Here is a 92730-nt window from a genome sequence, read left to right as displayed (position 1 = left end):
GGCGATGATTGAACCAGTCGACCCATTCGAGTGTGGCAAACTCGACAGCTTCGAATGACTTCCAAGGGCCGCGTCGGTGGATGACCTCGGCCTTGTAAAGCCCGTTGATGGTCTCGGCGAGGGCGTTGTCATAGGAATCCCCGACGCTGCCGACAGATGGCTCGATCCCAGCTTCCGCCAACCTCCCGGTGTAGCGAATGCTGACGTATTGCGATCCGCGGTCCGAATGATGCACCAAACCGCCGCGATGAGCAGGCCGTCGATCATGCAGAGCCTGTTCCAGCGCATCGAGCACAAAGCCTGTGTGTTGGGTCCGGCTGACACGCCAGCCGACAATCCTGCGGGCATAGACGTCGATCACGAAGGCCACGTAGACAAAGCCCGCCCAGGTGCTGACGTAGGTGAAATCGGAAACCCACAGCACGTTCGGTGCCGGTGCCTTGAACTGCCGGTTCACATGATCCAGCGGGCACGGCACCGACTTGTCCTGCACCGTTGTCTTGACGCTTCTGCCACGAATGACACCGTGCAGGCCCATGCTGCGCATGAGCCGTTCCACAGTGTACCGCGCAACGCCCACGCCTTCCCGGTTCATCTGAAGCCAGACTTTGCGGGCGCCATAGACCTTGAGGTTCTGCCCGAAGACGTGATCGATCTTCGGGCAAAGGGTCATGTCCCGCCTTGCTCTCACCGAGAGCTTGGCAGGGTCGGCCCGCTTGGCCACGTGGTCAAAATACGTCGATGGCGCGATCGGCAAAGCCTTGCAGATCGGCTCGACCCCATGAACCTGACGGTGATCGTCGATGAAGCTGATCATCTCTTGAATGGGCGGTCGAGCTCCGCCTGGGCGAAAAAAGCGCTTGCCTTGCGCAGGATCTCATTCGCCTGCCGAAGCTCCCGGTTCTCCCGCTCAAGGTCCCGGAGCTTCTCGGCGACATCCGTCGGAACGCCAGCACGCTTGCCGCTGTCGACCTCGGCCTTCTTCACCCAGTCAAGCAGTGTGTGCGCCGAGCAGCCAATCTTGGCCGCTATTGACATCACCGCTGCCCAGCGCGAGGCGTGCTCGCCTTCGTGATCCAGCACCAATCTGACAGCGCGCTCGCGCACCTCGGGTGAAAACTTGTTCGTCGTCTTGCTCATGATGGCTCCATCCTATTTGGAAGTTGAAGCCTCCGGCAAACCGGGGGTGGTTCAGATCCGCTGGTCCATTCAGGAAATCCGCCGCATCGCCATCCGGCTCGCACAGCGCCGCATCAAACCTGCCCACATCATCGCATGGTCACTCTGGCGAAGAGCCCATCAGGCAAGCGCACAAAAAGCTCACTTCAAATCAAATATGCAACTGTAATGCTAGATGATCTTACGCCTGAGCCATCCGCCTGTCTGTTCCACTGCGATCACCAGCATCAGGATCACCAGAATGATCGTGGCTGCGGTCTGGTAGGCAAACAGGTCAAACGCGACTTTCAACTCCACGCCGATGCCTCCTGCCCCGACCAGGCCGAGCACGACGGACGCGCGCGTCGCTTTTTCGAGGCAATACAGCGATGTGGCGATCATCGAGGGCGAGGCCGCCGGCAGGACGGCGGACATGATCATGCCTAGCCTGTTGGCGCCTATCGCAGAAAGGGCTTCCCGCGGGCCCTTGTCGGTTTCCTCCATGGCTTCGGCAAAGAAGCGTGCGGCAAATCCCATGACGTCAATGGCGATGGCAAGAACGCCGGCTGGCGAGCCGAGCCCGACCGCAATCACGAAGATCAGTGCCCAGACCAGATCAGGCACGGTTCGGAAGACCGCGATGAGGGAGCGTGCCGCCGTCCGGACGGCGGGATGGGGCGACAGGCCTTCCGCCGCCAGAATGCCGAGCGGCACCGACAGGATGAGGCCGATGGCGCAGCCGGCAATCGCCATCTGGAAGGTCTGGAATAGCGACCACAGGATCCGGTCTATGCGTTCAAGATCAGGCGGAAACATGCGCGACAGCATATTGCCGATATTCGGCAGTCCGCGCGCCAGTTGGTCGAGTGATGGGCCAGCCGTGGTGAGTGACCAGATGAGGAAGGCTGCGACAGCAAAGGCCATGGTGAAGGCGATCGGGTTCACCCGCTCGATGCGCGGCGGCAGATGGCTGCGCGCAGGCGTCATGTGATCAGCCATGGTGGAAGAACCGCGCCAATTCTGTTTCGGAAACCGCGTGCGATGGCTCGTCGAGCGCGACCCGTCCGCCGCCAAGACCGACAATCCGGTCGGAGAAGCGGATGGCATGTTCCATGCGGTGAGAAACGAAGATCAGCGTCGCCATCTGCTCGCTGGCAAGCGCCGCAAGCGTGGCCATCACCTCTTCGCCGGATTTGGGATCAAGGCTTGCATCGGGCTCGTCGGCGATGACGAGTTCGGGCCGCTGCATCAGCATGCGGGCGACCGCGACGCGCTGCGACTGCCCGCCTGACAATGTGTCGACGCGGGCCATCGCCTTGTCAGCAAGGCCAACGCGCTCAAGACAGTGCATCGCCTCGGCGCGAACCTCGCGCGGGGCGAGCAATTGGGTCCAGGTGCGCGGTCCACTCATGCGGCTTTGTACGCCGTGAACGACGTTGGTGAGGGCGCTGAGCCGTGTGACGAGGTTGTGCCGCTGGAAAACGAATCCGACGCGGGACCGCAGCCGCTTGAGGCCCGGCCCGCCCAGTTTGCCCACATCCTCGCCAAGCAGGATGATGTCACCATCGCTTGGTTCGACCAGCCGCACGAGCATGCGGATCAACGTTGATTTGCCTGTGCCATTGGCCCCGATGATCGCGACTTTGGAGCGATGGGAGATGCCAAGATCGAGACCAGACATAACCATCGGACCGGACCCGAACCGCTTGCTCAGGCCTGTTACCGAGACAACCGAACGATCAACGTCCGGGCGCGTGACCGCGCCGTCCGGCCCGATCTTCTGAAATGCGACAACGCTCACTGGCCGATGAATCGCGTGAACTCGTTGATGCCGACCGCGCGATACATCTGCCGGATCACGTCATAATCACGGTCAGCCACGTTCGGCAGGAAGGTGCCGCCGTTCCAGCGCGCGTTGGCCTCGACCTGCAGCACGGCCTGAAGCAGCGGGCCGGCATGGTCGATGAAGGCCTTGCGAACCTGACCGACCATGTCGGCGGAGACGCTTGGCGCTGCAATGATCAGATCATCGGGCAGGTCGCGACCACGTCCAATGACGCTGAGCTTAACGTCAGGCACAGCGCGGCGGATCTGCTGGATATGGGTCAGGTTCATGCCGATCGCAGCAAGGTCGCCGCGGCGCAGGGCTTCGACGGCCACATTACGGCGCAGGAACATCGCTTCGAAATCGCGGCCATAGGCAAGGCCGGCATCGGCAAGGATCTGTGATGGTCCGAGATGCTGCGAGGTCGAACCGATTTCGCCAAAGGAAATCTTCTTCCCCTTGAGGTCGGACAGCTGCCTGATCGGCCCTTCTGCCAGCACGACGACTTGCGGAAAGTAGTCCGGGCGCTGCCAGATCACAACCGGCTGCACTGCAGGCATGCGGGCCTTGAACACCACGTATTCGGCGGGGCCGGTGAGCACCAGATCAACCTGATTGGCATTCATGGCCTCAACGGCCGCAGTGCGGCCCGAGACAGGAAACAAGGCGATCTCGACATTCGGCATCACCTTTTCGAAGGCTGCCTTGAACGGCCCGAATTCGCGTTGGAGGTTTTCGGAGCCATCGACATCGGTGACGGCGAAACGCAGCCTCTGACGGGTCTGGGCGAAGGCTGGCATCGCAGCTGCCGCTGTCAGCATGGCTGCGGTGGCGACAAGGTCACGGCGGTTCATGAGATACCTCTTGATGCTGACGTCGATCAAACTTCCATCCGACGTGTCACCACCGGACGTGACGCACTGATGACATCTGCATGTCATGTCGATGTCACCTGGCAGGTTCATGGAGCGCTCCACGTATCTGGATGGATTGATCCCATGAACATCGAAGCTGGTCATCTGCGCGCAAGTCAAAATCCGGCGGCGCGACCCATGCGCCCGATCATGATCGCCGGCGGGAAAGTCCTGAGCGATGGAGCGTTTGTCAGCGCGGATGTGGCGGTTGCTGACGGTTGTTTCAGCGCTGACATCTCAGCCGCCTGCAATGCACTGACCATCGACGCGGAGGGGCTTTACGTTCTGCCGGGCATCATCGACATCCATGGTGATGGCTTTGAGCGACTGGTGTTTCCGCGCCCGGCTGCGCCGGTCGATCCCTCGATTGCGCTGCTGGAAGCCGATCGTCAGTTCATCGCGAATGGCATCACCACGGCTTATCACTCCGTGACCTGGTCATGGGAAGGCGGGACACGTGGTTCGGAGGCGGCGCTGTCGATCCTGGAGACGCTCGAACAGCTCAGGCCGCATCTACGGACCGATACGCGCTATCACCTGCGCCACGAGACCTTCAATCTCGACGCCGTGCCCATCATCCTTGACTGGATCACAGAGGGCCGTATCGATTGCCTTGCCTTCAATGATCACATGGCGGGCACGATCAAGCAGCGCCACCGCCCCGACAAGATGGCCGGTATGGTCGCCCGCTCAGGGCTTAATGAAGCTGCGTTTCTCGCCCTGATCGAACGGGTTTACGCTCGCGCTGACGAGGTGCCGGCCTCGATCGGGCAACTGGCTTCTGCCGCGCGCCAAACTGGATTGCCCATGCTCTCGCATGATGACATGTCGCCCCAGATGCGCGGCTGGTATCGCGAGCTTGGTTGCGCGGTTGCTGAATTTCCGATCAATCATGAGACAACGCAGGCCGCCGCTCTTTTCGGCGATCCGATCGTGTTTGGCGCGCCGAACGTCATGCGTGGCGGCTCACATACGGGGTGCCCCTCAGCCGCCGAGATGGCCGCGCTGGGCCTGTGTACGGTCCTCGCCTCCGACTATTACTATCCAGCGCTGCCGCTCGCTCCATTCCGGCTTGCTACGCAAGGCGTTCTGCCACTCGGCGAAGCATGGGGGCTGGTGTCGAGCGGGCCGGCAAAAGCGCTGGGGCTCGCTGATCGGGGCCGCATCGAAATCGGGTTGCGGGCTGATCTTGTTCTGATCGAGGATCGTTCCCCACTTCCGCCCCGGATTGTCAGTACGATTGCAGGTGGCAGGTTGGCATACATGAGCGAGGCAGAACGTGTCGCCATCTCTGGTTGATGCTCCTTGTTGCACTTTCTTCACTGCACAGAAGCCAGGCCGCCATAAGTCCCCCGTGCGCCTTGATCTGCTGAGGTGCTTGTCCCGCCGGGTGGGCGCGGCGGCATTCGTGCTTGGCGCAGCATCCTTGCTCGGTGGGACGATCACCCTCGCGTCGGGATTTCTGGAAATGACGCCACCTAAACGGCTCCTGTGTCAAGGGCGCCATCCCCCATAAATGAGGCGATGGGCGTGCTGATCTGATCGAGCAAGACAGACACATGCGCGGCATCGTCGACATCCTTGTCGGCGAGATCGAAGGCGACGATGTCGCCGCTGTCTGCATCCATGCCGATATGCAGCTTGAGCCGGCTTCTGCGTTTGCCACCGGTTCCATAGCTTGTCCTGCAGCCATTCTCCGGCGCCGCGCAGCCTCAAGCCAGTGGCATCGACGATGGGATGAAGGTCATTCGCACGATCCCGCCAGTTCGTGACACGGTGCTTCTGCCTTGGGATCTGATGACGGACGGCGGCACGAAGTCTGAACCGCATGAACGGGATTCCAGAAGGCGAGAAAGCAACCCCGCCCTGCCACGTGACGACTTAACGAACCGGCCGATCCTGCCTTCATGCACCAAGGCCCCGCCTGTCCCGCCAACCGTACCAACCCGCCACAGCTGCTGCTCCGATGCGGCGGAAAGGCGCGAAGGGCATGGGCGTGATCGGCATGACCGGCATGGGTGCCCTGTCCCAGTTGCCACTGGCGATGCGTTGCGCGATGACCTCACCCATCGCGGTCGAATAGGCGATGCCGCGCCCATTGCATCCGAGGCTGACGATCAGGCCAGGCTCTGGCTCGTGCAGATGCGGCATGTGGTCCATGGTGACCGCGAGCGTGCCGGCCCAGCGATGCGTGAAGCGGATGCCCTCAAACTCCGGAAAGGTCAGCCGCGTGGCGCGCTCCAGCCGCGCAAAGTGACTGGCATTGGTGCTCAAGAGGATGCCGCCGCGCCCACCCATGACCAACCGGCCATCAGCGGTGCTTCGGAAATAGAGCAGGCTGCGACGCGTGTCCGAGACGCAGGCGATGACGGGCAGAATGCGCTGGCGCTGCGCCTCGCGCAGCGGCGCGGTCGCGACCTGCGCGCTGTCCACAGGCACCAGCGTGCCGGCAAGGCGCGGCAGCAGGCGGCCCGTATAACCATTGGTGGCGAGCACAACATGACGTGCCCGGATGGTGCCTGTGCTGGTGCTGATGCGCCAGCCATCGCGATCGCGCTGCAAGGCATGGGCGCGTGTCCCGCTATGGATGGCAGCGCCCTTGGCCATGGCCACGCGCGCCAGACCGCGGGCAAAGCTCAGCGGCTGCACGGTGCCGGCTCGCCGGTCGAGCCAGCCGCCTTCATAGACCTCCGAGCCTACTTGCTGCGCAATCGCGGCCTTGTCGAGCCATTGCACATTGGCGCCGCGCGATGCCCACTGGTCATGCTTCCAGCGCTGCTCGGCAAGCTTCGAGACATGGTGGCCTGCATGAACCCAACCGCTCTGGCGCGCATCGCAGGCGATGCCATGACGTGCCACCAGCGCAAAGAGCATATCGGCGATGCCAGCACCAAAGGCGGCCATGGCACGCCCCCGCTCTTCGCCATATGTTTTGACAAGCTGGTCCGGATAGAGCTTGAAGCCCGGCAGAACCTGGCCGCCATTGCGCCCGGATGCGCCAAAACCCGGCCCCTGGCTATCGATACAGATCGCGCTGATTCCAAGCTCGGCCAGATGCAATGCGGTGGAAAGCCCCGTGTAGCCTGCGCCGATGATGGCGACGTCGGCGTACCTGTCCCCCGGCAGCGCTTCAGTCAGTGGCGCGGGTTCAGCCGTCACGCCCCACAGGCCGAAATCCTGATCTGGCAATCCGGCGTTGGCGACAATCTCAGCTGGCATGGCTGCTCTTTCCCTGCATTGCCGGGCGCTTGTGTGCCCAGGGCGCAACCTGTTCGAGTTGGCCTGCGAGCTGGATCAGCAGATCCTCGCGGCCCATGTCGGCACCGAAATGAATGCCGACCGGCAGGCCATCCGGCGTCCAGTGCAGCGGCACGGACATGGCCGGACCGCCGGAGAGATTGTACATGGCGGTGAAGGGCCGCTCATTCTGAAGCATGTCGGAATAGGTCGCGAAATCCGCCGTCTGCATCGACAGGCTGCCCACGGGCAGCGGTGGGTTGGCATAGACCGGCGTCAGCGCCACATCGTATCTTGTGAAGAACGCTCCCATGCGGCGCCCCAACGCATGCATCCATTGCAGCGCGCGCACGTAATCCTCGGCGCTGGCGGCGCGGGCGCGCGCGATGATGGCGCGGGTCGCGGGCTCGATCTCGTCAGGGCCAGGTGGCCTGCCCAACGCCTTGGCGCGAGCTGTGAAGATGGCAGCGACATTCGTGCCGGACACAAGCCAGAAATGGCGGTATATCTCGTCAAGATCGATGCTGATCTGCGCCTCTTCAACATGATGTCCAAGGCTTTCCAGCAGGCGCCCGGCGGCTTCAACGCCTGCTCTCACCTGAGGATGCACAGGCAGGCCCGCAGGCGTGGCTGTGGACAAGGCGATGCGCAACGACGCTGGCGGGCGATTGACCAATGGCAACCAGGGGCCTTGGCCCGGCGCGGCATAGGGATCGCCGGGCGAGGCGCCGGCGGTCAGATCCAGCATCGCCGCACTGTCGCGCACCGAGCGCGAGATCACATGCGGCACGGCGACGCCATTCCAGGCCTCGCCCAGCACAGGGCCGGAGGGCAGGCGTCCGCGCGTTGGTTTCAGGCCGAAGAGACCGCAATGGGCAGCCGGCATGCGGATTGAGCCTCCGCCATCGGTCGCATGAGCCATCGGCACGATGCCCGCAGCGATGGCCGCCGCCGAGCCGCCAGACGAGCCGCCGGTCTGATGATCCAGGTTCCATGGATTGCGGCAGGGCCCATGGGTGGCAGGCTCGGTGATGGGCCCAAGCCCGAATTCGGGCGAGGCCGTGCGCCCGAAGATGACCAGACCTGCCGCGCGCTGGCGCCGGGTCAGCGTGTTGTCGAAGTCGGGCACATAGCCGCGAAAGAAGCCGCTGCCATTGGTCAAGGGCAGGCCTTTCACCTGCAGGCTCAGATCCTTGACCAGAAAGGGCACGCCCGCGAAACGGCCGTTACAGCTGCCATCGCCATTGTCCTCGGTGATCTGCGCGCGGCCAAAAGCCTCGGCCCGGTGCACCACGGCGTTGATCTGCGGGTTCACGGCGTCCAGCCGCGCCAGCGCCGCGTCCAGCGCCTCGCTGGCTGAGAAGCTCTTCTTGCGAATGCCTTCGGCCAACGCAGTCGCGTCCATCTGGACATACTCTTCATGCGTCATGGCGCAGCCCTTTCGGTCGAGGCTGGTTGCCAGTCGATCCTTGGTGCAGCCGCAAGCAGCGCCCTGGTGTAGTCCTCGCGCGGATTGTCGAACAGATCATCGCGCGCCGCTTCCTCGATGATGCGGCCATCGCGCATCACCACGACCCGGTCAGCGATCTGCTCGATGGCGGCCAGATCATGCGAGATGAACAGGCAGGCAAAGCCATATTCGGCCTGAAGCGTGCGAAACAGCCCCAGGATCTGTGCCTGAATGGTCATGTCCAGCGCCGAGACCGGCTCGTCTGCCACGATGAAGCGCGGGCGGCGCACGAGCGCGCGCGCAATGGCGACACGCTGGCGCTGGCCACCCGAAAGCTGGTGCGGCAGGCGCGGCCCAAAACCCGAAAGCCCGACATCATCAAGCACGGCATCGACAATGCGGCCATGCCCTGACGCAGAAAGGCCTGGCACATGGCGCAGCGGCTCGGCGATGATGGCGCCCACGCTCATGCGCGGATCGAGCGAAGAGTACGGATCCTGAAAGACCAGCTGTGCGGCCAAGGTGAAGGCTCGCTGAGCGGCGCGCGGCGCTTTCAGAATGTCCTGCCCGTCAAAATGCACTTCGCCTGACGAGGCTGGGATCAGCCGCAGCAGCGCGCGCCCCAGGGTGGTCTTGCCGGAGCCGGAGCCCCCGACCACCGCCACAACCTCGCGGGGATAAATCTCCAGGCTGACATCGTCGACGGCCTTTTTCGGCATGCGCCGCCGGAAGAGCGAGAGGGCGCCCGCATGGGTGACGCTGAGGTTGCGCACGCTGACGACGGCCTCGCCCGTGCGCTGGGCCGGTGGCGTTTCGGCGCGTCGTGGCAGGGCGGCGATCAACGCCCTGGTGTAGTCCTCGCGCGGCGCGTTCAGCAGGGCGCGCGTCGTGCCGCTCTCGACCAGATGGCCTTTTTCCAGCACCAGCGCGCGTTGCGTGTAGCGCGCCACCAGCCCCAGATTGTGCGTGATCAGAATGATGGCCGTGCCATTGTCGCGCGCCAGCTCCACCATGAGATCAAGCACCTCGGCCTGTGTCAGCGTGTCGAGTGCGGTCGTCGGCTCATCAGCAATCAGCAGCTTCGGCTTCAGCAGCATGACGGAGGCCAGCATGATGCGCTGCCGCATGCCCCCGGAGAACTCGTGCGGATAAGCGCCAAGGCAGCGCTTTGCATCGCCAATGCCCACGCGCTCCAGCATGGCGATGGAGCGCTCCCTGATCTCGGCAGCAGAAAGCTTCAGATGAAGGGCCAGCCCCTCGGCCATCTGCGCGCCAACCGTCATCGCCGGATTAAGCGAGACCATCGGCTCCTGAAACACCATGCCCATGCCAAGCCCGCGCAAGGGCTGGAACTGCTCTTCCGGCAGCGCGGTGATGTCCTTCCCCTCCAGATGAACGGCGCCGCCGGTCTGCACCAGGCCAGATGGCAACAGACGCAAAAGCGCGCGCGCCGCCATGGTCTTGCCCGAACCGGATTCGCCGACAATGGCGAGGAACTCTCCACGCGCCACCGTGAAGGACAGGCCATGGATGATCGGCATCCCGGTGCCGGTCTCGATCCGCATGTTGCGGACATCGAGCAAGGGCAGGAGCGTGGCTGGCTCACTCATCGTGATGCCATCCTCGGGTCCAGCCAGTCGCGCAGCGCATCCCCCAGGAGGTTGATGCCCAGCAACGTCAAAGTGATGCAAAGCCCCGGCGCCAGCGACAGCCAGACCGCGCTTTCCATGTAGCCGCGCGCCGAGGCCAGCATGTTGCCCCAGGTGGCCGCCGGCGGCGGCACGCCCAGGCCCAGAAAGCTGAGCGCGCTCTCCGACAGCACAGCCCAGCCGAACATGCTGGTGCCCAGCACGGCAATGGGTGCGATGCAGTTTGGCAGGATGTGCCGCAGCATCGTGTAGACCTCGGAATTGCCGATCATCCGCGAGGCCTCGATGTATTCCTTCTCGCGCAGCGACAGCACCTGGCCGCGCACGATGCGCACCACCGACGGCGTGTAGGCGAGGCCCAGCGCAATGACGATGCTGGACTGGCCCGGCCCGAGAATGACCATGATCGCCAGCGCCAGAAGGATGCCGGGAAAGGCCAGCATCGCATCATTGACCATCATGATGAGCCGGTCGGTCCAGCCGCGCAGATAGCCGGTGACGACGCCGATCAGGCTGCCGACGATGATCGCAAAGATCATGGTGGCCAGCGCCACGCGGAAGCTGACCAGAGCGCCATCCATGATGCGGCTCAACACATCGCGGCCAAACTCGTCCGTGCCGAGCCAATGCGTGCTGTTGGGCGGCTGCAAGCGGCTGCGGATGCGCGTGCCCGTCGGGCTGTAGGGCGTCCAGAACAGGGCCGTCAGCGCCATTGTGCCCAGCACCGCGACAATCGGAAATCCGATCAGGAAATTGATGCGCCACTTCATCAGATCATTCCGCCGACACGCGCGGATCGAACAGGGGATAGAACAGGTCCACCACCAGATTGACGATCACATAAAGCAGCGCGGTGAACAGCAGGCAGCCCTGCACCACGGGATAATCGCGCGCGAAAACACCATCGGCCAGAAGCCGCCCGAGCCCCGGCAGAGTGAACACGGTTTCCAGCACGGCAATGCCGCCAAGAAGATTGCCAAGGATCAGGCCGATCAGCGTCCATGTTGGCGCGAAAGCGTTGGGCAGCACATGGCGGGCAAGCACGCGCGCCTCGCTCAGGCCCTTGGCGCGTGCATGAGTGATGTATTCGAGCCTCAGCACCTCGATGGCGCTGGCGCGCGCCATGCGGGTTACGACCCCGCTCTCATGCAAGGTCAGTGTCGCCACCGGCAGCAGCAGGAAGAGCATGGCTTTCCAGGGGTCTTCCGAAATCGGCACATAGCCGATCACCGGCAGCCACCCGAGCTTGAGCCCGAACAGCAGCAGCAGCAACAGGCCCAGCCAGAAGGTCGGGATCGAGAGGATGACAGTCGTCAGGCCGATTATGCCGACATCGAGTTTGCTGTCCTGCTTCCAGGCGGCCATGATGCCGATGGTCACGCCGACAAGGGCCGCCATTGCCACCGAGACCAGCACGACGCTGGCGCTGACCTGAAACCGTTGCAAGATCAGTGGCAGCACGGCCTGCCCATCAGTGATCGTGTTGCCGAAATCGCCAACGGCGACCTTCGTCAACCAGCGCCAGAACTGCACGAAGACCGGCTGATCGAGCCCGAGCGCGGCCCGGCCACGCGCGATTTGCTCTGGCGTCCCGCCATCGCCGAACATCAGCGAGACGGGATCACCGGGGATGAGCCGCACCAGCGTGAAAACCGCCAGCGACACCAGCAGCAGCGTCGGAATTGTCATCAAGAGCCGACGCAGGATGTAGCCGATCATGGGCCTGGCTTCACATGCATATGACGCGCTTCACTTGATCGTCACATTCCACAGGCGCGGCATGGCGGCTGCCCATGTCGTATAGCCCGTGACATTGCTGCGCCAGGCCGCGATATCGACCGAGTTCCAGAGCGGGATCATCGGCATCTCGTCCATGAACCTGGTGTGGAGCTGGTCGAACAGCGCCTGTCGCTTGGCCACATCACTGATGACCATGGCCTGGCTGATGAGCGCCTCCGCAGCCGGATCGTTCCAGACCTTTCGGGGCTGCGTCGCCTTCGGCCCGGTAATCATTTCATAGCTCAGCGCCGCATCCAGCCGTGCGGAGAAGCTGAAGAACATGCTCTGGTAGGTGCCCTTGCCATAAAGATCGAGCTGGGCGGCCCATTCCAGCACCTCAAGCTCGATGTTGATGCCGGCTTCCTTCGCCATGGACTGCACGAAGACCGCGCCATCAAACAGCGACATGAAGCGCTTGGTCACGATCATCTTGATCGGTTCGCCCTTGTAGCCGGCTTCCGCCAGCAGCTTCTTGGCGCCGGGAATGTCGCGCTTCCATTCCGCCTTCTGCACAGGGCCGGAAAAGGGGCTTGCCAGCGGCACCATCGAGTTGGCAGGCTTGGTCAGGCCGAAGGTCACGGTGTCGACCAGCTCCTCGCGGTTGATCGCCATCGAGATCGCCCGGCGAATGCGCACATCCTTGACGATGGGCTCATTGACCTGGAACAGGATGCCGTTGGTCTCCATCGTCGGATGCGTGCCGGTCCTGATGTCAGCGCGGCCCTTGACCTCATCAAGGTCACGCGAGGAAAAGTCAGGCCGCACATCGATGGCGCCGGAATAAAGCGCGGCCTTTGCGGAGGCGCTTTCGGGAATGATGATGAAGCGCACCTTTTCCGCGATGGCGGCCTTGCCGCCGGTCAGCCCATCAGGCTTGCCATCCAGCGACTTGTAACCGGGGAAGCGGACCAGATCGACCGACTGGCCGCGCCGCCACTCGCTCCACATGTAAGGGCCGGTGCCGATCGGCGTCGCCCATTTGCCATCCGCGCCGATGCTGTCGCGGTGGTAGATCGCCGATCCGCCGCAATCGATTCGCGCCATCTGCCCGAGGAAAAGTGCGCTCGGCTTTTCGATCCTGAGGACGAAGGTCTTTGGGTCCGGCGCCTGCATGTCGACGACCTTCGCCGAGCCCTTGCCGTCGAACTCGCTGAGGCAGCGCCATTGTGTCGCGGGATCGAGATAACGCTTCCATGCAAAGAGCACATCATCCGAGGTGAGCGGCTTGCCATTGTGGAAGGTCAGCCCGTCGCGCAGCGTGAAGGTGTAGGTGGTGCCATCGGCAGAGAGATCGACCTTCTGCGCCAGCATGGGGCCGACCGTCAGGTTCTCCCGATAGGCGACAAGCCCCTCCAGCATGTGCATGGTGATGGCATCGGAGTTCAGGTCGCGGTTGACGCCGGGATCTGTGCTGCGCAGGTCCGAGTTGATCATGGAGCGCAAGGTGCCGCCGCCGGGCGCAGGTTGCGCCAGCGCGGCAGGAGCCAGTGCAAGGGCACCCGCTGCGAGAAGGCTGGCGCCGAGCAGATGTTTGCGGATCGAGGCATTCAACAGGTTGTCCATGTGCTGATCTCCTGTGGCTGGGACATGATGGGCATCAGGCAAGGAGCCGGAGGCCCTTGGCTCAGGCTGTCTTGCGTGTCGTGGAAAGACTGGTGATTTTTGAATACGGTTTGTTCAGCCGATAGGTCGTGAAGTTGCGGTTCAGCGCGGGCAACGGCGCCACCTGCATGATGCCGTCGCCCGGCTCCATCACGATCATGGCGACGGTGGCGCTCAGATTGTCGTTCAGAGACAGGCGTGGCGGGCGACAGACCGACCAGGGCGTCTGGAAATCATCAAACAGCGCCTCCTGCATGTCGCGCATTGTGGCTTGTCCGAGCTTCGGCGCCAGCAGCGAGCGCACGCGCAGGTCGCGATAGACACTGTCCGGCACGGTGGCGATGCCCGTATCCTTCAGCTTGCCCAGGGCAATCGGGGAGATCCAGTGGTTGGCATGGACCAATAGGCCATTCACGGGATGCACCAGAAAGCTTTCATCCGGCGCGCACTCGAAGTTGAAAGCCATGCCATCGGCATGGCTCAGCACGACGTTGTTGGAGGCCGATTTGGGGGTGACGTAAACCGCATGGATGGCTTGGGCCAGATGCGAGCATTCCAGCGCCTTGCGCCGGATGAGCGCGAGCGGCACGCCGATCTGCGTATAATCACGGTCCGATTCCAGATAATTCGCGGTGATCGCCAGACCTGCGCTGTTCAGCCCCGAGCGCGCCAGCCCGCCAGCTTCGGTGAAGGTCAGGATATCGGGCTTGCCCTCACTCTGAATCGACAACACCACGCTTGTCTCGGCACATTCCACCTTCCAGTCCCAGTTCTGGGCGTGGATCAGGCGGCCATTCGCCGTTGCTTCCGGCAGCAGGACAACCGAGGTGCAGCCATCAGGATCAGGATCGACGGGCAGGCTGGATCTGCCCAAGCTGCCCCGTTGGGCGAGCTTCAGCACTTCCGTGCGCGCATTGATGAGCGCGATGGTGGAGAAGGGCACATCCGCGCCCTTGGCGATGCACCGCATTTCCTCGACATAGGAGGCATCGAACGCGGCCATGCCGGGCACAAGCTGTTCGACCAGCGCCTCGATGCCAGCCGCATCGAGGCCATCGCGCTCCAGCTGCTCGCGATAGTTCTGCGCGCCCTTGTGGATGCGTTCGGCCGCCTGCCGCCCATAGGCAAGGCCACGCTCGCTCAGGCTGCCGCGCAATTCGATGAAGGGAAATGGCTCGATCATCCGGATATTACCTCGCAGACTCATCAGTCAAACAGTATTTCATGAATTTGCAAGACAAAAATTCCAGCGCTAGAAACAGGCCCGGCAGGGAGCATTGGGCATGGTCACACAAAAAACAGCCACAGGGCGCGCCTTGCCCCGCAAGGCTTTGGCGCCCGAGCCCAGCCGCCTGCAGCGCGAGCTGGCCGAGCGATTGCTGATGCTGTTCCGCAGCACGGGCATGCCGCCCGGTCACAGGCTGACCGAGCTGGCGCTGGCACGGCAGCTTAATGTCTCGCGCACGCCGGTGCGGGGCGCGCTTGCCCATCTCGCCCGCCTGGGCATTGTCGAGAGCGCCGAAGGCAAAGGCTTTGCCCTGTTGCGCATGCCCGAAGACGATGCGGCCTCGCAGCCGGAGTTGGATGATACAGCCGACAACAAGCTCATCATCGCCATTTCACGCGACCGGCTGAGTTGCCAATTGCCCGATCATGTCTCTGAGGCGGACCTGATGCGGCATTATGGCGTCTCGCGCCAGCTCGTGCTGCGCGCGCTGTCCACGCTGCTGGAGGCGGGAATTGTTGCAAGAAAGCCCGGCTATGGCTGGTCCTTCGAGGCGTTGCCGCATGATCTCGACGCGCGCGAGGAGAGCTATCGCTTCCGTATGCTGATCGAGCCTTCCGGCCTGCTGGAGCCGGGGTTCCGCCTTGATCCCGTCTGGGCGGCGCAGATGCGCGTTAGGCATGAGCGCGCGCTGGTCGAGCCCTGGACCGAGACGGCGAGCATTGCCTTCTTTGCGATGAATGCCGGTTTTCACGAGGGGCTGGCGCTCGCCTCCGGCAATCGTTTCATCCATCTGGCCGTGGTGCAGCAGACGCGCCTGCGACGCTTCAGCAACTACGATTGGACCTATGGCGTCGAGCGCGTGGGGGTGAATTGCCGCCAGCATCTCGAGATTCTCGACAGGATCGAGGCCGGCGATATGGATGTCGCGAGCCTGCTCATGCGCCGCCACATCGCACAGTCCAGCCTGCTGCGGCGCTGAGTTCAGGCTTGTCTGCATCCAGAATGTCTTTTATGATCTCAAAATACTAAATTTGGTCTGTGTATCGAATGTTGGAAGAGAGCCGCGCCATGCGCACGCCGAATGATCTTGACCAACTCTGGATGCCTTTCACGGCCAATCGCCGCTTCAAGCAGCAGCCCAAGATGGTCCATAGCGCCTCCGGCATGTATTTCACCGCCGCGAACGGCGACCGGCTGCTAGATGGGCTGGCCGGGCTCTGGTGCGTCAATGCCGGGCATGATTGCCAGCCGATTGTCGAGGCCATCCGCGCACAGGCAGGGACGCTCGATTTCTGCTCGATCTTCAGCATTGGTCATCCGCAGGCCTTCGAGCTGGCGAGCCGGCTTGCGCTGTTGGCGCCGGACGGCATCGACCGTGTCTTCTTCTCGAACTCGGGCTCCGAGGCCGTCGATACGGCTCTGAAAGTGGCGCTCGCCTATCACCGGGCCAAGGGGGACGGCGCTCGCCAGCGGCTGGTGGGGCGCGAGCGCAGCTATCACGGCGTCGGCTTCGGCGGTCTTTCGGTGGCGGGCGTCGGCGCGCATCGCAAGCAGTTCGGCCTGCTGCTGCCCGGCGCGCTGCATCTGCCCATGACCTATGACAAGAGGCGCAATGCCTTCAGCCAAGGCCAGCCCGAGCATGGCGCCGATCTGGCCGACGCGCTTGAGCAGCTGGTGGGCATCCACGACGCCTCGACCATTGCCGCCGTCATTGTCGAGCCGGTTTCCGGCGCGCCCGGCGTTATTCCCCCGCCAAAGGGCTATCTCAAGCGCCTGCGCGAGCTTTGCACCAGGCATGGCATCCTGCTGATCTTTGATGAGGTCATCACCGGTTTTGGGCGGCTGGGCGCCAATTTCGCCTCCCAGTATTTCGACGTGACGCCGGACATCATCTGCTCTGCCAAGGCGCTCACCAATGGCTCGGTGCCGATGGGTGCGACGCTGGTCGGCCGCCACGTGCATGATGCGTTGATGACCGGGCCGGACGGCGCGCCCGAGCTGATGCATGGCTACACCTATTCCGGCCATCCGCTGGCCTGTGCGGCTGCGCTCGCCACGCTCGATGTCTATCGCGATCAGGGCCTGTTCGCGCGCTCAGCCGAGATGGCGCCACTCTGGCAGGACGCCATCCACGCGCTGCGCGGCCTGCCTCATGTGGTCGATATCCGCAATCTTGGCCTGCTGGGCGCCATCGAGATCGCGTCAGCGCCGGGCGAGCCGGGCGGGCGGGCGCAAGCCGTCTTCCAGCATTGCTTTGAAAATGGCGTGCTGGTTCGCGCCAGCGGTGAGAACATCGTGCTGTCGCCGCCGCTGATCATCACAGCCAGCGAGATCGCGATCCTGTTCGAAGCGATCACCAAAGCCATCAAATCCCTGCCCTGATTTATCGGAGAACTGCCGTGCCCAACCTCACCTCCATTCGCGTCCTGCCATCCGAGTGCACGCCACCGGCTGACGACAAGCTGACGTCTGCCACCAAGGCCTATGGCGACCCGACCGGCGCGCTGACCTGCGGCATCTGGCGCTCGAAGGCGAACCGGATCGAGGTCGACTACAAGCGCGACGAGTTCTGCCTGATCCTCGAGGGCGAGGTGCATCTGACGGATGCCGGTGGCCAGACCGAGATCTATCGCGAAGGCGACGGCTTCGTCGTGCCGGCCGGTTTCAAGGGTGTCTGGGACATGCCGGTGGCTGTCGCCAAGTACTATGTTCTGCATGCCCCCAAAGAGACCACGCCATGAGCGCGGCGCAGGCCGGGGCCGGAGCCAAGATTGTATGGGAACCTGTTTACAAATCCGCGCCGTGTGATTGTATGCAAAGTGTGCGCCGGCTTGCGGGAGGCGCTCCAGTCATCACGGAGAGCAACGCATGTCAGGACGTGTTTCACGCCGCCAGTCGATACTCGGTCTCATTGCCGCATCAGCGATGATGACAACATCGCTCTCGTGCCCGGTGCGGGCGCAGGGCGCGGGTGATCCCGTGCGCAAGATCGTCCTCATCACGGACACGCAAGGCGCCGTGCCGCAGGCTTTTCAGGCGGGTCAGCTAATCGCCCAGGCCTGGCGGCAGCTGGGCCTTGATGTCGAGGCCAGACCGATGGCGCGCCAGGCGCAGACCGATCTCGTCTGGTTCAACCGGGACAAGTGGGACACGACGATGTGGCGCATGGTCGGGCGTCCGGAGCGCAGCGATCCCGATGAAATGACGTTCAACCTGTTCCACTCCTCCACCGCGCCGCGTGGATTCAATTTCGTTGGCTACAACAGTCCGGAATACGACAAGGTCGCCGAACAGCAGCGCCAGACCGTCGATCCCGCGGCACGCAAGGCACTGGTTCGCCAGGCGCAGGAAATCGTCAGCCGTGATGCGCCCTATGCGTTCCTCGTGCATCCCAACACCCTGCAGGCGTTCAATCAGAACGTCTTCGATCCCGCCACGATCACGGTGCAGAAGGGTGTCGGCATCCGGAATTTCTGGACCTTCATCGGCGCAACGCCGAAGGGCCAGCAGAAGGCCATGATCATCAACTCGGGCACGGCCTTGCAGGCCATCCACCCGCTTTACATCGCTGGCGCGCCCGATAGCTGGATGAATGAGCTGATCTGGGACCGCCTCGTCCGCATCGGGCCCGACGGGTTGCCCCGACCCTGGGCAGCCGAGAGCTTCAAGTTCACGGATGACAAGACGGTGGACGTCACCATTCGCGGCGACATGAAATTTCATGATGGCAAGCCCGTCACCATCGAGGACGTGATCTTCTCCTACGAAGCGCCGCTTACCACCGACAAGTCACCGATGTTCAAGCCGTTCGTGACCGATATCGAACGGATCGAGAAGACCGGCGAGCGCTCGATGCGCATCTACCTGAAGCGCGTCAACGCCGCATTCGCCACCACGGCGCTGGGCCGTGTGTTCATCGTGCCAAAGCATGTGTGGGAGCCGCATCTGAAAAGCGTCGAAGGCAAGCCCGACACGCTGGAGGCAATCCGCGATGCGGCGAATGTCGGCTCTGGCCCGTTCCGACAGGTGCGTGCGCGGCTGAACGAGGAAGTCGTCATCGAACGCAATGCGGAGCATTGGGCGGCCCCGAAGGTTGACCGCGTGATCCTGCGCGTCATTCCGAACGCCGAAGCGGTCGTCGGCATGGTGCGGTCCGGCGAGATCAATCTGCTTTCGGAATATGGTGGCGATCCGGATGTGCTGGAGAAGCTTGCCAAGGACAACCCCGCCGTCAAGCTGACGCAGGTCACGGATGTCGGCATCGAATTCATGGCCTTCAACAATCGCCGACCTCCCTTCGACGATCCGGTGTTCCGCAATGCGCTTTCTGCCGCCATTGATCGCAACGTGCTGATCCAGGCGGCCTGGAACGGCTATGCGGTTGCCTCCGTGAGCCATGTCTCGCCGGCCATCGACTTCTGGCATGCCGCTGACCTGAAGGCTCCCCCAACCGGGATCAACATCGCGCGGGAGATGCTCCAGAAGGCGGGATATGTCGTGGAAGGTGGCAAGTTGCGCTATCCTGCGGGCAGAAAAGAAACATTGCAGCCGCCAGGTTAGGTGCTGGTGATGGTCCAGTCTCACTGCCCAGCCGAAACGGCTTCCATCGGCCCTGCGGAGAGCGAAGGGTCAGGCGGCAGCGCGTGGCTGGTCGTCTGGCCATGAGCTATGCGCTGCGCCGGCTGGTGCATTCGATCTTCGTGCTGTGGGCTGTCGTCACCATCCTGTTCCTGATGTTTCGCCTCATGCCTGGCAACCCGCTTGCGGCGTACATCAACGAACAGCTCTCCGAGGACGACCAGCGCCTGATAATGGCGCAGTTCGGGCTCGATCGACCTCTCTACGAACAATACGTCATCTACATCTGGAACCTTTGCCAGGGGAATCTGGGCATGTCCTTTTTCCGGCGTGAGCCGGTCTGGGACGTGCTGAAGTCAGCTCTTCCCAACACGCTGATCCTAACGATCACGGGTCTGGTGCTGGCTTATGTCTTCGGCATCCTGGCGGGGGCCTGGCTTGCCACCAAGCGCGGAACGGTTGCCGAGGGCATCATTGTTCCGGCAGCTCTGGCCACGCGCGCGGCCCCCGAATTCTGGATCGGCATGATCCTCCTGACCATTTTCGCCTTCACCCTGGGCTGGTTCCCGGCTGGTGGGGCAAACAGCCCGGGAGCGGCTTATTCGAGCGAATGGAGCCGCATCTTTTCGCGCGATTTCGCCCTGCATCTGGCCTTGCCGGCATTGACACTGGCGCTTTACCTGCAGGGGTTGCCACTGCTGCTGATGCGGTCAACCATGCTGGACATCCTGCATGATGAATTCATCACCATGGCGCGCATCAAGGGACTGTCGCCATGGCGCATTACGCTGCACCATGCGGCGCGGAACGCCTTGCTGCCCGTGGTCACAGCGTTCGCGCTCGGGCTGGGGGCGACACTGGGCGGCAATGTCGTGGTGGAGACAGTGTTTTCCTGGCCGGGCCTCGGCCGTCTCCTCGTGGCAGCCGTTTCGCAGAGCGACTATCCTCTGGCGCAAGGTGCGTTCTTCCTGATCAGCCTGGTGCTGATCACGCTCAACTTCCTCGTGGACCTTCTTTACGGCCTGCTCGATCCGCGGGTGTCCCATGGCTAGCTCGTCTGCTATCGGCACGTCGCCAGCGCCTGGCCGCAGCGCCCTCCGCGACGGTGCAGCGCGCATCCTGCGCGATCCCTTCTCTGTGACGGGCCTTGCGATCTATCTCGTGCTCATCCTGGTGGCGATCTTTGCCGATCAGTTGATGACGCATGATCCATCGCAAATCCTTTTCAGGCCCAACGGGCGGGTGGCGAACAACCAGCCACCGGGCGGTGCCTTCCTATTGGGCACGACCAATCTCGGGCGGGACATCTACTCGCAACTGGTCGCTGGATCGCGCAACGCGCTGATGGTCGGGTTCACAGCTGCGGTCTCCGTTGCAGCCATCGGCACGCTGATCGGCCTGCTGTCGGGCTATTTCGGGGGGCGGATCGACTCGGTCCTGATGCGGTTGGCGGATGTGGCGCTCGCCATCCCGTTCCTGCCATTCGTCATCGTGCTATCGGGCTTCTTCCGCGCCAACACGTGGAATGTCGTCATCGCTGTGGCGCTGCTTCTCTGGCCCAACACCGCGCGGGTCATCCGCGCGCAGGTGCTCACGGTGAAGGAGCGGGCCTATGTCGAGGCAGCTCGCGTCACCGGCGCATCGGACATGCGCATCCTTTTCACGCATGTCGCCCCCAACATCCTCCCGCTGACCTTTCTGTATGGGTCTGTCGCAATTGGCTGGGCCATCCTCACGGAAGCCGCCGTGAGCTTCGTCGGCTTCGGGGATCCCTCGCGCATGTCCTGGGGCTTCATGCTGCAGGATGCGTTCGTGTCGCAGGCGCTGTCGCGCGGCAGCTGGAACTGGTTTCTCCCGCCCGGCATCTGCATCATCCTCGTCGTCATCGCCGGCTTCTTCCTGGCGCGGGGCGCCGAGGAAGTCCTGTTTCCGAAATTGAGGAGCTGAGCGTGGAGCCGGTCCTCGACGTCAGAAACCTCGCGATCGAATACCGGACGTCGCGCGGCGTAGTCCGGGCTGTCGATGGGGTGAGCTTCAGCGTGCCAAAGGGGACGATCGTCGGTTTGGTGGGCGAATCCGGCTGCGGCAAGACGACGGTGGCGCGCTCGATAACCGGCGTGTTGCATCAGAGCGCGCGCATTGCAGGCGGCGAACTCGTGTTCAAGGGCCGCGATCTCGTGGCGGCGCCGCCACGGCACTGGCTGGACATGCGCTGGCGGGAGATTTCTTTTGTTCCGCAAAGCGCCATGAATTCATTGGACCCCGTCTACCGCATTGGCCATCAGATCGAGGAGGTGCTGGTGGAGCGTGGCGGCAAGAGCCGCAACGACGCCCGGGCTCGCGCCGCAGAGCTATTCGACATGGTGGGGCTCAATCCGGGACGTCTCGATGAATATCCGCACCAGTTCTCCGGCGGCATGCGCCAGCGCGTCGCCATCGCGATGGCGCTGGCGCTGAACCCCAGCCTGGTCATCGCCGATGAACCAGTCACGGCGCTCGATGTCATCGTCCAGCGCCAAATCCTCGATGTCATTCGCGATCTGCAGCGCAAGCTCTCGCTGTCGATGATCCTCGTGACGCATGACATCAGCGTGGTCGCCTATGTGAGCGACAAGGTTGTGGTGATGTATGCAGGCCGCATCGTCGAGGATGGCTCCACCGGCGCGGTTCTGGAGCATCCGCGCCACCCCTACATGATGGGGCTCACCAATGCGTTCCCGGATCTGGAGGGCGCGGCAAATGAGCTTGTCCCCATTGACGGCAGTCCGCCCGACCTCGCATCGCCGCCAGCCGGTTGCCGCTTTCAGCCGCGCTGCCCGTTCGCGCTGGAGCGGTGCGCGGTGGATGATCCCGTCACACTGAGGGACGCCGATGGCGCGGCAATCGCCTGCCATCGCGCCAACGAAGCGGAGGCCTTGAGGCCCCGGGCCAGGGAGACCGCCACATGGCTGCCGGCGTGACCGCCACCCCAGCGCTGGTGGAGGCGCGCGGTCTCTCCAAACGCTTCGCGCCGCCTCAGCGTCTCTCCGATCTGTTCGCCAAGGTGCGGGCGGATGTTTATGCGGTCAACCAGGTGGATCTCCTCATCCAGCCCGGCGAGAGCATCGGTTTGCTAGGAGAATCCGGCTGTGGCAAGACCACCACCGGTCGCCTTCTGCTCAAGCTGATAGAGCCTTCCGCTGGCGACATCGTATTCGACGGCGCGCCGATCGCCGGTCTCACGGGTGCAGCCCTCATCACATTCCGTAAGCGTGCGCAGCTGGTGTTCCAGAATCCTTTCGACGCGCTGAACCCGCGCTTCACGATCGAGCGGGTGCTGGCGGAACCGCTGGTGAATACGGGGGCCGAACGCGCCACGCATCGCGATCGGGTGGAGAAGGCGCTGGCCCAGGTGAAGCTGCCTCCCCTTGCCCGCTTCGAAGGTCTTTACCCGCACCAGCTTTCGGGCGGGCAGCTCCAGCGCATCGTCCTGGCGCGGGCGCTGGTGCTTGAACCCGCTTTCATCGTGGCGGATGAACCGGTATCCATGCTGGATGTGTCCGTCCGCGCCGGCGTTCTCAACGTCATGCGCGACGTCAGAGTGTCGCTTGGCCTCGCCGCACTCTACATTTCGCATGATCTCGCCCTGGTGCGTTACGTCTGTTCCCGCACGCTGGTCATGTATCTCGGCCGCATCGTCGAGGAAGGTCCGACGGCGGAACTGCTCAATTCACCGCAACATCCCTACACGCGCGCCCTCATGCAGGCCGTGCCCGTGCCGCGCGTCGATCAGTCAAGGGCGCCCCTGCCGATCATCGGAAATGTTTCCGATGCCAGAGGACAGCCCAAGGGTTGCGCCTTCCGCGAACGTTGCCCTGTCGCCATTGCGCGCTGTGCCGAGGAGGAGCCGGCGTTGCGCCCGGTTGCCCCGGATCGGCGAGCAGCCTGCCATCTCGTCTGAGCACCGAAGAGGATTTGCACCATGAAAACGCACCAGTCGCTCCTCAAGGACATCACTCTGGATGCCCCTTGGGAGCTGGTGGAACTTTTTGCCAGGACGCCGCGCTGGCAGCCCAAGGATGTCAACAAGAGCGCAGACATGATCGTCAAGCGGCTCAAGGAGCATGGTGTCCCCGTCACCGTTCATGAACCGGCGATCTACCTCTCGATCCCGTTCGACGCATCGGTCACAGTCGGTGGCACGGTGATGCGGGCCAAGCCCCCGGCTTATGCGGTGGCAACCGGGGGCGTGACGGCGGAGGTGGCCTATGTGCCGGCGGCCTATTCCAAATCCATTGGCAAGCTGTTCCACCGCAACCAGATCGTCACGGACATGGCGGAGCTCAAGGGCCGCATCGCGGTTTCGGAAGGCTTCGCCTTTCCCCAGAAGATCCGCGAGTTTGAGTTGGCCGGGGCCGTCGGCGTCATCGCGGTCAATCCGGGGGTTGACGTCCACTGGGGCATTTGCACCTCCATCTGGGGAACACCCGATCTGGATGATCTGCCGCGCAAGCCCGGCATTCCCGTCGTTGCGGTCAATAATGCGGATGGCAATGCGCTGATCAAGCTGGCCGGCACGGGCCAGAAGATCACCATGAAGGCCCATCTCGAAGAGGGCTGGTTCAAGCAGAAGGTTCCGGTTGCCGAAATCAGAGGCTCCGTCGAGCCCGAGAAATTCGTGCTGCTGCATGGCCATTATGATTCATGGGACGTGGGTGTGGGCGACAATGCAACCGGCGATGCGACAATGCTGGAGATCGCGCGGGTGCTGGCGAAGCACGCCGGCGCATTGCGGCGCTCGGTTCGTATCGCGTGGTGGCCCGGACATTCCACCGGGCGCTACGCCGGCTCCACCTGGTTTGCCGATCACTTCGCGCTCGATCTCGATGCGAATTGCGTGGCGCAGGTCAACTGCGACAGTCCGGGCTGCCGCTGGGCCACCGAATTCAAGGATGTATCCTGGATGAAGGAGACGGAGGGCTTCGCGCGCTCCGTCATCAAGGCCGTGGCCGGATTGGACAGCCACGGCGAGCGACCGCACCGAGCGGGCGACTACTCGTTCAACAATATCGGCCTGTCCAGCCTGCTGATGCTGTCCTCCACCATGCCGGATGCACTCAGGGCCAATAAAGGCTACTACACCGTGGGCGGATGCGGCGGGAACATTGCCTGGCACACAGAGAACGACACGCTGGACATCGCGGACCGGGACATTCTGCTGCGCGATATCAAGGTCTATTGCGAGGTTGTGGCGGGAATTGCCGATGCTGAACTTCTGCCGTTTGACTGGCGGGCGCAGGTCGAGGAGTTCAGTGAAACCATAGCAGGCTATCAAAAGGCCGCCGGCAAGGCCTTCGATTTCTCCGATGCAGTGTCCGCAACGGAACATCTGGCCGGCACGCTCGACCGATTTCACAAGGCGGCGGCCAGGGGCAAGGTCGCGCCCGGCGTGGCCAATGCCGTCATCCAGAAGCTCGCTCGCATTCTGGTGCCCATCAACTACACGACCGGTCCGCGCTTCCGGCACGATCCAGCGACGCCGGTTCAACCGCTGCCCACCCTTGCCGCTGCGACACAGCTGAAGGGCATGGACAAGGTAAAGTTGGGTTTCGCGAGGACGCAGCTGGTGCGCGGCCAGAACCGCTACATCGCCGCACTCCGCGAGGCGGAGTCGCTCGCCGCAGCAGCATTGCAATGACGCAATTCAGGAAACGCCCGGGGGAGTGCATCACATGCCGCTGACAAAGGTCGAGAAAGCCATCCTGGCCGATATCTCGCTGGATACGCCGTGGGAGCTTGTCGAGACCTTCTCGACCCTGCACCGGTGGATGCCCGACGATGTGAACAAGGGGGCCGACGCTATTGGCCGACGATTGAAGAAACTCGGCATCCCGTTCGAGATGCACAAGCCCACAATCTTCCTGTCGGTGCCGATCAGCGCCTCGGTCAAGCTTGGCCGCAAGACCTTCCGGGCGAAGCCGCCGTCGATGTCCGTCTCCGTCCCCGGCGGGCTTTCGGGCGAGCTGGTCTACATGGATGCCGACGAGGAGAGATTCCGGTCCTACACCCGTGATCCAAAGGAGATCTTCAAGGACGGCGGCGCGGATGGTCCGACGCGGGTCGGCGGCAAGATCGCCATCCTGAACGGCTTCGCGAACCCCGGCACCTGCTCGCTGCTGGAGGAATGGGGGGCAAGGGCCGTCATTGCCGTCAATCCCGGCATCGACATCCATTGGGGAACCTGCACGACGATCTGGGGATCTCCCGATCTTGATGACCTGCCGCGCAAGCCGAAAATACCGGTCGTTGCCGTCAGCGATCCCGACGGACAGGAGTTGATCGCGGCCGCCAGGGCAGGTCAGTCGGCCAAGGTCTTCACGGAGATGCTGGAGGGCTGGTTTCCGCAGAAGGTGCCTGTGGTCACCATTCCCGGCGCCACGGAGCCGGATCGGTTCGTGCTGGTCCATGGGCATTACGATTCCTGGGAGGTCGGCATTGGCGACAACGCCACCGGCGACGCCACGCTTCTGGAACTGGCGCGGGTGCTGAACAAGAACCGCGCGGAGCTGCGCCGGTCCGTGTGCATTGCCTGGTGGCCCGGCCACTCCACGGGCCGCTATGCTGGCTCCACCTGGTTCGCCGACCATTTCGCGGAAGATCTCGACGAGGCCTGCGTCGCGCAGATCAACTGCGACAGTCCCGGTTGCCGCTGGGCCACGAGCTATCATCAGACCACCTGCATGCCGGAGGCCCATGGGCATGTCAGCGAGATCATCTCTGAAATCGCGGGCCAGAAACCGAAGTTCAAACGTCCGAACCAGGCGGGAGACTACTCGTTCAACAATATCGGAATCTCGAGTTACTACATGCTGTCGTCCACCATGCCGGATGATCTGCGGGCGCAGAAGAACTACTACGCCGTCTCCGGCTGCGGCGGAAACATCGCCTGGCACACGGAGAACGACACGCTCGAAATCGCCGACAAATCCGTGCTGATGACGGACATGCGGATCTATCTTCTCTCGGTCCTGCGCCATGCCAATGCAGCGTATCTGCCGGTGGACTGGCGGGCAGCGGCAGCCGAGTTCCTGGCAACCATAGCAAGCTATCAGAAGGCCGCGGGCAAGGCTTTCGACCTGTCCCCGGCGGATCGGGCCACGCAGGCCCTCGCGGTGAAACTGAGCCAGCTCTACGCGCAGATCGGCAAGGAGAGCATCAGCGAGACAAAGGCCAATGAGGCGCTCATGCGCCTTGCCCGGGTGCTGGTGCCGATCAACTTCACGAATCAAGTCCGTTTCCGGCATGATCCGGCTTATGCGGCCCCTCCCTTGCCAATACTGGCCGCTGCCCGCGATCTCGCCGCCGCGGATGCCGTGCAGGCCGGCTTTGTCAAGACACAGCTGCTGCGCGGGCAGAATCGTTATCTCGGCGCGCTCAGGGAGGCCGCGAAGATCATCGACAGGGCGTTGGCCTGATCGCCATGCCTCGGAGGATGCGGGCGGTATGGTACGAGAAATGCGGCGTGGCAGCGGACGTCCTTCGGTTGGGCGATCTGGCCTGCCCGCAGCCTGGGCCCGATCAGGTCCTGGTCCGGGTCCTGGTTTCGGGCGTCAATCCACATGATGTGAAGAAACGCTCGGGCTGGACAGGCGGAAGCTTGCCCGCGGAGCGGGTCATTCCTCATTCGGACGGCGCTGGTGTCGTCGCCGCCGTCGGTTCCGGCGTGTCCGGGGCCCGCATCGGCGAGCGGGTGTGGGTCATGCATGCCTCGGACGCTTACGCTGGCGCGGGGGCTGCGGCGGAGTATGCGATTGTCCATGAAGACCATGCCGTGCCATTGCCTCATGGCGTCGGATTTGATGTCGGTGCCTGCCTTGGCGTACCGTTCATGACAGCCCATGACGCGGTGCTGCGCGACGGTCCTGTGGCCGGTCAGACAGTGCTTGTGCAGGGCGGGGCCGGCGCCGTGGCGGCCTACGCCATCCAGATTGCGGTGCTCGGCGGTGCGGATGTCATCGCCTCGGCAAGCTCCCCCGAGAAGGCCGGGATCGCAATGCGCCTGGGCGCGAGGGCTACGGTCGATTACCGCGCGGCAGATGCAAGCGCGCACATCATGCAGCTTACCTCTGGACGGGGCGTCAACCGCATCATTGAGGTGGATTTCGGAGCCAACCTTGCCCTGGATCAGGCCGTCATCCAGCCACATGGAATCATAGCGAGCTATTCATCCAGCCGTGTCCGTGAGCCATTGTTTCCATACTACGCCTTCGCATCCAGGGCGGTGACAATCCATATTGTCCAGGGGATGCTGCTGACGCACGGACGGGCCCGTGCAGGCATCAGGCACGTCACGGAGCTTCTGTCCGGTGGGTTGCTGACCCATATGATCGCGCGGATCTTTCCCATGGAACACACGGCAGATGCCCATGCCCTGCAGGAAAGCGGAACCGCCATCGGCAAGGTGTTGGTCGCATCGGCGGATTGAAGCCTTCCGTCGCCTTAAGCCTGCATCCGGCCCAACTCACTTAACAGCGCGGCCCCGGTCCTGATCCCCTTGTGGAAGCAATCCAGGCTCAGGTTCTCATTGGGCGCGTGGTTGGCTTCATCGGCATTGGCGTAGGGCGTGCCGAAGGCAGGCAACCCCAGGATTTTCGTGAAGACATAATCCGGCAGGCTGCCGCCCAGGGCCGGGAACAGGAGCGGCTCGACGCCGTTGCCCAGACGGCAAGCTGCGACAACCGCTGGGGCGAAAGGCGATTCCACCGAGGTTTTTGATGGCAGCATGCCGCCTTGCGGCACGAACTCGACCTCCGGGGCGTGCTTCGCCACATGCGCCGCCACACAGGCGAACACGTCGTCCGGCGTCATGGCCTCCACCAGGCGGATGTCGCATTTGGCGATGGCGTGGGCGGGCAGCACGGTCTTGCTGCCCGGCCCGCCATAGCCCCCGTGCAGGCCGTTGATGGTGAGCGTCGGGTGGAACATCAGCCGGTCGTAGAAGGGCCGTTCGACGGGTGCGTCAAGGCGAGCGAGCCCGAGGTCGCCCATGATCCCGGGAAGGTCCAGCGGCAGGGTCGCGGCAGCCTCCCGCTCGGCGTTGGTTGGCGGAATGATCCTGTCATGCAGGCCGTCGATGGTGATCTCGCCGGCGGCGTTCTTCATGGTGGCCAGCAGATGCACCAGCGTCCAGATCGCGTTGGGCGCCACGCCGCCGTAGTTGCCCGAATGCATATCTCGGGTCGCCGTGCGGGCGCGCAGTTCGAAGGAGGCAACCCCCCGCACGCCAAATGTCACGATCGGCAGGCCGGAAGTGTGCAGCGGGCCATCGGCAGTCACCACGAGGTCCGCCTTCAGCCTGGCGCGGTGCTCGCGCACGAAATCGGCGATGTGGGGGCTGCCGATCTCCTCCTCTCCCTCCAGCAGAACGATCACGTTGCACGGCAATGAGCCGGTCACGGCGAGATGGGCCTCGATCGCCATGAGTTGCGCAAAGTGCTGGCCCTTGTTGTCGCCAATGCCGCGCGCCCATATGCGGCCGTCGCGGATCGTTGGTTCAAAGGGTGGGCTCAGCCATAACTCAAGCGGTTCGGGCGGCTGCACGTCATAGTGGCCGTAGAGAATGACGGTCGGTGCGCCCGGCTTGCCATGCCATCGTCCGAGGATCATCGGGTGACGCTCGGTCGGAATTGATTCCGCTTCCAGCCCAAGCTTCTGCAGCATCTCGAGCAGCAGCGCGCCCACCTCGGCGATGCCGATATCCTGCGCGCTGATCGAAGGATGGCGGACATAGTCCATGACGCGCCTGACATAGCCATCGCGATGCGCGTCGATATGGGCGAGAACCTTTGTCAACATGCTGTCCATCATTGGCTATCTGTCATGATCATCGCTCCGCTGGACACGACCTCGACCTGCCAGCCCGTCTGAACGAGCGTTGTGGCGTCGAGTTGCGTCACGATGGCCGGCCCCTTGAAGCTGTCACCGCTACCAAGGTGAGCTCTTGAATAAACCGGGACGTCGGAGAATTGTCCGGCAAGATACATGGCTTGGGAAGCAGTGGATGTCGCGCCCAGGCCGGAGCGCGGGGTTTCGCGTGGCGGCTGCGCCACCTTCCCCACTGCCTCGACACGGAGCGTCACGCATTCGACCGGCGCGTCGAGCGTGAAGCCGTAAAGCGCCCGGTGCTGAGCCACGAACGCCTGTTCCAGCGCGGCCGCGCTTCCTGCCCAGGATGTTGCCACCTCCCCACCCTGCCCCCGATACCGCATCAGGGCGACGCGCGTGGTCGCGCGCCGCTCAGGGCTGACGCGTTCGGTCGTGAGCCAGGCTGCCGCTTGCGCTTCCAGCTCCGCAAAGACGGCTTCCGCCGCTGCCATGTCGACCGCACCGGCGCGCGGCAGCGTGCGGCTGAACTCAGCCTTGATGTCCGCAGCCAGCAGCCCATCGGCGCACAGCACGCCGGGCGCGACCGGGATCATCACGCGCTTGACGCCCAGCAGGCGCGCCAGCGCGCAGCCGTGTAAAGGACCCGCGCCGCCAAAGGGCACAAGCGCGAAATCGGCCGGGTTGTGGCCCCGCTCCACGGAGACGATGCGCAAGGCACCCCTCATATTGTTGTCAACGATGGCAAGAATGCCCTCGGCTGCGGCTTCCAAACTCAGGCCCAGCGGCTCTGCGATCGTGTCCCGGATCACCCGCCGCGCGGCCTCTGCGTCCAGTCCCATGCCGCCATCGAGCAGGCTCGATGGCAAATGGCCGAGGACCACATGCGCGTCCGTGACCGTGGCGCTGGTCCCGCCGCGACCGTAGGCAGCGGGTCCGGGCATGGCGCCCGCACTTTCCGGGCCGACGACCAACGCACCGTTGCGCAGCCGCGCAATGGAGCCGCCGCCCGCGCCGATCGTCACCATGTCGACCATGGGCAGCGGCAGCGGCCACTCCCCCACCTGTCCATGCTGCGTCAGACCGATGCGAGCGTTCTTGATGAGGCAGATGTCGGCGCTGGTGCCCCCGATATCAACGGTGATGATGTTGGCGATGTCTGCGGCCGCCGCGGCCTCCCGCGCCCCCACCACCCCGGCGGCCGGGCCCGAGAGAGCCGTGGTGATGGCTGCGGAACGAATGCGCGATGCGCCGGCCACGCCGCCGTTGGACTGCATCAAGAGTAGCGGCGCATCCACGCCCAGATCATCGAGCCGCGCTTCCAGACGCGCGAGATAGCTGGCGACACCCGGCGTGACGACGGCGTTCAGGGCGGTTGCCAGCGTACGCTCGTATTCGCGCGCCACAGGCAGGACATCGGTTGATGTCGTGATCGTGAGGCCGGGCAACTCATCCGCCAGAATGCTGGCGACGCGCTGTTCGTGAACCGGGTTGGCATAGGAATGCAGGAGGCAGATCGCGACAGCCGTCACCCCCATGCGCCGGCATGCCGCCGCCGCTTCGCGCACGCTCGCCTCGTCGAGGGGTTCAAGCACGGCACCACCTGCCGCGATACGCTCGCGCACCTCCAGCACACGCATGGCGGGGATAGGCCGGGCAGGCTTCACCCAGGCATAGAGGTTGGCGCGGCGCGGAATGTCCTGCCGCCCGATAGCCAGCACGTGACGGAATCCCGACGTGGTGATCAGGGCCGCCTTCGCGCCCTTGTTCTCAAGGATCATGTTCGTGGCGACGGTCGTGCCATGCAACACTCGGTCGAGCGCGCTCGCGTCAAGGCCCGCCTGGCCCAGCGCCAGGCCAACGCCCCGAACGAAGGCCTCGGACGGATCCGACGGAACGCTTGGGGTCTTCGCCCGCCAGACCTGACCGGTCGCGCGGTCCTGTAGTGCCACATCCGTGAACGTGCCGCCGATGTCCACGGCGACCGCAAGGCCTGATGCGGCGGCCCCCGGCTCAGGTGAGGGCATCGACATACTCCATCCGGTGGAAGCCCTTCACGGCGGGCCGGTTCAGCCGCAAGGCCGTAGTGGCGGCTTCGTCCACCGCGTCATCTGCAATGGCCACGCCATAAAGACGCCGGGCTGCGTCGGCGCTGACATAGCCGCCCAGCACATCGTCAAGCACTTCCTGCGGCGGGCGGTCAAAGGGGTGGCCGTGCCCCCCTCCCCCGCCGGTTTCGATCCGCAGGATGTCACCACGCGTGAGCGTGTGCCCGTCGGACAGCGGCGGAAGCACGCGCTCATTTGGCATGCCGGGATTGACCACGACCTTGCCCGAACCGCCCGACATGCCGCCCGCGATGCCCCAGGGCGGGTTCTTGACGCTGTCGATGCGGATGCCCAACAGCGCCTCTTCCGCCAGGATTTCGTATTCCCGCAGGATGCCGCAGCCGCCGCGATGTCGGCCCGCCCCGCCGGAGTCCGGCACGATGCCGTAAGCACGCAATCGCACCGGATAGCCCAGCTCAAGAAATTCGACCGGGTAGTTCTCCTGCGCCACAAAGTAGACCGCATCGATCCCGTCGGCGGTCGGGCGCGCGCCGTAGCCAACGCCGATGCCGTCTGCGAGGAGGAAAGACTGTATGGCGCCCTCCCCGTCCCGGTAAGTTCCGCGCATGATCGTGATGACATAGGCCGAATGTGCTGCGGGCGCTCCGCCGCCGGCCACGTTCACGAGGCCATTGAGGCCAGCCAGAACCCGCATCATGGTCAGCCCGCGCATGCCGAGCGCTGCGGGCCATTTCGGCCAGAGAAGCGATCCCTCCCGCAGGCGCACCTCGTCCAGCGCCTGTGGCCCTCCAGCATTGCAGACCTGCGCGGGGTCGCCACCGAGATAGTAGAGCCCCAGCGCCATCCCCGGCACGCCGGGGTTCATGAGGAAATTGATCGGCCCGAAGGATTGATCATCGGTTTCTGTCGCATCGAAGATGAATCGATCCGTGCCATCGGCCGCCTTCTCTCGTGTGAGGGCGAAGCGCAGCTTGAACGGTCCGGAGCCATGACCATCAGAATCGATGGCGTCCGTGAAGCGATGCGTGCCGTAGGCGAAGGTCTCGGTCAGTCGCCGCCGCACCAGCTGACGCGTGCGCTCGAGCAGTTGAACCAGCGCGGCCTGAAATGCGGATGCGCCAAAGCGCCCGACGATTTCGTCGATCCGGCGCGTGCCAAGCTCCACACTGGCCATCAGCGCCTTCATGTCGCCGATGCTCTGCTGGGGGTAGCGTGAATTGCGATGGAAGATGGCGAGCGCCGCTTCATTCGTTGCGCCCGCATCAATGAGCTTCGTGGGCGGAACGATGATGCCTTCGTGCATGATGTCGGTCGCATCGGGACTGATGGAGCCTGGCCGCAGGCCGCCGATATCCGCAAAATGCGCCCATGCCATCACGAACGCGACGCGGCGGCCCGCTCTGAACACCGGTGCTATCAGCGCCTGGTCATTGGAATGGGAGATGGCGCCCCGCGAGCCGTAGCAGTCATTATACCAGTAGACGTCGCCTGGCTTCATCGTGTCCGCCGGGAACCGTGCGAGAACAGGACCTGTCATGTCCCCGAAGATCGGTATCATCGAGCCAACGGCCATGACCCCGTCGCGATCAAACAGGGCCGTGTAGAAGTCCTTTTTTTCCCGGATGAAGGCGGAGATAGCCGTGCGCTCGATCAGCGCCTCCATCTCGCTTTGGGCGGTTCCGATGGCGCCGCGGATGATCTCCAGCAACACGGGATCGACAATGGGCGGGCGGTCGTTGATCCCGATATGGTGCTGCATTGCCGATCTTTCGCCGCACGATCCGCAAGCCGCATCGCCGCATGCAGAGTGTGCACAATCCTTGACGAACGATGGAGGAGTCCGAAGGCATTGTCGAGAGCGGGCGGCGTCGCTTCGCTGGTGGGGGGGCGGAACCGGCGTGCCGGAGATGACATCTGGCCGCCCGGTGCGAATGGCCCAGTGTTAGAAATCAGACCGCGCGGGAGTGGCAGAGCGGGAAGGTCGCAGTCTACCCGTACAAGAAGCAGACGCTCGATGCGTCCTTGCTCGCACTGCCGGCGAGCCGCCGCTTGCCGGCCTAAATGAACTCCTTCGACCAGCCGTCGTACTGCGAAGCGGCCATCCCTTTTCATCGGTAAAGCCCGGAGATGATCTCCTCGCCCCGCAGGCCCTCCAGCACGATCCGGATCTTGTCCTTGGCCGAACAGTGCCGACATGTTGCCCGCCGGATATCCTTGACCGCTTCTTGCGCCGAGCTGGCGGGCACTATCTCCTTGTGTCTCATCGTCGCTCCTTGGCGATACGATGGACCCGAAAGCCTCCCTTCCCCAGATCACCCGATCCGTCCCGGTCACGCTGACGGGGAACAAGGAGAAACGAAAGCACAGCCCCACAGCGCAATTGATGATTCCGGGCGGCAAGCGATGGCGCTTTTCGTTCAAGAAGGTGATCATCACGGGTTCCGTGGACCATCATCCTTCAATTGCAGTGCACGTGACAAAGCCCGTGCCGCGCGTGCGATGAACGCGCGCGGCCTGTTCTGCCAGCAGCCGGCCATGGCCTTGGTGCATGGATGGCCAATCGTGGATACAGCGGCCCCTTTGCAGCTGTTCAGAGTTCCCGCGCCTGAGCGGCTGACGCTGGCCTCGTTGCGCCAAGGCCGGCGATTTTCGTCCGCTTCGCGCCCTTTTTTCCTGGCGTGCCGGTTTGGGCGTGCAATCGTGTTTGCGGACATTCGATTGTCCATGACGACCAAGCGAGCAAAGGCCAGCATGAGCCGGTTTGACCCGCATCAGGCAACCCGATCACTGCGCTTCCGCTCCAGACGGAGCGCTGCGACGCACAATATTTTTGTTGCGACGCAGCAGGCAATTAGGCTTGTCATGTTTAGTTGATTACATTTTACTAAACAGATTGACTAAACAATCGGCCGCATTTCAAGCGGCGTGTGGATCAAGGGTGAAACGCAGAATTGTGCCGGACGCACGAGGCGTCGCGGGCAATGAAGGCCGGAGCGCGGATACAAAACCGTGCACCACATGGAGGAGAGCAGAATGAAAAGATTGAAAGCAGCAAGTCTGGCGACAGGTCTGGCCGTGGCGGCCGTTATGTCCGCCCCCGTCATCGGCGCAAGTCAGGCGCAGGCTCAAGGCAAGACCATCACACTTTGCTGGGCGGCGTGGGACCCTGCGAATGCGCTGGTCGAGTTGTCAAAGGACTTCACCGCCAAATCCGGCGTCAACATGAAGTTCGAATTCGTGCCCTGGCCGAATTTTGCTGACCGCATGCTCAACGAATTGAATTCGAAGGGCCGCCTGTGCGACCTGATCATCGGCGACTCGCAGTGGATCGGCGGCGCAGCCGAGAACAAGCACTACGTGAAGCTGAATGACTTCTTCACCAAAGAAGGCATCAAGATGGATGACTTCATGCCGGCGACTGTGACCGGCTATTCGGAATGGCCGAAGAATTCGCCGAATTACTGGGCGTTGCCGGCAATGGGTGATGCGCTCGGCTGGACATACCGCAAGGACTGGTTCTCACGGCCAGCCCTGCAAGCTGAATTCAAGGCCAAGCATAACCGTGATCTCGCCCCGCCGAAATCGCAGACCGAACTCAAGCAGATTGCCGAGTTCTTCCAGGGCCGGGATATTGACGGCAAGAAGGTATATGGCGCTGCGATCTTCACCGAGCGCGGTTCCGAAGGCATCACAATGGGTGTGGCCAACGCACTGTACCCGTTCGGCTTCGAATACCAGGATCCGAAGAAGCCCTATGCCATGGAAGGCTTCGTCAACTCGCCTGGCGCGGTTGCCGGCCTTGAGTTCTACAAGTCGCTCTACAAGTGCTGCACGCCGCCCGGCTACACCAATGCCTACATGCAGGAAGGCCTTGACGCGTTCAAATCGGGCCAGGTGGCCATGCAGATGAACTGGTTCGCCTTCTTCCCCGGCCTATTCAAGGACCCGGCTGTCGGCGGCGACAAGATTGGCTTCTTCGTCAACCCCGGCGAAGGCGGCAAGAAGGGTTCGCAGTTGGGCGGGCAGGGCATCTCCGTCGTAGCCTATTCGCCAAACCAGGCCGAGGCGTTGGCCTACATCAAGTGGTTCGCTGCACCTGATGTCCAGAAGAAGTGGTGGTCGCTTGGCGGCTATTCGGCGCACAAGTCCGTGCTGAACGATCCAGACTTCAAGAACACCGCCCCCTTCGCTGCCGACTTCCTGGTTGCCATGGGAGAGGTCAAGGATTTCTGGGCTGACCCATCCTATGCAGCGCTGCTGCTAGCGATGCAAAAGCGTGTGCATGACTATGTCGTGGCTGATCAGGGCACCGCCAAGCAGGCGCTTGACCTGATGATCCAGGACTGGACAAAAGTCTTCAAGGAAGACGGCAAGCTCTGAGCGCCTTGCTGTCGACCACGGTACGAACTTCATCCTGAGGCTGGCGAAGGATGATCCAGCCAGGCTGCGACCCCGAACCTCTTCCTTCGAGTTTGAACTGGAAGAGGTTCGGGAGGACGCGCCCGGAACAGGCAACAAAGTCAGACCCATGAACGCCCCACCCAACCCCGCTACCTTGATGGACAAGGCTGCGCACGCCACGCCCCCCGCCTTTGCTGGCAAGGTTCGCGGCTTGTCCGACAAGGCCATCGCCTGGCTGTTCATCTCGCCGACGATCGCTCTTCTGCTGGCAATCAACATTTTTCCGCTGATCTGGACGATCCAGCTCTCATTCACCAATTATCGAGCGAACCGGCCGAACGCTCCGCTGCGTGACGTGGGCCTGGCTCACTACAACGACATTCTGACCAATCCCGACATCTGGGCTGCCATGCAGGTCACGGCCCGTTTCGTCATTGCCACCATCGTGATCCAGACGGTGCTGGGTTTTCTTCTGGCCTGGCTGATTGATCGCAGGTTTCGCGGCTCGGGCTTCTGGACCACAGTGATCCTGTTGCCGATGATGCTGTCGCCTGCCGTGGTTGGCAATTTCTGGACGTTTCTCTACCAGCCGCAAATCGGCCTGTTCAACTACATGGTGTCATTCGTCTCCGGCATTCCCCCGTCGTCATTCCAGATGCTGGGCAGCGTGCAGCTGTCTCCCTGGGCCATCGTGCTGGTCGATAGCTGGATGTGGACGCCGTACGTGATGTTGATCTGCCTCGCCGGCCTGCGCTCGATCCCCGATTACATTTATGAAGCAGCCGAGGTCGACCGGGCGTCCAAATGGCGGCAGTTCTGGACGATCACGCTGCCCATGGCGATGCCGTTCATCATGCTGGCCGTGCTTTTTCGCGGTATCGAGAACTTCAAGATGTTCGACATGGTCAACCTCCTTACCGGGGGGGGGCCTGGCTCGACCACGGAGGTCGCCTCGATCACGCTGAAGCGTGAGGCCTTCGAGAAATGGCGCACCGGCTATTCCTCAGCCTTCGCCATCATCCTGTTCGTGACGGTGTTCGGTCTGGCCAACATCTATGTGCGGGCCCTCAACCGGGTGAAAGCAAGATGAGCGGCAACAGCACGGCCTATTCCATCGTCGAGCCGTCGCGCGCGACCAAGCGCATCGCTGGCGTCATTGTCGTTTTCTATGCGGTCCTGACGATCATCCCGCTGGTCTGGATCGTGCTGACCTCGGTCAAGAGCCCGCAGGATTCCATCTCCTACCCGCCCAAGGTCCTGCCATGGGTGCATTTCGAGCCAACCATCGAAGGCTTCTGCAACCTGTTCACCACGCGCTCGCGGCAGACGCCAGAATACATGGCCACGCTGCCGGCGCCACAAGGTGTCTGCGAAAGCCAGGCACGGGCAAAGAACATGGTGGTGGTGTCAGAGTCCAAGTACATCCCGCGGTTCGCCAATTCGGTCATCATCGCCTTCGGGTCGACGGCGCTCGCGGTGTTTCTGGGCACGCTCGCCGCCTACGGCTTCTCGCGCTTTCGGGTGCCGCTCAAGGACGACCTGCTGTTCTTCATTTTATCGACGCGGATGATGCCGCCGATCGCTGTCGCGATCCCGATCTACCTGATGTACCGCGAGCTTGGTTTGCAGGACACCCGGATCGGGATGATCCTTCTGTACACTTCAGTGAACGTTTCGCTCGCCGTCTGGCTGCTCAAGGGCTTCATTGATGAAATCCCGCGCGAGTACGAAGAAGCGGCGATGATCGATGGCTACACGCGGCTTCAGGCCTTCAGAAAAGTCGTGCTCCCGCAAGCGGCTACCGGCATTGCCGCAACGGCGATCTTCTGCATGATCTTCGCCTGGAACGAGTATGCCTTTGCCGTTCTGCTGACCTCTGGCGATGCGCAGACTGCGCCGCCTTTCATCCCGATCATCATCGGTGAGGGCGGGCAGGACTGGCCAGCGGTTGCGGCTGGAACCACGCTGTTCCTGATCCCGATCCTCGTGTTCACAGTGCTGCTGCGCAAGCACCTGCTGCGCGGGATCACATTCGGGGCAGTGCGCAAATGATCCCCTACAAACCCCAGGTGGTTCCGCCGAGGAAGCGCATCTCGCCGCGCGCCGTCGCGGAAAACCTTGCCACGGCGCTGATCGCATGCGGCGTCATCATGCTGATGCAGCCCCTGTCGCTCACGCTCTACAGCTGGTCTTTCGCGGTGACGCTGGCGGGCACATTGCTGTTCATCATCGGCTCCAAGTTTCCGGAATAGGCTGATGGCAACCATCGACGTGACCCATCTGCACAAGTCGTTCGGTGAATTCGCCGCGGTGAAGAGCTCGACCTTCACCGTCAATGATGGCGAGTTCTTCTGCCTGCTCGGCCCCTCTGGCTGCGGGAAGACCACGACGCTGCGCATGATCGCAGGTCTTGAGCTGCCGACCTCGGGGGAGATCAGGCTTGCAGGCGAGGATGTGACCTTCAAGCCCGCTTCACAGCGGGACATCGCCTTCGTTTTCCAGCTGTTCGCGCTCTATCCCCACATGAACGTGCGGCAGAACATCAGCTATCCGCTGAAGAATATCGGCATGGATCGCGCGGAGATCGACAAGCGTATCGCCGAGGCGGCCCGCACCTTGCGCATCGACCATCTGCTCGACCGGCCCGTGAACGGCCTTTCCTCGGGAGACAGGCAGCGTGTGGCGCTAGGCCGTGCCATCGTGCGCGAGCCGGCCGCCTTCATGATGGACGAGCCGCTGGGCGCGCTTGATGCCGAGTTTCGTCACATCATGTGCGGCGAGTTGCGCGCGCTGCATGACCGGCTGAAAGCCACCACGGTCTATGTCACCCATGACCAGCTCGAAGCCATGTCGATGGGGGACAAGATCGCCGTGATGAATCAGGGCGTGATCGAGCAGTTCGGCTCGCCGCAGGAGATCTATGACCGGCCCGCCACCATGTTCGTGGCGGACTTCATCGGATCGCCGCCGATGAACTTCCTGAGCTTCGGCGGCGACCTGGCCAGCGGCGTCAGCGAGATCACCATCGGTTTGGGGCGTCAGCGGGTGCCCGAACTCAGGACCAGCATGCCGGCGGCCGATTATGTGCTTGGTGTCAGGCCAGAACATGTCCGGATCAGCGAGGACGGACCGGTCCGCGGAGAGGTTTTCGGCTCGGAGTATCTGGGCACCACCCAGGTGGTGACCATCAACACCGCCGAGGGACAGGTGAGGGCGCGCCTGCCATCGGACGTGCCCATCAAGGCCGGCGACAGGCTTGGGCTCAGCTTCCGGCCCGAGAAGCTCTCGATTTTCGCCCGCGACACGGGCCGCGCCATCTCCACGGCGCTGCATGATGGAGGGCCGCTCTGATGGCCGATGTCGTGCTGAACGGCGTCTCGAAGCGCTTCAAGCATACTGTCGCGGTTGATGACCTGAGCCTCACCATCGCCAACGGTGAGTTCGTGGTGCTGCTGGGTCCGACCGGTGTCGGCAAGACGACGACCCTCCGGCTCATTGCCGGACTGGAGCGGGCTGATGCAGGGCAGGTGCTGATTGCCGGACAGGATGTCACCGGCGCCGAACCGGCCCAGCGTGATACGACATTCGTGTTCCAGCAGTATTCGCTCTACCCGCACCTGACTGTCTACGACAACCTGGCCTTCCCGCTGCGTTCGCCCTTGCGAAAGCTGCCTGAGGACGAGATTAAGCGCCGCGTCACCGACATTGCCAGGATTCTACGCATTGAAGACAAGCTGGCCAACTCTGCCACGCGCCTGTCCGGCGGCCAGATGCAGCGCGTCGCCATTGGTCGGGCCCTGGTGCGCCGTCCCAACATCTACCTGATGGATGAGCCGCTTTCGTCGCTTGATGCCAAGCTCCGTTCGGAACTGCGGCTTGAACTCAAGCGCATCCAGCAAGACATGGGCGCCACCATACTTTACGTGACGCATGACCAGATCGAGGCGATGACCATGGCATCGCGCATCGGGGTTATGGAGGGCGGCAGGCTTGTGCAGATCGGCACGCCACGCGAGATTTACGAGAACCCGGCCAGCACCTATGTGGCCACACGGCTCGGCCAGCCAGCGATCAACCTTTTGCCCCGCGCACTTCTTGGGGACATGGTCATGCCGCGGCACACCGCAATCATCGGCGCCCGCACCGAGCATGTCCGTCTGAGCAAGGCCGATGCGACGCGGCGCGGCGTTTCTGGCTCGATCAAGTGGGTCGAGCATCTGGGAGACCAGAATCATCTTCATGTCACGCTTGGCGAGGCCGACATCGTCACCCTCGCTGACCCCGACAGCGGCCTGGACGTCGGCGATCAGGTCAGTATCGAACTGGCCAGACCGCTGTTCTTTGGCGCTGACGGACAACGAATTGCAGGGTGAAATGCTGATGACGGAACTATTGATCACCACTGTCGCTCGGGCGATCATCGCCGAAGCTGAACATCTGACCGCGCTCGACCAGGCCATCGGGGATGGTGACCACGGCCTCAACATGAAACGCGGCATGGAAGCTGTTCTGGCGGAATTGCCAAAGCTGGCCGGCAAGCCGCCGGGCGAGGTTCTGAAGGCCGTCGGCATGCTCCTGGTGATGAAGGTGGGCGGCGCATCCGGGCCGCTTTTCGGCACGCTGGCGATGGAAATGGGCAAGGCACTGCCATCAGAACCCGGCCGGGCCGACCTTGCACAAGCCTTCGCGGCCGCTGTTGCAGGCGTTGCGGCGCGAGGCAAGTCCGAACAGGGTCAAAAGACCATGCTTGATGTGCTGATCCCGGCCAGCCAAGCGCTGAGCGCGGGGAAATCAGCCGCCGAGATCAAGGTGACGGCATTGGCCGCTGCTGATGCCACAATGCCATTGAAGGCCACCCGCGGGCGGGCCTCGTTCCTTGGCGATCGCTCGATCGGACACATGGATCCTGGCTCGCGCTCCAGCGCCCTGATCATTGCCACCATCTGCGACCACGTCGGAGATGCGGCATGAGCAATGTCGGCATCGTCATCGTGTCCCATTCACCCAAGATAGCCGAAGGCACGGCCGATATGGTCCGTCAGATGGTTGGCGACAGTGTGCCGCTGGCCTATACCGGCGGCAATCCGGACGGACAGCTCGGGACTTCGGTCGAGGCCATCATGGCTGCAATCGAGACTGCCTGGTCCGAGGCCGGCGTGGCGATCCTGGTTGATCTCGGCGGCGCGGAAACCAATAGCGAGATGGCGGCCGAGTTCATGCCTCAGGACAGGCGCCGCCGCATCGTGGTCTGCAACGCGCCTCTTGTGGAAGGCGCGGTGATCGCGGCGACAGAAAGCTCCGGCGGCTCTTCGCTCGAGGACGTCAAGCGCACGGCGGAGGAACTGGGGTCATGACTGACACGGTGCGGATGACGACAGGAGAGGATGGCGGCATGAAGACGGGATCGGCGCTTCTCACCAATGCGGTTGGCCTGCATGCACGCCCGTCAGTCAAGCTGACGCAACTCGCCAAGCGTTTTACCGGGCCGGTCGAGTTCGCCTTGGCGCCAGACGGACCCTGGGTCGACGCCAAGAGCCCGGTCAAGGTCATGCGGGTGAAGGCTGCGAAGGGCGCGACGCTGCATGTCCGGACGAGCGGTCCGGACGCGGAGACATCATTGAGCGCGGTGCTCGACCTGATCAACCGCCAGTTCGACGAGCATTGAGGACCCCGGAATGTCGTCCAGCCGCATCAAGGGTCAGTGTGCGTCACCCGGCTTTGCTGCCGGCGTTGTCGCAATTCTTGACGTTCGGCGGGCGCCCCGGCGCAAGGCTGCCGGCAGCGAAGCGGAGGCTGAGGCGCTGACATCCGCGATTGCGACAGCTGCCGGGGAGATCGCCGCTTTGGCGGCGAACGCCGAAGGTGAAGCCGCCGACATGCTCGCTTTCCAGGTGGCGATGCTCGGGGACGACGCGCTCGCGGAAGGCGCTTTTGCAGCCATCCATAATGGCCAGACGGCCGATATGGCATGGTCCGCCGCAATGGCGCTCGAGATATCCGGATACGAGGCGTCAGATGACGAATACTTCCGCGCCCGCGCCAGCGATCTTGCCGACATCCGCGAGCGGGTGCTGGACGCCTTGACCGGCTCGTCCCAAGCCGCCCTTGCACCCGGCTCGATCGTGCTCGCGGACGACATCACGCCCACACGATTCCTGAGCGCGCAGTGGGAGGGCGGCGCCATTTTGCTGCGCAAGGGCAGCGCCACCAGCCACGTTGCGATGCTGGCACGCTCTCGTGGCGTCCCGATGATCGTGGGACTTCCAGCCAACGACCTTGCTGGACGCGAGGTGCTGATCGACGCGCTGGGCGGCCTGGTCGTCGTCGATCCGTCGCCCGCCGAGCAGGAGCTGTTCTTGCGCGACCGCAATGCCAGCGAACAGCGCGCCGTGGAAGCCGCGACCTATCTGGACAAGCCGGCACTCACCCGTGACGGAACACGGATCAGCACGCTCATCAACATCGCCGACCCCTCTGAACTCGACAAGCTTGATCCGGCGATCTGCGATGGCATCGGCCTTGTGCGCACGGAACTTCTGTTCGAGGGCAAGGCGTTGCCCAGCGAGGATGCCCAAGCGGATATCTATGCCCGGATTGTCCGCTGGGCGATGGGCCGCCCCATCACCTTCAGAACGCTTGACGCCGGCGGCGACAAGCCGATCCCCGGATTAACACCGACGGGCGAAAGCAATCCATTCCTCGGGGTGCGCGGCGTTCGGCTGACCCTGAAGCGCAAGGATGTCTTCCTGCCACAGCTGCGGGCTCTGGCGAGGGCGGCTGCGCTCGGCGATGTCGAGGTGATGATCCCGATGGTTTCGGTTCCCGAGGAACTGGAGGCGAGCCGGGCCCTGCTGGCGGAAGCCTGCGACAGCCTGCGAAGGGAGGGCGTGGCGCACCGCATGCCGAAGCTTGGCATGATGGTGGAAGTGCCGGCCGCCGCCTTGACGCTTGAACGTTTCAACGCAGCTTTCCTGTCGATCGGTTCGAACGACCTGACGCAATACGTCATGGCATGCGGGCGCGATATCGCAGATGTGGCCAGCCTTGCCGATCCGGGTCATCCCGCCGTGCTCAGGCTGATCGGGATGGTCGCCGAACATGGCGCGCGCAACGGTGTGAAGGTTTCGCTCTGCGGCGACGCAGGCGGTGACGAGCGAATGATTCCGCTCCTGCTCAGGCATGGCATCCGCACCTTGTCGATGTCACCCAGGCTGCTGGCCGGAGCCAAGCGCGCCCTGGCGGGCGTCACGCTGGGAGATGGCCATGGTTGAGGCGGCTCCTGCCCCGGATGACAAGATCGACCTTGTCGCCGCCTACAAGGGCATTCTGCGCGATGTGCTGGACCGCCGGCCGTCGGGGACGCGCCAGCGCCTGGCCGACGCCTTGAAACGCAACCGCAGCTTCATAACGCAAATCGCCAATCCTGCTTATGCGATCCCTGTTCCGGCGCGGCATGTCGCGACGATCTTCGAGATCTGCCACTTCTCGCCCGTCGAGCGTGTCGCCTTCATGGAGGCATATCACAGGGCTCACCCGCGCAGCCTTGTCGAAGTCTCCAACCGGGCGCGTGGCCGGCATGCTCATCTGGTGCTGCCGGATTTCGGCAGTGACGAGAAGAACCACACGTTCGATGAACTGCTCGACACGTTCATCACAGGCGTCGCGCGCCTCGTCACGGCCAAGAGTGACGGCAAGAGTGACGGCAAGGGTGACAGCAAGGGTGACAGCAAGGACAAAGGCGGAGGACAGTGATGAAGAAGCTGATCAATGGAATCGATACGGTTCTTGCCGAGAGCCTCGACGGATTCGTGCGCGCCCACGCCGACATCGTGGCCATGGGCGAGGAGCGCAAGTTTATTCGACGCACGCGCCTGAAGCGCGGCAAGGTGGCGCTGATTTCCGGCGGCGGCTCCGGCCACGAGCCGCTTCACGCGGGTTTTGTGGGCGTTGGCATGCTCGATGCCGCTTGCCCTGGACAAGTCTTCACCTCGCCCACGCCCGACCAGATGATTGCTGCGGCGGAGGCGGTGGATACCGGAGCCGGCTGCTTGTTCATCGTCAAGAATTACGAAGGCGATGTGATGAACTTCGAGATGGCGCGCGAGATGGCGGCGCAGAACATCCAGACCGTGATCGTTAACGACGACGTCGCCGTGCAGAATTCCTCCTACACGACTGGACGGCGCGGCGTCGCCGGAACGATGATTGTCGAGAAGATCGTCGGTGCCGCGGCCGAACAGGGCATGAGCCTCGACGCGCTCAAGACGCTTGGCGACAAGGTCGTCGCCCGCACCCGCTCCATGGGGGTGGCGCTGACCTCCTGCACTGTGCCTGCCGCCGGCAACCCGACATTCCAGCTCGCCGATGACGAGATGGAGATGGGCGTCGGCATTCACGGCGAGCCGGGACGGCGGCGGGTGAAGCTTGAGCCCGCGCGTGTGATCGCGGCCGAGATCGTCGAGGCCATCCTTGGCGATCTCGGCAAGAGCGCCAAGGGCAGCGCCATCGTGCTCGTCAACGGCTTCGGCGGCACACCGGCGATGGAGCTCTATCTGATGTACGAGAACGCCGCCGCGATCATCAGCCAGCACGGCGTCAAGATTGCCCGTTCGATGGTCGGGAACTATGTCACCTCGCTTGAGATGGCCGGGTGCTCGATCACCGTGACCATGGCTGACCGCCAGATGCTGGCGCTATGGGATGCACCCGTCCGAACCAGTGCCCTGCAGCGGACGTAGCGGCTCGGGCGCAGGGCATGGTCGACTTGAGGGAATGGCTGTTTCGCGCGCCGATTTTCGCCATTTGTACAGCGCTGCCCCGTCTCCGAGAGCCGGCTGTGCGCGCCAGAAATCATGGATCAGCTCAAAGGCCCTTGTTGTTGACCGTGACTGATCCGGTCCCATTTGTTGGGCCGCCGGCGGGCGGAGTTTCCGGCCTGTTCACGGCGTCTGGCTGGATGCGCCGTCGAAGATCTGCAACGAGATCGGAGGCTTGTTGCCGATCGCCCCATGCGGGCGGGCAGAGCTGGCTCGGGGAATCTGGACAGCGTGGAGAAGTGGATCTTCTGCCTGAACGCGGCATGATGCCTGGAACAGGAGAGACCATGACGAGACGACCGCGCCGGAACCATAGCCCGGCTTTCAAGGGATGATGCCAACGGTCATCATGATTGACCGATGTGCGCCCAATCGTGCGATCCGATCGATATGTTTGTCTGGGGGAGGGCGATCAGATTTCGCCACGCGTCGCAAGCCGCGTCGATGATCTCTTCGCAGGTCTCGAAAACGCGGTTCGAGAGGTATTTGGCGCGCAAGAACTGCCAGACGTGCCCGACGGGGTTGAGTTCGGGCGAGCGTGACGGCAGCCGTATCGGCGTGATGTTTTTCGGCCAGCGCAGATTGCCGGTGGTGCGCCACCCTGCGCGGTCGAGCAGCAGCACCGCATGGGCGCCCTTGGCGACGTGGAGGGATATCTCGTCGATGTGCATCTGCATCGCCTGGGTATCGGCGAAGGGCAGCGCCAGCGCTGCATGGCTTCATCAAGAAGACGCAGATGACATGCGTCAAGGACCTCTGGCACAGATGAAAAGGAACGATGTTCCTTGGTGGAAAGTGACAGGCCCGGATTTTGCGTTGCAGGCCAGATCGAATCGATCGATGCTCAGAGAACAGAGTGGCAGAAATATGGGAGATCAAGGAATGGACAAGGACAACCAACCACGCGGCGGACTTGATCGGCGAGTTGTCATTCAGCTTGGGGGCGGACTGGCGCTGCTGGCCGGTACGGGCGGCGCGGCATTGGCTCAGGCCAAGACAAAGCCGTTGAAGGTCGCATCGATCTACACGGTCCCGGTCGAACAACAATGGGTCAGCCGCATCCACAAAGCACTGAACATCGCCAAGGACCGCGGTGACATCACATACAAGTGGTCCGAAAACGTCGCCAATACAGACTACGAGCGCGTCATGCGCCAGTATTCGACCGAAGGCATGGACCTGATTGTCGGCGAATCATTCGCTGTCGAGCGTGCTGCACGACGGGTGGCTGCGGACTTCCCGAGGATAGCCTATCTGATGGGATCATCCTTCCAGCCCTCGAAGCCGAACTTCTCCGTATTCGACAACTTCATCCATGAGCCTGCCTATCTGACCGGGATCGTCGCAGGCAAGGCAACCAAAACCAATGTCATCGGCTTGGTTGGCGGATTTGCCATCCCTGAGGTCAACCGGCTGATGCATGCCTTCATGGATGGCGTACTTTCGGTCAACAAGGATGCCAAGTTCTTCGTCACGTTCATCAACTCCTGGTACGATCCGCCGAAGGCGAAGGAAGCCGCCTTTGCGATGATCGACAAGAAGGCTGACATCATGTACGCCGAACGCTTCGGTGTAACGGATGCTGCCAAGGAGCGCGGCGTCAAGGCCATCGGCAACGTCATAGACACCGCCGCACAGTATCCCGGCGTCGTGCTCGCGTCTGCGCTCTGGCACATGGAGCCCACTATCGACCGCGTGATCCGCAACGTGCTCGCAGGCACGTTCGAGCCCGCTGACTATGGCGTCTACAGCTATATGGCGCATGGCGGGGCCAGCCTCTCGGAGCTTGATCCCAAGCTTGTGACGGCCGATGTCATCGCCATGGTCAAGGCCAAGGAGAAGGAGATTCTCGAAGGTGCCTTCCGGGTCAATGTCAACGATGCCGAGCCCAAGTCGACCGCGTGAACGAGGCGCTGCCAGGACGGCTGCATGACAGGTGCTTGCTGAAGCTTGAGGGCATCAGCAAGACTTTCGGCAGCTTGAAAGCCAATGATGGCATCGATCTTTCGCTGAAGGCTGGCGAGATCGTTGCCCTCCTCGGCGAAAATGGTGCTGGCAAGACCACATTGATGAACATCCTGTTCGGTCATTATGTGGCCGATGCCGGACAGGTTCTGCTGGCTGATGCCGCCGGCAACTGGAACGAACTGGAACGTGGCTCGCCGCAGGCCGCGCTCAAGGCCGGCATCGGCATGGTGCATCAGCATTTCACCCTGGCAGAAAACCTGACCGGGTTCGAGAACATCATTCTGGGTGTCGAGCCCTGGTTCTCTTTTGGGGGCGGACGCGCCAGAGCGCAGCTGCGCCTCGCAGAACTGATGCAGCGCACAGGGCTTGTGGTCAGCCTCGATGTGCCTGTTGAGCGCCTTGCAGTCGGCGAACGGCAACGCATTGAAATCCTGAAAGCGCTCTACCGCGATGCCCGCATTCTCGTGCTCGATGAACCAACCGCTGTTCTGACGCCTCAGGAGGCTGAAAGTCTGTTCGTGGCATTGAGGCTGCTTGCGGATAGTGGCCTTTCGATCGTGTTCATCAGCCACAAGTTACCGGAGGTTCTGGCGCTGTCGCATCGTATTGTGGTGCTGCGGGGTGGACGCAAGGTTGCAGACCATCCGACGGATGGTGCTGATCGCTTCAGCATCGCAAGGCTCATGGTCGGGCGGGAGGTCGAGGTCCAACGCCCCGGCCCGGCATATCCGGGACGCCCGATGCTGGCACTGACGGGCGTCCATGCCGGGGCTGGCCGAGATCAGATGCGCGATATCGCGCTTGTGGTGCGTGCAGGCGAGATCGTTGGCATTGCCGGGGTATCCGGCAATGGCCAACAGACCCTTGCAGCACTGGTCGCAGGGCTGGCCACTCCAACTGCAGGCCGCATCGACGTGCTGGGTGAACCCGGCGGCACGACGCCGTCACAGATGGTTCTGCGCGGCGTGGGACGTCTTGCCGAAGACCGGCTCCGCGAGGGCATGGTCGGCGAGATGAGCGTGGCAGAGAACCTTGTGATGGAACGCTGCCGTCAGGCGGCTTTCAGCCGTGCCGGCTTCCAGCGTCATGATGCCATGACGAAGGCGGCAGAGAGAGCCATCGCAGATTTCGACATACGATGTCAGGGACCGGATGCGACGCTGCGGCTGCTGTCAGGAGGCAATATCCAGAAGCTCCTGCTGGCCCGTGCGCTGGCGGACGATCCACGCCTGATCCTTGCCAACCAGCCAACGCGTGGGCTTGATATCGGGGCCACGGCACTGGTGCATGGCCGGCTCAGGCAGGCTGCGGCTGATGGTGCTGCGGTGCTGTTGATCTCTGAAGATCTCGACGAGTTGTTTGCGCTGTCCCACCGCATCGCGGTGATGCATGCTGGCCGGATGACACCCGCCATTGAGGCTGCCCTGCTGGATGTGAGCGCCATCGGCCTTGCCATGGCGGGGCAAGCGGGCGCTCAGTTCTCGGACGCTCCCGAGGTTGCGGCATGATCCGTTTCGAGCCACGTGCCAGCACGCCTCTTCTCCTGATGGTCATGGTGCCTATCCTGTCGGCCCTGACCGCGATGACCTTGGCGTTGCTCATTCTTGCGCTGAGCGGAGCGCCAACCGCGCGCGCTGCCGGGTTGCTGCTGCACGGCGCGGCAGGCTCTGTCTTCGCCATCACCGAAACACTGACACGGGCGACGCCATTGATTCTGACGGGCCTGGCTGCCGCCGTCGCCTTCCGTGTCAAGCTCTGGAACATCGGGGCGGAGGGTCAGCTCTACGCTGGCGCGCTTGCGGCAACCGCCGTAGGCACTGGTCTTGTGACCTTGCCGCCGCTGTTGATGATCCCGCTGGTCTGCATCGCCGGGGCTGCAGCAGGGGCGCTGGCCTTGCTCGGACCGGTGCTGCTGAAGGCGAGATTCTCGGTCGACGAGGTCGTGACCACGCTGCTCCTCAACTTCATCATTCTGCTGTTCGTGCAGATGATGCTGGAGGGGCCGATGAAAGACCCGATGGGCATGGGCTGGCCACAGACATCACCGATCATCGATGAAGGCGTTCTGCCCCGGCTGATCGGGCAAATGCGCCTGCATGGGGGCATCGTGATCGCGCTCATGGCAACGGTCTTCGTGCATGTGCTGATGACACGCACCGTGACAGGTTTCGAAATGCGTGCGGTCGGTGGCAATGCCAGTGCTGCGCGTTTTGCTGGCATACCGGTCACGGCCACATTGCTCAAGACCGCGCTGCTGTCTGGCGCGCTGGCAGGGTTGGCCGGTGTCAGCGAAGTGGCTGGGCTCAAGGGCTATCTGACCTCCGACCTTTCCCCCGGCTTCGGCTATTCCGGCATCGTGGTTGCAATGCTGGCCGCGCTCAATCCACTCGCCGTGGTGCCCTCGGCCATTTTCATTGCAGGTGTCTTCGTGGGGGCCGACACCATGAGCCGGACACTCGGAATCTCGAACTACTTCGCTGATCTGGTGGTGGCCCTGGCCTTGCTCTGTGTGCTGATCGGCTCGCTCCTGACGCGCTACAGGCTGCGCCGCGTGAGCCCCGCATGATGGAAGCGTTCGACATTCTCCTCCAGGCCAGTTTCTGGGCAGCGGCCATTCGCATAGCGACGCCGTTCATCTTCGGTGTGCTGGGCGCACTGATCTGCGAGCGGGCGGGCGTGCTCAACCTCGGCATCGAAGGCATCTTTGTCGCCGGTGCGCTGTCAGGCTGGCTGGCTGTCTATCTGGGGGCCGGCCTGTGGACCGGTGTCGGGGTTGCCGCCCTTGTCGGGGCTTGCCTTGGCTTGATGCATGGCTGCTTTACCGTGGTGCTTGGCCTTTCGCAGCATGTCACGGGCATTGGCATCACCTTGTTTGCCACTAGCGCATCGTATTTTGGCTACCGCGTTGCGTTTCCAGCTGTTACCAGCCCGCCACGCATCGAAGCCTTCCAGCCCATCAACGTTGAAGCTCTGTCGATCATCCCGATCATCGGTCCGGCGCTGGCGCAGCAAACCGCGCTGACATGGGCAGCCTTCGCGTGCGTCGCACTGACGGCCCTGGTGATTTATCGCACCCCGCTCGGTCTTGCCATACGCGCCGTTGGCGACAATCCGGCCTCGGTCGATGCGCAAGGGCTATCCGTAACCGCGCTGCGCATGGGGGCGCTTGCAGTTGGCTCGGCCTTGATGGCTGTGGGTGGCGCGTTTCTGACCATGTCGGCATTCAATGCGTTTTTCTTCGGCATGATCAATGGCCGTGGCTGGGTGTGTATCGCGCTGACTGTTTTCGCCTCGTGGCGGCCGGGCAAGGCGCTGATAGGAGCGCTTCTGTTTGGTGCGTTCGATGCCTATCAGGTGCGGCTGCAAACGCTTGCCGGCGGCGTTGTACCGAGCCAGATTTTCCTGATGATGCCATTCATCCTTTCAATCATCGCGCTGATCCTCGTAGCCCGGAAGGCCGATTATCCGCGTGCCTTGATGAAGCCATTCATTAAGGGCGAACGCTGAAGAGAGAGCCCGACATGTTCGATCTGCTGATCACCAATGCCAACCTGCCGGATGGCCGCTCGAGCATGGATATCGCCATAAGGGATGGGCGGATCGCCGCCATTGAACCGCATTTCAATGGCGGCGCGCATGAGGTGATCGATGCGACCGGGCGCCTCGTCTGCCCGCCCTTTGTGGATCCGCATTTTCACATGGATGCGACGCTGTCATTGGGCATGCCGCGCCTTAACCGCACTGGCACCTTGCTGGAGGGCATCGGACTGTGGGGCGAACTCAAGCAGCAACTGACCCATGAAGCCGTGGTCGAGCGCGCCATGCGCTATTGCGATCTTGCGGTATCGCAGGGGGTGTTGGCCATCCGCAGCCATGTTGATATCTGCGATGATCGGCTCCTGGCTGTCGAGGCACTGCTGGAGGTGAGGCGGCGTGTTGCACCTTACATCACGCTGCAACTCGTTGCTTTCCCGCAGGACGGCTATCTGCGATCTGCAAATGCGGCGGGCAACTTCAAACGTGCCCTCGACATGGGCGTTGATGTCGTCGGTGGTATTCCGCATTTCGAGCGGACGATGGCAGACGGAGCCGAAAGCGTGCGCCAGCTTTGCGCGATTGCCGCAAAGCGTGGTCTGCTGGTCGATCTGCATTGCGACGAAACAGACGATCCGATGTCGCGCCATGTCGAGACCCTGGCCGAGCAGACCATATGTCTTGGCCTGCAAGGGCGCGTGGCTGGCTCGCATCTGACCTCGATGCATTCGATGGACAATTACTATGTCTCCAAGCTGCTGCCGCTGATGGCCGAGGCAGAGCTGCACGCCATCGCCAATCCGCTTATAAACATCTGCATTCAGGGCCGACACGACACCTACCCCAAACGCCGGGGCCTGACCCGTATTCCGCAAATGCTGGAAATGGGCATCAATGTCGCCTTTGGCATGGATTGCGTGATGGACCCCTGGTATTCGCTTGGCACAGGTGATCCACTCGATGCGGCCCATATGGCGGTGCATGTGGCCCAGATGACGTCAATTGACGCCATGAACCAGTGTTTTGCCGCCGTCACCACGAGTGCTGCCGCCGCCATGCACTTGCCGGATTACGGGATCGCGGTCGGGCACCCCGCCGACATGGTCATGCTTGATGCGCGTGATCCGGTCGAGGCCATTCGGCTGCGTCCACCAAGACTCGCGGTGATCAAGTCTGGCCGGATCATTGCACGCTCACTGCCACGCCAGAGTACGCTGGCACTGGTAGGACGGCCCTATGAAATTTCACCGGTAGCTTTCGCGCCAAAACCCGCAGTTGAGTGACTTCCAACCCCGCGAATGCGCCAACGACTTCAATGCGTGCGGATGCGACCTGGACGGCCTTGGTGCATGAAGGCAGGATTGGCCGGTTCGTTAAGTCGTCACGTGGCACAGCGGGATTGCTTTCTCGCCACCGGCCCCAGAGGTCTTCGTGCCATGCGGGTTCGTGCATGGGGGCGCGGAGCGGAAGCGGGCGTTCGATCGAGTTTCAACCGACAAAATGCTCGTAGAATGAGATGCGAAGGCAAACGCCTTATTCTGACGTACTTTCTTGTGATTGCCCATCTTTTGCCCGCAGCAGCGCAAATGAATAACTCTTTCCAGATTGAGGCACCAGGCCCGGCCGGCCCGCTGTCGGGCTCGGCACTTGGCCCCCGGGACAAAGATGCCCCCGTTGTTCTGATCGTTCCCGGTTCAGGGCCGACCGATCGTGACGGCAATAACCCCCTCGGGGTGAGGGCAGCCCCCTACCGCCTGATCGCAGAGGGGTTGGCGACGCGCGGGATCCGGAGCGTTCGTATCGACAAGCGGGGCATGTTCGGAAGCTCCCGCGCCGTTCCGGACGCCAATGCCGTCGTTATGGACGACTACGCGGCAGATATTCACACCTGGGTCGCAACCATTCGCGAAAGAATGGGTGCTGCATGTGTATGGGTTCTGGGTCATAGCGAAGGCGGCCTGTCCGCCCTCGTCGCCGCCCGACAACATCCTGGCATTTGCGGATTGCTTCTGGTGTCGACGCCCGGTCGTCGATTGGGTGACATTCTCCGCGAGCAGATCGCAGCCAACCCGGCCAATGGCCCCGTCCGCGATCAGGCCGAAAGCATCATTGCACAACTGGAGGCCGGCAAGCGTGTTGAAGCAAAATCGGTTCATCCGGCATTGCTTCCACTGTTCCGGACAGAGGTTCAGGGGTTCCTGATCAGCGCCCTAGCGATCGACCCGGCGAGGTTGATTGCCGATTACCGAGGACCTGTTCTGATCCTGCAAGGATTACGAGACATTCAGGTTGGGCTGGCGGACGCTGAACGATTGCACCGGGCGCGCCCCGATGCGAAGTTGGCCTTACTCCCCGACGTCAATCACGTCTTGAAGTCTGTCTCGATCGACGATCTCGCCGCAAATCTTGCCGCTTACAAGGATGCTGAACGCCCTCTTGCTGACGGTGTCGTCGAGACACTCGCGGCCTTTATCAAGGCGCAGAGCAACGTCCGCTAACGAGTTAACGTCGGCTGGTCGCGAATGGCCGGGATGGGGGCGCGATGCTGCCCGGCCGCTTTGAATCAAGCGGATGTTCTGGTCGCCTTGATCACCTCCATCGTAAGCGTGTAGGCAACCCCACGTATCTTTTGGTGTTCTGATCGCTCATTTTCCCGGTGAATCATGTGGGGAATCCTATGAGCGAGAGTATGAATCAAGATCGAGTTTTTGAGGTTTTGACGGCAGCGCCGGTGCGGACGAGGCGCAGGCCACGTGATTGGTCGGTCGACGAGAAGGCACGACTGATTTCCCAGACGCTGTTGCCTGGTGCGAATGTTTCGGCGATTGCGCGTTCTGCCGGGGTTGACCCTTCGCAGCTTTATGGATGGCGGCGACAGGCCCGGGCATCCGGGGCGGTCAAAGCCATGCCCGTTGCGCACGATGAGGTGAAGTTTGCGCGCGTCGAGGCGGCTGGCAACTGGGCTGTGGAGATTGTCATTCGGGATACGGTTGTCCGCGTTGGCGGCGACATCGATGCGGATCATCTGACCGTGATACTGAGTAAGCGTCCTCTGACGGCTACGGCATAAGGTTCCACGGCAACAGGTCGGCGATTTTGTTGATGGGGTGATCGGCGATCCTGGTGATGACTGCTCGCAGATATCCCGCTGGGTCTCGCCCGTTGAGCTTTGCGGTTTCGGTGAGCGTGTAGATGGCGGCGGCGCGCTCGCCGCCTGCGTCGGACCCTGCGAACAACCAGTTCTTGGCGCCGAGCTTGAGAGGCCTGATGGCGCGTTCTGCGGCGTTGTTGGAGATATCGAGGGTGCCGTCGTCGAGATAGCGGGTGAGTGCTGCCCAGCGCGATCGGGCATAGCGAATGGCCTTGGCCAGGTCGCTCTTGCCGGAGATCTGGGCGAGGGAATGGTCGAGGAAGCTGGCGAGTTCGGTCATGACGGGCAGCGCCAGATCCTGACGAGCCTTGCGCCGATCCTCGGGCTGCTGGCCGTGAATGAGGCGCTCAACCTCGAACAGCTTGCCAATGCGGGTCATCGCCTCCAGTGCCAGGGGCGAGCCTGTCCCGGCGTGAACGTCGTGGAAGTTGCGCCTGACGTGCGCCCAGCAGGCAACCTCGGTTGCGGCGGCTGAACGCGTGGCACTCGTCGCATAGAGTTCGTTGAATCCGGCATAGGCATCCGCCTGCAGGAATCCTGCAAAGGCCTTGAGGTGCTCGCGCGGTCGCTCTCCCTTGCGGTCGGGCGTGTAGCGATACAGCGCGGCGGGCGGGTCTTGACCGCCACGGGGTCGCTCATCGCGCAGATACACCCAGAGCCGCCCTGTCTTCGTGCGCCCGAGGCCCGGCGCCAGCACTGGCACGGGCGTGTCGTCGGCATGCAGCCGCTCAGCCCGCATCACATGGGCACCGACCGCCTCGACCAGTGGCGCGACAAGCTCTGCGGCCTTGGCAACCCAGCCGGCCATCACCGAGCGCTCGATCTCGACGCCCTCGCGGGCAAAGATCTCTGCCTGGCGATAAAGCGGGAGATGATCACAGTATTTGCCAACCAGAACCTGGGCGATCAGGCCCGGTCCGGCCATGCCGCGCTCGATCGGCATGCTCGGCATCGGAGCTTGCGCCATGCTCTCGCAGGTGCGGCACGAGAAGGCGGGACGCACATGGCGGATAACCTCGAAGCGGCCCGGCACATACTCCAGGACTTCACGGACATCCTCATCCACCTTGCGCCACTTGCCTGCCGTTCCGCAGGATGGACAAGCACAGGCAGGGTCGTTCACGATGGCAGGCGTGTGTACGATCTCGATGCGCGGCAGATGCTCAGGCAAAGGGCGGCGCGTGGCCTTCGGCTTGGCTGTTGCTGCATCAGCGGCAGGAGCTATCTCGTCGATGGCTGCATTGTTCGCCGCCTCGACCATCTCCAGTTCCTCGAGCCGCAGTTCCAGTTGCTCGATCTCATGGGAGAGCTTCTCCGAGGAGCGGCCAAATTGCATGCGCCTGAGCCGCGCGATCTGGATCTTGAGCTTCTCGATCTCCAGGCTCTTGACAAGAAGACCGGCCTTGGCGGCGGCAGCTTCGGCCTGCGCCGTCTTCAGCGCTGCAGCCTGCGCAGCGACGAGCGCGCGAAGCCGCGCCACCTCGTCACTATCTTGTCCCGCTGCTTCGATCATGAGGTGAAGATACCAGGGCAGATGGGGTCAAGCTATTGAATCAATGTCGATCTTGACCTTTTGCGCGAAGCACTTCACCCCGCACGTCGTGGCTGATCCGTGCGTAACGGCGAGCGCCAGTCGATGCCTTCGAGCAGCATCGACAGCTGTGCGGGCGTCAGTACAACCTCGCCATCCTGCGTCACTGCCCAGACGAAGCGGCCACGCTCCAGCCGCTTGGCGAACAGGCAAAGCCCCGTGCCGTCCCACATCAGAATCTTCACCAGATCAGCGCGCTTGCCCCGGAAAATGAACAGGTGGCCGCGGAACGGATCCTTCTTCAAAAGATCCTGCACCACCATCGACAGCCCGTCGAAGCCCTTCCTCATATCCACAGGTGCCAGCGCCATGTAGATGCGCGCGCCCGCCAAAGGCGAGGTCAGGGTTTGTGGCGTCATCGGTCGAGCGCTGCGACAAGAGCCGAAAGCCGCTCAGGCGCGATACCCTCATCCGCCTTCAGCACCCGGCCGTTGCTCAAGCTGACCTCCACCGTGCAGTCGGCACGCGGAGCCATCTTGCGCGGGGGCTTTGGTGAAGGCTTCTGTCCCGGCTGCGCTTCGGCTGCGATGACAACAGGCGCGAAGACCGGAGCCTCCAGCGAGGCCAGCGGCGTCACGCCCGGCATCAGCCCCGCCTTCGCCTGCTTGCGCCAGTAAAACAGCAGGCTCCGGCTCACCCCATGCCGATCCGCAACCGCCGCCACAGAAGCGCCCGGCTGCATCGTCGCCTCCAGAAGCCGCACCTTCTCCTCGACGCTCCAGCGACGACGGCGCTCAACCTGGCTGATAATCTCCGTCCGGGTGTCCATAGCCGTCCTTGCGCATAGGCTTAAGGACGACAACAACCGTCCAGACCATGCTCATACGATGCCGGACCCGCCCCCGCGCAAGGCAGCCATGGCAGAACGCTTACGATACTGAGGGCGGTGCGCAAAGCATGATTGGCCTGGGTGTCGTCGTTTACGTGTCGTGCCAGCCCGTCGACTTTCGTAAAGGTGCCGCATCCCTGATGGTGCTTGTCCGGGATGGCGGCCTCGACCCGTTCAACGGCGCGCTTTACGTGTTTCGGTCGAAACGTGCGGACCGTGTTCGGATCGTGTGGTGGGATGGCAGCGGCGTTTGTCTCTATTCGAAGACGCTTGAGGAGCAAGGCTTTTGCTGGCCTGCCCTATCGGCGGCTCGCATTCGCCTGGACCATTCGCAGCTGATGGCTCTTCGTAAGCGGTTAGCTGAGGGCGTTTGACCTGAAGTTCCAGGGCATGAGGGCGTCGATTTTGGATGCGGGCCATCCTTGGGCGATATGCGCGAGGGTTTGCGACAGCCAGTCGAGAGGATCGACATTGTTCATCCTGGCGGTTTGCAGAAGCGTTCCCAGTGTAGCCCAGGTCCTGCCACCGCCTTCACTTCCGGCAAAGAGGCTGTTCTTTCGCGTAATGGTTTGGGGCCTGATGGCCCGTTCGACGATGTTGGAGTCGATTTCAATGCGACCGTCGGAGAGGAACCGTTCGAGTGCTTCACGGCGGGCGAGCGCATAGCGGATTGCTTCCGCCGTCTTGGACTTGCCGGAGACCTTGCCGAGCTCCCGTTCCCAAAGATCGAAGAGGCGCGCGACGACAGGCGCAGACTTTTCCTGCCGGAGCTTCGCGCGGGTGTCTGCATTCCGGCCGCGCACGTCATCTTCGACCCTCCACAGCTCGGTCATGGCCATGACGCTGTCCGTGGCAGCCTGCGAGACGCCGCTGATGTGCAGATCGTAGAACCTGCGTAAGCGTTCTGCCATGGCTGCCTTGCGCGGGGGCGGGTCCGGCATCGTATGAGCATGGTCTGGACGGTTGTTGTCGTCCTTAAGCCTATGCGCAAGGACGGCTATGGACACCCGGACGGAGATTATCAGCCAGGTTGAGCGCCGTCGTCGCTGGAGCGTCGAGGAGAAGGTGCGGCTTCTGGAGGCGACGATGCAGCCGGGCGCTTCTGTGGCGGCGGTTGCGGATCGGCATGGGGTGAGCCGGAGCCTGCTGTTTTACTGGCGCAAGCAGGCGAAGGCGGGGCTGATGCCGGGCGTGACGCCGCTGGCCTCGCTGGAGGCTCCGGTCTTCGCGCCTGTTGTCATCGCAGCCGAAGCGCAGCCGGGACAGAAGCCTTCACCAAAGCCCCCGCGCAAGATGGCTCCGCGTGCCGACTGCACGGTGGAGGTCAGCTTGAGCAACGGCCGGGTGCTGAAGGCGGATGAGGGTATCGCGCCTGAGCGGCTTTCGGCTCTTGTCGCAGCGCTCGACCGATGACGCCACAAACCCTGACCTCGCCTTTGGCGGGCGCGCGCATCTACATGGCGCTGGCACCTGTGGATATGAGGAAGGGCTTCGACGGGCTGTCGATGGTGGTGCAGGATCTTTTGAAGAAGGATCCGTTCCGCGGCCACCTGTTCATTTTCCGGGGCAAGCGCGCTGATCTGGTGAAGATTCTGATGTGGGACGGCACGGGGCTTTGCCTGTTCGCCAAGCGGCTGGAGCGTGGCCGCTTCGTCTGGGCAGTGACGCAGGATGGCGAGGTTGTACTGACGCCCGCACAGCTGTCGATGCTGCTCGAAGGCATCGACTGGCGCTCGCCGTTACGCACGGATCAGCCACGACGTGCGGGGTGAAGTGCTTCGCGCAAAAGGTCAAGATCGACATTGATTCAATAGCTTGACCCCATCTGCCCTGGTATCTTCACCTCATGATCGAAGCAGCGGGACAAGATAGTGACGAGGTGGCGCGGCTTCGCGCGCTCGTCGCTGCGCAGGCTGCAGCGCTGAAGACGGCGCAGGCCGAAGCTGCCGCCGCCAAGGCCGGTCTTCTTGTCAAGAGCCTGGAGATCGAGAAGCTCAAGATCCAGATCGCGCGGCTCAGGCGCATGCAATTTGGCCGCTCCTCGGAGAAGCTCTCCCATGAGATCGAGCAACTGGAACTGCGGCTCGAGGAACTGGAGATGGTCGAGGCGGCGAACAATGCAGCCATCGACGAGATAGCTCCTGCCGCTGATGCAGCAACAGCCAAGCCGAAGGCCACGCGCCGCCCTTTGCCTGAGCATCTGCCGCGCATCGAGATCGTACACACGCCTGCCATCGTGAACGACCCTGCCTGTGCTTGTCCATCCTGCGGAACGGCAGGCAAGTGGCGCAAGGTGGATGAGGATGTCCGTGAAGTCCTGGAGTATGTGCCGGGCCGCTTCGAGGTTATCCGCCATGTGCGTCCCGCCTTCTCGTGCCGCACCTGCGAGAGCATGGCGCAAGCTCCGATGCCGAGCATGCCGATCGAGCGCGGCATGGCCGGACCGGGCCTGATCGCCCAGGTTCTGGTTGGCAAATACTGTGATCATCTCCCGCTTTATCGCCAGGCAGAGATCTTTGCCCGCGAGGGCGTCGAGATCGAGCGCTCGGTGATGGCCGGCTGGGTTGCCAAGGCCGCAGAGCTTGTCGCGCCACTGGTCGAGGCGGTCGGTGCCCATGTGATGCGGGCTGAGCGGCTGCATGCCGACGACACGCCCGTGCCAGTGCTGGCGCCGGGCCTCGGGCGCACGAAGACAGGGCGGCTCTGGGTGTATCTGCGCGATGAGCGACCCCGTGGCGGTCAAGACCCGCCCGCCGCGCTGTATCGCTACACGCCCGACCGCAAGGGAGAGCGACCGCGCGAGCACCTCAAGGCCTTTGCAGGATTCCTGCAGGCGGATGCCTATGCCGGATTCAACGAACTCTATGCGACGAGTGCCACGCGTTCAGCCGCCGCAACCGAGGTTGCCTGCTGGGCGCACGTCAGGCGCAACTTCCACGACGTTCACGCCGGGACAGGCTCGCCCCTGGCACTGGAGGCGATGACCCGCATTGGCAAGCTGTTCGAGGTTGAGCGCCTCATTCACGGCCAGCAGCCCGAGGATCGGCGCAAGGCTCGTCAGGATCTGGCGCTGCCCGTCATGACCGAACTCGCCAGCTTCCTCGACCATTCCCTCGCCCAGATCTCCGGCAAGAGCGACCTGGCCAAGGCCATTCGCTATGCCCGATCGCGCTGGGCAGCACTCACCCGCTATCTCGACGACGGCACCCTCGATATCTCCAACAACGCCGCAGAACGCGCCATCAGGCCTCTCAAGCTCGGCGCCAAGAACTGGTTGTTCGCAGGGTCCGACGCAGGCGGCGAGCGCGCCGCCGCCATCTACACGCTCACCGAAACCGCAAAGCTCAACGGGCGAGACCCAGCGGGATATCTGCGAGCAGTCATCACCAGGATCGCCGATCACCCCATCAACAAAATCGCCGACCTGTTGCCGTGGAACCTTATGCCGTAGCCGTCAGAGGACGCTTACGAACCTGCGCCTGAGATGCGCCCAGCATCCGGCAAGCCTCATCGTTTCTGTGCTGCCGGTTTTGGCCTGGCTTTTGGCGTGGCTCTTGGCCTGGCTCTTGGCCTGGCTCTTGGCCTGGCTCTTGGCCTGGCTCTTGGCAAGGCTGCTATAGGCCACGTATCCATCGACCTGCAGGATGCCGTTGTACCCGGACAGATGACGGGCCACACATTCAGCGCCTCTGCCGTCTTCGAAGCGATAGGCCACCATTGGCGGACTGATGCCGCCATAGGGGCGATCATCGCGCGCGTAGGCCCATAACCAGGCCTTGGTTGCTTTCCCCGATCCGGGAGCCAGAGTGGGCAAGCTCGTTTCGTCGGCAAAGATCCGCTCACCCTCCTTGATCTTTTCGAGGATGTAATCGGCCAGTATCTGCAGTTCAAACCCAAGATGGCCCATCCATTGGGCCATCAGGGATCGGCTGATCTCGACCCCGTCGCGCAGGTAGATCGCCTCCTGACGGTAAAGCGGAAGACCGTCGGCATATTTGGAGACCGCGATAAAGGCGAGCAGCCGTTCCGTTGGCAATCCGGCTTCGATGATGTGTGCCGGTGCGAGCGCCTGGATCACGCCGTCATGGCCACGGAAGGCATATTTGGGACGGCGCGTCACGATGACCCTGAACTTCGGCGGAATGACATCGAGCCGTTCGGAACGGTCTTCGCTGATCAGCACCTTCTCCAGGCCCTCATATCCAGCGGGGAGTTCCGGCTCGATGACCTCCTCGATGCGCTCAAGATGCGCAGCAAAGCCTTTGCGCGGGCGTGGAGCGCGTTTCGGCTTGTCCCTGGCGCCCCGGTCGAGTTCGCTCTGGACGCTCGAAAGGCCGGTCTCCACCTCCTCGAAGGCAAAGGCAATCTGCTCGTCGTCGAGGACCCCAGGACCACCGGCGCGGAGCCGTTCAGAGCGCTTGCCATGTTGCGCGCGCTGCAAGACCTTCATGATCAGCGTCAGGTTGGCAATCCGCTCGTTGGCGCTCTGTTCGATCGCCTCCAGCCGGGCGATTTCAGCCTCCGCGGCTCTTAATCGAACATCCCCTTGCGCCTGCGCACGCGCCAGGGCGAGCACCATCGCCTTGAGCGCATCCACGTCGTCCGGCAAGGTGTTCAGGGGTAAATCCATGGGTGCAAATAGAGCACAAAACCGCTCACTTTCCCAATGATTACAGCAGCATGATTCATCTTGCCGCAGATCGACATCATCCCGTCAGCAAGGGTCGCCGCACCTTTGTCGGACGGATCTTCTTCCAGTCCATCCCGGCCAGAAGAGCCATCAGCTGCGAATGGTCCAGGCGAATGCGAGCCGCCGATAGGGCAGGCCAGCAAAAGCCTTGCTCCTCAAGCGTCTTCGAATAGAGACAAACGCCGCTGCCATCCCACCACACGATCCGAACACGGTCCGCACGTTTCGACCGAAACACGTAAAGCGCGCCGTTGAACGGGTCGAGGCCGCCATCCCGGACAAGCACCATCAGGGATGCGGCACCTTTACGAAAGTCGACGGGCTGGCACGACACGTAAACGACGACACCCAGGCCAATCATGCTTTGCGCACCGCCCTCAGTATCACGGTCAGATGATCCGCATCGATGTCGCCGCCAACGCGGACAACCGTATCCCGAATGACAATCTCCACAGCCCAGTTGCCAGCCGCCTCGACGCGCGCAAACTTCACCTCATCGTGCGCAACGGGCATGGCTTTGACCGCCCCGGATGCCCGGGCCTGTCGCCGCCATCCATAAAGCTGCGAAGGGTCAACCCCGGCAGAACGCGCAATCGCCGAAACATTCGCACCAGGCAACAGCGTCTGGGAAATCAGTCGTGCCTTCTCGTCGACCGACCAATCACGTAGCCTGCGCCTCGTCCGCACCGGCGCTGCCGTCAAAACCTCAAAAACTCGATCTTGATTCATACTCTCGCTCATAGGATTCCCCACATGATTCACCGGGAAAATGAGCGATCAGAACACCAAAAGATACGTGGGGTTGCCTACACGCTTACGATGCAGCTCAACCCGCATAAATTTGAGAGCATCCCGGAGTATGTCGTGGAGGAGTGTGCGAGGTTGATTTAGCCGCTTCGCAGCTAACGATATCTTGTCCGAAGGATTGATTGTTGCTCCTGCTCACCAAGGAAAGCCCGTTCGTCCGCTTCCCTCCTCGCCGCCTTCCTTCGCTGGGTGCGAAGGCGGCTCCGAGGAAAGCGAACTCTCTCTGGCGAGGCCTTCCATTTATCTTCGATAGGGGCGAAGAAACCGCGGAAGCGTCTGCCATCAAGCGGCGACAACGAGCACTGAAGCCCAGATCATCCTACTGATAAGCGCCGCAGCGTTCCGGGGTATGCCGAGATCAAATGTGGGGCGGAATGTATGGCGCACAAATGCGCGCCTCAATTATTCCATATAAAACAATAACTTATAGGAATGCGTGGCGGAGAGGGAGGGATTCGAACCCCCGATGGAGTTGCCCCCATGCCGCATTTCGAGTGCGGTGCATTCAACCACTCTGCCACCTCTCCGCAGGCTCGGGTGCTGGTCTTCGGTTGAAGCGGTTGTTGCGATACACGCGAGGCCGCCGGGTGACAAGCGCTTTTCGCCGCGCCGGCACCGGGCTCGCCGTGCCGGCACCGGGCCCGTACAGAGCCAAGGCTGGCGATTCCCGGCCCAGGGCCCCGAATCCAAGTTAACGGCGTGACGGTTTGAGAATATCGATCAGAGTCTGGGGGGTCCAGCTGGCGCGTTTTCGCCTGCGTTTGGAGTGCGCCCCTCGGAGCGGACAGTGTGCCGGCCAGGAATTGACCCGGGGACCGGTTTTCCGAAGGATGGAAGCCAAGGCCCGACACCGCACCCACAGCACCGAATTCAAACGCCAGCTTGTGCAAGAGTATCTCTCCGGCGAGACGCTGCACGGTCTCGCGAAGCGCTACGACATCTCCCGCAGCCTGATCCTGTCCAGCGACAGGGGCGCACTCCAATCGATCAACTATTTTCAAATCGGGCTGTCAGATCACGCAGGCTGAAAGTCGACGATGAAACGCGCTCCGCCGCTTGCCGGTTCAAGTCGGATCTCCGCGCCGATCCGCGCTCCCGCCTCGCGGGCGACGGATAGACCGAGCCCGCTGCCCTGCGCCGTGGTCCATGTGCCGCGTACGAAACGCTCGAAGATCGCCTCGCGCATATCAGGGGGAACGCCGGGCCCGGCGTCCGCAACGGAGATGAGCCGCGAATTCGCGCTGAATCCGATCACGACCTCGGACCCCTCGGGCGCATGGTGGATCGCGTTCTCGACGAGATTGCGCAGGATCGGTGTCACATGCTCGGCACCGCCGCGCACCGGCATCACGGCGTCCCCTTCGATCGCGAGCGTCACGCCGCGTCCAGCCGCCAGAGGGGCCAACTGCGCCGCGACATCTCGCGTCACAGCCACTGCATCCGAGGTGCCTTCGTCGCCCGCGCGCTCGGCTCGCGCCAGATCCAGCAACTGGGCGGTCAGCCGCGCCAGCCGTTCCACATCCGCGAGCAGCGCAATGCGCTCGGATGATGGAGGCAGGCGCTCCAGCCCGGCCCGGAATACCGCAACCGGCGTACGCAACTCATGGGCGGCGTTTGCAATGAACCGCTGCTGCTGCACGTAAGCCTCCTGAAGCCTGGCGAGCGCTGCGTTCGTTGCAACAACAACGGGGATTACCTCGCTCGGCACGTTCGTGGTTGGCAACCGCACGGCGGGGTTCTTCGGGGAAATGCCGGCCGCTGCCTCCGCCACGGTCCGAAGCGGCGCCATGGTGCGCCGCACGATCCACGTTCCAAACATGATGACTGCGCCGATGAAGACCGGAATTCCCCAGGCGAGGTCGACAAAGAACTCGCGAATCACATCGTGGACAAGCCCATCATGTCCATCCTGTCGGGCGCGCGGGTCCCCGCGTTGGCTCAGGGACGGACGCCGGGCGACTCGATCACCATGCCGACCGCCCCGTCGCGAAGATAGGAGTCCAGCGCGACCATTTCGGGCGAACCATTGAGATAGCGCCGGGCCGGCATGCCGACGTTCTCGCCCGCATCGCTGCCATGCCGCAAAGCAGGCTGACGGACCTCCTGCCCTGGAACTGGAGCGCATCACAGATGGCCCTCAGAAGGGCCGCCTAACCAACCGTACCTCCGCCCCTCGCCGGATGGTTAGAAGTTCGCGCGAGCCTGGCGCGGCAGGGTCTCGCCTTCGGCTTCGGCACGATCCAGCGCTTCTTCCCCCGGCACGCCATCACGCACAAAAAAAGACCGCGCACGCCACCGAGCAGGACCGCCCCGACGTCCTTACCCGGCGTGAAGAATGGTTCGAGGACCAGCTCGGCCTCGATCCCGACCGGTTGGTGTTCATCGACGTCGAGCGAAGCGCAGGGTGGGCATCCACCAGCATGGCCCGCCGCCACGGGCGCTGCCGGCGCGTGGAAGCGCGTTCAGGCGCTCGTCGGCGATGTCGGGCCTCGCAAAAGGCCTCGTGCTCGGCCGCCGCTGCCGCCGCTGCCGCGCGTGCGCGCCGTTCCCATCCAGGCCTTCGCCCGTAAGTCGCCGACCTGCTGCCAGAACTGCTGCTGTCGCCTCAATCCCCGTGATCTGCCAAAACAGCGCCAGACTCATCCGGAGAAAATCATGAGGGGGGCTCAGCGCGTGTCTTAACTGAAAATTCACTCTGAAAAGAGCCGCACATCCATGGACGAATCATGACGCCAAGAGTAGAAATGTATCTGGTATTGGTCTGACAGATATGGATGACCGGACGCCATGCCAAAGGACGCAGCATCCCCGAACCTGCGACAAGCGCATTTTGGGCAGTTAACCAGATCACAGGATGAGGCAACCCATGTTCAATCTGCGAGGACAGAAGGCCAACAAGAGCGTCGCGCATCCGGCTGGTCTGAAGGGTCAGGATGTTGAGTCGTATTCTGTTGCTGATGATCAGGAGTGCTCGGTGGTCGTTCCGCCGATCGAGTCCGAACTCGAAAGCCTGGTGTCGAGCGTCGCACAGCAGTCCGTGGACATTAGCTGCGAATTCTCGCGGTGGTCTGACATTGCCGGCAGTCTAGACCTTCTGCGCACGAGGGTCGCAACGCTGCAGCCTCAGGTCAAACGGTTGATGGCGCAGAAGGGCGTTTTGGAAACCGAACTGGCGCATGCCGTCAAAGGCCGTGAAAGTGCAGTGCATTCGGCTGCGGAGATCGATGCGGAATTGAAGCATTATCGTCCGTTGGCCCATAAGCTGGATGAGGATCTGCGGGTCGCGGCTGCGAAGGTCCAGCAGGCCCAGTCGCAGATCATACAGCTTGAAAGCCAGATGAAAACGATCCAGGGCGAGAATAACGAGCTGCTCCGGAAGCTTGGCTCCGCCGAAACCCGCGTCGTCCGCTTCAAGGAGGAGAACAATTCGCTCAAGCAGAAAGCACTCGAGCAGGCCAGCTTGTTCCAGAGCCTGCTGCGCGAGTCCGCAGAGCTGCGATCGTCTCTGTCTGGCGCGCACGCTGATGTGGAACGCCAGGAGCAGATAAACGCCGATCTGACAGAAAAGCTCGTGGCTGCACGGGAGACCGGCGCCAAGCTGGGTGCGCAGGCGGGTGCGCTGGACTTGCGCCACGCGCATGCAACGCGGGAACTGCAGATACGCCTGACCGAATCCGAGGAGCGCGAGCAGCAGTTGATCACAATGCTTTCGGCTATTGAGAAAAAGCTCCAGGACAGCGAAATCAGGCAATCCGGACTGATTTCGAAAAACGAGTTGCTCATGCGCATGAGCGAACAACTACGCGAAGAGATGGGCCGGCGCGTCGATCATGCCGCGATGCTGGAGGCGTCGAACAGGCAATTGCTGGAGGCGATGTCCTCAAAAACGCGGAATGACGAGGGGCCTGAACGCAACCGCAAGTCCGCACAGACCACTCCGGTTCTGCGAGCGGTCAACACTTCGGAATGAATGCGGACGTTCCGCGTCACCACCTCAATCGCAGCACTATGCGCTTGCCCTGCGGCCGGTTTCGTGGAGGCGCAGTCAAGCTGGATTCTTTAGGCCCGGATTGAGGATCAGCGTGCTGCGCCGATGCGGCCGGCTTGTTCATCTTGGCGGTGGACCGGGGCGCCTCCTGAGAGGGTATGAAGCTCCGGAACGCCGCGAAGTTCGGCCAGCGCTGTCTCGACAGGCTGGCTTCGCCGGGATGAGCGCTGCCATGGCCGGGATCGACGTGGCGCTGAAAGGCGCCACATGCTTGCCGAGGAACTGCGGATCGACGCCGTCCCGCACCGGGGCACTCTCGACAGGCCGAACCTAACCATGGCCTTCAGTCTCACCGGCATGCCCGCGATCGTGGCGCCATTCGGGTTCAGGCCGGATGGCCTTCCGGTCCCGATCCAGCTTGCGGAGCGACCCTTCGCGGAAGCAACCCTGCCGAGCGCCTCCGATGCCTTCGGGGAGGCAACGCCCGGGCGCGAGCGCCGGCCGGACGTGACTGCGGCGCCGAAAGCTGCCGGACCAGATCATCGCGTTTCCGAAGCGACCACATCTGGCTGTTTCGGGCGTGCGCTCAGGCCGCGCGCGCCTTCACCGCGGCGAGCGGCTTGCGCGTCTCCATCTTGCGCCAGTGTTCGATGACGCGCTGGCCCGAGCGATAGACATGCTCCGCCGCAAGGCTTTCAGCCCTGACCGCCTGGCCGGCGGTGATGGCCAGGAAGATTTGGTTGTGGTCATCATGGGCGCGGGCGATCGTCTCGAGATCGAACCAGCGCAACCTGAGCTGGTTGAGCAATGGGATGGCGCGGGACTTGCTGAGCATCATGGCCAGATGGCTGTTGCCGGAGGCCTCGATCAGCGTGCTGTGATAGCGATCGTTGAGGCGCCGCCAGCGGTCGCGCACCTCGTCGGTCCAGTCGGGCGCTGCCAGCAGTTCCCCGCTGTCGGTGAGGGCCTTGTGCAACAGGCCCCGGTGCGCGTCGGACAAGCCCTGCTGCGCGACGAGGCGCGCGCCCAGGCCTTCCAGCGTGGCGCGCACGGCATAGATGCCGTCAATGTCCTTGGCGGCGAAGGCTTTGACGGCATAGCCGCTGTTCGGCCGGTATTCCAGCAGACCCTCGGCCGCAAGCGTGGAGAGCGCGGAGCGGATGGGCGTGCGCGAGACGGCGAGGCTGACGGCGAGATCGACCTCGTTGAGCCGCGCGCCGCCGGCATACTTGCCGCCGAGCAGCGCTTCCCTGAGATTGTTCGTGACCGAAACGCCGCGTGTCGCCATGGTTCAATGCCTTGTTGCATCTCGTATTGCCGCGCCCGTTGCCGCGCCCGCGCGGGAAAGGTGGCCCGGCCTTGCCGGGGGCGCCCCGATCGTGTCAGGAGTGCAGCCGAGATACGTCGCAAGTTCCCATGCGTCAACGGGAGCCGGCATGAGTGCGCCTGGTTGTGCATGATTCTCGGCGACAGAGTTCACTGTATCCAATTGAACACTGCCCTTGCCTCACGCCTCCGGCGCGCGGCCGCCGCCGCACCTGTCGACCGCCCTGCCGCGCCCTGAAGCCCTTCTCTCCAACGGAATGAACCCATGACACACCACCACCTCAGGGCCAGCGGCGCGACCTGCCACTGGGGCTTCTTCGATGCCGGCCTCAAGCCGAAGCTGACGATCAGCAGCGGCGACAGCGTGATCGTAGACACCGTGACGGGCGCGCCGGAAGTGCATCCGCCGGCGGGATCCGGCTTCACCTCGCCGCCGGAGGTGGCGGATGTGCATGCCAACGCTGAAAAGACCCTTCCGGGCCACATCCTGACCGGACCCATTGCCATCGAGGGTGCCAGGCCTGGCCATGTGCTGGAGGTGCGCATCGAGGATGTGCAGCTCAGGCAGGACTGGGGCTACAACATCATCAGGCCGCTCGCAGGGACGCTGCAAAGCGATTTCCACGACTTCCGGCTTCTGCACATTCCGATCGACCTCAACGCTCGCACGAGCCGCCTGCCCTGGGGCACGGAACTTGAACTGGCCCCCTTCTTCGGGGTGATGGGCACCGCCCCGCCGCCATCCTGGGGCCGGGTCACATCGATCGTGCCTCGGGCGTTCGGCGGCAACATCGACAACAAGGAGATGATCGCCGGCGCCACCATCTTCCTGCCGGTCTTCGTGGAGGGCGGGCTGTTCTCCTGCGGCGACGGCCATGCTGCCCAAGGCGACGGCGAGGTCTGCGTCACCGCCATCGAAACCGCGCTGCAGGGGCGCTTCACCTTCATCCTGCGCGAAGATCTGGGCTTCACCTATCCGCGTGCGGAGACGCCGACGCACTACATGACCATGGGCATGGACCCCGATCTCGACCGCTGCGCCGAGATGGCGCTACGTGACATGATCAGCCTGATCGGGGAGCTCGCCGGGCTGTCGCGGGAGGATGCCTACACGCTGTGCTCGCTCGCGGCCGATCTGCGCGTGACGCAGACGGTGAACGGCTCCAAGGGCATCCACTGCATGCTGGCCAAGAAGCTTCTCGCTGGCCAACTCGTGCCACGAATCCCGCCACGAATCCCGCCACGAACCCCGCCACGAGTCCTGCCGAGAAAGGCCTTCTGAGATGGAGTTGGGCATCGCCGGCAAGGTGGCGTTCGTCAAGGGTGCGGATTCCGATTCATTCCGGCCACCATTTCGAGTTGATGCCGGCCGGGGCTTCGATCAATCTCCGGCCGGTTCTGGAGAGTTTGGCGTTTTCGTTTGGGTCAGTCCCCCGGGGCATCAGGCCCCTCGCCATTGAGGGTACGCCGATGCCTGCCAAGAGAGAACCGATACGGATTGCTTCAACTGGCTTGAAAGCAAAGCATGCAGTGTGTAAACCTGCTTCGCAAGAGGGCGAAAGTTGACGCCGCTGACCGATGGAACCCGGTCCAATTGAGCATCGTTCAAACCATCCTCGTGAAATCAACCGATGCGGCCGTGATTGCGGCGGCGTCAGCGGCCCTCAGCGAGGCGGATGGCTATCGGCTGATCTATTGCGACGATGACCGCACGGCGATCCGGCGGATGGACGAGGTTCTGGTCAACCTGTTTCTGCATGATTGCGGCGACGGGACCGAAGTCGACGAATCCGCGCTGATCCATTCGCGGCTGGCCCATACCTCCTGCGCCCGGATCGTGGTGTTCGACCCTGCCCGGACGCCGCAGGGCTTCGAGCTTGCGAACCGAACGGCGGCCTTCGTGTTCCTGTTCAAGCCGCTGGATCCCGCGCAACTGGGCGTCATTGCCAAACGCGCGCTGGAACAGGCGGAACTGGCGCGGCGGCACCGGATACTGAGCCGCGAGTTGAAGCTGTCGCTGGATGAGGACATCTTCCAGACAGCGGCGGACGGATCGGTGCAGGGCGGCTATTCGCAGTTCGAACGCCTGGTGTTCGTCAGCGCCCGAATGGCCGATCTGGCTAACGAGGCGCAGATGGCCGCCAAGACGAACATGCCGGTGCTGATCCAGGGGGATACCGGCACCGGCAAGGAACTTCTGGCCCGCGCGATCCACTTCAACTCCGGCCGGCGCAAATCGCCGATGCTGGTGCAGAACTGCGGCGGCATCGCCGAGAACATGCTGCACTCCGAGCTGTTCGGGCATGTGCAGGGGGCATTCCCGGGGGCGATCTCGGACCGGCTGGGCCTGTTCCGCGCGGCGGATGGCGGGACTGTGTTCCTGGACGAAGTCTCAGAGATTTCGCCGCAGTTTCAGGTGGCTCTGCTGCGGTTCCTGCAAGAGGGCGAGGTGAAGCCGCTGGGATCGGACACCATGCTCTACAGCAATGTCCGCATCATCGCGGCCTCCAACAGGTCCGTCGAGAAGATGGTCGAACAGGGCACCTTCCGCCGCGACCTTTACTACCGTTTGCGCGGGTTTCAGTTGAATGTGCCGGCGCTCGCGGACCGTCCGGAGGACATTCCGGTGCTCACGCGGTTCTTCGTCGAGAAATATGCAGGCGTCGTCGGGCGGCGCGTTCTGGGGGTGACGACCGATGCGCTCAAGCACCTGGAGGCCTATCCTTTTCCCGGCAACGTGCGCGAGCTGGAAACCGAAGTGCAACGCATGGTCGCGGTGGCCGAACAGGGCGGCTACATCGCCCTGCGGCACCTGTCGGACAAGATCTCGTCCACGCCGATCCATGAAGCGGGAGCAGGCGGGTTTGCGCCCACGGGCGACAGCCTGAAGGACATGGTGGAAAGCCTTGAACGCGCGATCGTGTTGCAGGCACTGGATCGCAGCAACTGGAACCAGAGCAAGGTAGCCATCGATCTTGGCTTGTCGCGGGTGGGGCTGGCCAACAAGATCAAGCGGTATGACATCACACGAGGGCGTCGGGGATGACAGAGCAGCCTCAAAAATCGGTGGTCCTGCAATTCCCTGGCCCCCGGACGCGCCCGGCCAGGGCCCCGGAACCTCCGCGCAACCTTGGCCTTACGGCGTTGTCCAGGGCCCTCGGCCCCGTGGCGCCCAGCCCCAGGGGCCATTGGTGCGACCGCTGCGAGGGCATCTGGTACAGCCATTTCGGCGAGGCGCGCTGCCCGGTGTGTGGCGGCAAATGCTGAGACCGGCTGCAAAGCCGCTTTGCAAATCGCGCTGGCAACTTTCTTTTCAGTTTGCACTCTGTTGCAAAACAAACTGCGTCTGCGATTTCAAGTTGATTTCCCACGGTCGGATTTTGCCCCTAGCATCAGGCCAGTGCTGATCGGTCATGAGCCGAGCGGTGTCCAGACAGCCCGCATCCCGAAGGGTGCCGGGTCTACTGAACGGGGAGGGACCAATGGCTAATCTACTGTGGCTGCAGGGCGGGGCATGTTCGGGGAACACGATGTCGTTCCTGAACGCCGAGGAACCGAGCGCCTGCGATCTGGTGACGGATTTCGGCATCAACATCCTGTGGCAGCCCTCGCTGGGGCTGGAGCTTGGCGACAACGTCAAGACGATCCTGCAGAAATGCATCTCGGGCGAGATCAAGCTGGACATCTTCGTGTTCGAAGGCACGGTGATCAACGCGCCCAACGGCACCGGGGAATGGAACCGCTTTTGTGGCCGCCCGATGAAGGAGTGGGTCAAGGAGCTGTCGGATGCTGCCGATTTCGTCGTGGCCATCGGCGATTGCGCGACCTATGGCGGCATCCCGGCCATGGCGCCCAACCCGTCGGAAAGCGTGGGCATGCAGTTCCTCAAGCGCGCCAAGGGCGGCTCGCTGGGGGCGGGGTTCAAAGCGAAATCGGGCCTGCCGGTCATCAACATTCCGGGCTGCCCGGCACACCCCGACTGGGTGACGCAGATCCTCGTCGCCGTGGCGACAGGCCGCGCCGGCGATCTGACGCTGGACGAGTTCCACCGTCCGAAGACGTTCTTTTCGTCCTTCACCCAGACCGGCTGCACGCGCAACATGCACTTTGCCTACAAGGTTTCCACGACCGCATTCGGCCAGCGCAAGGGGTGCCTGTTCTACGACCTCGGCTGCCGTGGTCCGATGACGCACAGCCCCTGCAACCGCATCCTGTGGAACCGCCACTCGTCCAAGACCCGCGCCGGGATGCCCTGCCTTGGGTGCACCGAGCCCGAATTCCCGTTCTTCGACCTGAATCCCGGCACGGTGTTCAAGACGCAGACGGTGATGGGCGTGCCCAAGGACATGCCGACGGGTGTCGACAAGGTCGGCTACATCAAGCTGACCGCCGCCGCCAAGGGAATGGCCCCTGCCTGGGCCGAAGAAGACATCTTCGTGGTCTGATCCGCGAACAGGGAGAAAATACATGTCAGCAACAGCAGCAACCGTCGAGACGCTCGACATCTCTCCTGTGGGCCGGGTCGAAGGCGATCTGGACGTGCGGGTGGAAATCGAAGGCGGCGTCGTCACCAACGCCTGGACCCATGCGGAACTCTTCCGCGGGTTCGAGGTGATCCTGAAAGACAAAGACCCGCAGGCAGGCCTTGTCGTCACGCCCCGCGCCTGCGGCATCTGCGGTGCGTCGCACCTGACCTGCGCCGCCTGGGCGCTGGACACGGCCTGGGGCACCACGGTGCCTCGCAACGCGATCCTTGCCCGCAACCTTGGCCAGATCGTGGAGTCGCTGCAATCGCTGCCGCGCCACCACTACGGTCTGTTCATGATCGACTACACCAACGAAAACTACGCCGCGAGCCCCTTCTACGCCGAGGCGGTCAAGCGCTATTCGCCCTTTACCGGCACGTCCTATGAGGCCGGCGTGACGATCTCGGGTCGGCCTGTTGAAATCTATGCGCTTCTGGGCGGGCAGTGGCCGCATTCGTCTTTCATGGTGCCGGGCGGCGTCATGTGCGCCCCGACCCTGACCGACGTGACGCGCGCTTGGTCGATCCTGGAGCATTTCCGCCAGAACTGGATCGAGCCGCTGTGGCTCGGCTGCTCGATGGAGCGCTACGAGGAAATCCAGACGCTGGAGCAGTTCGAGGCCTGGCTCGAGGAAAGCCCGAGGCATGCCAATTCAGACCTTGGCCTCTTCTGGCGGATGTCGAAGGAAATCGGCCTGCAGCACTATGGCAAGGGGCACGGAAAGTTCGTGACCTGGGGATACCTCCCGCATGAGGACAGGTACAACAAGCCCACCATCGACGGGCGGTCCAGTGCAGTCATCATGAAGGCGGGCACCTATGACGGCGCCGCCGACAAATTCGGCCCGATGGAGCATATCTTCACCCGCGAAGACACCACGCGCGCCTGGTATGACGAAGGCGCGTCTGCGGTGCATCCGTTTGACCGGACGACCAAGCCGATCTCCAAGAACAAGGTTGATCCTGAAGGCAAGTATTCCTGGGGAACCGCCGTGCGCCATTCGGAGAGCGGCGCGCTGGAGGCAGGGCCGCTGGCCCGTCGCCTGATCGCAGGCAACAACACGGGGCAGGCCTTCCAGCATTCGGATGGTCTGGTGCTGGACATGTACCGCAAGATGGGCGGCGCTTCGATCATGCTGCGCCACTTCGCCCGGATGCACGAGCTCTGCATCCTTTACCGTGAGGCCGAGCGCATCCTGCGCGAGTTCCGGCTGAACGACGAATGGTACATCAAGCCGACCGAGCGCGACGGCAAGGGCTGGGGCGCGACCGAGGCGATCCGGGGCGCGCTTTGCCACTGGATCGAGGTTAAGGACGGCAAGATCAAGAACTACCAGATCATTGCGCCGACCACCTGGAACGTCGGTCCCCGTTCGGCAGATGGCCAGCGCGGCCCGATCGAGGAGGCGCTGATCGGCACGCCGATCAAGAACAAGCATGATCCGGTCGAGGTCGGCCACGTCTGCCGGTCCTATGACTCTTGCCTTGTCTGCACGGTGCATGCCCATGACGGCCAGACCGGCGAGGAACTGGCGCGCTTCCGAACTGCCTGATGCAAGCGACGGTGGCCGGGCCGGATGATCCGGCCACCGCGGACTGATGTCAGGGGAGGGACAGGCCGTGAACAAGGAGGAAAGCCTGGCGGCTCAGTCGCAGGCTTACATTGCGCGCTATGGGGTGACACCCGGCGAAGCCAGCCATGACACGCTGCTGCGTATGATCGAAGACATGTTCGCCGATGGGCTGGTAACGCAGGTGGAGCCCTTTCCGGAGACAGACCGGGAATTTTCCAGGCTACTGGACGTGCTGCGCCCGCTGGATGCCGACGCCCTGCGCGAGAAGCTGGTGGTTTCAGGCTGGCTGCTCGAGCCTTACGGCCCGGACCAGATGCGCTGTCAGGAGTGCATGTATTTTCTGGTGCACAAGCGCTGGTGCGACCTGCCAGAGCTTAATCTTCCAGCCAAGGCAGACTGGTGGTGCCGGTTGTGGCGGATCTAGGGGGATCAGATGGAGATGGAAACCCTGCGTCAGGACATTGCCGCCCGGCTCGCGGCTGGCCTTGAAACCGAGGTCTGGCCGCGTGCGGGCACCAGTGAAGAGGTGAATGCCATCGTGCGCCGCCTGCAGGTCGAGGCGGGGGACGACCTGGTGAAAAAGCTGGTGATCGGCGGCTTTACCGACCACACCATCGTGGCCGAAGACATGCCGCAACCCTGCGAGACATGCATGTATTACAAGGTTCACGCCCGGTTCTGCGACCTGCCCGAACTGATGCTGCCGGTCGAACCGGAATGGTCATGTCGTCTGTGGCGGATCTGACGAAACCTGACATCGTTGTGCTGGGCTGCGGCAACCCCAACCGCAGCGACGATGGGGTGGGGCCGCGGGTCATCGCCCTCTTGCGCGGGGCGGACCTTCCGCCCGAGGTGCGGCTTTTCGATGTCGGCACCGACGGAATGACCGCGTTGTACCGCACGCGGGGGGCCACGCATCTGGTGGTCGTGGATGCACGGGTGCAGGGTGGGTCACCCGGCGCGATCTATGAGGTGCCGGGGGAGGTTGTGGCCGCACCGCCCGCCAGGGGAGCGGGCCTGCATGATTTCCGCTGGGATCATGCGCTTTATGCCGGGCACCGCATCTATGGCGAAGCCTTTCCTGCCACCGTCGTGGTTCTGCTGATCGAGGCGGAACGGCTCGACCTTGGCCTGACGCTCAGCCCCGCCGTGGAAGCGTCGGCCGTTGCAGTCACGGACCGGGTGCGCGGCTTGATCGACGAGTGGCTGGCCAGATGAGCGCTGTGGTTTCCTTGCGCGATGGGTCGGTCTATCTTCCCGCCAACGTTGTCGCCACCTATTTTCGGGGCATCGATGCCGTGATCGTGCTGATCCGCGAGAGCCGTCTGATGATCCTGCCGGTGCATCAGGCGACGGCCGGTGGGTGCTTGCTGAAGCTGCGCAACGCGGCGGGCGACCGGGTCGCGCAGGCGCGGGATGTGTTTCAGGATCAGGGTTTGCTTGGCCTGGAACTGGTGGATCTGCCTGCAAAGTGGGTATCCGAAGACGGCGCGCTCTGCGCAGTCCTGCCGCCACAGCTGCAAACATGATTGTCATCTGAAAAAGAAAGTAGACAATTCACTGATCAGGTGATTTTCTGCATCCGCAAAAGACGCGACGGAAGCGACTCGCGCTGGGAGGACGGCAATGGCTGCAAGCAGCCGCACGAAACAACAGGTGGACGCCGCCCTGATGGCGGTGGAGGACGCCGATGCCTCTGACGCAGACAAAGCGCAGATGCTGATGGAGATAGCGATGGGCCTGCAGCAGGCCCCGCGCGATCCGGCCGATCTTTACGCCGCCGTCGATCTTTACCGCCGCGCATTGACCCTGGTGCCGGCGGGCGAGGCTTTGGGCGGCGCTCGCATCCGCGCGCGGCTGGCCACCGCGCTGATGGCCGTTCCGGCCGAGGATGAAGGCCCGATGAAGGCCGCGAAGATCGAAATCTCCACCGCCCTTGCCACGCTGACCGCCGAAGGCTCGGATGCCGAAATTGCCGAGGCCGAGATGAACCTTGGCCTGATCTGCCAGACGCTGGCTGGCTGGGGCGTGATGCCGATCCAGCCTGCCATCAGCGCCTATCAGCGGGCGCTGCGCACCTTTGACCGGGCCGCCTACCCCAAGGAATTCGCCATCCTGCAAAACAACCTCGCCACCGCCTTCATGTCGATGCCCTTCACCGACGAAAGCGGCAAGATGCGCGAGGCTTTGGCAGTGCAAGCCTTTGAAGAGGGGCTGAAGGTGGTGACGCTGATCGACCATCCGGTCGAATATGCGATGCTGCAGAACAATCTGGGCAATGCCCTGCAATACGTCTCCACCTCACATCGTGTTGAAAACAACCTGCGCGCGCTTGATGCCTATGACGAGGCGCTGAAGGTGCGCACGCTGCGCGACATGCCCGAAGCCTACGCCAACACCATCGCCAACAAGGCCAATTGCGTGGCGAACCTGCCCGATGATCTGGAAAACCCGGAGGCGGGCAACCCGCGCAACGTCCAGGAGGCGATTGCCCTGATGCGCGAGGCGCAAGGCATTTTCCAATCCCGCGGCGAGACCGCAAAGGCCAGATCCGTCGCCGAGGCGATTGCAGAATTTTCCTCGGCGCTGGCGCCCCATGCGCCCTTTGCCAGGCAAGACATTCACTGACACTGACCGAAATGGAACCGCACGCGTGATCATTCTTCTCTCTCTTATCCTCGGCCTCGCGGCTGCCCTTGGCGCCGGGGCCTTGTCAGGCGTCCGCATCGGCAAGGACGCGCTTGGCGCGGAGCTCGCGGCCTATATGGGCGGGCTTTACGGCATCATCTCGGGCAGCGTGGCGGTCGTGCTGACCGTGCTTGTTCTGGCCTTGATCTGAGGGGGGGCGCAGATGTTTGGCATGGCGATGAATTCCGCACAGCAGTTCTTTGCGGGCAAGCTTTTCAAGGACAACCGCATGGTGGTCCGTCAACTGGCGAAAGGCATGGGCGCGGGTCTGGTTGTGGGCCTTGTGCTTGGCCAATTCGCGCCCCTATGGCTCGCGGCGATTGCGGCGGGGGCAGTGGCGGGTTTTGCGCAGCCGATCCTGCTCAAAGACGTAAAATACGCATAGGCCATGAAAGACGAGTCGGCCCCCGCCTCGGATGCACCCAGCCTTGACCGGCTGCTTGGCGATCTGCGCGCGCTGGAGGCACTGGCAGAGAATTGGGATGATTCTGCCCGCATGGGGGCGAAAGCGCAGGCCGAGGCGCTGGACGCGCTGAACGCAGAGGCCTTTCGCCGTCTGTTCCGCAGCCTGAAAGCTCAGCCGGGGTTTGGCCCCGCCCTGGTCGAGGCCGCGCGCGATGAGGTGGTCTATGCCGTTCTGCGCCGTCACGGGATTCTGAAGCCCTCGCTCTTCGAACGGGTCGAAGCGGCGCTGGAAACCGTGCGCCCTATGCTGGCCAGCCATGGCGGCAATGCCGAGGTGGCTTCCGTCGAAGGCTCACGTGCCGACATCCGCTTTCTGGGGGCCTGCGATGGCTGCCCGGCCTCGCAACTGACCTTCTACGCCGGTGTCAAGAAGGCCATTCAGGACGCGGTGCCAGAGATCACCGACGTGCGGCAGGCAAAGGGTCTGGGCGGCGGCGGGGCGGATACGGTGCATTTCACATCACCCTTCGCCGAGACCCTGGGAGGGGCCTGGCACAATGCGCTGGACCTTGCCCGCCTGCCCGACGGGGCGACCCTTTTTGAAATCGTGGGGGGCGAGGCAGTGATCGTCTCGCGCCATGGCAATAACGTCACCTGCTTTCGCAACGCCTGCGCCCATATGGGCGTCGAGATGACCGAAGGCGCGCTGGAGGGCGGCATCCTGACCTGCCCCTTCCACGGCTTTCGCTACGCGCTGGAAAGCGGCGAATGCCTGACAGCACCGGAAGTGCGGCTGCACGCCCATGCGGTGCGGGTGATCGGCAACCGCATCCAGATCAGGCTGGTGCCATGAGGGTATCGCTTTCTCCCTCTTTTTCGCCGATCAAGGCCGAGGGTACGGCAACCCAAGGCGCAGCCCTTCTCGACCCCAGGGGTGCGAGCGTTATCCTTGGCACCGATGGCGGAATGCTCGCCGAGCCCATCACCCCCGCGGCACACCGTCTGTTCGGCCCGCGCGGGGTATGCCTGCACCCCAACGGCTCGTTCTGGGTGGCCGACACCGGGCATCACCGGCTGCTGGGCTGGCAGAAGGTGCCCGAGGCGGACGACACGCCCGCAGATATCCTGGTCGGCCAGCCTGCATTCGGGCGCGAGGGGCGCAATGCCAAGGGGCCCGTCACGGCGGCCACGCTGAACGTGCCCACCGGGATCGCCGCTTTTCGCGGCGGACTTGCGGTCGCCGATCCCTGGAACCATCGCGTCCTGATCTGGCGGCGCCTGCCGACCGGACCGGACGACGCTGCCGATGTCATCCTGGGGCAGTCCACGCCCGACGGGGCGCTGGCCAATGGCAGGGCTGATGCGCCGACCGCCAGCACGCTGCACTGGCCCTATGGCGTAGCGGAGGTCGCCGGGCGGCTGGTCGTGTGCGACACCGGCAACCGTCGGGTTCTGGTCTGGGAGGACCCTCAGCACACCGGCCAGCCCGCCGATCTGGTTCTGGGGCAGGACAGCTTTACCTGCCGGGACGAGAATGCGGGGGCGGCGGTGTCGTCACGCTCGATGCGCTGGCCGCATATGGCGGTGGGTTGGCAGGGCGGCCTTGCTGTCGCCGATGCGGGCAACAACCGGGTGATGATCTGGACCGCACTGCCCGTGACCAATGGCCAGCCTGCTGATGCGGTGCTCGGCCAGGGCGCGATGCAGGATTGCGACCTGAACCGCGCGGCCTACTACCCCTCGTCGCTGGCGATGAACATGCCCTATGCGCTGGCGGTGCTGGGCGACCGGCTGGTGGTGGGCGACACGGCCAATTCACGCATATTGGGCTTTTCCGATACCGCCATGGGGGCCCATGCCGACCGGCTGACCGGCCAGCCCGATTTCGCCGCCAAGGGCGACAACCGCTGGGGCATGGCCATGCGCGACAGCCTGTGCTGGCCCTATGGCCTCTCGGCGCTTGGAAGCACGGTCGCGGTGGCCGACAGCGGCAACAACCGCGTTTTGATCTGGCGTGCAGCATCATGATCGGCACGCAGGTCATTGTCCGAGGCCAGGTGCAGGGCGTGGGCTTCCGCCCCACTGTCTGGCGTCTGGCGCAAGAGATGGGCCTTGCGGGCGATGTGAAGAACACGTCGGAGGGCGTCGTGATCCGCCTTTGGGGCGAGGCGGTCGAGACCTTCCCGGCCCGCCTGCACGCCAGCCTGCCCGCCCTGGCGCGGATCGAGGAGCTGCGGGTGGAGCCTTTGGAGGCCGAAGCGCCCACAGGCTTTGACATCGTCGCCTCGGAAGGCGGCGAGATGCGCGGCTCGGTCTCTCCCGATGCCGCCACCTGCGCCGATTGTCTTGCCGAGATACGCAGCCCGTTCGAGCGGCGCTATCGTTACCCCTTCACCAATTGCACGAACTGCGGCCCGCGCTTTTCCATCGTCACCGCAGCTCCCTATGACCGGGCCAACACGACCATGGCCCCCTTCGACCTCTGCCAGCCCTGCAACGCCGAGTATCGCAACCCCGCCGACCGCCGCTTCCACGCGCAACCGGTGGCCTGCGGCCGCTGCGGCCCGCAGATATGGATCGAAAAGCTGGGGCCGGGGGCGGTGCAGCACGAGGCGTTTTCGATGCTCGACGATATCGACGCCACAGGGGGCATGATCCTGAACGGCCATATCGTGGCGATCCGGGGGCTTGGCGGTGTGCATCTGGCTTGCGATGCGACCAATCCTGCGGCCGTGGCCGAGCTTCGCCGCCGCAAGGGCCGCGAGGGCAAGGCCTTTGCCCTGATGGCGCGCGATCTGGACGTGGTGCGCGGCTTCTCCGAGGTGTCGGACGTCGAGGCCGACACGCTTTCCAGTCCCGCAGCGCCCATCGTCCTCCTCCGCGCCCTGCCGAACAGCCTGCCCGACAGCATTGCCCCCGGCCTCGACCGGCTGGGCGTGATGCTGCCCTATACGCCCTTCTACCACATGATCCTGCGCCGGATCGGGCGGCCGGTGGTGATGACCTCTGGCAACCCCTCGGGCCAGCCGCAGTGCATCACCAATGCCGACACCCGCGAGCGTTTGGCGGGCATCGCCGATTTCGCCTGCCTGCATGACCGCGACATTGCCAATCGCATCGACGATTCTGTCGTCCGTGTCGACCTTGGCCGCCCCCGTCTGCTGCGCCGCGCGCGGGGCTATGCGCCCGCCGGTCTGCTCCTGCCTTCCGGGTTTTCGCGGGACGCGCAAGTGCTGGCGATGGGGTCCGAGGTGAAAAATACCTTCTGCCTGGTCAAGGAAGGCCAGGCCATCCTGTCGCAGCACATGGGCGATCTTGAGGATGCCGCGACCCACGCCGATACCGCGCGCAACCTTGATCTTTATACCCGCCTCTTCGACCATGCGCCCGATGTGATCGCGGTGGACAGCCACCCGCAGTACCTCTCCACCCAGGCCGGCTACGCCCGCGCCGGGGGGCGCCCCGTCGTCGCCGTGCAGCACCACCACGCCCATATCGCCGCCTGTCTGGCCGAGAATGGCCGCGCGCTGGACGCGCGCCCGGTTCTGGGCATCGCGATGGATGGCGCGGGGCTGGGCGATGATGGCACGATCTGGGGCGGCGAGTTTCTGGTCTGCGATTATCGCGGGTATCGGCGGGCGGGCAGCCTGAAGCCTGTGGCCCTGCCGGGTGGGGCGGCAGCGGTTCGCGAGCCGTGGCGTAATGCCTATGCGCATCTGATGGCCCAGATGGGCTGGGCGGAGTTTTCGATGAATTTCGAGGCTTTGCCGATACACCAGCGCTTGTCGGGAATTCCCCGCGCAACCCTGGATGCAATGATCGCCAAGGGTCAGAATACGCCGCTATCCAGCTCCTGCGGCAGGCTTTTCGATGCAGCGGCGGCGATCGCGGGCGTGGCATGGGGCCCGCAGAGTTATGAGGGCGAAGCCGCGATGCGGTTCGAGGCGACGATTGACCCGGCTGCGATGGAGGAGCCCGATGACCTCGCCTATCCGTTCTCCATCCCCCTGATGGGGGGGCGCGGCATGCCCTATATCGAGCCGCTGGCCGTCTGGCGCGCGATGCTGGGCGATCTGATCCTTGAAACGCCGGTTGGCGTGATCGCCGCCCGGTTCCATCGCGGTCTGGCCATGGCCATCGTGAAGATGGCCGAGCGGATCACCAAGGACACCGAGATCGACACCATCGCCCTGTCAGGCGGCTGCTTTCAGAACGCCACCCTCTTCGCCCTCGTGCATCAGGGGCTTGAGGCATCCGGCAAGCATGTTCTGAGCCATGCGAAAGTTCCCGCCAACGATGGCGGGCTGGCCCTTGGTCAGGCGCTCATCGCCCTGGCCGTCACCCAAACGGAAGAAACCCCATGTGCCTAGGCATCCCCGGACAGATCGTGGAAATCGCCGATGCCAGCCGAAAGCTCGCCATCGTCGAGGTGATGGGCGTGCGCCGCCAGGTCAACGTCGCCTGCATCCTGAAGGATGAACCGATCGAGGACCTGATCGGCGCCTGGTCGCTGATCCATGTCGGCTTTGCGATGAGCCGGATCAACGAGCAGGAGGCGGCGCTGACCCTCGACATCCTGCGCCAACTCGGCGAGGCGCAGGAGGAAATCGAGGCGATGCGCGCCTCCGAGCGGATGCTGGCATCATGAGATACGCCGACGAATTCCGCGACCCTGTCGCCGCGCGGGGGGTGCTGGCCGCCATAGCCCGGGTGACAGATGAGATCGGGGCGACCAAGGACAAGCCCGTCCACATCATGGAAATCTGCGGCGGCCACACCCATGCGATCTTCCGCTATGGGCTCGACAAGCTGACGCCTCCGGGCCTCGAATTCATCCACGGCCCAGGGTGCCCGGTCTGCGTGCTGCCGATGACCCGGATCGACGAATGCGTCGAAATCGCCGAACGGCCCGGGGTGATCATGACCACCTTTGGCGACGCGATGCGGGTGCCGGGGCGGCGGAAGTCGCTGATCCAGGCCAAGGCGGACGGGGCCGACATCCGCATGGTCTATTCGCCGCTGGACGCGCTTGAACTTGCTCGGCGGAACCCTGACCGCGAGGTGGTGTTCTTTGGCCTTGGGTTCGAGACGACAACCCCCTCGACCGCGCTGACCGTCCTTCAGGCTGCGGCGGACAACCAGACCAATTTCTCGATCTTCTGCAACCACATCACCGTGCCGCCGCCGATCAAGGCGCTGCTGGATGATCCGTATATGGTGCTGGATGGTTTTGTCGGCCCCGGACATGTGTCCATGGTCATCGGCATTCATCCTTACGATTTCATCGCGCGCGACTATGGCAAGCCCATCGTCGTGGCGGGGTTTGAACCCCTGGACCTGCTGCAATCGGTGCTGATGGTGCTGGAACAGATCCGCGATGGACGGGCCGAGGTGGAAAACCAGTATTCCCGCGTGGTGCCCGATGATGGCAACCCCGTCAGCATCGCCGCCTGCGCCGAGGTCTACGAGCCGCGCCCCAGTTTCGAATGGCGCGGCCTGGGAGAGATTGACGCCAGCGGCCTGCGCATCCGGCCGAAATATGCGGCCTTCGACGCCGAGGTGAAGTTCGGCATCGGCTATGGGCTTGGACCCCGTGCCGTCGCAGAACCCGACGGCTGTCGCTGTGGCGACGTGATGACGGGCCGGATCAAGCCGCATGCCTGCCCGCAGTTCGGCAAGGGCTGCACGCCGGAAATGCCGCTGGGGGCGCTGATGGTCAGTTCCGAAGGGGCATGCGCGGCGTACTTCCAGTATGGCGGCCTTCGGCTGGAGGAGGCGGTATGAACGCAGGCTTGCGTCCCGCCCGGCGTGTGGTGGCCGACCGGGTCACGCTGGCCCATGGCGGCGGCGGCAAGGCGATGCGCGATCTGATCGAGGATGTGTTCACATCCGTCTTCGCGCCTCCGGGAATGGAGGATCAGGCCCGCCTGATGCACCCCGCCTTGCTGGAACCCGGCGCGCAACTGGCCTTCACCACCGACAGCTTCGTTGTCTCGCCGATGGAGTTTCCGGGCGGCGATATCGGCGCGATCGCGGTCTGCGGCACTGTCAACGACCTTGCCGTGGGGGGCGCAAGGCCCCTTTGGCTGTCGGCTGCCTTCATCATTGAGGAAGGCGTTGCCATCACGACGCTGCGCCGCATTGCCGCATCGATGCAGGCGGCGGCCGATGCGGCGGGGGTGCGGATCGTGACCGGCGACACCAAGGTTGTCGGCAAAGGTTCAGGCGACGGAGTATTCGTCACAACCTCGGGCGTGGGCGTCATCCCGCCGGGGCGGAACCTGATCGCCGCTTCGGTGCAGCCCGGCGACATCGCCATCGTCAACGGCGTCCTGGGCGACCACGGCGCGGCGATCCTTGCCGCACGCGGTGACATGGCGCTGACCACCCATATCCAATCCGATTGCCAACCGCTCAACCACCTGATGGAGGCCGTCCTGGCCGCCGCTCCGGGCGTTCGGGCGGCACGGGATGCCACACGCGGCGGGCTTGCCTCCGCGCTGAACGAGATCGCCGACGCGGCAGGCGTGGCGATCGAGATCATGGAAGCCGATCTGCCCTTGCGCGCCGAAGTGAAGGGTGTGTGCGAGATCCTGGGCCTCGATCCGCTCTATCTGGCCAACGAAGGCACGCTGGTGCTGTTTGTGCCCCCCGATCAGGCCGGGGCCGCGCTGGCCGCCATGCGCGCCACCCCTGCCGGGAGCGGCGCCTGCATCATCGGGCGCGCCACTGCGGCTCATCCGCGCACTGTGGTGATGAAGACCGTCTTCGGCGGCGGGCGCATCGTCGACATGCTGGTTGGCGAACAATTGCCGAGAATTTGCTGAACCTATCAAAAACAGGAAAGGGACGATCATGAGGAAACAACTGACAGGTGAGGGAGCCGGCGCCGGGTCGTTCCTGAGCTACGCCGCAGGCTTCGTGGTTGCGACCTCGCTTCTGCACGCCGTCGGGGTCGTGCTCGGCCTGATGCTGGAACGGCTTGGCAGCGGGCTTGCCCTCAACTCACGGCGGCTGGCAGGCGCGACGGGCGCCCTTGCCGGGGCCGCGATCCTGATCGGGTAATCCCGGATGAAGAAGGGACGCACACATGCATGAGCTTGGCATGGCCCGCAGCATTGCGGCCATCGTGGCCGAACATGCACGCGGGCGTCCCATCAAGACGGTGCGCGTGGCCATTGGCCCGCGCGCCTGTATCGAGCGGGGGGCGCTGGCCTTCTGCTGGGACATCGTGACCGAGAACACGGGCCTGGCGGGGGCCATACTCGGCTTTGTCGAGGCCGAGGGGGATACCTTCACGGTCAAGGATTTCGAAATCAGGGAGAATGCTTGATGTGTGGCGTGTGCGGCTGTGCCGATCCGAAAAGCGAGGTCTTGATGACGGATGTCGAAACTGGCGTGACGCGAAAGATACGCGATGCCGGCCAGACGCTTGCCGAGGCGCACGCCTTTGCCCACGCCCACGGCCTCCCGCATGACCACCTGCATGCGCATGACCACGGGCACGATCACGGGCATGACCACGGGCACCCGCACAGTCATACGCATCACCATAGCCATGGGCACGATCACGACCATGATCATAGCCACGGCCATACCCATGAACATCACCATTCCCACGACCACGAGACTCTGCAGGCCTCGGCCCCTGAACCCCGGATCGTGGCGCTGGAGGCAGCGATACTTGGCAAGAATGATGCCATTGCCGCCCGCAACCGGGGCTGGTTCGAGGGCCGTGAGGTGCTGGCGCTGAACTTCGTGTCCTCGCCCGGTTCGGGCAAGACCGCCCTTCTGGAAGCCACAATCAAGGCGCTGAAAGGTCAGGTCGCGATCTCGGTCATCGAAGGCGACCAGATGACCACGAACGACGCCAATCGCATCCGCGCGGCCGGGGCTCCGGCCATTCAGGTCAACACCGGTGCGGGCTGCCACCTTGAGGCCGACATGGTGGCCCAAGCGGCGCGCGCGCTGAACCCCGCGCCTGGCTCGCTTCTTCTGATCGAGAACGTGGGCAACCTCGTGTGTCCCGCGATGTTCGATTTGGGCGAGGCGATGAAGATCGCCGTGATCTCGACCACCGAGGGCGAGGACAAGCCGCTGAAGTACCCCCATATGTTCCGCGCCGTGGGCATTGTGATCATCAACAAGATGGACCTAGCTCCGCATGTCGGCTTTGACGAGGCCGCCTGCCGCGCCAACATCGCGACTGTAAATCCGAAAGCCGAGATCATCGGGGTTTCCGCGCGGACCGGCGAGAACCTTGGCGCCTGGACAGACCGGCTCCGGTCCCTTCTGGCAGAGGCTAAAGCACGGTTCTGACGCGGGGCCTGGCCGGACGCCGCGGGGGCCTGGCCGTGGGCAAGATTGACTGACGCCCATCCCGCGCCACCGAAGCGCTGTTTCGAGCCCGCAGTTGCGCTTGGGAGTCGAACATCTTGCCTGACTGAAGAGCAGGAGTTTGCCCCTCCGGGCCGTAGTCTCATCACTGCATAAAGCCAGATGCGGATTGAGGCGGAGTTCACGGCGGCGAGGGCGTTTTCGGCCCTTTTGCCGAAATGGCCGGCGATCCGACGGAATGGCCTGATCGTGTTCAAGAAGCACCCGATCAGGGCGTGGAGACTGCTGGCGAGTCCGCCTCATGAATGAACCGGGGCTGTCAGGATTTGCCTGTGCCGGCGGTCATAATGGATCGGATGGAGGTTCCGCGCGATCGCCAGGAATCAGCGCAGGTTCCCGGGCTTCGACGACAAGATCGTGTCGATGTATGCCCGCGGCATGAGCGCCCGGGAGATCGTTGGGCATCTGCGCGAGCTCTACGGCATCGAGGTCTCGCCCGATCTCATCAGCGCCGTCACCGACGCGGTTCTCGACGGGATCGCGACCTGGCAGGCAAGGCCGCTGGCCACCGCTCGAAGCGATGAAAAGGATCGCTCCCACCACATCATGCATGTCTGTGGTTCTGGGCCGACCGCCGTGCCTGGCGGGAGGAAGCATCGGCGCGATCAACGCCCATTCGCGGTCGGTCAGATCGCTTGGAAAACGCAAGCGATCACGGTTATGCTCAGCACGAACGGCAGCAGTCCAGGTCATCGGAAACCCCATTTGATCCAGAACCAAAAGGGAATCACAACCTGCTGATATCGCTCAACTACTTTTGAATAGGGCTATAAGACCGCCAACTTGTGAGGCGGCCTGACCGGGGAGGTCGTGACGTGGGCGCGCCAGCATCGGCGGAAGGTTTTGTTGCGCACCAGCAAGGCGCAGGAACGGCGTCCCACTTCAGCCGGAGGGCTGCGCTGGCGGCGCTGGCGGCGCTGGCGGCGGTCGCGGCGCCTATTCCGCGTGGGGCAGCCGATCAGCCATTCCGGTTTGGCCTGACGCCTGTCTTCCTCACCTCCGACCTGGCATTGCTTGAGGGCCTCCAGTCTTATCTGTCGGAGGCAATGGGGCGGGAGGTTCGTCTGGTGCTGCGCCGCACCTATCAGGAGATCACGGCGGAGCTTGTCTCTGGTCAACTCGACGCTGCGTGCATCTGCGGATACCCGTTCATCGCCTATCGCGACCGGCTCGCGCTTGTTGCCGTGCCATCCTGGCGGGGGCGGAACGTCTATCAGGCGTATCTGATTGCTGGCAGCGACCGGCCTGTGGCGAACGTTGACGACCTGCGCGGCGACACCCACGCCTTTTCCGATCCCGACTCCAACTCCGGCTTTCTTGTCACCCGCGCCCTCCTGGCAGTGCGGGGCCAGCGGCCGGAAGGGTTCTTCGCCCGGAATTTCTTCACCTATGGCCATCGCAACGTAGTGCGAGCCGTCGCGTCAGGCCTCGCGCGCTCCGGGTCGGTGGATGGCTATGTCTGGGAGGTGCTAAACGAAGTTGAACCGGAGCTGACAGCCCGCACGCAGGTCGTATGGCGCTCCGAGTGGATGGGCTTTCCGCCCATTGCAACAGCAACAGCTCTGACGGAGGCCGAGCAGACCAGGCGCTTCCAGGCAAGTTTGGCAGGCATGTCAATGCAGCCAACAGGCAGACGGTTGCTCGCCATGCTCAGGCTCGACGGCTTCGCTGCGGCCGATCCAGCGCTGTTCGACGGGATCGCACAGCTGGTCGCGAGCGTCAGGCGGGCGGAATGAGACGCATGGCTGGCGTAGCCATCAACCCGTTGCGGTGGCCCCTTGTGGTCAAGGCGCCCATGCTGTTTGCCGCATTCATGGTCGCTGTCAGCGCCGTGCTCACCAATGCGCTTCTCTCGCGCCTGGCCGACACGCAGCAGCGTCAGCTTGCCCAGATCGCGAGCGTTTACCTCGAAAGCCTCGCTTCCGCGATCACGCCCTACGTTTTGCGCGACGATGTGTGGGAGATTTTCGACGCAATCGAGCGCAGTCGCTTGGTCGGCGCAAAACTGGGCGTGCGTCACGTCATTGTCGTCAATCCTGGCGGCCGCGTCCTTGCTTCCGATGATCCGCGCGGCTTCGCTGTTGGCGAGGATGCGACCCGAAGACTGCCAGCTTTCGCAGCCGGCCAGACGCTTCAAATCAATGAGAGCCGCGGCGTCGCCTCCGCCTTGAAGCCATTGCGTTATCAGGACCGGTTCATCGGGCAGATCTTTGCGAACTTCGACATTTCCGGCCAGCTCGGGGAGCGCAGCGAGGTGCTGCGCACCCTGCTTCTTACGAACGCACTGATAGCGCTCGTCCTGGCAGCCCTCGGATACTGGCTGATCCGCCGGATGCTTGCGCCACTCAAGATGCTGTCCGATCACCTCGACCGAAGCGCGGATGGAAGTGTCGTGACTGTGGCGCTGCCTGCTGGCATGCCCGCCTACAGCGAATTTGGCCGTCTCTTCGTCCGTTTCAACGCCATGGCAGAGGCGCAGAATGAGCGCGAGGCGTTGGGGCGGCAGCTTGCGGAAGAGGAAAAGCTTGCAAGTCTTGGCCGGCTGGCCTCCGGCATGGCGCACGAGATCAACAATCCACTTGGCGGCCTGTTCAACACCATCGACACGTTGAAACTGCATGGCGCGAAACCAGCGATCCGCGCGTCCTCGCTCGACCTGCTCGAGCGCGGATTGCGCGGCATCAGGGACGTGGTCAGGACAGCGTTGGCCACCTATCGGTCCGATCGCGACCAGCGCGACCTGACCCCAAGCGACCTGGACGACATGCGCCTGCTGATTGGACCCGAAGCATCGCGCAAGGGGCTTCGGGTGGATTGGAGAAACGGGTTGACGGAGCCAGTGCGGCTCCCGGCTTCTTCGGTGCGCCAGATTTTGCTCAACCTTTTATTGAACGCGACCGCCGCTTCCCCCGCGGGGGGTCGGCTGCGCGTTGCAATCTGGACCACAGAGGTTGCGTTGTCCCTGGAGGTCGAGGACGAGGGCGATGGGCTGCCGCAGCCCGCCGCGCACTTGCTTATGGGCAAGACGGACCAGCCCGTCGCAGCCACCGCTGGCGTGGGTCTCGGACTTTGGCTGACCCGTCGACTGATCGTCGAACTGCGCGGGGCGGTGGATGTCGCACGGGGAATGGAGGGCGGCGCCCTTGTGCGGATCACCTTCCCGATCGCCGAACCGGAGGCCTTGAAGCATGTCGCCTGAGCGTGATGTCCGGATCGGCCTGGTCGAGGACGACCCGATCATGGGCGAGTCCCTCGTCCAGCGCCTCCAGATCGAGGGGATCGCTGTCACATGGTGGCGGACTCGCAGCGATGCGGTGAAGGCTTTGTCCACGAGCACGCCCGATCTCGTGGTCTGCGATCTAAAGCTGCCGGATGGCAAAGGCGAGGATGTCTTCATGACCGCGCATAGCCGAAACGGGACTCCGTTCCTGTTCATGACGGCCTTCGCAGACATCGAGCAGGCAGTGCGTCTGATGAAGGCGGGCGCCGGCGATTACATCACCAAGCCGTTTGAAATGGCACATTTGCTGGAACGGATCAGGCTGCTGCTGGGCCGCCATGTCAAGCCGTCAACACCACCCAGTCTGAGAGCCGCACGCGGCGAGGCGGAGCGACTGCAGATCGAGCGGATCATGCTGGAGACAGGGGGCGCGTGGGCGAAGCAGCGAAGCGTCTGGGCGTTTCGCGGACGACGCTCTGGAACCGGATGAAGCTTCTTGGCCTCGAGAAGTGAAGCAGTGTTCAAATTTTTAAACAGAGAACCCGCCCTCGGTTCAATTTTCCTGACAAATAATTGAAATATATAGCGTTTATGCGGTTCATGCTTGCCTTGAACCAGACTCCTGCGGATGATGTGGCGGGCTCAAGGAGTTGCGCCCGACAAAACCGATCCGGAGGGATGCCATGGGTTCGAAACGCCACGAAGCGGAAGATGCCGCCACTGTTCAACGGGTCCTCAGGGAAGGGACCAATCTTGACCGCCGCAGTCTGTTCGTATCGGCCGCTGCCTTCGGCGCGGCCGCAGCCACCCCGGCTCTGGCGCAGGCGCCAGCTGCGGCTCCCGCAGCTGCGCCGGCAGCCCCGCCGCGCCGTGCGATCCTGAAGGACGACAGCCGCGTCCTCAACATCGGTGCGACCGTGAGATCGGGCAACTACTGGGACTTCACGACCTTCATGACTCCGATCGAGGAGTTCTACGTCCGCAACCATTATCCAACGCCGACGGTCGAACGCAGCCCGATGTTGGCGCGCGAGAACTGGAAGCTGAAGGTCCATGGCGCTTCGGTCTCGAATCCGCTCGAGATCAGCTACAACGACCTGCTCAAGATGCCGTCGCGCACGATCATCGCCACGATGGAATGCCATGGCAACGGCCGCACCCTGTTCTGGGAGCAGGGGGGATTCTCCGGGCAGGAGGTAGCCGGCGGCAACTGGGTGATGGGCGCGGTAGGCCAGGCTGAATGGCAGTATGTGCCGATGAGCGAGATCTTCGCGCGCTGCGGGGTGAAGCCAGATGCCGTAACCGTGCTGTTCTGGTCCGGCGTGGACGGCAATGACATGGGCCGCCCGATGCCCTTCGCCGACATCGCAGCGCGGGCCGATGACATCGGCGTCTGCTATGCCATGAACGGGAACCCCCTCACGCCCGATCACGGCGCGCCGGTCCGCATCGTGGTCCCGGGTTGGGGTGGCACGGCGTCGATCAAGTGGGTCACCGAGATCCGCATCACCGACAAGCGGATATGGTCGCGGCTCAACACCAAGGGCGAGGTGTATATCGGTTCGAGCTACGCGGCCCCGACATTCGACGCCAATGCTGACGAGTTCCTGCCGGGCATCACGCCGGCCGACATCAAGGGGCCGATGGTCACCTGGATGCCGCCGAAATCGACATTGACAATCCCGCTGGTGCTGGAGAAGTCGCCCTCCGTGCCGGCGAATTACCCACTGAAGCGCGGCGAAGTGCCGAAGCTCAGCGCTGGCCGCCAGACGATGCGGGGCTATGCCTGGGCGCCGCAGCACGGCGTGAACGCGGTCGAATACCGCATCGACGGCGGCCCGTGGCAGCGGGCGACGATCCAGCAGCCGAACCTCGGCAGGTACACCTGGGTCCGCTTCAGCTTCCCGTGGGATGCACCAAAAGGTCAGCACGCGATCGAGACGCGCACGACGGACAATGCCGGCGTTTCCCAGCCGGAACAGATTCCGTTGAACACGCTTGGAATGGCCAATTGGTCCATCCCCAAGTTCCGGGTCGAGGTGGTCTGAGGGGTGTGTGGCGGCTCCTTGGAGCCGCCACACCCTTTTGCCTGACGGATAGAAGCGAATGATCAGAGAAGTATTGATTGTCACGGCCTCGCTGGCCGCAGCGCCCGCAGTCGCGCAGGACAGCGCCCAGGTTGCGCAAGGGCGCGCCCTCTATGCCGAGCACTGCGTCCTGTGCCATGGCGCGGATGGCAAGCGCGGCGAAGCTTTCCAAACGCCGATCTGGGGAAATGGAACCATGATCGCATCGAAGTTCGGACATGCGCAGGGCCTGTTCGAGTATCTTCAGATGCTGATGCCTTTTCAGGACCCTTCGCTCGTCACGGACGAGCAGAAGCTGGCGGTGGTCGCCTACATGCTTGCCAACCACGGCGCGATTCCGCGAACCGGTGAAGTGGCGCCGTCCAACCTCGCGGGCATCGCGATCAAGTGACGGCGCGCTCCAGCGCCTTGCTCCTTGCCGGCATGAACAGCGCGCGCGGCGAGGTCGCGCCATACTCGGCCAGCCATAGGCCCCTTTCATCTCGGTAAAGACCGCCCGGATATGGACCAGAAGCGCCATATCGCGGATGCGTCCCGGCTGATGCGGCGCTTTGCTCCGTGTCCGATGCTGATGGTAGATGGTAGCCGCTGGCGCTCACGGCCAGAACCCGGCATTGCACAGTGATCGGCCAGAGGCTCTCGTGTCGCTCGACAAAGGCGTATCTCTACTTTCGACTCTCTCGCAAGATACGCCGCCGCTTTCTTCAGGATATCGCGCTCCATCCGCGTCTTCGCCAGATCGGCCTTCAGCCGCGCAATCTCCATTTGGTCCGCGTTTACAGGCTTGCCTTTGGCTTCCTTCAGACCGCCGACCGCGTCCGCCTTCATCCAGTTGTCAATCGATTGCGCCGATACGCCCAGTCCCCTTGCAACCGACGACAGCGACTGACCGCCACGCACCAGCCGAACAGCCTCCTGCTTGAACTCCAGCGTATAGCGCGCCCGCACGATTCCCGTGATGTCCGTTCCTCCAAAACCGATGATACACATTCAGCCCTGGGAGACGTTCTTCAGGGGGCAAGGTCATTTATTGTTGCGCATCGCAGTAAAGGTGGCTAGAAAATCTTTCCTAGTTTGAATTCCGATTCACTCTCTTTGTCAGGAAGCAAAACTTATGGTGCGTTCAAGCCGAATTCGGTTGTCATTGATATCCGCGTGCATCTTGGTGGCTGCTCCCGCGGCTGCTGACCAAACGCCCAAGCAAATCGTGACAGCATTTTTCGATCTCGCTTTCGTACAACGCAAGCCCGAAGAAGCAGCGCTGAAGTACATCTCAGCCGACAAATACATCCAGCACAACCCAAATGGCGCTGACGGTCGGGCAGCTTTTATCGCAGGGTTTGCCGCCTACGTCCAAAAAACAAATTTCCGTTGTGAGATTAAGAGAGTGATTGCCGAAGGCAGCCTCGTGGTTGTCCACAATCATTGCAAGGTTAACCCTGCCGACGTCAACGACCGGGGAAGCGCCGTTGTTGACATTTTCCGTGTTGATAACGGCCTGATAGTCGAACACTGGGACGTAGAACAGGCAGTTCCAGAAAAGTCCAATAATCGCAACACTATGTTCTGATAGGATGGCAGCCTTTTCGTGCGGCACGCGCCCCAAAGCACTGGGGCAGTAGCGCAACCGAACCTGGCTCACAAGAGCCCGGTTCAAAAGTTCACGCGCAGATCGAGTATCTTGCGTCGCGTGAGCATGCGGATGCTGGCGATATGGACGAAGGCTGTGGAGCTTTCGATGGATTTCTCCCAGTCCTTGGCAAGACGGCGGCATCGATTGAGCCATGCGAAGGTTCGCTCGGCCACCCGGCGGCGGGGCAGGACCACGAAGCCCCTTGCGGCATCGGATCGCTTGACGATTTTGATTGTCCAGCGGCCATGGCGGCCCATGGCGTCCTTCAATTGGTCGCCTGCGCAGCCGCCATCGGCGAAGATGTGACGCAGCCACGGACAGCGGAAACGGATCGCCTTCAGCAGGTCAGGAGCGCCATCACGATCCTGAATGCCGGCCCCGCGGATCAGCACGAAGATCGGCAAGCCGGGTGTGCCGGTCAGATCGCCTGGAAAACGCAAGCGATCACGGTCATGCCCGGCACGAGCGATAGCAGCCCAGGCAATCGGGAACCCCATTTGATCCAACACCGAACGGGAATCGTAAAATTCTGATATCCCTCAACTATTTTTAAATCGGGTTGTCAGGGACGGACGCCGGGCGACTCGATCATCATGCCGGCCGCCCTGTCGCGCAGATAGGATTCCAGCGCGACCATTTCGGGCGAACCATAGAGATAGGGCCGCGCCCGCACGCCGGTGAGGCAGCCGCGCAGGCGCCGTTGCAGCGACCCCAACGACTGCCATTCGAGGCGATAGATCGGATAGGCGGTCGGATGGGCCTCGGGAATCGGCGCGGACCCGAGCCTCTGACCGGCGTTGTCGTCGTGGCAGTGGCGGCAGGCGAGGTTGAGCCGTCCCAGCCGCTGGCCGTAAAGCTCGCGCCCTTGCGCAACCGCCGGCGCGATCCTGGGATCTGAGGGCGAGATGCGCATCCCTCGCGACTGCAGCGCGACAAAGGCCGCGAGCGCAAGCAGTTCGCGGCTCTCCCACGCAAAAGGCTCAGCCTTCTGGCGTTCCGTCCGGCAAGAGCGGATGCGGCCTTCCAGCGTGATCGCCTGACCGGTCGCGACGTCGAATGCCGGGTGCCGTGCCGCCGCTCCGCTCATGGAGGAGCGCGCATCGCCGTGGCAGCCGGCGCAGGCGGGCGCTCCTCCGGGCGGCGACGCGCTCCAGAGGGCTTCTCCTTCCAGAACCGACAGCATGGCCGGATTTGCGCCGTCGTCGGCCTGCATGGCGCGGGCCTCGGGGCTCATGAACTCCGCGCCAGAGCGCCTCATGTCCTGCGCCGCTGCGGGCAAGTTGATCAGCATCGCCAGCGCCGCCAGGAAAACCTTCATGCCTCGACCGTCATCAAGGCGGAATCGCTTTCCGAGCGGCCCTTGTCGTCGATCCATCGGAAGGTCACGGCCCCGGTCCTGGTCGCGACAGTCGAGAAGGCCAGGAACGGATTGGCCGACATGGCGGGGTAGAGGTCGGCTGCGAAAACCACAGCGCCGTCATAGGTGCAGACAACCCTGTTGATGATGTCGCGCGGGACGAAGCCGCCATTTGGGATCGGCCGGAAGCCGGTTTCCATGACATGCTGGATGAGGATGCGGATCTCGACGATCTCGCCCTTCTTCGCGATCTTCGGCACGCTGATCAGGGCTTTCGCCATGTCCTTGTCCTATTGCTCGATGCACGCGGGAAGCGTCACAATCAGATCGGCCGTGCCTGACCAGAGCGAACCGTCGCTCATTTCGGCGATGGCCGCGATCCGCTGTGAGTCG

94 protein-coding genes, 1 tRNA gene, 7 pseudogenes and 1 other annotated feature (1 of these 103 only partly in view) are annotated in these 92730 nt (G+C 63.3%); of the genes and pseudogenes, 68 read left to right on the top strand and 34 right to left on the bottom strand.

Going from position 1 to position 92730, the window contains the following annotated elements; genetic code table 11:
• A protein-coding gene (locus HEQ16_18210) for an IS3 family transposase (GenBank protein MCO4055938.1) occupies positions 1-1140 on the bottom strand; the annotation gives its coding sequence in 2 pieces (ribosomal slippage) (positions 1-849 and positions 849-1140; 1141 coding nt annotated over the 2 pieces). This gene is flagged as partial in the annotation.
• Positions 743-859: a sequence feature (AL1L pseudoknot), on the bottom strand. It overlaps the preceding gene by 117 nt.
• Position 1141: 1 nt before the next feature.
• On the opposite strand from HEQ16_18210, the gene HEQ16_18205 reads away from it, so the two are divergent.
• Positions 1142-1348: a hypothetical protein gene (locus tag HEQ16_18205; GenBank protein MCO4055937.1), complete on the top strand. Its 207-nt coding sequence runs from the start codon at positions 1142-1144 to the stop codon at positions 1346-1348.
• A 2-nt stretch (positions 1349-1350) separates the two neighbouring features.
• Here HEQ16_18205 and phnE read toward each other — a convergent pair whose 3' ends face one another.
• From phnE to HEQ16_18190, 3 genes are all read right to left on the bottom strand, one after another.
• Positions 1351-2145 carry a phosphonate ABC transporter, permease protein PhnE gene (phnE, locus tag HEQ16_18200; GenBank protein ID MCO4055936.1) on the bottom strand — a complete coding sequence of 265 codons (795 nt, stop codon included), beginning with the start codon at positions 2143-2145 and terminating at the stop codon, positions 1351-1353.
• A gap of 4 nt (positions 2146-2149) precedes the next feature.
• The gene (locus HEQ16_18195; GenBank protein MCO4055935.1) at positions 2150-2845 is read right to left on the bottom strand and encodes an ATP-binding cassette domain-containing protein; all 696 of its coding nucleotides are present in this window, start codon (positions 2843-2845) and stop codon (positions 2150-2152) included.
• Positions 2846-2955: 110 nt separating this feature from the next.
• The gene (locus HEQ16_18190; GenBank protein MCO4055934.1) at positions 2956-3837 is read right to left on the bottom strand and encodes a PhnD/SsuA/transferrin family substrate-binding protein; all 882 of its coding nucleotides are present in this window, start codon (positions 3835-3837) and stop codon (positions 2956-2958) included.
• 198 nt (positions 3838-4035) lie between these two features.
• On the opposite strand from HEQ16_18190, the gene HEQ16_18185 reads away from it, so the two are divergent.
• Positions 4036-5196: an alpha-D-ribose 1-methylphosphonate 5-triphosphate diphosphatase gene (locus tag HEQ16_18185; protein ID MCO4055933.1), complete on the top strand. Its 1161-nt coding sequence runs from the start codon at positions 4036-4038 to the stop codon at positions 5194-5196.
• Positions 5197-5375: 179 nt separating this feature from the next.
• Here the strand turns inward: HEQ16_18185 and HEQ16_18180 are convergent, their stop codons facing one another.
• On the bottom strand, positions 5376-5537 hold the full coding sequence (locus HEQ16_18180; GenBank protein ID MCO4055932.1) for a transposase: 162 nt from the start codon (positions 5535-5537) through the stop codon (positions 5376-5378).
• Here HEQ16_18180 and HEQ16_18175 point away from each other — a divergent pair.
• On the top strand, positions 5457-5669 hold the full coding sequence (locus HEQ16_18175; GenBank protein MCO4055931.1) for a hypothetical protein: 213 nt from the start codon (positions 5457-5459) through the stop codon (positions 5667-5669). The genes HEQ16_18180 and HEQ16_18175 overlap by 81 nt on opposite strands.
• A 133-nt stretch (positions 5670-5802) precedes the next feature.
• Here the strand turns inward: HEQ16_18175 and HEQ16_18170 are convergent, their stop codons facing one another.
• From HEQ16_18170 to HEQ16_18140, 7 genes are all read right to left on the bottom strand, one after another.
• Positions 5803-7116, bottom strand: a complete 1314-nt coding sequence (locus HEQ16_18170; protein ID MCO4055930.1) for an FAD-binding oxidoreductase — start codon at positions 7114-7116, stop codon at positions 5803-5805.
• Positions 7106-8563 (bottom strand): amidase, encoded by a 1458-nt coding sequence (locus HEQ16_18165; GenBank protein MCO4055929.1) that lies wholly within the window; start codon positions 8561-8563, stop codon positions 7106-7108. The genes HEQ16_18170 and HEQ16_18165 overlap by 11 nt, the downstream gene beginning before the upstream one ends.
• Positions 8560-10149 carry an ABC transporter ATP-binding protein gene (locus HEQ16_18160; GenBank protein MCO4055928.1) on the bottom strand — a complete coding sequence of 530 codons (1590 nt, stop codon included), beginning with the start codon at positions 10147-10149 and terminating at the stop codon, positions 8560-8562. The genes HEQ16_18165 and HEQ16_18160 overlap by 4 nt, the downstream gene beginning before the upstream one ends.
• Positions 10150-10190: 41 nt before the next feature.
• Complete coding sequence (locus tag HEQ16_18155; protein ID MCO4055927.1) at positions 10191-11003, bottom strand: ABC transporter permease; 813 nt, start codon at positions 11001-11003, stop codon at positions 10191-10193.
• A 4-nt stretch (positions 11004-11007) separates the two neighbouring features.
• Positions 11008-11952, bottom strand: coding sequence for an ABC transporter permease (locus tag HEQ16_18150; GenBank protein MCO4055926.1), 945 nt, complete (start codon positions 11950-11952; stop codon positions 11008-11010).
• A 30-nt stretch (positions 11953-11982) separates the two neighbouring features.
• A complete protein-coding gene (locus tag HEQ16_18145) occupies positions 11983-13575 on the bottom strand; it encodes an ABC transporter substrate-binding protein (protein MCO4055925.1) in 1593 nt (530 codons plus the stop codon).
• Between the two features lie 61 nt (positions 13576-13636).
• The gene (locus tag HEQ16_18140; GenBank protein ID MCO4055924.1) at positions 13637-14797 is read right to left on the bottom strand and encodes an acyl-CoA--6-aminopenicillanic acid acyltransferase; all 1161 of its coding nucleotides are present in this window, start codon (positions 14795-14797) and stop codon (positions 13637-13639) included.
• A gap of 100 nt (positions 14798-14897) precedes the next feature.
• Here HEQ16_18140 and HEQ16_18135 point away from each other — a divergent pair, with 100 nt between their 5' ends.
• The 11 genes from HEQ16_18135 to HEQ16_18085 all read left to right on the top strand — a co-directional run bounded on the left by HEQ16_18135 (position 14898) and on the right by HEQ16_18085 (position 27884).
• Complete coding sequence (locus HEQ16_18135; protein ID MCO4055923.1) at positions 14898-15821, top strand: GntR family transcriptional regulator; 924 nt, start codon at positions 14898-14900, stop codon at positions 15819-15821.
• A gap of 68 nt (positions 15822-15889) precedes the next feature.
• Positions 15890-17224, top strand: coding sequence for an aspartate aminotransferase family protein (locus HEQ16_18130; GenBank protein MCO4055922.1), 1335 nt, complete (start codon positions 15890-15892; stop codon positions 17222-17224).
• Positions 17225-17241: 17 nt separating this feature from the next.
• Entirely contained in the window at positions 17242-17583 is a 342-nt protein-coding gene (locus HEQ16_18125; protein ID MCO4055921.1) for a DUF861 domain-containing protein, read from the top strand.
• Positions 17584-17710: 127 nt separating this feature from the next.
• Complete coding sequence (locus tag HEQ16_18120; GenBank protein ID MCO4055920.1) at positions 17711-19402, top strand: twin-arginine translocation pathway signal protein; 1692 nt, start codon at positions 17711-17713, stop codon at positions 19400-19402.
• Between the two features lie 101 nt (positions 19403-19503).
• Positions 19504-20472 carry an ABC transporter permease gene (locus HEQ16_18115; protein MCO4055919.1) on the top strand — a complete coding sequence of 323 codons (969 nt, stop codon included), beginning with the start codon at positions 19504-19506 and terminating at the stop codon, positions 20470-20472.
• The gene (locus tag HEQ16_18110; GenBank protein MCO4055918.1) at positions 20465-21367 is read left to right on the top strand and encodes an ABC transporter permease; all 903 of its coding nucleotides are present in this window, start codon (positions 20465-20467) and stop codon (positions 21365-21367) included. Before HEQ16_18115 ends, HEQ16_18110 begins: the two co-directional genes overlap by 8 nt.
• A gap of 2 nt (positions 21368-21369) precedes the next feature.
• Positions 21370-22380: an ABC transporter ATP-binding protein gene (locus HEQ16_18105; GenBank protein MCO4055917.1), complete on the top strand. Its 1011-nt coding sequence runs from the start codon at positions 21370-21372 to the stop codon at positions 22378-22380.
• Positions 22365-23360, top strand: coding sequence for an ABC transporter ATP-binding protein (locus HEQ16_18100; GenBank protein ID MCO4055916.1), 996 nt, complete (start codon positions 22365-22367; stop codon positions 23358-23360). The genes HEQ16_18105 and HEQ16_18100 overlap by 16 nt, the downstream gene beginning before the upstream one ends.
• Before the next feature lie 21 nt (positions 23361-23381).
• Positions 23382-25097, top strand: a complete 1716-nt coding sequence (locus tag HEQ16_18095; protein ID MCO4055915.1) for a M28 family peptidase — start codon at positions 23382-23384, stop codon at positions 25095-25097.
• Between the two features lie 34 nt (positions 25098-25131).
• The gene (locus tag HEQ16_18090; GenBank protein ID MCO4055914.1) at positions 25132-26874 is read left to right on the top strand and encodes a M28 family peptidase; all 1743 of its coding nucleotides are present in this window, start codon (positions 25132-25134) and stop codon (positions 26872-26874) included.
• A gap of 17 nt (positions 26875-26891) precedes the next feature.
• The gene (locus HEQ16_18085; GenBank protein ID MCO4055913.1) at positions 26892-27884 is read left to right on the top strand and encodes an NADPH:quinone reductase; all 993 of its coding nucleotides are present in this window, start codon (positions 26892-26894) and stop codon (positions 27882-27884) included.
• A gap of 14 nt (positions 27885-27898) precedes the next feature.
• Here HEQ16_18085 and HEQ16_18080 read toward each other — a convergent pair whose 3' ends face one another.
• The 4 genes from HEQ16_18080 to HEQ16_18065 form a co-directional block, all read right to left on the bottom strand.
• Complete coding sequence (locus HEQ16_18080; GenBank protein ID MCO4055912.1) at positions 27899-29266, bottom strand: M20 family dipeptidase; 1368 nt, start codon at positions 29264-29266, stop codon at positions 27899-27901.
• Positions 29263-31308, bottom strand: coding sequence for a hydantoinase/oxoprolinase family protein (locus HEQ16_18075; GenBank protein ID MCO4055911.1), 2046 nt, complete (start codon positions 31306-31308; stop codon positions 29263-29265). The genes HEQ16_18080 and HEQ16_18075 overlap by 4 nt, the downstream gene beginning before the upstream one ends.
• Positions 31295-33109, bottom strand: coding sequence for a hydantoinase B/oxoprolinase family protein (locus HEQ16_18070; protein MCO4055910.1), 1815 nt, complete (start codon positions 33107-33109; stop codon positions 31295-31297). The genes HEQ16_18075 and HEQ16_18070 overlap by 14 nt, the downstream gene beginning before the upstream one ends.
• Positions 33110-33458: 349 nt before the next feature.
• Positions 33459-33614 carry a hypothetical protein gene (locus HEQ16_18065; GenBank protein ID MCO4055909.1) on the bottom strand — a complete coding sequence of 52 codons (156 nt, stop codon included), beginning with the start codon at positions 33612-33614 and terminating at the stop codon, positions 33459-33461.
• Positions 33615-33753: 139 nt separating this feature from the next.
• Here HEQ16_18065 and HEQ16_18060 point away from each other — a divergent pair, with 139 nt between their 5' ends.
• From HEQ16_18060 to dhaK, 13 genes are all read left to right on the top strand, one after another.
• Positions 33754-34224 carry a hypothetical protein gene (locus tag HEQ16_18060; GenBank protein ID MCO4055908.1) on the top strand — a complete coding sequence of 157 codons (471 nt, stop codon included), beginning with the start codon at positions 33754-33756 and terminating at the stop codon, positions 34222-34224.
• A gap of 159 nt (positions 34225-34383) precedes the next feature.
• Complete coding sequence (locus HEQ16_18055) at positions 34384-35730, top strand: carbohydrate ABC transporter substrate-binding protein (protein MCO4055907.1); 1347 nt, start codon at positions 34384-34386, stop codon at positions 35728-35730.
• 148 nt (positions 35731-35878) lie between these two features.
• The gene (locus tag HEQ16_18050) at positions 35879-36841 is read left to right on the top strand and encodes a sugar ABC transporter permease (GenBank protein ID MCO4055906.1); all 963 of its coding nucleotides are present in this window, start codon (positions 35879-35881) and stop codon (positions 36839-36841) included.
• Positions 36838-37803: a carbohydrate ABC transporter permease gene (locus tag HEQ16_18045; GenBank protein MCO4055905.1), complete on the top strand. Its 966-nt coding sequence runs from the start codon at positions 36838-36840 to the stop codon at positions 37801-37803. The genes HEQ16_18050 and HEQ16_18045 overlap by 4 nt, the downstream gene beginning before the upstream one ends.
• Entirely contained in the window at positions 37800-38003 is a 204-nt protein-coding gene (locus HEQ16_18040; GenBank protein ID MCO4055904.1) for a hypothetical protein, read from the top strand. Before HEQ16_18045 ends, HEQ16_18040 begins: the two co-directional genes overlap by 4 nt.
• 4 nt (positions 38004-38007) lie before the next feature.
• Positions 38008-39102 carry an ABC transporter ATP-binding protein gene (locus HEQ16_18035; GenBank protein MCO4055903.1) on the top strand — a complete coding sequence of 365 codons (1095 nt, stop codon included), beginning with the start codon at positions 38008-38010 and terminating at the stop codon, positions 39100-39102.
• The gene (locus tag HEQ16_18030; protein MCO4055902.1) at positions 39102-40124 is read left to right on the top strand and encodes an ABC transporter ATP-binding protein; all 1023 of its coding nucleotides are present in this window, start codon (positions 39102-39104) and stop codon (positions 40122-40124) included. Before HEQ16_18035 ends, HEQ16_18030 begins: the two co-directional genes overlap by 1 nt.
• Position 40125: 1 nt before the next feature.
• Positions 40126-40722 (top strand): dihydroxyacetone kinase subunit L, encoded by a 597-nt coding sequence (gene dhaL, locus HEQ16_18025; GenBank protein ID MCO4055901.1) that lies wholly within the window; start codon positions 40126-40128, stop codon positions 40720-40722.
• Positions 40719-41105, top strand: coding sequence for a PTS-dependent dihydroxyacetone kinase phosphotransferase subunit DhaM (locus HEQ16_18020; GenBank protein ID MCO4055900.1), 387 nt, complete (start codon positions 40719-40721; stop codon positions 41103-41105). Before dhaL ends, HEQ16_18020 begins: the two co-directional genes overlap by 4 nt.
• Positions 41106-41119: 14 nt before the next feature.
• Complete coding sequence (locus tag HEQ16_18015; protein ID MCO4055899.1) at positions 41120-41416, top strand: HPr family phosphocarrier protein; 297 nt, start codon at positions 41120-41122, stop codon at positions 41414-41416.
• 10 nt (positions 41417-41426) lie between these two features.
• Positions 41427-43022 (top strand): phosphoenolpyruvate--protein phosphotransferase, encoded by a 1596-nt coding sequence (gene ptsP / locus HEQ16_18010; GenBank protein MCO4055898.1) that lies wholly within the window; start codon positions 41427-41429, stop codon positions 43020-43022.
• Positions 43015-43503, top strand: coding sequence for a hypothetical protein (locus tag HEQ16_18005; GenBank protein ID MCO4055897.1), 489 nt, complete (start codon positions 43015-43017; stop codon positions 43501-43503). Before ptsP ends, HEQ16_18005 begins: the two co-directional genes overlap by 8 nt.
• Positions 43503-44489 (top strand): dihydroxyacetone kinase subunit DhaK, encoded by a 987-nt coding sequence (gene dhaK / locus HEQ16_18000; protein ID MCO4055896.1) that lies wholly within the window; start codon positions 43503-43505, stop codon positions 44487-44489. The genes HEQ16_18005 and dhaK overlap by 1 nt, the downstream gene beginning before the upstream one ends.
• 425 nt (positions 44490-44914) lie before the next feature.
• Here the strand turns inward: dhaK and HEQ16_17995 are convergent, their stop codons facing one another.
• Positions 44915-45238: a hypothetical protein gene (locus HEQ16_17995; GenBank protein MCO4055895.1), complete on the bottom strand. Its 324-nt coding sequence runs from the start codon at positions 45236-45238 to the stop codon at positions 44915-44917.
• Between the two features lie 196 nt (positions 45239-45434).
• On the opposite strand from HEQ16_17995, the gene HEQ16_17990 reads away from it, so the two are divergent.
• The 7 genes from HEQ16_17990 to HEQ16_17960 all read left to right on the top strand — a co-directional run bounded on the left by HEQ16_17990 (position 45435) and on the right by HEQ16_17960 (position 53139).
• Positions 45435-46472, top strand: coding sequence for a BMP family ABC transporter substrate-binding protein (locus HEQ16_17990; protein ID MCO4055894.1), 1038 nt, complete (start codon positions 45435-45437; stop codon positions 46470-46472).
• A gap of 35 nt (positions 46473-46507) precedes the next feature.
• Positions 46508-48043, top strand: coding sequence for an ABC transporter ATP-binding protein (locus tag HEQ16_17985; GenBank protein ID MCO4055893.1), 1536 nt, complete (start codon positions 46508-46510; stop codon positions 48041-48043).
• Positions 48040-49101: an ABC transporter permease gene (locus HEQ16_17980; protein ID MCO4055892.1), complete on the top strand. Its 1062-nt coding sequence runs from the start codon at positions 48040-48042 to the stop codon at positions 49099-49101. The genes HEQ16_17985 and HEQ16_17980 overlap by 4 nt, the downstream gene beginning before the upstream one ends.
• Positions 49101-50042, top strand: a complete 942-nt coding sequence (locus HEQ16_17975; protein MCO4055891.1) for an ABC transporter permease — start codon at positions 49101-49103, stop codon at positions 50040-50042. The genes HEQ16_17980 and HEQ16_17975 overlap by 1 nt, the downstream gene beginning before the upstream one ends.
• A gap of 14 nt (positions 50043-50056) precedes the next feature.
• Entirely contained in the window at positions 50057-51352 is a 1296-nt protein-coding gene (locus HEQ16_17970; protein MCO4055890.1) for an amidohydrolase family protein, read from the top strand.
• 303 nt (positions 51353-51655) lie between these two features.
• Positions 51656-52567 (top strand): alpha/beta hydrolase, encoded by a 912-nt coding sequence (locus tag HEQ16_17965; GenBank protein ID MCO4055889.1) that lies wholly within the window; start codon positions 51656-51658, stop codon positions 52565-52567.
• A 179-nt stretch (positions 52568-52746) separates the two neighbouring features.
• The gene (locus HEQ16_17960; protein MCO4055888.1) at positions 52747-53139 is read left to right on the top strand and encodes a transposase; all 393 of its coding nucleotides are present in this window, start codon (positions 52747-52749) and stop codon (positions 53137-53139) included.
• On the opposite strand, the gene HEQ16_17955 is transcribed toward HEQ16_17960, so the two are convergent.
• The 3 genes from HEQ16_17955 to HEQ16_17945 all read right to left on the bottom strand — a co-directional run bounded on the left by HEQ16_17955 (position 53129) and on the right by HEQ16_17945 (position 55580).
• On the bottom strand, positions 53129-54733 hold the full coding sequence (locus HEQ16_17955) for an IS66 family transposase (protein ID MCO4055887.1): 1605 nt from the start codon (positions 54731-54733) through the stop codon (positions 53129-53131). The genes HEQ16_17960 and HEQ16_17955 overlap by 11 nt on opposite strands.
• 74 nt (positions 54734-54807) lie before the next feature.
• The gene (tnpB, locus tag HEQ16_17950; GenBank protein ID MCO4055886.1) at positions 54808-55170 is read right to left on the bottom strand and encodes an IS66 family insertion sequence element accessory protein TnpB; all 363 of its coding nucleotides are present in this window, start codon (positions 55168-55170) and stop codon (positions 54808-54810) included.
• Entirely contained in the window at positions 55167-55580 is a 414-nt protein-coding gene (locus HEQ16_17945) for a transposase (GenBank protein ID MCO4055885.1), read from the bottom strand. The genes tnpB (HEQ16_17950) and HEQ16_17945 overlap by 4 nt, the downstream gene beginning before the upstream one ends.
• 128 nt (positions 55581-55708) lie before the next feature.
• Between HEQ16_17945 and tnpB (HEQ16_17940) the strand changes: the two genes are divergently transcribed.
• Positions 55709-56014 (top strand): IS66 family insertion sequence element accessory protein TnpB, encoded by a 306-nt coding sequence (tnpB, locus tag HEQ16_17940; protein MCO4055884.1) that lies wholly within the window; start codon positions 55709-55711, stop codon positions 56012-56014.
• Here tnpB (HEQ16_17940) and HEQ16_17935 read toward each other — a convergent pair.
• Positions 55997-56536 (bottom strand): annotated as a pseudogene (locus HEQ16_17935) (IS66 family transposase). The gene tnpB (HEQ16_17940) and the pseudogene HEQ16_17935 overlap by 18 nt on opposite strands.
• Positions 56537-56639: 103 nt before the next feature.
• Between HEQ16_17935 and HEQ16_17930 the strand changes: the two are divergent.
• From HEQ16_17930 to HEQ16_17920, 3 genes are all read left to right on the top strand, one after another.
• Positions 56640-57053, top strand: coding sequence for a transposase (locus HEQ16_17930; protein MCO4055883.1), 414 nt, complete (start codon positions 56640-56642; stop codon positions 57051-57053).
• On the top strand, positions 57050-57412 hold the full coding sequence (gene tnpB / locus HEQ16_17925; GenBank protein MCO4055882.1) for an IS66 family insertion sequence element accessory protein TnpB: 363 nt from the start codon (positions 57050-57052) through the stop codon (positions 57410-57412). Before HEQ16_17930 ends, tnpB (HEQ16_17925) begins: the two co-directional genes overlap by 4 nt.
• A 74-nt stretch (positions 57413-57486) precedes the next feature.
• Positions 57487-59091, top strand: a complete 1605-nt coding sequence (locus tag HEQ16_17920; GenBank protein MCO4055881.1) for an IS66 family transposase — start codon at positions 57487-57489, stop codon at positions 59089-59091.
• An 18-nt stretch (positions 59092-59109) separates the two neighbouring features.
• Here the strand turns inward: HEQ16_17920 and HEQ16_17915 are convergent.
• The 4 genes and pseudogenes from HEQ16_17915 to HEQ16_17900 all read right to left on the bottom strand — a co-directional run bounded on the left by HEQ16_17915 (position 59110) and on the right by HEQ16_17900 (position 61664).
• Positions 59110-60270, bottom strand: a pseudogene (locus HEQ16_17915) (IS66 family transposase).
• Between the two features lie 76 nt (positions 60271-60346).
• Positions 60347-60691 (bottom strand): IS66 family insertion sequence element accessory protein TnpB, encoded by a 345-nt coding sequence (gene tnpB / locus HEQ16_17910; GenBank protein ID MCO4055880.1) that lies wholly within the window; start codon positions 60689-60691, stop codon positions 60347-60349.
• Positions 60688-61071: a transposase gene (locus HEQ16_17905; protein ID MCO4055879.1), complete on the bottom strand. Its 384-nt coding sequence runs from the start codon at positions 61069-61071 to the stop codon at positions 60688-60690. The genes tnpB (HEQ16_17910) and HEQ16_17905 overlap by 4 nt, the downstream gene beginning before the upstream one ends.
• Before the next feature lie 503 nt (positions 61072-61574).
• Positions 61575-61664, bottom strand: a tRNA-Ser gene (locus tag HEQ16_17900).
• Between the two features lie 303 nt (positions 61665-61967).
• Between HEQ16_17900 and HEQ16_17895 the strand changes: the two are divergent.
• Positions 61968-62093: pseudogene (locus tag HEQ16_17895) on the top strand (helix-turn-helix domain-containing protein).
• A gap of 59 nt (positions 62094-62152) precedes the next feature.
• Here the strand turns inward: HEQ16_17895 and HEQ16_17890 are convergent.
• Both HEQ16_17890 and HEQ16_17885 read right to left on the bottom strand, forming a co-directional pair.
• A complete protein-coding gene (locus HEQ16_17890) occupies positions 62153-63019 on the bottom strand; it encodes a hypothetical protein (GenBank protein MCO4055878.1) in 867 nt (288 codons plus the stop codon).
• Positions 63020-63075: 56 nt separating this feature from the next.
• On the bottom strand, positions 63076-63222 hold the full coding sequence (locus HEQ16_17885) for a hypothetical protein (GenBank protein ID MCO4055877.1): 147 nt from the start codon (positions 63220-63222) through the stop codon (positions 63076-63078).
• A 102-nt stretch (positions 63223-63324) separates the two neighbouring features.
• Between HEQ16_17885 and HEQ16_17880 the strand changes: the two are divergent.
• Both HEQ16_17880 and HEQ16_17875 read left to right on the top strand, forming a co-directional pair.
• Positions 63325-63581 (top strand): annotated as a pseudogene (locus HEQ16_17880) (IS630 family transposase).
• A 422-nt stretch (positions 63582-64003) separates the two neighbouring features.
• Positions 64004-65107 carry a hypothetical protein gene (locus HEQ16_17875; GenBank protein ID MCO4055876.1) on the top strand — a complete coding sequence of 368 codons (1104 nt, stop codon included), beginning with the start codon at positions 64004-64006 and terminating at the stop codon, positions 65105-65107.
• 604 nt (positions 65108-65711) lie between these two features.
• On the opposite strand, the gene HEQ16_17870 is transcribed toward HEQ16_17875, so the two are convergent.
• A complete protein-coding gene (locus HEQ16_17870) occupies positions 65712-66413 on the bottom strand; it encodes a GntR family transcriptional regulator (protein MCO4055875.1) in 702 nt (233 codons plus the stop codon).
• Positions 66414-66716: 303 nt separating this feature from the next.
• Here HEQ16_17870 and HEQ16_17865 point away from each other — a divergent pair, with 303 nt between their 5' ends.
• The 21 genes and pseudogenes from HEQ16_17865 (at position 66717) to HEQ16_17765 (ending at position 84607) form a co-directional block, all read left to right on the top strand.
• On the top strand, positions 66717-67733 hold the full coding sequence (locus tag HEQ16_17865) for an acetamidase/formamidase family protein (protein ID MCO4055874.1): 1017 nt from the start codon (positions 66717-66719) through the stop codon (positions 67731-67733).
• Between the two features lie 243 nt (positions 67734-67976).
• Complete coding sequence (locus HEQ16_17860; GenBank protein ID MCO4055873.1) at positions 67977-69497, top strand: sigma-54-dependent Fis family transcriptional regulator; 1521 nt, start codon at positions 67977-67979, stop codon at positions 69495-69497.
• Between the two features lie 436 nt (positions 69498-69933).
• Positions 69934-70896 (top strand): hydrogenase, encoded by a 963-nt coding sequence (locus HEQ16_17855; GenBank protein ID MCO4055872.1) that lies wholly within the window; start codon positions 69934-69936, stop codon positions 70894-70896.
• A gap of 22 nt (positions 70897-70918) precedes the next feature.
• Positions 70919-72529 (top strand): nickel-dependent hydrogenase large subunit, encoded by a 1611-nt coding sequence (locus tag HEQ16_17850; GenBank protein ID MCO4055871.1) that lies wholly within the window; start codon positions 70919-70921, stop codon positions 72527-72529.
• Between the two features lie 163 nt (positions 72530-72692).
• Positions 72693-72974, top strand: coding sequence for a hypothetical protein (locus tag HEQ16_17845; GenBank protein ID MCO4055870.1), 282 nt, complete (start codon positions 72693-72695; stop codon positions 72972-72974).
• Between the two features lie 9 nt (positions 72975-72983).
• The gene (locus tag HEQ16_17840; protein ID MCO4055869.1) at positions 72984-73295 is read left to right on the top strand and encodes a hypothetical protein; all 312 of its coding nucleotides are present in this window, start codon (positions 72984-72986) and stop codon (positions 73293-73295) included.
• Positions 73274-73768, top strand: coding sequence for a hydrogenase maturation protease (locus HEQ16_17835; GenBank protein MCO4055868.1), 495 nt, complete (start codon positions 73274-73276; stop codon positions 73766-73768). The genes HEQ16_17840 and HEQ16_17835 overlap by 22 nt, the downstream gene beginning before the upstream one ends.
• Entirely contained in the window at positions 73765-74079 is a 315-nt protein-coding gene (locus HEQ16_17830; GenBank protein ID MCO4055867.1) for a hypothetical protein, read from the top strand. Before HEQ16_17835 ends, HEQ16_17830 begins: the two co-directional genes overlap by 4 nt.
• Positions 74080-74176: 97 nt before the next feature.
• Positions 74177-75178 carry a hypothetical protein gene (locus HEQ16_17825; protein ID MCO4055866.1) on the top strand — a complete coding sequence of 334 codons (1002 nt, stop codon included), beginning with the start codon at positions 74177-74179 and terminating at the stop codon, positions 75176-75178.
• Between the two features lie 25 nt (positions 75179-75203).
• Positions 75204-75389 carry a hypothetical protein gene (locus tag HEQ16_17820; GenBank protein ID MCO4055865.1) on the top strand — a complete coding sequence of 62 codons (186 nt, stop codon included), beginning with the start codon at positions 75204-75206 and terminating at the stop codon, positions 75387-75389.
• A gap of 12 nt (positions 75390-75401) precedes the next feature.
• The gene (locus HEQ16_17815) at positions 75402-75623 is read left to right on the top strand and encodes a hypothetical protein (protein ID MCO4055864.1); all 222 of its coding nucleotides are present in this window, start codon (positions 75402-75404) and stop codon (positions 75621-75623) included.
• Between the two features lie 3 nt (positions 75624-75626).
• Positions 75627-76496, top strand: coding sequence for a Rieske 2Fe-2S domain-containing protein (locus HEQ16_17810; GenBank protein ID MCO4055863.1), 870 nt, complete (start codon positions 75627-75629; stop codon positions 76494-76496).
• Positions 76493-77671, top strand: a complete 1179-nt coding sequence (locus HEQ16_17805) for a hypothetical protein (GenBank protein ID MCO4055862.1) — start codon at positions 76493-76495, stop codon at positions 77669-77671. Before HEQ16_17810 ends, HEQ16_17805 begins: the two co-directional genes overlap by 4 nt.
• On the top strand, positions 77668-80013 hold the full coding sequence (gene hypF / locus HEQ16_17800; protein MCO4055861.1) for a carbamoyltransferase HypF: 2346 nt from the start codon (positions 77668-77670) through the stop codon (positions 80011-80013). The genes HEQ16_17805 and hypF overlap by 4 nt, the downstream gene beginning before the upstream one ends.
• On the top strand, positions 80004-80291 hold the full coding sequence (gene hypC, locus HEQ16_17795; GenBank protein MCO4055860.1) for a HypC/HybG/HupF family hydrogenase formation chaperone: 288 nt from the start codon (positions 80004-80006) through the stop codon (positions 80289-80291). Before hypF ends, hypC begins: the two co-directional genes overlap by 10 nt.
• Positions 80288-81427, top strand: coding sequence for a hydrogenase formation protein HypD (gene hypD, locus HEQ16_17790; GenBank protein ID MCO4055859.1), 1140 nt, complete (start codon positions 80288-80290; stop codon positions 81425-81427). The genes hypC and hypD overlap by 4 nt, the downstream gene beginning before the upstream one ends.
• Positions 81424-82470, top strand: a complete 1047-nt coding sequence (gene hypE, locus HEQ16_17785; GenBank protein ID MCO4055858.1) for a hydrogenase expression/formation protein HypE — start codon at positions 81424-81426, stop codon at positions 82468-82470. Before hypD ends, hypE begins: the two co-directional genes overlap by 4 nt.
• 28 nt (positions 82471-82498) lie before the next feature.
• Positions 82499-82708, top strand: a complete 210-nt coding sequence (locus HEQ16_17780; GenBank protein ID MCO4055857.1) for a hypothetical protein — start codon at positions 82499-82501, stop codon at positions 82706-82708.
• A 25-nt stretch (positions 82709-82733) separates the two neighbouring features.
• Positions 82734-82976, top strand: a complete 243-nt coding sequence (locus tag HEQ16_17775; GenBank protein ID MCO4055856.1) for a hydrogenase maturation nickel metallochaperone HypA — start codon at positions 82734-82736, stop codon at positions 82974-82976.
• Positions 82976-83962, top strand: coding sequence for a hydrogenase nickel incorporation protein HypB (gene hypB, locus HEQ16_17770; GenBank protein MCO4055855.1), 987 nt, complete (start codon positions 82976-82978; stop codon positions 83960-83962). Before HEQ16_17775 ends, hypB begins: the two co-directional genes overlap by 1 nt.
• 390 nt (positions 83963-84352) lie before the next feature.
• A pseudogene (locus tag HEQ16_17765) lies at positions 84353-84607 on the top strand (transposase).
• Here HEQ16_17765 and HEQ16_17760 read toward each other — a convergent pair.
• A pseudogene (locus HEQ16_17760) lies at positions 84524-84733 on the bottom strand (transposase). The pseudogenes HEQ16_17765 and HEQ16_17760 overlap by 84 nt on opposite strands.
• A gap of 122 nt (positions 84734-84855) precedes the next feature.
• Between HEQ16_17760 and HEQ16_17755 the strand changes: the two are divergent.
• The 5 genes from HEQ16_17755 to HEQ16_17735 all read left to right on the top strand — a co-directional run bounded on the left by HEQ16_17755 (position 84856) and on the right by HEQ16_17735 (position 89738).
• Positions 84856-85776, top strand: a complete 921-nt coding sequence (locus tag HEQ16_17755) for a PhnD/SsuA/transferrin family substrate-binding protein (protein ID MCO4055854.1) — start codon at positions 84856-84858, stop codon at positions 85774-85776.
• A 5-nt stretch (positions 85777-85781) separates the two neighbouring features.
• A complete protein-coding gene (locus HEQ16_17750; protein MCO4055853.1) occupies positions 85782-87239 on the top strand; it encodes a HAMP domain-containing histidine kinase in 1458 nt (485 codons plus the stop codon).
• A complete protein-coding gene (locus HEQ16_17745; GenBank protein MCO4055852.1) occupies positions 87229-87750 on the top strand; it encodes a response regulator in 522 nt (173 codons plus the stop codon). The genes HEQ16_17750 and HEQ16_17745 overlap by 11 nt, the downstream gene beginning before the upstream one ends.
• A gap of 193 nt (positions 87751-87943) precedes the next feature.
• Positions 87944-89308: a molybdopterin-dependent oxidoreductase gene (locus tag HEQ16_17740; GenBank protein MCO4055851.1), complete on the top strand. Its 1365-nt coding sequence runs from the start codon at positions 87944-87946 to the stop codon at positions 89306-89308.
• Between the two features lie 58 nt (positions 89309-89366).
• Positions 89367-89738, top strand: coding sequence for a cytochrome c (locus HEQ16_17735; GenBank protein MCO4055850.1), 372 nt, complete (start codon positions 89367-89369; stop codon positions 89736-89738).
• A gap of 86 nt (positions 89739-89824) precedes the next feature.
• Here HEQ16_17735 and HEQ16_17730 read toward each other — a convergent pair whose 3' ends face one another.
• On the bottom strand, positions 89825-90337 hold the full coding sequence (locus tag HEQ16_17730; protein ID MCO4055849.1) for a transposase: 513 nt from the start codon (positions 90335-90337) through the stop codon (positions 89825-89827).
• 124 nt (positions 90338-90461) lie between these two features.
• On the opposite strand from HEQ16_17730, the gene HEQ16_17725 reads away from it, so the two are divergent.
• A complete protein-coding gene (locus HEQ16_17725) occupies positions 90462-90917 on the top strand; it encodes a SnoaL-like domain-containing protein (GenBank protein ID MCO4055848.1) in 456 nt (151 codons plus the stop codon).
• A gap of 83 nt (positions 90918-91000) precedes the next feature.
• Here the strand turns inward: HEQ16_17725 and HEQ16_17720 are convergent.
• The 4 genes and pseudogenes from HEQ16_17720 to HEQ16_17705 all read right to left on the bottom strand — a co-directional run.
• Positions 91001-91402 (bottom strand): annotated as a pseudogene (locus HEQ16_17720) (transposase).
• 140 nt (positions 91403-91542) lie between these two features.
• Positions 91543-92355, bottom strand: a complete 813-nt coding sequence (soxA, locus tag HEQ16_17715) for a sulfur oxidation c-type cytochrome SoxA (GenBank protein ID MCO4055847.1) — start codon at positions 92353-92355, stop codon at positions 91543-91545.
• On the bottom strand, positions 92295-92618 hold the full coding sequence (soxZ, locus tag HEQ16_17710) for a thiosulfate oxidation carrier complex protein SoxZ (GenBank protein MCO4055846.1): 324 nt from the start codon (positions 92616-92618) through the stop codon (positions 92295-92297). The genes soxA and soxZ overlap by 61 nt, the downstream gene beginning before the upstream one ends.
• Positions 92619-92627: 9 nt before the next feature.
• On the bottom strand, positions 92628-92730 hold the 3' end of the coding sequence (locus HEQ16_17705) for a SoxY-related AACIE arm protein (GenBank protein ID MCO4055845.1). It continues 350 nt past the right edge of the window; only the last 103 of its 453 coding nucleotides appear in the window; the start codon falls outside the window, past its right edge; the stop codon is at positions 92628-92630.

The organism is Bosea sp. (in: a-proteobacteria) (genome assembly GCA_023910605.1).
GTDB lineage: Bacteria > Pseudomonadota > Alphaproteobacteria > Rhizobiales > Beijerinckiaceae > Allobosea.
The sequence above is the reverse complement of the archived record's forward strand: the minus strand, read 5'-3'. Positions and strand labels throughout refer to the sequence as shown.

Excerpts from the sequence above, each read along its gene's own strand:
- HEQ16_17870 (MCO4055875.1), bottom strand. The coding sequence starts at position 66,413 with ATGGCGACACGCGGCGTTTCGGTCACGAACAATCTCAGGGAAGCGCTG.
- HEQ16_18140 (MCO4055924.1), bottom strand. The coding sequence starts at position 14,797 with ATGATCGAGCCATTTCCCTTCATCGAATTGCGCGGCAGCCTGAGCGAG.
- HEQ16_17865 (MCO4055874.1), top strand. The coding sequence starts at position 66,717 with ATGACACACCACCACCTCAGGGCCAGCGGCGCGACCTGCCACTGGGGC.
- HEQ16_17945 (MCO4055885.1), bottom strand. The coding sequence starts at position 55,580 with ATGGACACCCGGACGGAGATTATCAGCCAGGTTGAGCGCCGTCGTCGC.
- HEQ16_17920 (MCO4055881.1), top strand. The coding sequence starts at position 57,487 with ATGATCGAAGCAGCGGGACAAGATAGTGACGAGGTGGCGCGGCTTCGC.
- tnpB (MCO4055886.1), bottom strand. The coding sequence starts at position 55,170 with ATGACGCCACAAACCCTGACCTCGCCTTTGGCGGGCGCGCGCATCTAC.
- phnE (MCO4055936.1), bottom strand. The coding sequence starts at position 2,145 with ATGACGCCTGCGCGCAGCCATCTGCCGCCGCGCATCGAGCGGGTGAAC.
- HEQ16_17860 (MCO4055873.1), top strand. The coding sequence starts at position 67,977 with ATGCAGTGTGTAAACCTGCTTCGCAAGAGGGCGAAAGTTGACGCCGCT.
- HEQ16_18205 (MCO4055937.1), top strand. The coding sequence starts at position 1,142 with ATGGCTCCATCCTATTTGGAAGTTGAAGCCTCCGGCAAACCGGGGGTG.
- HEQ16_18185 (MCO4055933.1), top strand. The coding sequence starts at position 4,036 with ATGCGCCCGATCATGATCGCCGGCGGGAAAGTCCTGAGCGATGGAGCG.
- HEQ16_18030 (MCO4055902.1), top strand. The coding sequence starts at position 39,102 with ATGGCCGATGTCGTGCTGAACGGCGTCTCGAAGCGCTTCAAGCATACT.
- HEQ16_17970 (MCO4055890.1), top strand. The coding sequence starts at position 50,057 with ATGTTCGATCTGCTGATCACCAATGCCAACCTGCCGGATGGCCGCTCG.
- HEQ16_17840 (MCO4055869.1), top strand. The coding sequence starts at position 72,984 with ATGGAGATGGAAACCCTGCGTCAGGACATTGCCGCCCGGCTCGCGGCT.
- HEQ16_17955 (MCO4055887.1), bottom strand. The coding sequence starts at position 54,733 with ATGATCGAAGCAGCGGGACAAGATAGTGACGAGGTGGCGCGGCTTCGC.
- hypF (MCO4055861.1), top strand. The coding sequence starts at position 77,668 with ATGATCGGCACGCAGGTCATTGTCCGAGGCCAGGTGCAGGGCGTGGGC.
- HEQ16_18005 (MCO4055897.1), top strand. The coding sequence starts at position 43,015 with ATGGTTGAGGCGGCTCCTGCCCCGGATGACAAGATCGACCTTGTCGCC.
- HEQ16_17825 (MCO4055866.1), top strand. The coding sequence starts at position 74,177 with ATGGCTGCAAGCAGCCGCACGAAACAACAGGTGGACGCCGCCCTGATG.
- tnpB (MCO4055884.1), top strand. The coding sequence starts at position 55,709 with ATGATTGGCCTGGGTGTCGTCGTTTACGTGTCGTGCCAGCCCGTCGAC.
- HEQ16_17730 (MCO4055849.1), bottom strand. The coding sequence starts at position 90,337 with ATGTGTATCATCGGTTTTGGAGGAACGGACATCACGGGAATCGTGCGG.
- HEQ16_17875 (MCO4055876.1), top strand. The coding sequence starts at position 64,004 with ATGTTCAATCTGCGAGGACAGAAGGCCAACAAGAGCGTCGCGCATCCG.
- HEQ16_18170 (MCO4055930.1), bottom strand. The coding sequence starts at position 7,116 with ATGCCAGCTGAGATTGTCGCCAACGCCGGATTGCCAGATCAGGATTTC.
- tnpB (MCO4055882.1), top strand. The coding sequence starts at position 57,050 with ATGACGCCACAAACCCTGACCTCGCCTTTGGCGGGCGCGCGCATCTAC.
- HEQ16_18065 (MCO4055909.1), bottom strand. The coding sequence starts at position 33,614 with ATGAGACACAAGGAGATAGTGCCCGCCAGCTCGGCGCAAGAAGCGGTC.
- HEQ16_18120 (MCO4055920.1), top strand. The coding sequence starts at position 17,711 with ATGTCAGGACGTGTTTCACGCCGCCAGTCGATACTCGGTCTCATTGCC.
- HEQ16_17850 (MCO4055871.1), top strand. The coding sequence starts at position 70,919 with ATGTCAGCAACAGCAGCAACCGTCGAGACGCTCGACATCTCTCCTGTG.
- HEQ16_18045 (MCO4055905.1), top strand. The coding sequence starts at position 36,838 with ATGAGCGGCAACAGCACGGCCTATTCCATCGTCGAGCCGTCGCGCGCG.
- HEQ16_18110 (MCO4055918.1), top strand. The coding sequence starts at position 20,465 with ATGGCTAGCTCGTCTGCTATCGGCACGTCGCCAGCGCCTGGCCGCAGC.
- HEQ16_18145 (MCO4055925.1), bottom strand. The coding sequence starts at position 13,575 with ATGGACAACCTGTTGAATGCCTCGATCCGCAAACATCTGCTCGGCGCC.
- HEQ16_17780 (MCO4055857.1), top strand. The coding sequence starts at position 82,499 with ATGAGGAAACAACTGACAGGTGAGGGAGCCGGCGCCGGGTCGTTCCTG.
- HEQ16_18100 (MCO4055916.1), top strand. The coding sequence starts at position 22,365 with ATGGCTGCCGGCGTGACCGCCACCCCAGCGCTGGTGGAGGCGCGCGGT.
- HEQ16_18190 (MCO4055934.1), bottom strand. The coding sequence starts at position 3,837 with ATGAACCGCCGTGACCTTGTCGCCACCGCAGCCATGCTGACAGCGGCA.
- HEQ16_17735 (MCO4055850.1), top strand. The coding sequence starts at position 89,367 with ATGATCAGAGAAGTATTGATTGTCACGGCCTCGCTGGCCGCAGCGCCC.
- HEQ16_18080 (MCO4055912.1), bottom strand. The coding sequence starts at position 29,266 with ATGATGGACAGCATGTTGACAAAGGTTCTCGCCCATATCGACGCGCAT.
- HEQ16_18040 (MCO4055904.1), top strand. The coding sequence starts at position 37,800 with ATGATCCCCTACAAACCCCAGGTGGTTCCGCCGAGGAAGCGCATCTCG.
- HEQ16_17740 (MCO4055851.1), top strand. The coding sequence starts at position 87,944 with ATGGGTTCGAAACGCCACGAAGCGGAAGATGCCGCCACTGTTCAACGG.
- HEQ16_18070 (MCO4055910.1), bottom strand. The coding sequence starts at position 33,109 with ATGCAGCACCATATCGGGATCAACGACCGCCCGCCCATTGTCGATCCC.
- HEQ16_18020 (MCO4055900.1), top strand. The coding sequence starts at position 40,719 with ATGAGCAATGTCGGCATCGTCATCGTGTCCCATTCACCCAAGATAGCC.
- ptsP (MCO4055898.1), top strand. The coding sequence starts at position 41,427 with ATGTCGTCCAGCCGCATCAAGGGTCAGTGTGCGTCACCCGGCTTTGCT.
- hypD (MCO4055859.1), top strand. The coding sequence starts at position 80,288 with ATGAGATACGCCGACGAATTCCGCGACCCTGTCGCCGCGCGGGGGGTG.
- HEQ16_18085 (MCO4055913.1), top strand. The coding sequence starts at position 26,892 with ATGCGGGCGGTATGGTACGAGAAATGCGGCGTGGCAGCGGACGTCCTT.
- hypE (MCO4055858.1), top strand. The coding sequence starts at position 81,424 with ATGAACGCAGGCTTGCGTCCCGCCCGGCGTGTGGTGGCCGACCGGGTC.
- HEQ16_18075 (MCO4055911.1), bottom strand. The coding sequence starts at position 31,308 with ATGCCCTCACCTGAGCCGGGGGCCGCCGCATCAGGCCTTGCGGTCGCC.
- dhaL (MCO4055901.1), top strand. The coding sequence starts at position 40,126 with ATGCTGATGACGGAACTATTGATCACCACTGTCGCTCGGGCGATCATC.
- HEQ16_17830 (MCO4055867.1), top strand. The coding sequence starts at position 73,765 with ATGAGCGCTGTGGTTTCCTTGCGCGATGGGTCGGTCTATCTTCCCGCC.
- HEQ16_18055 (MCO4055907.1), top strand. The coding sequence starts at position 34,384 with ATGAAAAGATTGAAAGCAGCAAGTCTGGCGACAGGTCTGGCCGTGGCG.
- HEQ16_17745 (MCO4055852.1), top strand. The coding sequence starts at position 87,229 with ATGTCGCCTGAGCGTGATGTCCGGATCGGCCTGGTCGAGGACGACCCG.
- HEQ16_18035 (MCO4055903.1), top strand. The coding sequence starts at position 38,008 with ATGGCAACCATCGACGTGACCCATCTGCACAAGTCGTTCGGTGAATTC.
- HEQ16_17980 (MCO4055892.1), top strand. The coding sequence starts at position 48,040 with ATGATCCGTTTCGAGCCACGTGCCAGCACGCCTCTTCTCCTGATGGTC.
- tnpB (MCO4055880.1), bottom strand. The coding sequence starts at position 60,691 with ATGATTGGCCTGGGTGTCGTCGTTTACGTGTCGTGCCAGCCCGTCGAC.
- HEQ16_17995 (MCO4055895.1), bottom strand. The coding sequence starts at position 45,238 with ATGCACATCGACGAGATATCCCTCCACGTCGCCAAGGGCGCCCATGCG.
- HEQ16_18160 (MCO4055928.1), bottom strand. The coding sequence starts at position 10,149 with ATGCGGATCGAGACCGGCACCGGGATGCCGATCATCCATGGCCTGTCC.
- HEQ16_17725 (MCO4055848.1), top strand. The coding sequence starts at position 90,462 with ATGGTGCGTTCAAGCCGAATTCGGTTGTCATTGATATCCGCGTGCATC.
- HEQ16_17960 (MCO4055888.1), top strand. The coding sequence starts at position 52,747 with ATGAGCGAGAGTATGAATCAAGATCGAGTTTTTGAGGTTTTGACGGCA.
- HEQ16_18135 (MCO4055923.1), top strand. The coding sequence starts at position 14,898 with ATGGTCACACAAAAAACAGCCACAGGGCGCGCCTTGCCCCGCAAGGCT.
- HEQ16_17750 (MCO4055853.1), top strand. The coding sequence starts at position 85,782 with ATGGCTGGCGTAGCCATCAACCCGTTGCGGTGGCCCCTTGTGGTCAAG.
- HEQ16_17815 (MCO4055864.1), top strand. The coding sequence starts at position 75,402 with ATGTTTGGCATGGCGATGAATTCCGCACAGCAGTTCTTTGCGGGCAAG.
- HEQ16_17905 (MCO4055879.1), bottom strand. The coding sequence starts at position 61,071 with ATGAGCGAGAGTATGAATCAAGATCGAGTTTTTGAGGTTTTGACGGCA.
- HEQ16_17930 (MCO4055883.1), top strand. The coding sequence starts at position 56,640 with ATGGACACCCGGACGGAGATTATCAGCCAGGTTGAGCGCCGTCGTCGC.
- HEQ16_18090 (MCO4055914.1), top strand. The coding sequence starts at position 25,132 with ATGCCGCTGACAAAGGTCGAGAAAGCCATCCTGGCCGATATCTCGCTG.
- HEQ16_17965 (MCO4055889.1), top strand. The coding sequence starts at position 51,656 with ATGAATAACTCTTTCCAGATTGAGGCACCAGGCCCGGCCGGCCCGCTG.
- dhaK (MCO4055896.1), top strand. The coding sequence starts at position 43,503 with ATGAAGAAGCTGATCAATGGAATCGATACGGTTCTTGCCGAGAGCCTC.
- HEQ16_18195 (MCO4055935.1), bottom strand. The coding sequence starts at position 2,845 with ATGGTTATGTCTGGTCTCGATCTTGGCATCTCCCATCGCTCCAAAGTC.
- HEQ16_18150 (MCO4055926.1), bottom strand. The coding sequence starts at position 11,952 with ATGATCGGCTACATCCTGCGTCGGCTCTTGATGACAATTCCGACGCTG.
- soxZ (MCO4055846.1), bottom strand. The coding sequence starts at position 92,618 with ATGGCGAAAGCCCTGATCAGCGTGCCGAAGATCGCGAAGAAGGGCGAG.
- HEQ16_17775 (MCO4055856.1), top strand. The coding sequence starts at position 82,734 with ATGCATGAGCTTGGCATGGCCCGCAGCATTGCGGCCATCGTGGCCGAA.
- HEQ16_17855 (MCO4055872.1), top strand. The coding sequence starts at position 69,934 with ATGGCTAATCTACTGTGGCTGCAGGGCGGGGCATGTTCGGGGAACACG.
- soxA (MCO4055847.1), bottom strand. The coding sequence starts at position 92,355 with ATGGATCGACGACAAGGGCCGCTCGGAAAGCGATTCCGCCTTGATGAC.
- HEQ16_17990 (MCO4055894.1), top strand. The coding sequence starts at position 45,435 with ATGGGAGATCAAGGAATGGACAAGGACAACCAACCACGCGGCGGACTT.
- HEQ16_17805 (MCO4055862.1), top strand. The coding sequence starts at position 76,493 with ATGAGGGTATCGCTTTCTCCCTCTTTTTCGCCGATCAAGGCCGAGGGT.
- HEQ16_18095 (MCO4055915.1), top strand. The coding sequence starts at position 23,382 with ATGAAAACGCACCAGTCGCTCCTCAAGGACATCACTCTGGATGCCCCT.
- HEQ16_18050 (MCO4055906.1), top strand. The coding sequence starts at position 35,879 with ATGAACGCCCCACCCAACCCCGCTACCTTGATGGACAAGGCTGCGCAC.
- HEQ16_18015 (MCO4055899.1), top strand. The coding sequence starts at position 41,120 with ATGACGACAGGAGAGGATGGCGGCATGAAGACGGGATCGGCGCTTCTC.
- HEQ16_18060 (MCO4055908.1), top strand. The coding sequence starts at position 33,754 with ATGGCGCTTTTCGTTCAAGAAGGTGATCATCACGGGTTCCGTGGACCA.
- hypB (MCO4055855.1), top strand. The coding sequence starts at position 82,976 with ATGTGTGGCGTGTGCGGCTGTGCCGATCCGAAAAGCGAGGTCTTGATG.
- HEQ16_17810 (MCO4055863.1), top strand. The coding sequence starts at position 75,627 with ATGAAAGACGAGTCGGCCCCCGCCTCGGATGCACCCAGCCTTGACCGG.
- HEQ16_18130 (MCO4055922.1), top strand. The coding sequence starts at position 15,890 with ATGTTGGAAGAGAGCCGCGCCATGCGCACGCCGAATGATCTTGACCAA.
- HEQ16_18155 (MCO4055927.1), bottom strand. The coding sequence starts at position 11,003 with ATGAAGTGGCGCATCAATTTCCTGATCGGATTTCCGATTGTCGCGGTG.
- HEQ16_18115 (MCO4055919.1), top strand. The coding sequence starts at position 19,504 with ATGAGCTATGCGCTGCGCCGGCTGGTGCATTCGATCTTCGTGCTGTGG.
- HEQ16_18165 (MCO4055929.1), bottom strand. The coding sequence starts at position 8,563 with ATGACGCATGAAGAGTATGTCCAGATGGACGCGACTGCGTTGGCCGAA.
- HEQ16_17975 (MCO4055891.1), top strand. The coding sequence starts at position 49,101 with ATGGAAGCGTTCGACATTCTCCTCCAGGCCAGTTTCTGGGCAGCGGCC.
- hypC (MCO4055860.1), top strand. The coding sequence starts at position 80,004 with ATGTGCCTAGGCATCCCCGGACAGATCGTGGAAATCGCCGATGCCAGC.
- HEQ16_17845 (MCO4055870.1), top strand. The coding sequence starts at position 72,693 with ATGATCGAAGACATGTTCGCCGATGGGCTGGTAACGCAGGTGGAGCCC.
- HEQ16_17835 (MCO4055868.1), top strand. The coding sequence starts at position 73,274 with ATGTCGTCTGTGGCGGATCTGACGAAACCTGACATCGTTGTGCTGGGC.
- HEQ16_18175 (MCO4055931.1), top strand. The coding sequence starts at position 5,457 with ATGCGCGGCATCGTCGACATCCTTGTCGGCGAGATCGAAGGCGACGAT.